General features: G+C 63.4%; 106 protein-coding genes and 1 tRNA gene (1 of these 107 running past the window's edge). 50 read left to right on the forward strand and 57 right to left on the reverse strand.

Annotated features, from left to right (window positions below; genetic code table 11):
* The 3 genes in view from ABUH87_RS13160 to ABUH87_RS13170 are tightly spaced (at most 15 nt apart) and all read right to left on the reverse strand, a layout consistent with a single transcriptional unit that may run on beyond the window.
* Positions 1–51, reverse strand: the 5' portion of a protein-coding gene (locus tag ABUH87_RS13160; RefSeq protein WP_367774363.1) for an MFS transporter. It extends 1,212 nt beyond the left edge of the window; only the first 51 of its 1,263 coding nucleotides appear in the window; its start codon is at positions 49–51; the stop codon falls past the left edge of the window.
* Between the two features lie 15 nt (positions 52–66).
* Complete coding sequence (locus tag ABUH87_RS13165; RefSeq protein WP_367774364.1) at positions 67–483, reverse strand: EthD domain-containing protein; 417 nt, start codon at positions 481–483, stop codon at positions 67–69.
* Between the two features lie 11 nt (positions 484–494).
* Positions 495–2,090, reverse strand: a complete 1,596-nt coding sequence (locus ABUH87_RS13170; RefSeq protein WP_367774366.1) for a gluconolaconase — start codon at positions 2,088–2,090, stop codon at positions 495–497.
* A 191-nt stretch (positions 2,091–2,281) separates the two neighbouring features.
* Between ABUH87_RS13170 and ABUH87_RS13175 the strand changes: the two genes are divergently transcribed.
* Together ABUH87_RS13175 and ABUH87_RS13180 are read left to right on the forward strand one after the other, a co-directional pair.
* Complete coding sequence (locus ABUH87_RS13175; protein ID WP_367774368.1) at positions 2,282–3,187, forward strand: SDR family NAD(P)-dependent oxidoreductase; 906 nt, start codon at positions 2,282–2,284, stop codon at positions 3,185–3,187.
* A gap of 94 nt (positions 3,188–3,281) precedes the next feature.
* Positions 3,282–5,114, forward strand: coding sequence for a flavin-containing monooxygenase (locus ABUH87_RS13180; protein ID WP_367774369.1), 1,833 nt, complete (start codon positions 3,282–3,284; stop codon positions 5,112–5,114).
* Positions 5,115–5,172: 58 nt separating this feature from the next.
* Here the strand turns inward: ABUH87_RS13180 and ABUH87_RS13185 are convergent, their stop codons facing one another.
* From ABUH87_RS13185 to ABUH87_RS13200, 4 genes are all read right to left on the reverse strand, one after another.
* Entirely contained in the window at positions 5,173–5,940 is a 768-nt protein-coding gene (locus ABUH87_RS13185; RefSeq protein WP_367774370.1) for an enoyl-CoA hydratase/isomerase family protein, read from the reverse strand.
* Between the two features lies 1 nt (position 5,941).
* A complete protein-coding gene (locus ABUH87_RS13190; protein ID WP_367774371.1) occupies positions 5,942–7,213 on the reverse strand; it encodes an acetyl-CoA hydrolase/transferase family protein in 1,272 nt (423 codons plus the stop codon).
* A gap of 3 nt (positions 7,214–7,216) precedes the next feature.
* Positions 7,217–8,101, reverse strand: coding sequence for an HpcH/HpaI aldolase/citrate lyase family protein (locus ABUH87_RS13195; RefSeq protein ID WP_419956699.1), 885 nt, complete (start codon positions 8,099–8,101; stop codon positions 7,217–7,219).
* A 128-nt stretch (positions 8,102–8,229) separates the two neighbouring features.
* Entirely contained in the window at positions 8,230–9,396 is a 1,167-nt protein-coding gene (locus tag ABUH87_RS13200; RefSeq protein ID WP_367774374.1) for an acyl-CoA dehydrogenase family protein, read from the reverse strand.
* Between the two features lie 162 nt (positions 9,397–9,558).
* Here ABUH87_RS13200 and ABUH87_RS13205 point away from each other — a divergent pair, with 162 nt between their 5' ends.
* From ABUH87_RS13205 to ABUH87_RS13240, 8 genes are all read left to right on the forward strand, one after another.
* Entirely contained in the window at positions 9,559–10,746 is a 1,188-nt protein-coding gene (locus ABUH87_RS13205) for a CaiB/BaiF CoA transferase family protein (RefSeq protein WP_367774376.1), read from the forward strand.
* A gap of 190 nt (positions 10,747–10,936) precedes the next feature.
* Positions 10,937–12,715, forward strand: coding sequence for a thiamine pyrophosphate-binding protein (locus tag ABUH87_RS13210; RefSeq protein WP_367774377.1), 1,779 nt, complete (start codon positions 10,937–10,939; stop codon positions 12,713–12,715).
* 159 nt (positions 12,716–12,874) lie between these two features.
* Positions 12,875–14,296 carry an aldehyde dehydrogenase family protein gene (locus tag ABUH87_RS13215; RefSeq protein ID WP_367774378.1) on the forward strand — a complete coding sequence of 474 codons (1,422 nt, stop codon included), beginning with the start codon at positions 12,875–12,877 and terminating at the stop codon, positions 14,294–14,296.
* Between the two features lie 168 nt (positions 14,297–14,464).
* On the forward strand, positions 14,465–15,898 hold the full coding sequence (locus tag ABUH87_RS13220) for a cytochrome ubiquinol oxidase subunit I (protein WP_367774379.1): 1,434 nt from the start codon (positions 14,465–14,467) through the stop codon (positions 15,896–15,898).
* A gap of 4 nt (positions 15,899–15,902) precedes the next feature.
* Positions 15,903–16,910, forward strand: a complete 1,008-nt coding sequence (gene cydB / locus ABUH87_RS13225) for a cytochrome d ubiquinol oxidase subunit II (protein WP_367774380.1) — start codon at positions 15,903–15,905, stop codon at positions 16,908–16,910.
* A complete protein-coding gene (locus tag ABUH87_RS13230; protein ID WP_367774382.1) occupies positions 16,910–17,047 on the forward strand; it encodes a DUF2474 domain-containing protein in 138 nt (45 codons plus the stop codon). Before cydB ends, ABUH87_RS13230 begins: the two co-directional genes overlap by 1 nt.
* A 119-nt stretch (positions 17,048–17,166) precedes the next feature.
* Entirely contained in the window at positions 17,167–19,335 is a 2,169-nt protein-coding gene (locus tag ABUH87_RS13235; protein ID WP_367774384.1) for an RNA degradosome polyphosphate kinase, read from the forward strand.
* Between the two features lie 49 nt (positions 19,336–19,384).
* The gene (locus ABUH87_RS13240; protein ID WP_367774388.1) at positions 19,385–20,887 is read left to right on the forward strand and encodes a Ppx/GppA phosphatase family protein; all 1,503 of its coding nucleotides are present in this window, start codon (positions 19,385–19,387) and stop codon (positions 20,885–20,887) included.
* Here ABUH87_RS13240 and ABUH87_RS13245 read toward each other — a convergent pair.
* From ABUH87_RS13245 to ABUH87_RS18435, 8 genes are all read right to left on the reverse strand, one after another.
* A complete protein-coding gene (locus ABUH87_RS13245; RefSeq protein ID WP_419956700.1) occupies positions 20,876–21,898 on the reverse strand; it encodes an ATPase, T2SS/T4P/T4SS family in 1,023 nt (340 codons plus the stop codon). The genes ABUH87_RS13240 and ABUH87_RS13245 overlap by 12 nt on opposite strands.
* A 3-nt stretch (positions 21,899–21,901) precedes the next feature.
* The gene (locus ABUH87_RS13250; protein ID WP_367774392.1) at positions 21,902–23,002 is read right to left on the reverse strand and encodes a TrbI/VirB10 family protein; all 1,101 of its coding nucleotides are present in this window, start codon (positions 23,000–23,002) and stop codon (positions 21,902–21,904) included.
* A 3-nt stretch (positions 23,003–23,005) separates the two neighbouring features.
* Positions 23,006–23,854 carry a TrbG/VirB9 family P-type conjugative transfer protein gene (locus tag ABUH87_RS13255; RefSeq protein WP_367774393.1) on the reverse strand — a complete coding sequence of 283 codons (849 nt, stop codon included), beginning with the start codon at positions 23,852–23,854 and terminating at the stop codon, positions 23,006–23,008.
* On the reverse strand, positions 23,851–25,083 hold the full coding sequence (locus tag ABUH87_RS13260) for a TrbL/VirB6 family protein (protein WP_367774395.1): 1,233 nt from the start codon (positions 25,081–25,083) through the stop codon (positions 23,851–23,853). Before ABUH87_RS13260 ends, ABUH87_RS13255 begins: the two co-directional genes overlap by 4 nt.
* Positions 25,084–25,087: 4 nt before the next feature.
* The gene (locus tag ABUH87_RS13265; protein ID WP_367774397.1) at positions 25,088–27,493 is read right to left on the reverse strand and encodes a VirB4 family type IV secretion/conjugal transfer ATPase; all 2,406 of its coding nucleotides are present in this window, start codon (positions 27,491–27,493) and stop codon (positions 25,088–25,090) included.
* Positions 27,494–27,513: 20 nt separating this feature from the next.
* Positions 27,514–27,807: a VirB3 family type IV secretion system protein gene (locus ABUH87_RS13270; RefSeq protein WP_367774398.1), complete on the reverse strand. Its 294-nt coding sequence runs from the start codon at positions 27,805–27,807 to the stop codon at positions 27,514–27,516.
* Positions 27,807–28,133 (reverse strand): TrbC/VirB2 family protein, encoded by a 327-nt coding sequence (locus ABUH87_RS13275; protein ID WP_419956701.1) that lies wholly within the window; start codon positions 28,131–28,133, stop codon positions 27,807–27,809. Before ABUH87_RS13275 ends, ABUH87_RS13270 begins: the two co-directional genes overlap by 1 nt.
* A 154-nt stretch (positions 28,134–28,287) precedes the next feature.
* Positions 28,288–28,653: a hypothetical protein gene (locus ABUH87_RS18435; protein WP_419956702.1), complete on the reverse strand. Its 366-nt coding sequence runs from the start codon at positions 28,651–28,653 to the stop codon at positions 28,288–28,290.
* Positions 28,654–28,939: 286 nt separating this feature from the next.
* Between ABUH87_RS18435 and ABUH87_RS13285 the strand changes: the two genes are divergently transcribed.
* Together ABUH87_RS13285 and ABUH87_RS13290 are read left to right on the forward strand one after the other, a co-directional pair.
* The gene (locus ABUH87_RS13285; protein WP_367774401.1) at positions 28,940–30,544 is read left to right on the forward strand and encodes a hypothetical protein; all 1,605 of its coding nucleotides are present in this window, start codon (positions 28,940–28,942) and stop codon (positions 30,542–30,544) included.
* Positions 30,545–30,619: 75 nt separating this feature from the next.
* On the forward strand, positions 30,620–33,340 hold the full coding sequence (locus ABUH87_RS13290; RefSeq protein WP_367774403.1) for a TonB-dependent receptor domain-containing protein: 2,721 nt from the start codon (positions 30,620–30,622) through the stop codon (positions 33,338–33,340).
* A gap of 162 nt (positions 33,341–33,502) precedes the next feature.
* Here the strand turns inward: ABUH87_RS13290 and ABUH87_RS13295 are convergent, their stop codons facing one another.
* Complete coding sequence (locus ABUH87_RS13295; RefSeq protein ID WP_367774404.1) at positions 33,503–34,177, reverse strand: response regulator transcription factor; 675 nt, start codon at positions 34,175–34,177, stop codon at positions 33,503–33,505.
* Between the two features lie 170 nt (positions 34,178–34,347).
* On the opposite strand from ABUH87_RS13295, the gene ABUH87_RS13300 reads away from it, so the two are divergent.
* Positions 34,348–35,232 (forward strand): UDP-2,3-diacylglucosamine diphosphatase, encoded by an 885-nt coding sequence (locus ABUH87_RS13300; RefSeq protein ID WP_367774406.1) that lies wholly within the window; start codon positions 34,348–34,350, stop codon positions 35,230–35,232.
* Positions 35,229–36,293, forward strand: a complete 1,065-nt coding sequence (locus ABUH87_RS13305) for a glycosyltransferase family 4 protein (protein WP_367774408.1) — start codon at positions 35,229–35,231, stop codon at positions 36,291–36,293. The genes ABUH87_RS13300 and ABUH87_RS13305 overlap by 4 nt, the downstream gene beginning before the upstream one ends.
* Positions 36,294–36,300: 7 nt before the next feature.
* Here ABUH87_RS13305 and ABUH87_RS13310 read toward each other — a convergent pair whose 3' ends face one another.
* The 7 genes from ABUH87_RS13310 to ABUH87_RS13340 form a co-directional block, all read right to left on the reverse strand.
* Positions 36,301–37,101: an IclR family transcriptional regulator gene (locus ABUH87_RS13310; protein WP_367774409.1), complete on the reverse strand. Its 801-nt coding sequence runs from the start codon at positions 37,099–37,101 to the stop codon at positions 36,301–36,303.
* 127 nt (positions 37,102–37,228) lie between these two features.
* The gene (gene phoB / locus ABUH87_RS13315) at positions 37,229–37,915 is read right to left on the reverse strand and encodes a phosphate regulon transcriptional regulator PhoB (protein ID WP_367774410.1); all 687 of its coding nucleotides are present in this window, start codon (positions 37,913–37,915) and stop codon (positions 37,229–37,231) included.
* Positions 37,912–38,607, reverse strand: a complete 696-nt coding sequence (gene phoU, locus ABUH87_RS13320; RefSeq protein ID WP_367774412.1) for a phosphate signaling complex protein PhoU — start codon at positions 38,605–38,607, stop codon at positions 37,912–37,914. Before phoU ends, phoB begins: the two co-directional genes overlap by 4 nt.
* Before the next feature lie 11 nt (positions 38,608–38,618).
* Positions 38,619–39,380, reverse strand: a complete 762-nt coding sequence (pstB, locus tag ABUH87_RS13325; protein WP_367774413.1) for a phosphate ABC transporter ATP-binding protein PstB — start codon at positions 39,378–39,380, stop codon at positions 38,619–38,621.
* 3 nt (positions 39,381–39,383) lie between these two features.
* Entirely contained in the window at positions 39,384–40,268 is an 885-nt protein-coding gene (gene pstA / locus ABUH87_RS13330) for a phosphate ABC transporter permease PstA (RefSeq protein WP_367774414.1), read from the reverse strand.
* On the reverse strand, positions 40,261–41,634 hold the full coding sequence (gene pstC / locus ABUH87_RS13335) for a phosphate ABC transporter permease subunit PstC (RefSeq protein ID WP_367774415.1): 1,374 nt from the start codon (positions 41,632–41,634) through the stop codon (positions 40,261–40,263). Before pstC ends, pstA begins: the two co-directional genes overlap by 8 nt.
* A gap of 16 nt (positions 41,635–41,650) precedes the next feature.
* Complete coding sequence (locus ABUH87_RS13340; protein ID WP_367774416.1) at positions 41,651–42,694, reverse strand: substrate-binding domain-containing protein; 1,044 nt, start codon at positions 42,692–42,694, stop codon at positions 41,651–41,653.
* 316 nt (positions 42,695–43,010) lie between these two features.
* Here ABUH87_RS13340 and ABUH87_RS13345 point away from each other — a divergent pair, with 316 nt between their 5' ends.
* Complete coding sequence (locus ABUH87_RS13345) at positions 43,011–44,432, forward strand: OprO/OprP family phosphate-selective porin (RefSeq protein WP_367774418.1); 1,422 nt, start codon at positions 43,011–43,013, stop codon at positions 44,430–44,432.
* A gap of 24 nt (positions 44,433–44,456) precedes the next feature.
* On the opposite strand, the gene ABUH87_RS13350 is transcribed toward ABUH87_RS13345, so the two are convergent.
* Complete coding sequence (locus tag ABUH87_RS13350; protein ID WP_367774420.1) at positions 44,457–45,443, reverse strand: sensor histidine kinase; 987 nt, start codon at positions 45,441–45,443, stop codon at positions 44,457–44,459.
* A 221-nt stretch (positions 45,444–45,664) separates the two neighbouring features.
* Between ABUH87_RS13350 and zwf the strand changes: the two genes are divergently transcribed.
* From zwf to ABUH87_RS13380, 6 genes are all read left to right on the forward strand, one after another.
* Complete coding sequence (zwf, locus tag ABUH87_RS13355) at positions 45,665–47,107, forward strand: glucose-6-phosphate dehydrogenase (protein ID WP_367774422.1); 1,443 nt, start codon at positions 45,665–45,667, stop codon at positions 47,105–47,107.
* A 37-nt stretch (positions 47,108–47,144) separates the two neighbouring features.
* A complete protein-coding gene (gene edd / locus ABUH87_RS13360; RefSeq protein WP_367774424.1) occupies positions 47,145–48,971 on the forward strand; it encodes a phosphogluconate dehydratase in 1,827 nt (608 codons plus the stop codon).
* A gap of 24 nt (positions 48,972–48,995) precedes the next feature.
* On the forward strand, positions 48,996–49,967 hold the full coding sequence (gene glk, locus ABUH87_RS13365) for a glucokinase (RefSeq protein ID WP_367774425.1): 972 nt from the start codon (positions 48,996–48,998) through the stop codon (positions 49,965–49,967).
* 41 nt (positions 49,968–50,008) lie between these two features.
* The gene (eda, locus tag ABUH87_RS13370) at positions 50,009–50,602 is read left to right on the forward strand and encodes a bifunctional 4-hydroxy-2-oxoglutarate aldolase/2-dehydro-3-deoxy-phosphogluconate aldolase (RefSeq protein WP_419956703.1); all 594 of its coding nucleotides are present in this window, start codon (positions 50,009–50,011) and stop codon (positions 50,600–50,602) included.
* Complete coding sequence (locus ABUH87_RS13375) at positions 50,599–53,382, forward strand: phosphoenolpyruvate carboxylase (protein ID WP_367774429.1); 2,784 nt, start codon at positions 50,599–50,601, stop codon at positions 53,380–53,382. The genes eda and ABUH87_RS13375 overlap by 4 nt, the downstream gene beginning before the upstream one ends.
* A gap of 74 nt (positions 53,383–53,456) precedes the next feature.
* Positions 53,457–54,119 (forward strand): L,D-transpeptidase family protein, encoded by a 663-nt coding sequence (locus ABUH87_RS13380; RefSeq protein ID WP_367774430.1) that lies wholly within the window; start codon positions 53,457–53,459, stop codon positions 54,117–54,119.
* A gap of 168 nt (positions 54,120–54,287) precedes the next feature.
* Here the strand turns inward: ABUH87_RS13380 and ABUH87_RS13385 are convergent, their stop codons facing one another.
* From ABUH87_RS13385 to ABUH87_RS13395, 3 genes are all read right to left on the reverse strand, one after another.
* The gene (locus ABUH87_RS13385) at positions 54,288–55,097 is read right to left on the reverse strand and encodes an SDR family NAD(P)-dependent oxidoreductase (protein WP_367774432.1); all 810 of its coding nucleotides are present in this window, start codon (positions 55,095–55,097) and stop codon (positions 54,288–54,290) included.
* A 41-nt stretch (positions 55,098–55,138) separates the two neighbouring features.
* Complete coding sequence (locus ABUH87_RS13390) at positions 55,139–55,891, reverse strand: SDR family oxidoreductase (protein WP_367774433.1); 753 nt, start codon at positions 55,889–55,891, stop codon at positions 55,139–55,141.
* Positions 55,892–56,028: 137 nt separating this feature from the next.
* Complete coding sequence (locus ABUH87_RS13395) at positions 56,029–57,141, reverse strand: helix-turn-helix transcriptional regulator (RefSeq protein ID WP_367774435.1); 1,113 nt, start codon at positions 57,139–57,141, stop codon at positions 56,029–56,031.
* A gap of 113 nt (positions 57,142–57,254) precedes the next feature.
* On the opposite strand from ABUH87_RS13395, the gene ABUH87_RS13400 reads away from it, so the two are divergent.
* From ABUH87_RS13400 to ABUH87_RS13415, 4 genes are read left to right on the forward strand one after another with little or no spacing between them, the layout of a single operon-like run.
* A complete protein-coding gene (locus ABUH87_RS13400) occupies positions 57,255–58,385 on the forward strand; it encodes an LLM class flavin-dependent oxidoreductase (RefSeq protein WP_367774437.1) in 1,131 nt (376 codons plus the stop codon).
* Position 58,386: 1 nt separating this feature from the next.
* Complete coding sequence (locus tag ABUH87_RS13405; protein ID WP_367774438.1) at positions 58,387–59,583, forward strand: sulfotransferase family protein; 1,197 nt, start codon at positions 58,387–58,389, stop codon at positions 59,581–59,583.
* Between the two features lie 4 nt (positions 59,584–59,587).
* Positions 59,588–60,397 (forward strand): sugar phosphate isomerase/epimerase family protein, encoded by an 810-nt coding sequence (locus ABUH87_RS13410; RefSeq protein WP_367774440.1) that lies wholly within the window; start codon positions 59,588–59,590, stop codon positions 60,395–60,397.
* Between the two features lie 3 nt (positions 60,398–60,400).
* Entirely contained in the window at positions 60,401–61,636 is a 1,236-nt protein-coding gene (locus ABUH87_RS13415; protein ID WP_367774442.1) for a DUF1214 domain-containing protein, read from the forward strand.
* A gap of 132 nt (positions 61,637–61,768) precedes the next feature.
* On the opposite strand, the gene ABUH87_RS13420 is transcribed toward ABUH87_RS13415, so the two are convergent.
* The 4 genes from ABUH87_RS13420 to ABUH87_RS13435 all read right to left on the reverse strand — a co-directional run bounded on the left by ABUH87_RS13420 (position 61,769) and on the right by ABUH87_RS13435 (position 64,108).
* A tRNA-Lys gene (locus ABUH87_RS13420) sits at positions 61,769–61,844 on the reverse strand.
* Positions 61,800–62,378: a 2-amino-4-hydroxy-6-hydroxymethyldihydropteridine diphosphokinase gene (gene folK, locus ABUH87_RS13425; protein WP_367774520.1), complete on the reverse strand. Its 579-nt coding sequence runs from the start codon at positions 62,376–62,378 to the stop codon at positions 61,800–61,802. Before folK ends, ABUH87_RS13420 begins: the two co-directional genes overlap by 45 nt.
* Positions 62,379–62,383: 5 nt before the next feature.
* Positions 62,384–63,235, reverse strand: coding sequence for an N-carbamoylputrescine amidase (gene aguB / locus ABUH87_RS13430; protein ID WP_367774443.1), 852 nt, complete (start codon positions 63,233–63,235; stop codon positions 62,384–62,386).
* Between the two features lie 12 nt (positions 63,236–63,247).
* Complete coding sequence (locus tag ABUH87_RS13435) at positions 63,248–64,108, reverse strand: class I SAM-dependent methyltransferase (protein WP_367774444.1); 861 nt, start codon at positions 64,106–64,108, stop codon at positions 63,248–63,250.
* A gap of 115 nt (positions 64,109–64,223) precedes the next feature.
* Here ABUH87_RS13435 and msrA point away from each other — a divergent pair, with 115 nt between their 5' ends.
* On the forward strand, positions 64,224–64,751 hold the full coding sequence (gene msrA, locus ABUH87_RS13440) for a peptide-methionine (S)-S-oxide reductase MsrA (RefSeq protein WP_367774445.1): 528 nt from the start codon (positions 64,224–64,226) through the stop codon (positions 64,749–64,751).
* A 68-nt stretch (positions 64,752–64,819) separates the two neighbouring features.
* Here msrA and ABUH87_RS13445 read toward each other — a convergent pair whose 3' ends face one another.
* The gene (locus ABUH87_RS13445; protein ID WP_367774446.1) at positions 64,820–65,653 is read right to left on the reverse strand and encodes a sterol desaturase family protein; all 834 of its coding nucleotides are present in this window, start codon (positions 65,651–65,653) and stop codon (positions 64,820–64,822) included.
* A gap of 104 nt (positions 65,654–65,757) precedes the next feature.
* Positions 65,758–66,987 carry an RsmB/NOP family class I SAM-dependent RNA methyltransferase gene (locus ABUH87_RS13450; protein ID WP_367774447.1) on the reverse strand — a complete coding sequence of 410 codons (1,230 nt, stop codon included), beginning with the start codon at positions 66,985–66,987 and terminating at the stop codon, positions 65,758–65,760.
* A gap of 54 nt (positions 66,988–67,041) precedes the next feature.
* Here ABUH87_RS13450 and ABUH87_RS13455 point away from each other — a divergent pair, with 54 nt between their 5' ends.
* Positions 67,042–67,209 (forward strand): DUF1674 domain-containing protein, encoded by a 168-nt coding sequence (locus ABUH87_RS13455; RefSeq protein ID WP_367774448.1) that lies wholly within the window; start codon positions 67,042–67,044, stop codon positions 67,207–67,209.
* A gap of 7 nt (positions 67,210–67,216) precedes the next feature.
* Here the strand turns inward: ABUH87_RS13455 and ABUH87_RS13460 are convergent, their stop codons facing one another.
* The 8 genes from ABUH87_RS13460 to ABUH87_RS13495 form a co-directional block, all read right to left on the reverse strand.
* Positions 67,217–68,224 (reverse strand): GGDEF domain-containing protein, encoded by a 1,008-nt coding sequence (locus ABUH87_RS13460; RefSeq protein WP_367774449.1) that lies wholly within the window; start codon positions 68,222–68,224, stop codon positions 67,217–67,219.
* Positions 68,225–68,313: 89 nt separating this feature from the next.
* The gene (locus tag ABUH87_RS13465) at positions 68,314–68,835 is read right to left on the reverse strand and encodes a L,D-transpeptidase family protein (RefSeq protein WP_367774450.1); all 522 of its coding nucleotides are present in this window, start codon (positions 68,833–68,835) and stop codon (positions 68,314–68,316) included.
* Between the two features lie 16 nt (positions 68,836–68,851).
* Positions 68,852–70,141, reverse strand: coding sequence for an adenylosuccinate synthase (locus tag ABUH87_RS13470; protein ID WP_367774452.1), 1,290 nt, complete (start codon positions 70,139–70,141; stop codon positions 68,852–68,854).
* 113 nt (positions 70,142–70,254) lie between these two features.
* The gene (locus tag ABUH87_RS13475) at positions 70,255–70,701 is read right to left on the reverse strand and encodes a nuclear transport factor 2 family protein (RefSeq protein ID WP_367774454.1); all 447 of its coding nucleotides are present in this window, start codon (positions 70,699–70,701) and stop codon (positions 70,255–70,257) included.
* A gap of 100 nt (positions 70,702–70,801) precedes the next feature.
* Positions 70,802–71,338 carry a nuclear transport factor 2 family protein gene (locus ABUH87_RS13480; RefSeq protein WP_367774455.1) on the reverse strand — a complete coding sequence of 179 codons (537 nt, stop codon included), beginning with the start codon at positions 71,336–71,338 and terminating at the stop codon, positions 70,802–70,804.
* Positions 71,339–71,433: 95 nt separating this feature from the next.
* Positions 71,434–72,558 (reverse strand): ATP phosphoribosyltransferase regulatory subunit, encoded by a 1,125-nt coding sequence (locus tag ABUH87_RS13485; protein ID WP_367774457.1) that lies wholly within the window; start codon positions 72,556–72,558, stop codon positions 71,434–71,436.
* Positions 72,559–72,691: 133 nt separating this feature from the next.
* A complete protein-coding gene (serA, locus tag ABUH87_RS13490; RefSeq protein WP_367774459.1) occupies positions 72,692–74,275 on the reverse strand; it encodes a phosphoglycerate dehydrogenase in 1,584 nt (527 codons plus the stop codon).
* Positions 74,276–74,367: 92 nt separating this feature from the next.
* Entirely contained in the window at positions 74,368–75,498 is a 1,131-nt protein-coding gene (locus ABUH87_RS13495) for a phosphoserine transaminase (RefSeq protein ID WP_367774460.1), read from the reverse strand.
* Positions 75,499–75,701: 203 nt separating this feature from the next.
* Here ABUH87_RS13495 and ABUH87_RS13500 point away from each other — a divergent pair, with 203 nt between their 5' ends.
* Both ABUH87_RS13500 and ABUH87_RS13505 read left to right on the forward strand, forming a co-directional pair.
* Entirely contained in the window at positions 75,702–76,361 is a 660-nt protein-coding gene (locus tag ABUH87_RS13500; protein WP_367774461.1) for an extensin family protein, read from the forward strand.
* Between the two features lie 83 nt (positions 76,362–76,444).
* On the forward strand, positions 76,445–77,140 hold the full coding sequence (locus ABUH87_RS13505; protein WP_367774462.1) for a DUF2490 domain-containing protein: 696 nt from the start codon (positions 76,445–76,447) through the stop codon (positions 77,138–77,140).
* Positions 77,141–77,240: 100 nt separating this feature from the next.
* Here the strand turns inward: ABUH87_RS13505 and ABUH87_RS13510 are convergent, their stop codons facing one another.
* Positions 77,241–78,509: an amidohydrolase family protein gene (locus tag ABUH87_RS13510; protein WP_367774463.1), complete on the reverse strand. Its 1,269-nt coding sequence runs from the start codon at positions 78,507–78,509 to the stop codon at positions 77,241–77,243.
* A gap of 188 nt (positions 78,510–78,697) precedes the next feature.
* On the opposite strand from ABUH87_RS13510, the gene ABUH87_RS13515 reads away from it, so the two are divergent.
* Positions 78,698–79,975 carry a cytochrome P450 gene (locus ABUH87_RS13515; RefSeq protein WP_367774464.1) on the forward strand — a complete coding sequence of 426 codons (1,278 nt, stop codon included), beginning with the start codon at positions 78,698–78,700 and terminating at the stop codon, positions 79,973–79,975.
* Between the two features lie 60 nt (positions 79,976–80,035).
* Here the strand turns inward: ABUH87_RS13515 and ABUH87_RS13520 are convergent, their stop codons facing one another.
* From ABUH87_RS13520 to ABUH87_RS13530, 3 genes are all read right to left on the reverse strand, one after another.
* Positions 80,036–81,295 carry a dipeptidase gene (locus ABUH87_RS13520; protein ID WP_367774465.1) on the reverse strand — a complete coding sequence of 420 codons (1,260 nt, stop codon included), beginning with the start codon at positions 81,293–81,295 and terminating at the stop codon, positions 80,036–80,038.
* 91 nt (positions 81,296–81,386) lie between these two features.
* Complete coding sequence (locus ABUH87_RS13525; protein WP_367774466.1) at positions 81,387–81,827, reverse strand: SRPBCC family protein; 441 nt, start codon at positions 81,825–81,827, stop codon at positions 81,387–81,389.
* A gap of 71 nt (positions 81,828–81,898) precedes the next feature.
* Complete coding sequence (locus tag ABUH87_RS13530) at positions 81,899–82,759, reverse strand: TIGR03620 family F420-dependent LLM class oxidoreductase (protein ID WP_367774467.1); 861 nt, start codon at positions 82,757–82,759, stop codon at positions 81,899–81,901.
* A 171-nt stretch (positions 82,760–82,930) separates the two neighbouring features.
* On the opposite strand from ABUH87_RS13530, the gene ABUH87_RS13535 reads away from it, so the two are divergent.
* Positions 82,931–84,529, forward strand: a complete 1,599-nt coding sequence (locus ABUH87_RS13535; RefSeq protein WP_367774521.1) for a GMC family oxidoreductase — start codon at positions 82,931–82,933, stop codon at positions 84,527–84,529.
* A 10-nt stretch (positions 84,530–84,539) separates the two neighbouring features.
* Here ABUH87_RS13535 and ABUH87_RS13540 read toward each other — a convergent pair whose 3' ends face one another.
* The 4 genes from ABUH87_RS13540 to ABUH87_RS13555 all read right to left on the reverse strand — a co-directional run bounded on the left by ABUH87_RS13540 (position 84,540) and on the right by ABUH87_RS13555 (position 86,812).
* Positions 84,540–84,839, reverse strand: coding sequence for a hypothetical protein (locus tag ABUH87_RS13540; RefSeq protein WP_367774468.1), 300 nt, complete (start codon positions 84,837–84,839; stop codon positions 84,540–84,542).
* Entirely contained in the window at positions 84,839–85,231 is a 393-nt protein-coding gene (locus tag ABUH87_RS13545) for a response regulator (protein WP_367774469.1), read from the reverse strand. The genes ABUH87_RS13540 and ABUH87_RS13545 overlap by 1 nt, the downstream gene beginning before the upstream one ends.
* Before the next feature lie 13 nt (positions 85,232–85,244).
* The gene (locus ABUH87_RS13550; RefSeq protein ID WP_367774470.1) at positions 85,245–86,306 is read right to left on the reverse strand and encodes a PAS domain-containing protein; all 1,062 of its coding nucleotides are present in this window, start codon (positions 86,304–86,306) and stop codon (positions 85,245–85,247) included.
* Positions 86,307–86,482: 176 nt separating this feature from the next.
* Positions 86,483–86,812, reverse strand: a complete 330-nt coding sequence (locus ABUH87_RS13555; RefSeq protein ID WP_367774471.1) for a Rieske (2Fe-2S) protein — start codon at positions 86,810–86,812, stop codon at positions 86,483–86,485.
* Positions 86,813–86,945: 133 nt separating this feature from the next.
* Between ABUH87_RS13555 and ABUH87_RS13560 the strand changes: the two genes are divergently transcribed.
* Entirely contained in the window at positions 86,946–87,371 is a 426-nt protein-coding gene (locus ABUH87_RS13560; protein WP_367774472.1) for an OsmC family protein, read from the forward strand.
* A gap of 33 nt (positions 87,372–87,404) precedes the next feature.
* Here ABUH87_RS13560 and ABUH87_RS13565 read toward each other — a convergent pair whose 3' ends face one another.
* On the reverse strand, positions 87,405–87,872 hold the full coding sequence (locus ABUH87_RS13565; RefSeq protein ID WP_367774473.1) for a COG3650 family protein: 468 nt from the start codon (positions 87,870–87,872) through the stop codon (positions 87,405–87,407).
* Between the two features lie 195 nt (positions 87,873–88,067).
* Here ABUH87_RS13565 and ABUH87_RS13570 point away from each other — a divergent pair, with 195 nt between their 5' ends.
* The gene (locus tag ABUH87_RS13570) at positions 88,068–89,087 is read left to right on the forward strand and encodes an SDR family oxidoreductase (protein ID WP_367774474.1); all 1,020 of its coding nucleotides are present in this window, start codon (positions 88,068–88,070) and stop codon (positions 89,085–89,087) included.
* 60 nt (positions 89,088–89,147) lie between these two features.
* On the opposite strand, the gene ABUH87_RS13575 is transcribed toward ABUH87_RS13570, so the two are convergent.
* Both ABUH87_RS13575 and ABUH87_RS13580 read right to left on the reverse strand, forming a co-directional pair.
* Entirely contained in the window at positions 89,148–89,900 is a 753-nt protein-coding gene (locus ABUH87_RS13575; protein ID WP_367774475.1) for a DUF72 domain-containing protein, read from the reverse strand.
* Positions 89,901–89,903: 3 nt separating this feature from the next.
* Positions 89,904–90,494, reverse strand: a complete 591-nt coding sequence (locus tag ABUH87_RS13580; RefSeq protein WP_367774476.1) for a hypothetical protein — start codon at positions 90,492–90,494, stop codon at positions 89,904–89,906.
* Between the two features lie 139 nt (positions 90,495–90,633).
* On the opposite strand from ABUH87_RS13580, the gene ABUH87_RS13585 reads away from it, so the two are divergent.
* The gene (locus tag ABUH87_RS13585; RefSeq protein WP_367774477.1) at positions 90,634–91,197 is read left to right on the forward strand and encodes a hypothetical protein; all 564 of its coding nucleotides are present in this window, start codon (positions 90,634–90,636) and stop codon (positions 91,195–91,197) included.
* 98 nt (positions 91,198–91,295) lie between these two features.
* Entirely contained in the window at positions 91,296–92,024 is a 729-nt protein-coding gene (locus ABUH87_RS13590) for a hypothetical protein (protein WP_367774478.1), read from the forward strand.
* Here ABUH87_RS13590 and ABUH87_RS13595 read toward each other — a convergent pair.
* Complete coding sequence (locus ABUH87_RS13595) at positions 92,018–92,437, reverse strand: DUF6491 family protein (protein ID WP_367774479.1); 420 nt, start codon at positions 92,435–92,437, stop codon at positions 92,018–92,020. The two genes, ABUH87_RS13590 and ABUH87_RS13595, sit on opposite strands and share 7 nt — an antisense overlap.
* Before the next feature lie 155 nt (positions 92,438–92,592).
* Between ABUH87_RS13595 and ABUH87_RS13600 the strand changes: the two genes are divergently transcribed.
* The 10 genes from ABUH87_RS13600 (at position 92,593) to ABUH87_RS13645 (ending at position 100,225) form a co-directional block, all read left to right on the forward strand.
* Positions 92,593–94,050: a helicase HerA domain-containing protein gene (locus ABUH87_RS13600; protein ID WP_367774480.1), complete on the forward strand. Its 1,458-nt coding sequence runs from the start codon at positions 92,593–92,595 to the stop codon at positions 94,048–94,050.
* A 9-nt stretch (positions 94,051–94,059) separates the two neighbouring features.
* Positions 94,060–94,254 (forward strand): DUF4169 family protein, encoded by a 195-nt coding sequence (locus ABUH87_RS13605; protein WP_367774481.1) that lies wholly within the window; start codon positions 94,060–94,062, stop codon positions 94,252–94,254.
* Entirely contained in the window at positions 94,254–94,454 is a 201-nt protein-coding gene (locus ABUH87_RS13610) for a hypothetical protein (RefSeq protein ID WP_367774523.1), read from the forward strand. Before ABUH87_RS13605 ends, ABUH87_RS13610 begins: the two co-directional genes overlap by 1 nt.
* Before the next feature lie 63 nt (positions 94,455–94,517).
* Positions 94,518–95,681, forward strand: a complete 1,164-nt coding sequence (gene bioF / locus ABUH87_RS13615) for an 8-amino-7-oxononanoate synthase (RefSeq protein WP_367774482.1) — start codon at positions 94,518–94,520, stop codon at positions 95,679–95,681.
* The gene (locus ABUH87_RS13620; protein WP_367774483.1) at positions 95,672–96,313 is read left to right on the forward strand and encodes an alpha/beta fold hydrolase; all 642 of its coding nucleotides are present in this window, start codon (positions 95,672–95,674) and stop codon (positions 96,311–96,313) included. The genes bioF and ABUH87_RS13620 overlap by 10 nt, the downstream gene beginning before the upstream one ends.
* Positions 96,310–97,065, forward strand: coding sequence for a methyltransferase domain-containing protein (locus tag ABUH87_RS13625; protein WP_367774485.1), 756 nt, complete (start codon positions 96,310–96,312; stop codon positions 97,063–97,065). The genes ABUH87_RS13620 and ABUH87_RS13625 overlap by 4 nt, the downstream gene beginning before the upstream one ends.
* Positions 97,062–97,700: a dethiobiotin synthase gene (gene bioD, locus ABUH87_RS13630; RefSeq protein WP_367774487.1), complete on the forward strand. Its 639-nt coding sequence runs from the start codon at positions 97,062–97,064 to the stop codon at positions 97,698–97,700. Before ABUH87_RS13625 ends, bioD begins: the two co-directional genes overlap by 4 nt.
* Positions 97,697–98,977 carry an adenosylmethionine--8-amino-7-oxononanoate transaminase gene (locus ABUH87_RS13635; protein ID WP_367774488.1) on the forward strand — a complete coding sequence of 427 codons (1,281 nt, stop codon included), beginning with the start codon at positions 97,697–97,699 and terminating at the stop codon, positions 98,975–98,977. The genes bioD and ABUH87_RS13635 overlap by 4 nt, the downstream gene beginning before the upstream one ends.
* Positions 98,978–99,152: 175 nt before the next feature.
* Entirely contained in the window at positions 99,153–99,344 is a 192-nt protein-coding gene (locus ABUH87_RS13640) for a hypothetical protein (protein WP_367774490.1), read from the forward strand.
* Between the two features lie 215 nt (positions 99,345–99,559).
* Positions 99,560–100,225, forward strand: a complete 666-nt coding sequence (locus tag ABUH87_RS13645; RefSeq protein WP_367774492.1) for a CDP-alcohol phosphatidyltransferase family protein — start codon at positions 99,560–99,562, stop codon at positions 100,223–100,225.
* Between the two features lie 17 nt (positions 100,226–100,242).
* Here the strand turns inward: ABUH87_RS13645 and ABUH87_RS13650 are convergent, their stop codons facing one another.
* The 3 genes from ABUH87_RS13650 to ABUH87_RS13660 form a co-directional block, all read right to left on the reverse strand.
* Positions 100,243–101,283: a hypothetical protein gene (locus ABUH87_RS13650; protein WP_367774494.1), complete on the reverse strand. Its 1,041-nt coding sequence runs from the start codon at positions 101,281–101,283 to the stop codon at positions 100,243–100,245.
* Positions 101,284–101,400: 117 nt separating this feature from the next.
* Positions 101,401–102,228, reverse strand: coding sequence for a type I methionyl aminopeptidase (map, locus tag ABUH87_RS13655; RefSeq protein WP_367774496.1), 828 nt, complete (start codon positions 102,226–102,228; stop codon positions 101,401–101,403).
* 39 nt (positions 102,229–102,267) lie between these two features.
* Entirely contained in the window at positions 102,268–103,107 is an 840-nt protein-coding gene (locus ABUH87_RS13660) for a PdaC/SigV domain-containing protein (RefSeq protein WP_367774498.1), read from the reverse strand.
* A gap of 47 nt (positions 103,108–103,154) precedes the next feature.
* Between ABUH87_RS13660 and ABUH87_RS13665 the strand changes: the two genes are divergently transcribed.
* From ABUH87_RS13665 to glnA, 5 genes are all read left to right on the forward strand, one after another.
* A complete protein-coding gene (locus tag ABUH87_RS13665) occupies positions 103,155–104,543 on the forward strand; it encodes a leucyl aminopeptidase family protein (protein ID WP_367774500.1) in 1,389 nt (462 codons plus the stop codon).
* A gap of 15 nt (positions 104,544–104,558) precedes the next feature.
* Positions 104,559–104,960, forward strand: coding sequence for an SH3 domain-containing protein (locus tag ABUH87_RS13670; protein ID WP_367774502.1), 402 nt, complete (start codon positions 104,559–104,561; stop codon positions 104,958–104,960).
* Positions 104,957–105,880, forward strand: a complete 924-nt coding sequence (argC, locus tag ABUH87_RS13675; protein WP_367774506.1) for an N-acetyl-gamma-glutamyl-phosphate reductase — start codon at positions 104,957–104,959, stop codon at positions 105,878–105,880. The genes ABUH87_RS13670 and argC overlap by 4 nt, the downstream gene beginning before the upstream one ends.
* A gap of 358 nt (positions 105,881–106,238) precedes the next feature.
* Positions 106,239–106,577, forward strand: coding sequence for a P-II family nitrogen regulator (locus ABUH87_RS13680; RefSeq protein ID WP_353982695.1), 339 nt, complete (start codon positions 106,239–106,241; stop codon positions 106,575–106,577).
* A 149-nt stretch (positions 106,578–106,726) separates the two neighbouring features.
* On the forward strand, positions 106,727–108,136 hold the full coding sequence (gene glnA, locus ABUH87_RS13685; protein WP_367774509.1) for a type I glutamate--ammonia ligase: 1,410 nt from the start codon (positions 106,727–106,729) through the stop codon (positions 108,134–108,136).
* Between the two features lie 121 nt (positions 108,137–108,257).
* Here glnA and ABUH87_RS13690 read toward each other — a convergent pair whose 3' ends face one another.
* Positions 108,258–108,893, reverse strand: coding sequence for a glutathione S-transferase family protein (locus tag ABUH87_RS13690; protein ID WP_367774510.1), 636 nt, complete (start codon positions 108,891–108,893; stop codon positions 108,258–108,260).
* Positions 108,894–109,132: the final 239 nt, after the last annotated feature.

The following is a 109,132-nucleotide window of genomic DNA, read 5'->3' on the forward strand; positions in this document are numbered from 1 at the left end:
ATAGGCACGCCATTCCGTCAGCGCACCGGCCCTGTCGCCCGTTCCCCCCAATGACTCTCTCCCGCGTCAGTCTTCGTAGCGCAAATCGACGTGTGTCTTCTCGCCCTTCGGCCCCATAGGCGAGTCGTATTCCTCAATGACGCTGACCACCGGATTGTCGTGGCTGGCGAAGAGGTTCCGTTCGTCCTCGCGGACGAAATCGATGCGCTCCGGGCTGGAGATGATGGCCTGCGAGCGCTCGAAGTCTTCACGGCTATCCCACCAGATCTCCATCAGGCAATCGTAGCCGGGATCTATCACCTCACCTGTGACAGGGTTCTTCTCGGGCTTCAGGTAACGCCGGACATAACGCCTGGCATTCGGGATCGAGGGCGCCCTTCCCTGCCGCTTGGACAGCTGCGAGTGCTGATTCTCGTAGTAGTCCATGAACTCGTCCATGGTCATGTCCGGGCGCTTGCGAAAGAAGCAGATCTGCTTGAACATCGCGTTTCTCCTCAGGCTCGACGCAGCGCAAGCACGCTGCCCTCGGCGTCCGCCGAAAGGTAAATCGTGCCGTCCGGCCCCGCAGCGATACCAACAAAGGTGTACATTGGGCCACACATGTCCCCGACGCCATCCAATTGGACCGTTGGAGCGCCTCCCGGACCGCCGATAGGCAGGTCGGTGGCCAAGGTCTCGCGCGCGCTACCCGAGAGGTCGCATGCCACGGCCGCATTCGCACCTGGGTCCGCGATGAACAGCGTGCCACCGGCAATGGCCAGGCCCTCTGGCCGTCCGAGACCGTCAATGATGGTCTCCTTGCGCCCACCAGAGAGTTTCACGACCCGGCCTGCCCCGCTTTCTGCAACGAAGACAGCGCCATCGTCGGCCATCGCAACACCCATCGGCCGATCAAGCCCGGAGGCGAGTTCGTTGACGTTGCCTCCGACAATCTCAAACACGCGTCCCGTCGGCATTTCTGCAAAGACAACGCGGCCGCCTGCGCCCACATCGACTCCCATGAGCCGGTCGTATCCGCTGGCGAGCACTTCGTTCGCCTGCTCGGCAGGCCGCCACCGGACGACTTCGCCGTTGGCGCTGGTCACCACCCATTCGTCCACCCCGGCAGAGGCGACATCTCGGATCCAGCCGGGATAGCCGGGCGTAAACAGCATTCCGGCAAGTTGCAGAGTCTCGCCCGGAATGAGCAGGTAGGTGAAGCCACCGTCGGCGACGAGCACATGTCCGTTGGGGCTGACCGCAAGACCTAAGGGCCACTCGAGGCCACCCTCGACCAGCGGCTTCGTCTTGCCGGGCTCCACCACCTCGGTGATCGAGCCATTGATGTGACTGATGAAGGTCCGCTTGCCCACGAAAGTCACATTGTCGAGGCCCGGACCGATGTCCGCCAGCACCGACTTCTCGCCCGTGCGAGGGTCGATCTTGAGCACCTGCCCCGAATACACCTGGGTCGAGACGATGTAGCCGTCCGGGTGGAACTTCACCGAATCCGGGACGCCCAGGTCCTTGGCGACGATCTCCGGCTCTCCGCCATCCAGGCTGATGCGCCAGATCTCGTTCGCCGCCTGGGCCGGGAAGTACAGCTTGCCGTCGGGTCCGACTTCAAAGGCGTTGGCCATTGGCACGCCTTCGTAGATCACACGATGGGCGCTGCCATCGCGGTCTAGCTCCATGATCCGCCCACCCATGCGCAGTTCACCCGCGATAAGGCGGCCCTGATGATAGGTGATGGGGTTGGCGACCGGCATATCGCCGTGAATGATCCGGTATTCGCCGGAAGGCGTCATCATCGACACGCGCCCTTCGGTGATCTCGGTGCAGTAGAGGTTACCCTGCTCGTCGAATGCCAGATCGTCAGGACCGACGATCCCACCACCAGCGGGGCTGACCGTCTCGATGACACCGCTTTCGACGTCGATTGCGCTGACTTTGCTTCCTGCGACCTGCGCAACGTAGATACGACCGTCTGCGCCGGTGCGGATGCCGTTGGCACTCTGGAGCCGGGTTGCCGGGGTCAGACGGTGAAGCGCCCAACCTTCTGCGGGACGTGCGGGCAATCCCGCCTGATTTCTGCCACTGGCTTCCAGCATGTATACACTCTCCCGGTTCGCTGTCCGAATCCTTGCGCGCCGTGGTATAGCGAGTGACTCCGGCGCGCAACGCAGGCGCTCATATGCATCGCCCGACCGGCACACCTGACAAGCTGTCTGTTGCAAGGCTAACGGCGGACGCATATCCGCACGGCATACAGATAGGCGCCAGCACCTGAGGGAGTATCGGGATGTCCAAGATGAGATTTGATGGTCGAGTAGTGGTCATCACCGGCGCGGGCCGCGGGCTTGGTCGCGCTTACGCCCTCTTGCTGGGCTCCCTCGGCGCGAAGGTGGTCGTGAACGACTTGGGCGGCGAGATCCGGGGCGATCGTCCGGATCAGGGTGTCGCCCAAAGTGTGGTCGACGAGATCCGTGCTGCCGGCGGCGAGGCCATCGCCAACACGGACAGCGTCGCAACGCCGGAAGGTGGCCGCGCGATCATTCAAGCGGCACTTTCCGAATGGGGACGCGTGGACGGACTGATCCACAATGCCGGGAACGTCCGCTACGGCTCGATCCGCGACATCAGCTACGAGGACTTCAAGTCGGTAGTCGACGTGCACCTTATGGGTGCCTTCCACGTTGTGCAGGCGGCATTCCCGCACATGTGCGATGCGGGGTACGGCCGGATCGTCCTCACATCGTCGATCGGAGGCATCTACGGCAACGAGCGGTGCGTCAACTATGGCGTCTCGAAGGCTGGCATGATCGGCCTGGCAAACATCGCCGCGCTTGAAGGCGAGAGTTGCAACGTGAAGTGCAATGTCATCATACCCAGCGCCGTCACGCGTATGGCTGAAGGTATCGACATCTCACAGTATCCACCCATGGATCCTGAATTGGTTGCACCCGTGGTTGGCTGGCTCACACATGAGGACTGCGAGCTTACCGGCGAGATGATCGCGTCGATCGCCGGGCGGGTTGCCCGCGTGTTCATTGCCGAGACACCCGGCGTGTATCAACCCTCCTGGACCATTGACGAGGTCGCCAAGGCAGCCGAAGCGATGCAGGACAAGTCACAGATCCTCGACTTTGGCCTGCATGGCCACGTCGATCACATTCGCTACAGCTTCGCCATGGCGAAGAACGCCTAATGAACAACACTGTTGACAACTAAACGCGCAGACCTATCCTTTTGGTAGGCACGGCCTCGGCAAGGGAGCCGCCAATGGAGAAGTGGGACCGGACATGAACTGCCTGAAGACCATCGTACCCGCGCCAGAGGAAGTCGATATCCCGGCGCTCAAGGCAAAGTACAAGCAAGAGCGCGAAAAGCGCATGCGTCGCGAGACCGGTGGGCAGTATGCCGCACCGGAGGATCACCTCGTCTATGACACCCGCGAACACGATCCGTTCACGCCCATCGTCCCGCGCGACGCGGTGGACGAGGAAATCGACGTGGCGATCCTGGGCGCCGGCTGGACCGGCATCATGGCCGGGTTCCATCTGACGAAAGCAGGCGTCACCAACTTCCGCCACATCGAGCATGCCGGCGGCTTCGGCGGCACCTGGTACTGGAATCGCTATCCCGGCATTCAGTGCGACAACGATGCTTACTGCTATCTGCCGCTGCTGGAGGAGATGAACACCCTTCCCTCCAAGAAGTTCGCCGACGGCAAGGAAATCTACGAGTACATCCAGTCCATCGTCGACAAGTTCGGCTTCCGCGACAAGGCTCTGCTTCACACAGAGATCACCGCGATCGAGTGGGACGAGGAAGCCAAGCGTTGGGTCGTCTCCACCAATCGCGGCGACACGATCCGTGCCCGGTTCGTGATGATGTGCGGTGGAACGCTCTCGACACCGAAGTTCCCCGCTGTGCCCGGCATCCACAAGTTCAAAGGCAAGATGTTCCACACCAGCCGGTGGGACTACGGCTACACCGGCGGTTCGTGGGAGAATCCGGTGCTGGACAAGCTGGCCGACAAGCGCGTCGCGATCCTGGGAACGGGCGCCACTTCGATCCAGGCGGTGCCTTACCTCGGCAAGTACGCCAAGCAACTGTACGTGATCCAGCGCACGCCTTCGAGCGTGGACGAGCGGCCTAACCCCCCGACGAACCCGGAGTGGGCCGCTTCTCTTAAGCCGGGCTGGCAGGCGGAGCGCCAGGCCAACTTCCTGCGTGCCGCGAACGAGATCATCCCTCCGGGCGATCCGGATCTGATCTGCGACATCTGGACCGAGATCAACCGCAACCTAAACGCCGAACTGGAGGCCGAAGGCTGGCCCCAGATCAGCATGGAAGAGTTCATGCAACGTCGCGAGGTCATGGACTTCCGCGTCATGGAGCGTCTGCGCAAGCGCGTCGAGGACATCGTCAACGATCCCGAGACGGCCGAGGCCCTCAAGCCTTACTACCGCTTCATGTGCAAGCGGCCGCTGTCGAACAACGACTACTACGAGACCTTCAACCGGCCCAACGTCAAGCTGATCGACGTATCGACGACGGCCGGGCTGGAAGCGATGACCGAAAACGGCTTCGTTCATCAGGGCCAGGAGTACGAGATCGACTGCATGATCTTCGCCTCCGGCTTCGAGGTGACGAGCGACCTCAAGCGCCGCTGGGGAATCTCGACGATCAACGGTCGCGATGACGTGTCGATCTACGATCACTGGGCCGACGGCCCGCTGACGCTGAACGGGAACATGACGCATCATTTCCCGAACATGTTCTTCCACGGCTATATCCAGGGCGGCCTCAACGGCAACACCACGCTTCAGTTCGGCGAGCAGGCCCGTCACGCGACCTGGATCATCGCCAACGCGCTTGAAAAGGGCATCAAGGCGGTCGAGCCGACCAAGGAAGGCATGGAGGCTTACGTCGAGGACTTCCGCTCCAAGGAGCTCGATCTCTCGATCATCCTCAACGAGTGCACGCCCAGCTACTTCACCAACGAGGGCGAAAAGGAAGCCAAGTGGTTCCTCTTCCGCGGCTGGGGTCCGGGCTGGGACGACTGGCAGCGCAAGATGCAGGAATGGCGCGATGCCGGCGACATGCCCGGCATGCGCGTAGACAGCTGATAGCAGGAGGGGCCGGTCGCAAGACCGGCCCCTCCTCGTTTCAGGAGGTTACGGTTGGCTAGCGGCCCTTCCACTCTGGTTTGCGCTTCTCCGCGAAAGCGCGTGGCCCTTCCTGCGCATCGTCCGAGCGATAGGTCAGCTCGTGCGCGGCACGCGCAGCCTGCAGGGCGGCCGAACGCCCCATCTCAGTGGCCAGCATGACCGTCTCGCGGGCGGCTTTCACCGACAGTGGCGCCCCGTCCAGCACCTCATGCGCCAGCTCCAGCGCTGCCTCGAGTGCCGCGCCCGGTTCGGCCAGGCGATTGACGAGGCCGATCTCATACGCGCGCTGCGCATCGATCGGTTTGCCGGTAAGCATGATCTCCATCATGATCCGCTGCGGGATCATATGGATCAGCGGCGCGGCCCATGGACTGCCACGACCGACTTTCACCTCGGTTATCGCGAACTTCGCATTTGTGCTTGCGACGCACAGATCGCAGGCCTGCGCGATCATCCAGCCGCCAGCGAACGCATGCCCGTTCACCGCCGCGATTGTCGGCTTGCTGAGTTCGATGGAGTCGTAGGGCAGCGGGAACATGTCGCGCGGCGGCACCTTCATGCCGGTCTCGACCATTTCCTTGAGATCGCCTCCAGCACAGAAGGCCTTGTCGCCCGCTCCCGTCAGAATGGCGATCCGCAAGGCAGCATCGCCTTCAAAGCGATCCCATGCAGCCCGCAGCCCCTCACGCACTTCGCGGCTCAACGCATTTCGGCTGTCAGGCCGGTTGATGGTGATGATGGCAACGCCATCGTCGCGGGCATCGAACAGCACGGCATCGGTCATTTCAGAACCCCCTCCTCGCAATCTCGAATGCAGCCCTGTCCAGTTCGTCCTGGAACTCAGGATGTGCGATGGAGACCAGACGCCGCGCACGTTCAGCCAGCGTCTGGCCCTTCAGCTCGGCCGCACCGAATTCAGTGACCACCACATCCACCTCGGTGCGCGCAGTCGTCACCGGCCCGGAAAGCTGCGACACAATCTTGCTGATCGTCCCACCCTTTGCCGCGGCAGAAAGCACCATCAGCGAAGCGCCGCCCGGCGAACGAGCGCCTGCCCGCACGAAGTCGACTTGCCCCCCCGTGCCGCCGAGATAGGCTGCGCCGGACTGCTCGGCGTTCACTTGTCCCGTCAGGTCCACTTCCAGTGCCGAGTTGATCGTGACGAGCCGTGAGAGCTGCCCCAGCACGCCTGCGTCATGCGTGTAGCTGGTCGGCGTCATGCGGATTGCAGGGTTGTTTGCCGCCCACTCATAAAGCCGACGCGTGCCAATCAGCGCTCCGTTAATGGAGACACCGCGGTCGATCTCCTTACGTGCGTTGGTCAGCACGCCGGCTTCCGCAAGATCGACCAGCCCATCGCCCAGCATGCCGGAGTGAACGCCCAGGTCCTTGCGATCGAGCAGCAGGCGCAGAATCGCATCGGGCACCGCGCCGACACCAGTCTGAATGACCGAACCGTCGCCGATGTACTCGGCACAGAAGCGGGCAATCGCCTCGTCCGTGGGGCCGATCTTCGCTGGCGCGACCTCGACCGGCATGCGCGAGACGTGCGCCGCAACATCAATGGCGCTCGCCGGGATCACTTCGCCAGGGACGTACGGAACCTGATCGTTGACCTCTGCGATCACCACTCGCGCCTTGTCGACCGCGGCGCGCACATAGTCGCTAATGAGGCCGCACGAGTGGTTGCCTTGAGCATCGGCAGGGCTGACCTGGATCATCGCGACGTCGCAGGGAATGGCGCCCCAAGTGATCAGCGGCGCAACCTGGCTAACGTGCACAGGCATGACGTCGAGAGCGTTCGCTTTGGTCATCGCCCGCAAAGCGCCGATGGCCCCCATCGACGACAAGCGGAAAGCGCTCGCCGTCTCCGGCGTGAACAAACCTGAGAAGCTCGTGGCGATGAAAGCGCCGAGATCGCCGACGGAGGCCCCTTGCTCTATCAGCGCCTCGACCAAAGTGGTCGGCTCGCCGCAGGCTTGGCCCAAGACGATCCTGTCCCCGCGCCGGAGGTACTGCGAGAGGTCGAGAGCCTCTGGGCCGACGATCTCAGCCACGGCTCAGGCCTTGCCGGCCTGCTTCAGCAGGCGCTCGGCCCGGGCGAGATAGGGCCGGTCCAGCATGCCGCCCTTCCAGCCAATCGCACCCACTCCCGGGTTTGCGGCGAACAGATCGACAATCTCCTGCGCTTCTGCGATCTCCGCCTCGGTGGGCGTGAACGCCGCGTTGATCACGGGGACCTGCGCCGGATGGATCGCCATCATGCCGCGGAAGCCGTCACGGCGAACCTTCTCGGCGCGGGCGCGTAGCGCGTCCAGATCGCGGAAGTCAGCGCTGATCGTCTCGATCGCGGTCACGCCGGCTGTCGCAGCTCCCAGCACCGTCATGCTGCGCGCGAGTTCGTAGGTGAACGAGTAAGAACCATCGTCGTTGCGGTTCGAGCTGGCACCGATCGAGTCCGCGAGATCCTCAGCCCCCCAGGTCAGCGCCACGACGCGCGGCGCGCCCTTGTAGTCACCGGTGTGGAACATCGCCTCGGCGGTCTCGGTAATGAGCACGATGACGGGGATCGAGCCCTCCTCGATGCCGTTCGCCACCTCAAGGGCGGAAAGGCAGTGATCAAGCTTCTCGACCTCCTGGCGCCCGTAGACCTTCGGCAGCATGATGCCGCCGGGGTTGGCTGGCACGATCGCGGCGAGATCCAGCAGGGTGTGCGGGCCATCGAAAGGATTGATACGCACCCATAAACGGTGGCGCTGCTGCGGGTTGGCCTTGATGAAGTCGTGCACCATCGGGCGCGCGGCGGCCTTGCTGTCAGGCGCGACGGCGTCTTCCAAGTCGATGAGGACGATATCGGCCTCACCCTCCGTGGCCTTGGTCATCTTCTTCTCGCTGTCGCCCGGAGCGAAAAGCCAGGAACGGGCGGCAATCGGTTCGTGTTTCATCGGCATTGTATCCTCCCTCGTCTTCCCGGCAGGCACCGGGATCACGCGTCCAAACGGGGCACGCTTCGACGGCGCGCCCTCGCGGGTCAAGTCACGACGATGATTTCGCGCTTAGACGTTTTCGGTCCCTAGTAGGACTTAGGCAGCTCGAGCACCCGTTCGGCGATGTAGTTCATGATCTGGTGGGGACTGACAGGTGCGATGCGGGGTATCATCACTTCGCGCAGGTAACGCTCGACGTGATATTCCTGAGCATAGCCCATGCCCCCCATCGACATCACCGCAGTCTGGCAGGCCTCGTAGCCGGCCTCGGCAGCCAGGAACTTGGCCGTGTTCGCCTCTGCACCGCAGTCCTTGCCCTGATCGAAAAGGGTGGCCGCCTTGAACACCATCAGGCTTGCCGCTTCGACCTGCATCCAAGCCTTGGCCAGCGGGTGCTGGATACCTTGATTCTGCCCGATGGGACGACCGAACACCACGCGCTCGCGGGCATAACGCGCGGCCTTCTGGATCGCGACGCGGCCCAGCCCCGTGGCCTCGGCACCCAGCAAGACGCGCTCGGGGTTGAGGCCCTGCAGCAGGATCTTGAAGCCCTGCCCTTCCTCACCGATGCGGTCCTCTTCCGGAATGAACAGGTCCGAGATGAACAGCATGTTCGAACCGACCGCGTGGCGGCCCATCTTCGGGATCAGGCGATGCTCAACCTTCTCGCGGTCGAGCTTGCAGTAGAACAGCGTCAACCCGTCGGTCTTGCGCTTGACCTCTTCGAGCGGCGTAGTGCGTGCGATCAGCAGCATGCGGTCGGCCACATGCGCATTGGTGATCCAGATCTTCTCGCCGTTGACCCTGTAGCCGCCGTCGACCTTTTCGGCACGAGTCTTGAGGCTCGTGGTATCGAGACCGGTGTTGGGCTCGGTCACCGCAAAGCACATCTTCTCCTCGCCCGAGAGGATCGGCGGGATCATACGCTGCTGCTGCTCGGGCGTGCCAAACAGAATGACCGGTTCCAGTCCAAACACCGGACCGTGAATGGTCGAGGCCGCCGCCATACCGCCGCCGCTCTCGGCAACTGCTTGGACCATGACCGCCGCTTCGGTTATCCCAAGGCCGGCACCGCCGACTGCCTCAGGCATGGCCACTCCCAGCCAGCCGGCTTCGGCCATCGCCTTGTGAAACTCGAACGGCCACTCACCCGAACGGTCCTTCTCCAGCCAGTACTCGTCACTGAACTGTGAGCAGTGCTTGAGCACCGCTTCGCGGATGTCTTGCTGATCCTGGGTGAGCGAGAAGTCCACGACGGCTCCTAGTTTGCATAGCTTCGCTGTTCCGCCGCGTAGCAATCCACTGAAAGCCGCACAACCGAAATGTACCGATAGCGGTTCGCCGTTCCGAAATACGCATAGCAATTTGCATCGGCGTAGAGTACGAGCTGCATCAGCCAAATTTGGGAGGCAAGAATGGCGGCACTGCAATCTGGCCCGAACGGACCGCTCGCCGGGATTCGCGTGGTCGATCTTACCAGCGTCGTATTCGGCCCCTACGCCACCCAGATCATGGCCGACATGGGCGCCGAGGTCATCAAGGTGGAGCCGCCGGAAGGCGATAACACGCGCTGGATCACGACCGGCCCCGAAGAAGGCATGGGCGGCATCTACGTCAACGTGAACCGCGGCAAGAAAAGCGTGATGCTGGACTTGCGACGCGAAGAGGACAGTGCGTCGCTGCGCGCGCTCGTATCCACTGCCGACGTCTTCATCCATTCCATGCGCGGCAAGGCGATCGCTCGGCTGGGCTTCGATTATGAAGCCGTGCGCGCCCTTCGTCCCGACATCATCTACACCAATTGCTACGGCTACTCGCGACGGGGGCCCGAGGCGGACAAGCCCGCCTATGATGATACCATCCAGGCGGAATGCGGCATCCCCTACGTTCAGGGGCTGATGAACGGCGAACCGGGATATGTCGCGACCATCATGGCCGACAAGGTCGCCGGCCTGCATGCGCTTTACGCCACGATGATGGCGCTGTTCCATCGTGAGCGCACGGGGGAGGGGCAGGAAGTGGAAGTGACCATGTTCGAGGCCATGTCCTCGTTCATGCTGGTCGAGCACGCCAATGGCGCCATGTTCTCACCGCCAACCACTCCCGCACACTATCATCGGGCAGTGGAGCGCAATCGCCGTCCCTACAGGACGAAAGACGGTTACGTGGCGGCACTCGTCTACAACGACAAGCACTGGAATGCATTCATGCAGGCGGTCCAGCCCCCTTGGGCAAGCGAGGAATTCTCGACGCTGGCCCAGCGCGCCAAGCGGATCGGCGAGGTCTACGGATTACTGGGTGAGACGTTCCTCACCCGCACCACTCAGGAATGGCTCGACACCTTGAGCGCGCTGCACATCCCCTGCTCTCCCCTGCGCACAACGGACGAGTTGTTCACGAACGAGCATCTCAACGCCATCGGCTTCTTCGAAGAGATCGACACGCCGCAGGGGCCGACCCGCATGCCGGGCGTCCCGACATGGTTTTCGAAGACGCCGGGGCATGTCCGGGGACCGGCGCCACGCCTGGGCGAAAACAACGGTGATGTTCTGGCAGGGCTTGCAGAAAGCCCCGCCACGATGGCAGGAGCCGAAAACAGCTAAGTAGACAGCGTTGTTGATTTGCATTTGGCAGGTTGGACGCAGTTGGCTAACAGCGATTCCAAGCAGAGCCTCGGGAGAGGTGTTGCCGGATGCTACGGCGGGCTGGTGCTCGACACGGTGCGGCGCACTGTGCTTGGGCGGTGACGCCAAGTAAGTTTTGCAAGAGACCGACAGGACGAAAGGTACCAGGATGTACGATGACCAGCCGCAGGCGGAGGCTCCGACCCAGAACTCCGGGGGTGTCCCCGTCTACAAGCGCATGCTCGACCTGTTCGAGGCGGAGGGTATCAAGACGCTGTTCGGCATCCCTGATCCGAACTTCGTTCACCTCTTCCTGGAAGCCGAGAAGCGCGGCTGGACCGTGGTTTCCTCGCACCACGAAGCGGCTACCGGCCACATGGCTGCCGCTGCGGCACGCATAACCGGCAAGCCGGCAGTCTGCATCGCCACGCTCGGGCCGGGCATGGCGAATGCGATGCCCGCCGTTCAGTGCGCCAAGGTCGAGAACGATCCGGTAATCTTCATCGGCGGTCAGCGCGCTCGCGTGACCGAGCGCCGTGTGCGCCGTGGCCGCATTCAGTTCGTCCGCCAGGAGCCGATGATCGAGGACTCGGTCAAGTTCTCCAGCTCGATCGAATATGCCGACCAGGTGGACGAGATCGTCCGCGAGGCCATTCGCGTCTGCATGTCGGGCACCCCGGGGCCGGCGTACATCGAATATCCTGCACACGTGATCCTCGAGGAAGTGCCCAACACGCCGATCCTGCCGCCCAGCCGCTACCGCTTGGTCAATGCCGGCGCGGACGGCGATCGGATCGCCGAGGCGGCGAAGATCATCATGGAAGCCAAGAACCCGATCCTGCTGGTCGGTCACGGCGTCCACACCAGCAAGGCGGGCGCAGCCGTCAAGGAGCTGGCCGACCTGATGCAGTGCCCGGTGATCCAGACTTCGGGCGGCACCAGCTTCATCGAGGGCCTTGAGGACCGCACGTTCCCTTACGGATTCTCGGAAGTGTCGATCGACGCCGTGGTCGAGAGCGACTGCTGCGTCGCCCTCGCAACGGAACTGGGGGAGCCTTCGCACTACGGTCGCTGGCGCCACTGGATCGACAATGAGGCCAATCGCAAGTGGATCTACGTTCAGCAGGACGCGACCGCCATCGGCGTCAACCGTCCGATCGACGTGCCGCTGGTCGGTGACGTTCGCGGTGTGGTCCCACAGCTCTCGCGCGCCCTGAAGGAACTCGGTGGCCGCAAGGCAAACGAGAAGCTCTCCGCGTACATCCAGCGCGAGGCTGCACAGCTTGTCGAAGTGGCAGAAGATGCCGCTTCCAAGCCCGATGGCACCGAGAGCCTGATGCACACCAGCCAGTTCGTGTCGGAAGCCACCAAGGCATTCCCGGCCGACGGCATCATGATCCGCGATGGCGGCGCGACGGTCGTGTTCCAGTGGACCTACTCGCAGTGCAAGCCGCATGATGTGATCTGGAACCAGAACTACGGTCACATCGGGACCGGCCTGCCCTACGCCACCGGCGCCATGCTGGCGGACCGGGCCCAGAGTGGCCAGTCCCGCCCCGGCATGCTGCTCACCTCGGACTCTTCTTTCCTGTTCCACATCGGGGAGCTGGAAGTCGCGGTTCGGGAGAACCTGCCGCTGGTCTGTGTGGTCGGCGTGGACTTCCAGTGGGGTCTTGAAGTCGGTGTGTACAAGCGCACCTTCGGACATGGTACCAGCGAGACCGGCACGCACTGGTCGGACAAGGTACGCTTCGACAAGATCGCCGAGGGATTTGGCGCCGCCGGTGAATTCATTACGAAAGCAGAGGATATGGGTCCCGCCATCAAGCGCGCTTACGAGCGTGGCGGCGTGACCGTGATCCACGTGCCGATCGACCCCAAGGCAAACTCGGAGGAAATGCCCAACTACTCCGAATTCCGCACCTGGTACGCCGAAGGCACGCAGTAAGACCACACGACCCCTTTCCCTTTGCGGGAGAGGGGCACTAGATTTGGCAAGCCCTAGGCAAGCCGAGTCACAGCGGGGAGGGTTTCCCGCTTCTCGCACCGGACCCCCTCCCCAACCCCTCCCCTCCCGGGAGGGGCTTCGCGTTTGGAGAGAGAGGTCATGCGCAACTACACCCAGTTCTATATCGACGGCCAATGGATTGATCCCAGCGAGCCGCGGACGGCCGAAGTCATCAATCCGGCCACCGAGGAAGTTTCCGGTACGATCTCGCTCGGCTCTGCCAGCGATGTCGACAAGGCGGTCGCGGCAGCGCGCCGCGCCTTCGCCACCTTCGGGGAAAGCAGCGCCAAGGAGCGTCTTGATCTGCTTGAGGCGATTCAGGCCGAGTATCTCAAGCGCGAGGAGGAGCTCGGCGAGGCCATCATGGTCGAGATGGGCGCGCCCCGCTCGCTCGCCTGCGGCTTCCACACTCTGCTTGGGAAAGGGCACCTCAGCACGGCAATAGAAGTGCTCAGGGAGTTCAAGTTCGAGGAGCAGCGCGGCGTCACCATGATCCGCAAGGAGCCGATCGGCGTCTGCGGCATGATCACTCCGTGGAACTGGCCGATGAACCAGACCTGCGTGAAGATCTTCCCGGCATTGGCAGCCGGCTGCACCATGATCCTCAAGCCGCCGCAGCTTGCCCCGTATTCGGCGCAGATCCTCGCAGAGATCATCCACGCCGCGGGCGCGCCCGCAGGTGTGTTCAACATGATCCAGGGCAAGGGCAGCGAGATCGGCACGGCGCTCTCCAAGCACGAGGACATCGACATGATCTCCTTCACCGGCTCCGAAGCGGTCGGCGTGCAGATCCAGAAGGACGCGGCCGAGACGGTCAAGCGCGTGGGGCTGGAACTGGGCGGCAAGAGCGCCTGGATCGTTCTGGACGATGACACGATGGCCGCCAACGTAGCGGCGGCGACCGCCGGCATGATGGGCAACTCGGGCCAGACCTGCTCCGCCGGATCACGCCTGCTGGTGCCCTCCTCGCGGATGGATGAGGTCAGGAAGGTCGCTGCAGAGGCCGCCAATGGCGTCAGCGTCGGTGACCCGACCGGCAACGTGGCCATGGGCCCGGTCGTCTCGAAGAGCCAGTACAACGATATCCAGCGCTATATCGAGATCGGCATCAAGGAAGGCGCCGAACTGATCGCCGGCGGCCCCGGACGTCCCGAGGGGCTGGACAAGGGCTGGTATGTGAAGCCCACCGTCTTCATCGGCACCAATGACATGGTCATTGCGCGTGAGGAGATCTTCGGCCCTGTTCTCGTGATCATCGGATACGATGACGTCGATCATGCCGTGGCCATCGCCAATGATTCCAACTTTGGTCTGGGCGGGTACGTAAGCGGCACCGACCTCGAAGCATGTCGCGCAGTGGCCAAGAAGATGCGCACCGGCGCCATCTGGGTGAACGGCGGCTTCGATTTCCATGCGCCGTTCGGCGGCTACAAGCGGTCGGGCAACGGCCGTGAATGGGGAGAATACGGCTTCCACGAGTACCTTGAGGTCAAGTCGATCGTGGGTTGGAACCCCGCCTGACGCATGGCGCGAATGAGCGAGTAACGTCTCGCGCGAAGAACTCTGGGCCCGGTTACTTTTCGAAGTGGCCGGGCCTTTCGCATTCTCGGGATCTTAGTTGCGTCTCGCTCAACTCAGCGTGATGCTGTTGCGCTGGCCAGCGGCAACGACTCGGGCTAGAACCCCTGCATGTTTGAGGCCGCTGACGCCCTGTTGCTCGCTCGCCTGCAGTTTGCCTTCACGGTAAGCTTCCACTTCATCTTCCCTGCGTTCTCGATCGGGCTTGCCAGCTACCTGGCCGTGCTCGAGGGGCTCTGGCTGAAGACAGGCAAAGCTCTTTACCTCGACATGTTTCGCTTCTGGGTGAAGATCTTCGCCATCGCCTTCGCTATGGGTGTCGTGTCGGGCATCGTCATGTCCTACCAGTTCGGTACCAACTGGGCCGTGTTCTCCGACAGAGCGGGACCAGTCATCGGGCCGCTCATGGCCTACGAGGTCCTGACAGCCTTCTTCCTTGAGGCGGGATTCCTGGGCGTCATGCTGTTCGGCATGGAGAAGGTCGGGCGAAAGCTCCACTTTACCGCGACTTGCATGGTCGCGGCCGGAACGTTCGTGTCCGCATTCTGGATTCTGTCGGTCAACTCGTGGATGCAGACACCCGTCGGGCATGAAATGGGGGCGAACGGCCAGTTCCTGCCTGGCCCCAGCTGGGCGGAGATCATATTCAACCCGAGCTTCCCCTACCGACTGGTTCACACGGTCACTGCGGCCTATCTCACAACTGCGTTCGTGGTCGGAGCCGTGGGGGCCTGGCACCTGCTGAAGAACCGCGACAATCCCCATGCCCGCAAGATGTTCTCGATGGCGATGTGGATGGCTGCGCTCGTGGCGCCGGTTCAGATCTTCCTCGGGGACCTGCACGGCCTCAACACGTTGGAACATCAACCGGCCAAGGTCATGGCGATGGAAGGCCACTTCCAGAGCCATCCAGAGGGTGCCCCGCTGATCCTCTTCGGCATTCCGGACCAGGATGCGCAGACCGTTCGGCACGCTCTTGAAATCCCCAAAGCCTCGTCACTGATCCTGAAGCATGACCTCAACGCGCCACTCGACGGCCTGGACACAATCGCTCGCGAAGATCAGCCGCCGGTCGCAGTGGTATTCTGGTCATTCCGGATCATGGTGGCACTCGGGTTCGCGATGCTGGCGATTGGTTTGTGGAGCCTGATCGCCCGCTTCAAGGGCAAGCTCTACGACTGGCGCTGGCTGCATCGCGCCGCGCTCGTCATGGGTCCTTCCGGCTTCGTCGCGGTCATTGCAGGATGGGTGACGACGGAGGTCGGACGCCAGCCCTGGGTCGTTTACGGCCTGCTGCGCACTGAGGACGCCGTCTCGCCGCTCGGAGCGCCGGCTGTCGGCGCGTCCCTCCTGGCGTTCGTGCTCGTTTACACAGCCTGCTTCTCTGTAGGTACGTGGTACATCCTGCGCTTGATGAGCAAGACGCCTCATCCTCACGAAACGGGGATTGAGGGCGAGATGGACGCGCCCATCCGTACGGCCGGCATAACTCCGGGACCGACACAAAATCCCGGCGGCCGTTCGATGCCGCCTCGGGAGGAGTAGAGCGATGGCGGTCAACTTCGACCTGACGACAATCTGGGCCTTCATCATTGCCTTTGCCGTGTTCGCCTACGTGGTGATGGATGGCTTCGATCTTGGCATCGGCATTCTCTTCCCGTTCTTCCAAGTCGGGCACGGACGAGATCGCGCGATGAACGCCATCGCACCCGTGTGGGATGGTAACGAGACATGGCTGGTGCTGGGTGGCGGTGGGCTGTTTGCCGCATTCCCGCTGGCTTATGCCATCATCCTGCCGGCGACGTACCCGCTGATCATCGCCATGCTGCTTGGCCTTGTGTTTCGCGGGGTCGCTTTCGAGTTCCGTTGGCGCGACCGGCGCCACCGCGCATTCTGGGACGCCGCTTTCTGCGGCGGTTCCCTTGTGGCAGCCCTGACTCAAGGCATGACCTTGGGGGCAATCCTGCAGGGGATCACCATCTCGGATCGCGCCTATGCCGGCTCGTGGTGGGATTGGCTCACACCTTACACGCTGCTGACCGGGCTCGGTGTGGTCTTCGGATATGCGCTGCTCGGAGCGACCTGGCTGATCTGGAAGCTCGACAGCGAACCTCAGGACAAGGCCTACCGCCTCGCCTTTGTCTCTGCCATTGCGACAGTGATAGTGCTCGTAGCCGTCAGCCTCTACACGCCGATGCTCGACACGGAGTACTGGCGGCGCTGGTTCGAGGCGCCCGGCATCTATTTCGCCAGCCAAGTGCCTCTTCTCTCGGCAATCATCATCTTCCTGCTCTTCCGCTCGCTGGCCAAAAAGAAAGAGGCAGCGCCTTTCTGGCTCTCGCTGGGCATCTTCCTCATCGGCATGGCGGGCCTCGGCGTCAGCATGTTCCCTTATGTCGTTCCTGATACCGTGACGATCTGGGACGCAGCCGCGCCCGAACGCAGCCAAGTCTTCATGCTTATCGGCGTGGGGCTGACGATGCCGCTGATTATTGCCTACACCGGCTGGGCTTACTGGGTGTTTCGCGGCAAGGTCGGTCACGAAGGCTATCACTGATGCGGCGCGGCAAGGCCGGCGATGCGAACGAAGCGCCACTATGGAAGCGGCTGGCCTGGCTGCTTGCGATCTGGTGCGCCAGCGTGGCTGTCCTCAGCGTGGTAGCCTGGGTGATCCGCATCTGGCTCAAGGTTTAACCGCAGGCATCTCGGCGTCTGCGACCCATCAGGCCATAATTGTGACAAGGGCGCAGCATTTTTGACGGCAAGCGTTTGTCACTCGATAAGCGCACATCTGCGCATTACATCGGACTGACATGCTCGAGACGAGAGAGACGGCGACGCCCTTTTCCGAACCCGACGGTGGTGACCTCGCCGCCTCGTCTTCGCGTTACTTCAACCGTGAACTGAGCTGGCTCGCGTTCAACGAGCGCGTCTTGGCGGAGGCGGAGAACCAGCGCTACCCACTGCTCGAGCGGCTGCGGTTCCTATCCATCTCCGGCAGCAATCTCGACGAGTTCATGACCGTGCGCGTGGCTGGCCTCGCAGGCCAGATCCGCCGTCAGATTGAGGAGATCTCGATCGATGGCATGACACCGAGCCAGCAGCTCGCCGCCGTGCACGACGAAGTGCTGAAAATCGAGGCGCTGCAGCAGCAGACCTGGGCGAATCTCAAGACAGAACTGGTGGGCTGCGGCATTCGCGTCATCGGCGACGAACGTATCGGCGTCCAAGGCGAACGCTGGCTGAAGGAATACTTCCTTGAGCACATCATGCCAGTGATCACACCGCAAGCGATCGACCCGGCTCACCCATTCCCATTCGTGGCCAGCAACGGCATTGGCATTCTCTTTTCGCTAAACCGCGTCGTGGACGGCAGCCCGGTCATGGAGATGATCCTGATCCCACAGGCCCTGCCCCGCTTCGTGCGGGTCCCCGGCCCAGAGGCGATCTACATGTCGGTAGAGGATCTGATTTGCCGGCATGTCGAGCATATCTTCCCCGGCTTTAAAGTGAACGGACACGGCGTGTTCCGTGTTCTGCGCGACAGCGACATCGAGATCGAGGAGGATGCCGAGGATCTGGTGCGCTATTACCGCACCGCCATCCAGCGGCGTCGGCGCGGCATGGTGATCGTCCTGCAACTTCAGGGGAGGTTCGATCCTGTCGCCGAAGAACTGCTGCGGGCGCAACTTGGCCTGGACCGGGCGCTGATCATCAAGACCGGTGGTCTCATCGGGATGGCGGGACTGGCTGCGCTCGTTGAGGAGGACCGTCCCGAGCTCAAGTTCGAGCCGTACTCCCCTCGCTATCCCGAGCGGATCCTTGAGCATGATGGCGACTGCTTCGCCGCCATCCGCGAAAAGGACATCGTGATCCAGCACCCCTACGAAAGTTTCGAGGTGGTGATCGACTTCCTCAGGCAGGCGGCGCGCGATCCCGACGTGATCGCGATCAAGCAGACCCTTTACCGCGCCGGCAAGCAGTCGGCCGTCGTCAGTGCACTAATTGCGGCAGCCGAAGCTGGGAAGTCGGTGACGGCGGTTGTCGAACTCAAGGCCCGCTTCGACGAAGAGCAGAACCTGCTCTGGGCCAGTCAGCTGGAGCGCGCCGGCGTCCAGGTCATCTACGGCTTTGTCGATTGGAAGACGCACGCCAAGGTTTCAATGGTGGTGCGCCGTGAAGGAGAAGGCAATCGCACCTATTGCCACTTCGGAACCGGCAACTACCATCCGATCACCGCGCGCATCTACACCGACTTGTCGTACTTCACTGCGGATCCCGCTGCGGGCCGTGACGTAGGCCGCCTGTTCAACTTCATCACAGGCTATGTGGAGCCGAAGAAGACCGATCTGCTCTCGATCTCGCCCATCAACCTGCGCACCACTTTGTACAACTGCATCGATGCCGAGATTGCGAACGCCAGGGAGGGAAAGCCGGCGGCGATCTGGGCGAAGATGAACTCGCTGACCGATCCGGACCTGATCGACAGGCTCTATGCTGCAAGTCAAGCAGGCGTGGAGATCGTGCTGGTGATCCGCGGCATTTGCTGCCTTCGCCCCGGGATTTCCGGACTTTCCGAGCACATCACCGTGAAGTCGATCATCGGCCGCTTTCTGGAGCATGGTCGCATCTGGGCCTTCGCCAATGGCAAAGACCTGCCCAGCCGGAGGGCCCGGATATTCATCACCTCCGCCGACGGGATGAGCCGCAATCTCGACCGCCGGGTAGAGCTCTTGTTGCCCATCCGGAACCGCACGGTACACGATCAGGTCCTCGGCCAAGTGATGCTGGCCAACCTTCTGGACACCGAACAGAGCTGGATACTGAACAGCGACGGCGGCTACGAGCGTGTGGGCGAGTGCGAGAATCCCTTCAACCTGCACCGCTACTTCATGATAAACCCGTCACTGTCGGGGCGCGGTGCCTCACTGACCAGTGGAAGAAAAGTACCCAAGCTCTCGCTTCGACGCGGCAACATCTGACATGAGCGCGCCTTCGGGAACCGCAGGCTACAGGATTCGCTGAACGACCATGAGCGGGACTACCCCATCGGACGAAAAGCGCGCCATCATCGACATTGGCTCGAACACGGTGCGCCTCGTCGTCTATAACGGCCCTCCTCGCGCGCCCGTCGTCATCTTGAACGAGAAAGTCAGCGCGAAGCTCGGAAAAGAGGTGGGGAGAAGCGGACTCATTTCCGAGAAGGCGATGCACACCGCACTTTCCGCTCTGGCCCGCTTTGCCGCCATGCTCGACCTGCTGAAGGTTACGAACGTGGAGTGCGTTGCGACTGCAGCCAGCCGCGATGCGAAGAACGGGCCGGAATTTCTTGCTGCCGTTCGCAACCTAGGGCTCTCGCCGCGGCTGCTCTCGGGCGAGGAGGAAGCGCGAGCCAGCGCCACGGGCGTGGTCGCGGCCTTCCCCGGAGCCAAGGGGACAGTTGGTGACCTGGGCGGCGGAAGCCTCGAACTCGTCTCCATTGACGGAGAAGTCTGCCGGGGCGGCATCACCTTACCGTATGGCACGCTGCGCCTGGGCGATCTGCGTGCAAGCGGTCCAGCGGCATTCTCCGCAAGTGTACGCGAGGGACTTGGACGCGCCGGCTGGTCAGGTGGAGCCGGAGAACCGCTCTACATCGTGGGCGGCTCCTGGCGAGCGTTGGCACTGCAGGCGATGCACGAGATCGATTGGCCTCTGGACGATCCGCATGACTTCGAACTCTCGCCTGAGACAGCCCTGCGCCTGTGCCGTCAGTTCCAGATGACAAAGCCGGAGAAGGCAGATCCGCGTATCACGGCCTCGCGTCTCGCCAGCCTTCCCGACGCGGCTGCACTGCTGGGGGAGCTCCTGGAGCAGATCGCTCCCTCCCGGATCGTATTCTCGTCCTGGGGCCTGCGCGAGGGGCTCGTATTCTCACGGCTCGACGCGAAAACAAAAGCCGAGGATCCGATGCTCGCGGGCATCACCGCGTTTGCGCGCGGCGCGCAGGTGGCTCCTGGCCACGCAGAGGCCGTCGCCGACTGGACCGGGGGCGTCTGTGCCGACGCTGCCGCGGACGGCAACCTGCGCCTCGCCTCGACCATGCTGGCGCTCGCCGCCATGCGGACCGAGCCCAACATGCGCGCCGAAGAGGCGATGGGCTGGGCCCTGCGCAAACGCTGGATTGGCCTCAGCGCCCGAGGCCGGGCCATGATGGCGATGACGGTCTTCGCCAATTCCGGGCTCATCGAGGTACCTGCCGCCTTCTCTCGCCTCGCCTCACAAGAGGATCTGCATGCCGCTATCGGTTGGGGCCTTGCAGTGCGCCTTTGCCGCCGCCTGACGGGATGCGCCAATGAGGGTCTGGCTCGCACGTCCCTCCGTCTTGAGGGGCAGGAGATGGTTCTGTCCCTCGATGAGCCGGTACAGGCGCTTTACAGCAACGCTATCGGCAAGGACTTGCGCCGCCTCTCCGAATGGCTGGGGTACGAGTGGAAGGTGAAACTCGTCGTCGATGGCCGCAATTCCGACCTCCAGGCAAGTTCAGTGCAGTAAACTCTTGCTCTCGGCGATAACCGATATGCCACGCTTCCCCTCGCGGCGGTCAAGCTGAACGACGATATCGATGACTGACGCTGCATACTCGAGAGTCTCGCTACGCGTCAGGCCGATGCCCGTCTGCATGCTCATCAGCGCGATCTGTTCCAGAGCACCGCGCGGGTTGTTGGCGTGCACGGTCGAGAAAGATCCCGGATGGCCCGTATTGATCGCGCGCAGAAAGCTGACCGTTTCACTACCGCGCAGCTCGCCCAGTACGATACGATCCGGGCGCAAGCGCAGCGCAGCCTGTAGCAGATCGTTCGCCGCCACCTTCGCCTCTCCCAGTTCACCCTTGACCGCGATAAGCCCGACACCGTTCGCACCGGGAAGCCGCAGCTCGGCAGTGTCCTCGACAAGGACGACGCGCTCATGCTCCGGTATTTCGCTGAGCATCGCGTTGAGGAACGTCGTTTTTCCCGTCGATGTACCGCCAGAAATAAGGATCGTGCGCTTACGACGGATCGCATCGCGCAAAAAAGCGATGGGCGCGGCCATGGGATCGGGCGCGGGGGCTTCAGGAGCAAGGGCGATGGGGCCGCGATCATAGGCGTCCAGCGGCAGTTCCAGCAGCCGATGGCGGCGGATTGCCATTGCCCAGTTCGCACGCGTGGCGGGCGGACCGACCAGCTGGATGCGGGCACCGCTCTGACCTGCAAGTGCAGGCAACGTCGCGGAAAGAAGCGGATGCTCGCGATTGATGCCCTGATGGCTGATCCGCGCCACCTGCTCTGCAAGGCGCTGGAGCAGCTGGTTGTCCATCGCAGGCACTTCCACGCGCTGCATGCCGCCGTGCTCGGCATCCTCGATCCAGACCTCGCCAGGACGATTGACGAGGATCTCGGTTACCGTCTCACGGTTCAGCCACGGTCGCAGCGGCGCAAGATAAGCCTCAAGGTAGACGCTTCGCGCCGCGCTCACCGGGTCAGCAACGGGACGTGCGGGCAAACTATGTACATCAGCGCTCACAGCTCATGTGACCTTTGAAAAATCCAGATCCTTGGCAGTGAACACCCGGATCGGCTCGCCCTGCCGGACGCGAATAGTAGGTCCGACCTGCGAGCCCTGCTCCACAGCCGCGGCTGCCGCTGACTGACCGCCACCCACCACCACAGAGGCACCCGTCCCGACCAGGTTGGTCAACCCGCCGACGACTGACAGCAGCATCGCAGAGCCGAAACGGTCAAAGAAGTGGCTGTTGACCTTGCCGGGAAGGCCCGTCTCTCCGCCAAACGCAATGGCCGGAGAGCCAAGATCCACGGAGACACCATCGGGGCGGATGACACGCGTCCAGATGACGTAAGCTCTCTTCTGACCTGCAGCGAGGCCGCTCTTGTACTGGCCGATGAGGCGCGAGGAGCGGGGAAGCAGCACACTGCGCCCGTCGAAGCTACGCACGTCGGTGCTGACGATGGCCCGTACAAAGCCAGGCACGTCGGTATCGATGGCCGTCTCCAGCACAGCGGGGATCAGCGTGCCTTGGGTCACCGTCGTTGCCGGATCGAAGCTGCGCCTGGCGGCCGCACTTGATCCGCCAAGGCCGCCGAGCCGAGCTGCGAAGTCCTCGTTGGCGTTGGCCCCCTTGAACTCGGTCGCGGCCGTCGCGCCCGGTGCCGGAGCGGCAACTCCCGCAGCGTCGAACACGACAGTGGGACTGGCAAGGGGATTGCCCACGCCTTGTGGCGCCGGCGCCTCGCTTGGCGGTGCCGAGAGGATCGCCTGGGGCTCGGGAGCTGAAAGAACGGTCGGCTCCGGATAGATAGTTGGCTCCACCACAGCCTGCGGGATAGCGGTATCGCTGGGCTCCGCAACGGAAGCAGGTGCAGAAACAGAAGATGCGGCTTCTGGCCCGCCATTGCGGGCGGCATCCATCGACCACAAAGTCAGCCCGCCCAGAGCCGCAACAATCGCCACCCCGGCGGCGAGACCAAGCCCATCGCCACGTTTGCGCTGCGTGACTGTGGGCAGGACATTGCGTGTGGCCAGGTCGATGATCTCGGCCCCGCCATGCTCTCGGGGATCGCGCGCCTGCTCGACATCGAAGCGTTCGCGAAGGGCGGAATTTGGTGCCATGGATCAGTGCTCCTGAAGAGCCGAGTGGGAAAGCGCTGCCGCTGCAACGGAAGCCTGCGCCACCTTGCCGGAAGGGGTTGATGCACCTGCATTCATGATAGCTGGAGCCGCTGCGGATGGCCGCTGATTCTCAAGCGTTGCCTGTGCCTTTCCGGAACGCAGCAGGATCGCCCTGGGAACATCGTCGACCACGATCGTGCGCCCGCGAACGGAGTAGTTGACCGGCCCTTCCTCACCCTTCTCGTTCAGAACGAGAATGGCGGGAACTTCGCTCTTCTCACCCCACAGCAGGTAGGTGGCGTTGCCATCGTCGTAGATGCGCGCGGGCAGAATCTTCGTGTCGCCCTTGGGACGCCAAGCAAAGTTGAGTGCAGCGGGATCGACCGGAGTTTCGGCTGGCCCACCGCCAAGCACAGCCTGCTCGTCCGCGGTCAGGGCTGCAAGGGCCGCACCCTCGGACGGCTTCTTTTTCGGTTCGTCCTTATAGGTGAAGCGCAGCAAGTAGACGGGCTTGGTTCTTGGCGAGGCGACGAGGTCGAAGAAATAGGTGTGGCGATCGGTCACCACCGTCATGTTCGTGCGCGCGCTGTTGTCGAGCGGCTTGACGAAGAGCAGGTCAGCCCGCTTGTTGGGCGTGATTTGCCATGCTGCAGAGTCGCCCACGGCAACATTCTCGATCGCCTCGCCCTCACCGAAGGAAATCGTTGCCTGGACCCCTGTGCGCCCATCGATCCTGACGACTTCGTTTTCGGAGAACATGTGGTGCACAAGGCGTTCGTCAGCTGCTGCCGGTGTATTCAGCGCGCACAGCGAGGCTGCAGCGGTGGCCGCGAGAAGAAGGCCGCGGATCATCGTATCATCTCCTTTGCCGGGCGGCTGGACAGAGCCCGAGCTGTGTCATTCGAGGCGCGAAAGCGGCTGCCAATGCCCTTGGCACGCGAGACGCTACCGCCACTGAGGGGGGCTATGCCGCCACCGCTCACTTGCGTGACGACGGTACGCCGCTCACCCGGCCGGGCACTCTCGCCGCTCTGCACCGGATAGGCCTCCATCGGCGCAGCCACAGCGGCCGCCAGTACCGCCCGACGCGAGGACCCAGCCGAAGCTGCCGCAGCCGCCTCCGGTGAGTGGGCAAGAGTGGAAGGGGCACTCGGTGCAGCGCCACGATCACCGCGCACCTGAAGGTCGGGTTTGCCGAGACCGAAGACCTGCCAGCCCGACACCATCGTGCCGGCCACCTTAAGCACCATCACCATCAGCGCGCAGTGCACCGCGGACACCAGAAACAAGGCCATGGCGGCACGACCGTCGATGTCGATAAGATTGCTCGTCAGGGCCCGCACAATCGGCACCAGCAGTTCCAAGGTGATACTCCCTGCCAGCACGACGAACAGCGGCGTCAGGGCGGTCAGCACCACTCCGCGCAACCACCCGGCGGTAAGCCCTCGCGTGCCGCCGAATAGGGCCATGACTACGAAGATCGGGCCAAGCGCCATCAGCACTGCCAGCGCTATCCGGGCAGTCAGCAGCACACCGACGGTGCCGAGCAGCAGCAACAGCCCGCCCATCCACATCACGCTTTCGGGTGTGAACAGGCCCTGCCCTGAACCTGCGACCTGAGCTGCCGCCTGCGCTCCCGCCGCGCCTTGGCCGCTTCCTGCGCTTTCGGCGATGGCTCCGAACACAAGGTCTATGCGATCTCCGAAGATCTGGGTGGCTGAGCCATCGGCACCAGTCAGGACCGAAGCAATCCAGTCGGGTCCGCCGACCGCGAGGTTCCACATGACGCCTTGGTACGCGATCCAGCTGGTCGCGAACGTAAGGACCAAGCCAAGGGTTAGCATGCGCGGCGTCAAGGCCGACACGCCCAGCGTCGAGCGTCCGGTCAGCAGCGAAATGGCGAAGAAGGCAATGTAGAGGGTAAGGAGAATAGTGAGGACCGGCGCCATTGCCCCGTGCGCGCCGAACAGGCGCCCGAAGGCGGCAGCGGTGGTCTCGGCGGCGATGCAGTCAACGGCGCGGAGCGCCGGCCCGACACCAGCCGCAGCGACCTCGGTCAGCTGGTCACATGCACTTGCCACCGGCTTACTCCGCAGCCTCGGCCCACAGGCCCGGCTCATCCCCATCGCCCGGCCACTCCATCCCCGTGAGGACGGGGTACCAGTTGACCGGATCGTCGCCATAGCGCTCGCGCAAGCTGTCGAGCTTACGCACCGTGCTTTCGCGGCCGGAGAGGACCGTCAGCACCTCGGGCATGCCCGAGAGATCGAGGCGCACCACGACGGAAGCGTCGGACTGGCGGATCAGGAAGCAGCGCGAGTGCGCGGGCAACGTGCGGATGACGTCGAGTTCATGCTCGGACAGGCCGAAGCCCTCGCAGTAATCCTCATGCCGCGCGCGGGCGTTGGGCATGAACAGCATCGTCGCGGTCTGCTCGACGAGCGCGGTGGCGATACGGCTATCCAGGGCATCGCGGGCGGACTGAGTGGCGAAGCCGACCAGCGCGTTGCGCTTGCGCAGCGTCTTGAGCCAGTCGCGAATGCGCGCGGCGAAGACCTCATCGTCGAGCGTCTTCCAGCCCTCGTCGATGAGGATCATCGTGGGTTCGCCGTCCAACCGTTCCTCGATGCGATGGAACAGGTACATCATCGTCGGCGTGCGCAGGCGCGGGCTTTCCAGCAGCGCGGTCATGTCGAAGCCGAGCTTGCGGGCCGAGAGATCGAGCTTGTCCTGCGCATTGTCGAACAGCCAGCCATGCTCGCCGCCCACCAACCAGGCATCGAGGCGCGAGGCAAGATCGCCCGGCTCCGGACGGCGGGACCCTGCCAGCAGCTCGCGGAAGTGCGACAGGCGGCGCAGTGAGGGATCGTTGTGGTACGCGGCGTCGACGGCGCCGGCGATCGTCGCCAGCTCCTCCGGTCCGCGCGCTTCCAGCAGCACGCCCAGCCAGTCGCGCAGGAAGGCGCGATTGGTGGCGGTGTCGGGCAGCGAAAGCGGGTTGAAGCCAGTCGGGTGGCCCGAGGCGATGCGGCTGTAAGTGCCGCCGATGCCGCGGATGAACACTTCGGCGCCGCGGTCCTTGTCGAACAGGATCGTGCGCGGATCGTACTTCTGCGCCTGCGCGGCGAGGAAGTTCATCACCACCGTCTTGCCCGAGCCCGAAGGCCCGATCACGGTGAAGTTGCCGAGATCGCCCTGATGGAAGTTGAAGAAGAACGGGGTCTGGCTGGTGGTGGCGAGCAGCGTCACCGCCTCGCCCCAGTGATTGCCGCTGGCCTGGCCCATGGCGAAACCGTGCAAGCTGCCGAAGCACGCCATGTTGGCGCTGGTAATCATCGCGCGACGGACCAAGAAGCTTTCGTTGCCCGGCATCTGCCCCCAGAACGCAGGCTCAAGGTTGACGTCCTCGCGCACGGCGACCGCACCGGCATCGGCGAGAGCAGCGGCACACAGCGCAGTGGCTTCGTCCAACACGTCGAGATTGGGCGCGCGCACCAGCACTGAGAGGTGGTGATCGCCAAAGCCCACCGCACCGGTGCCGAGCGCATCGCGCGCGCTGGTCATTTCGCGGCGCTCGGACATTGCCTCCTCATCGGCCGACTTCAGGCGGCGGATGGCAAGGTCAATGCGTTCGCGAGCGATCTGACGGTCAGACGGTGCGTAGGTCTCCGTCAGCACCAGTTCGCACGGCAGGCGCAGCAGGGGATCGGTAAGGCCGGGCGCCGTCGAAGCCGGGTAGTCCTTCAGGCTCACCAGAGAGCCGAAGCTGACGCCGTTGGCGCCGCGCAGTTCCAGCGCATCCATGCCGAAGTTGACGCGGCGATAGGGCAACATGTGGCCGATGTCGGCATCCTCGGCAGGGCGGCGCACCGGGCGCATCTCGCCGTTGTAGAGTGCGCTCAGCAGTTCCAGCACTTCGGAACAGCGGCCCGCCTGGCTCTCGTAGTCGCCCAGCAGCCGGGCCCCGTACGCGCCCAGGGAAGCAGTCATGGCGCTGGCAGCGGCGCGTAGCGCACGTACGTCGGCCACGTCTGCTTCGACCGGACCCGCCCCCTTGCGCTTCATCATGCGCGACATCTTGTCGGCCCAGCCCGCCTTGCCCCGCGCGGGACGGCGTACGAGGGTGATAAACTGGTCGTTGACGAACAGCGCGCCCGAGCTGGTCCGCTGGCGCCAGCGCGCGTCGATGTGCGCGGTGAGCGGGTCGGCGAACTGGCTTTCCAGCTCGATCTCGACGCGGCGGCGGATCACGTGATGATAGAGCACGAACCGCGCATCGAGCGAGGAGCGTAGCAGCACTTCGCGGGTAGCCGCATGGGCGTTCAATTCGTCAGTGTCCGCCGTCTCGAAAGCGAAGCCGGGCACCATCAGCGAGAGCATGACCGAGCCATCCCGCAGCAGCACGACGTTCTCGTCGACCAGCGCGAGATAGGGAAGCCGATCGCCGACCATCGCCTCCTTCTTGCCCCAGGCTTTAAGATGCTTCGCCATGTCCCGATCCCCTCGCCCGCTCAGGGCGCGTAGCTGTTGCAGCCCCAGCGCGCCCAGTTGGGTACGCGCGGGCATTTGCTGACTTTGGCGATCCACAGATCGAACACGCGCGGCTCACGCAGGCAGGCGATGTAGCCTGTGCCATGCATGGCCAGCGCGGCGGGAAGCGCCCAGAAGCTCTTGGTGATGAGGAACACTTCCGTCGTCACCGCGGCGTTGATGATGAAGTAGCTGTAAGTCACGCCCGCGAACATCTGCGGCCGAGTCAGCGCGCGATGCACGGTGTACCGGGCCAGAGCGTTCGGGCCCGTCATCAGCCTACTGCCGCGCCCTGGATGCCCGAAACGATCGCGCCAGCACCGAACAGGACGAAACAACCGACAATCACGGTCGCGCCAAAGCGCCAGTTCATGCGCCCGGTGAGCATCATGAAGCCCACCGCCGCAACGGCCATGACCGCCACTGCCGTCGCCACATTGCCCAGAAGCGTGCCCTGCAGCCAGCCAAGCGCGGCAACGATCGGGCCGCTACCAGCGGGGTCGCGCGTAGCGACCGACTGCGCCTGCGCTGCCACAGGCGCAAACAGGGAAGCTGCGGCAGCAAGCACTCTTGCTGCAGAAGGAAACTTGCGTGTCATCATTTGAGCGTATCGAATCACCGGACCCTCCGTTGAGGAGCGAATAACCTGCGTTCGATGACAACTCTGTGACTGTAATACCTAGGGGTAATGACCCCCGAGCTTAACCGTAGACGTCAACACGATGACAACTGTGACAGTTCCTCACGTTTGCAGATCAGCGTGCCGCCTGCGCATTAATACGCTGCAGACGCACAAGGGCGGAGCGCGCCGCCTCGCGCGAGTCCATCCAAGAACCGTCAGCAAGCTCCAGGTCATAGCGATCGGGGCTGGCGACCGCGGCGCGGAAAGCTGCCAGCGCCTTATCGGTGGCGCCCTGCCGTGCGTAGGCGGTGCCCAGATTGATCAGCAGTGCTGGATCCGTGCTGTCGCCGATGCTCGCTTCAAGCTTGCGTACGGCGCCGTCCGCATCGCCGGCCGAAAGCTCGGTATATGCGACATCGGTCATCGTCGGCTCGTCCAGAACAGTGGCTGGAGCGGACTGGGCCAGCACGGCGGCGATAGTGGCTGCAAATAGAGACATGGTACGACTCTCCCGTCAGACTCTCTTGATGGGATGAGCTTCCGCCCGGCACCCTGCTTTCGCAACGAAATGACGCAAGTGTCATAAAACTGCAATTATCGACTGTCGCCCGGTGTGTTCCGATTCGGATGCCGAAGAGGCCGCACCACCAGACGGTCATGGCACCGTCAGCAACTTACACAAAAGTGTCATCCCCTCGCCAACAAACTGTCACTCGCCACGCCTAACACGCCCCCAGCGGTGGCGGAATCGCCCCGTGGTTCGACCTTCCAATGGGGGATTCATCGTGAAGAACATCCATGGCCTGCTGCTGGTCGGCTGCAGCGCGCTCGCACTCGCCGGCTGCGGCCCCAGCGACATCGCCGGGCCCGGCACCGGCGGTAACATCATCGTCAACCCTCCACCGACACCGACCCCCACGGAGACGCCCACACCCACGCCTGGCGGCGTCGTTGCCGCCTCCGCGTGCCCCTCAATCGCGACTGCGACGCAGCTCGTCGATGCGGGTGTCATTTCGGGCCCAACCGGCAGCTACCGCGTCTGCAACCTGCCGGGCGTGATCGATCGTTCCGTCACGCTCCCCAAGGTCTCTGGCCTCGTCTACCAGATGAACGGCCGCGTCGACGTTGGCTGCGACGGCGGCTTCAGCGCGCCCACAAGCGCCGCCCCGTTCGCCACGTCGACGATTGGCTGCCCCACCGCCAACTTGACGTCCGACACCAACGTCACGCTGACCATCGAGCCAGGCGTCATCATGGTCGGTGCTCCGGGCGCGTCCTGGCTGGCCGTCAACCGCGGTAACCGAATCTCCGCCGTCGGCACGGCGACGCAGCCCATCATCTTCACCAGCCGCGACAACGTCGTTGGCCAGGTCAGCGAAACCTCGCAAGGCCAGTGGGGCGGTGTCGTCCTTATGGGCCGCGCGCCGGTCACCGACTGTGCGACCGGCTCGACCACTGCCGGCACCTGCGAGCGCCAGACGGAAGGCGCTCAGAATCCGGCCCGCTTCGGTGGCAACGACAGCGCCTATAACGCTGGCCGCATGAGCTATGTGCAGATCCGCTATTCCGGCTTCATCCTGAGCGGCAATTCGGAACTGCAGGCACTCACGACTGAAGGCATCGGCACCGGCACGGTGCTCGATCACATCATGGCCTACAACAGCTCCGACGACGGCATGGAAGCGTTCGGCGGCAGCGTGAACATGAAGCACTACATCGCAGTGGGTGCGGATGACGACAGCCTCGACGTGGACGTTGGGGCACAGATGAACGTGCAGTATGCTCTGCTGCTTCAGCGCGACGGTCTGGGCGACGCTCTGTTCGAGATCGACTCGAACGGCAACGAGTCCGACATGCCTCGCACGAAGCTCGCCGTGGCGAACTTCACCGCTATCCAGCGCCAGACGAGCAGCAACAACGAAAGCAACGACCAGGCGTCGGCGCTGTTCCGCGGCAACTCTGACGTGACCCTGGTGAACGGCATCATGGTCTCGCCCAACAACGAGTGCATCCGCATGCACGGCTCGGGCAGCACTCCGGCTACGCTGAACGCGCTCTCGGTGGTGCTGAGCTGCAGTCCTACCGCGAAGTATATCGGCACCGGCAGCTACACCGCCGCTCAGGTCTCGTCCTTCTTCGCCTCTGGCACGAAGAACAACAACGACGGCTACACGAGCACGCTGACCAATGGCTTCGTCAACGGCGCCAATGAGACGGCGGTGACGGCGACCGATCCGAAGACCGTCTCGGCCTTCTTCGACACGACAAACTATGTCGGTGCGGTGCGCAATTCCGGCGACACCTGGTACGCCGGCTGGACCTGCAACAGCGCTGCCGCGAACTTCGGAACGGGCAATTCGGGCGCCTGCACGTCACTTCCGACCACCTGAGGCAAGCTGCCTGGCTAACGCGGGGGCGGCTGTCTGGCTGCCCCCGTCCTTGCATTTGGAACTAGGGGAATTCCGATGTCCTTGACGTCGCGACTGGTGGGCGCTCTCGTCCTTTCGACAGCTCTCGTATCGCCTTCGCTGGCCTACGCGCAGGCCGATCCGAACTCTTCGCCTACGCAGCCGCCGGTCGGCGAGAATGTGGGTGAGCCCTCAGACGGCCTCGACGAAGCGCCGGAAATCTCCGTCCCCGGGGGTGACATCATCGTCACCGGGCGCCGCAGCCGGAACGTGGTCAAAGCCTCGAATCAGGTGATTTCGGTACTCTCCAGCGAGGAAATCGCGCGGACGGGCGAAGGTGATATCGCTGGCGCACTTGGCAGGGTCACCGGCCTTTCCGTGGTCGGCAATGGTCTCGTCTACGTTCGCGGTCTGGGCGATCGCTATTCCTTGGCGCTTCTTAACGGATCGCCCCTGCCCAGCCCTGAGCCGCTACGCCGGGTGGTACCACTCGACATCTTCCCGACAGGCGTAATCGCTTCCTCGCTCGTTCAGAAAAGCTACTCGGTAAACTATCCCGGCGAATTCGGCGGCGGTGTCATCAATCTTACGACCAAAGCCGTACCGGAGGAGCCTTTCCTCTCGATCTCCGCCGGCGGCAGCGTCGATACCGAGACCACGGGCGAGATCGGTTACAGCTACTACGGCTCGAAGTCGGACTGGACAGGTTTCGACAACGGCAGCCGGGATCTTACCCCCTCGCTCGCCGAGTACTTCGAAAGCGGCGCGTCGGTTAACCAGGACGTCGCCTTGGGCCGCCAGATCGGCAGCGAGCTTGTGCGCTTTGAGCGAGCGACCGTCCAACGCCTCCGTGATCTGCCGCCCGCCTATTCGGTCGCCGTTTCCGGCGGAACTTCCTGGGATGTCGGCGGTGCGCAACTCGGCCTGATCGCGTCAGCCGGCTTCAGCAACAAGTGGCGCAACCGAGAGGCTACGCAACAGACCTCCAACAGCGCGGACCTCTCGCTGAACACCGACTTCACACGGGTGAACACGGACAATCACATTGTCGCCAACGGTCTTATTGGCCTGGGCGCCGAGTGGGGCGACAACCGCGTTCGCTGGACGAACCTCTACATCCGCGACACCGTCAAGCAGACACGGCTCGGGCTCGGCAAGCGCTTCATCAGCAGCGCATCGGCCGACTACATGCAACAGGATACAGGCTGGTACGAGCGTCAGCTGATCGACACGCAAGTCGTGGCCGAGCTGAAGCCCGCTGCCGGACTGTCAGTCGAACTGCGGGGCGGCTACGCCAATTCGCAGCGTGAAGCGCCCTACGAGTTCACGTTCGAATACGTGCGCACGAATACGCCATCGGACCCGTTCGGTGACCTTTTCGTCAACAACGTCAACGGCAACGCCGGCCTGGCGAACGTCAGCTTCTCAGACCTGAACGAAGATCTGTGGTCTGGCGGGCTCGACATCACCTACCAAGCGACGCCGGATATGGCCGTCACTGTCGGAGGGCTTTTCAGCGACACCAATCGCATAAGCTCGCGCCGTGCGTTTACCTTCCGGGCTTCAGGTAACTTCCCGTCAGCGGCGGCCGTCCTGCGCCCCGACTTGCTGCTCTCGCCAGCCCTGATACTGGGCACCACGACCGACGCCGAAGGAAATCCGCTTCCTTCTCCGATCGGTGGCATCGACCTGATCGAGGTGGACACTGCCAGCCCCAAATTCGAGGCAAAGCTGCGCAACTATGCGGCCTACGCCAAGCTGAACTGGCAGGCCACCGATGCGCTCAGCCTGGATGCAGGCGTTCGCTTCGAGAAGGCGCGCCAGTCGGTCGAGGCGGTGCAGGTCTTCTCCGAGACAAGCTCGCTTCCGAGCTCGCCGGCGCTGCGCAAGGAATACTGGCTCCCCGCGGCCACTTTGACCTATCAGCTCCAGCCCGATCTGCAGGTGCGCCTCAGCGCATCCAAGACCATCGCCCGGCCACAGTTCCGCGAGCTGATCTATCAGCCGTACTTCGATCCGGAGAGCAACCGCCAATACCTCGGTAATCCGCTGCTGACCGATAGCCAGCTCTACAACGCTGAAGCGCGGGCAGAGTGGTACTTCGCGCCCGACCAGCGCCTTTCGGTCGCCGGCTTCTTCAAGAAGATCAAGAACCCGATCGAATCGTATGTGTTCGTCATCTCCGATGAACTGATCACGAGCTATGCCAACGCTCCCGAGGCTCAGCTTTACGGCGCTGAGGTCGAGTTGCAGAAGTATTTCGATCTCAGTTCCATGGGAGGCTGGATGGAAGGCCGGCGGGGTGTCGTCATCGCAAACTACACCTACTCCAAGTCCGATCTGAAAGTCAGCGCCGACGACACCGTCGCGATTTTCCCTCAGGCAGCGGCAACCTCGGCTACCGACTACTTCCGCGACGGAGCACCGCTCACCGGCCAGTCGGATCACCTGATCAATCTTCAACTGGGCCTGGAAAACACCGAAAGGCTGTCCCAGCAGACAATCCTGTTCAGCTTTGCCAGCAACCGCGTGGTTAGCCGCGGCCTGAACGGCTCCATCCGCCTCCCGGATGTGGTTGAGAAACCGGGCGTTCAGATCGACGTGGTGCTGCGCGAAGGTGTGGACTTCCTCGGCCAGGATGTTGAACTGAAGTTTGAAGCGCGTAACCTGCTGCGCACGCGCCATCAGGAATACCAATCCAACGGTACCGACCGCATCGAGATCAACAGCTACGACGTGGGACGTGTCTTCTCGCTCTCCGCGGGCATCAAATTCTGACCTTCACCCGGAGGCACCCTGCCTCCAACGGCACCTTGGAGCCCTGCTGCAGCGATGCAGCAGGGCTTCTTTTTTAGATGGAAGCTAAGTTGAGTTCAGGTCGAGCGAGACCTGGGACGACACACCTCCCTCGCTGCGCCGTGGCAGACGACAGGTGGCTCCTCAAAGCTCGTCGAAGACGTACCCAAGTGAGCGCACCGTGCGCAGAGGGTTGCCCGCACCAGAGCCCTTCAGGGCTCTGCGGAGCCGGCCGATCCAGACGTCGACCGTGCGCTCGTCGATGGCAGGCTCCTGCTTGCCCAGAGCGGTGATGAGTTGAGCGCGCGTGAAGACGCGCCCCGGATGCTCGACGAAGTAGCGCAGAAGCCGAAACTCGTTGGGCATCAAGGCGATGGCCTTGCCGCGCCAACGGGCCTGGAATGCCGGAATGTCGATGATGAGGTCACCCGAGGCCACGCGGCGGCCATTTGCTTCCGCTGGCTCAGACAGATTGCCAGAGAGCACACGGTCCAGCAGCGCGTTGCGCGTCAAGGGACCCACGATGTAGTCGTCGGCACCCGTGCGCAAGGCTCGCTTGCGATCCTCCTGGTCATCCTCGTCGAGTATGATGGTGATGTGCGCAGATGCCGTGCGCGGATCGCAGCGGAGCCTGCGGCATAGCTCGAGGCCGGACATCTGCGGCAGCACCCATTCCACGAAAGCCCATAACGAGCCTTCGATGAGCGGGAGCTGCGAAGTCTCGCTCCAGCGATGCAACACCAGTTCCAGGTCGGCGTGACGGAACGGAGCAAAGCCGCCCTCAACTTCGCCGGTCAAAAGGATATCGATGCGCCGCATGGCCCCCTCATTCGCCCGCCTCGCTTCTGGCGGTTCTTTGTGACGGATGGGTGACAGATCGGCGACGCTTGAATGAAAGTCAGCGACCGTCATCGAAGTGACCAAGAAGCGTCACGCGGGCGAAACGCTGAGCATTTATCAGCTTGAACAGCAGCTAAGGATTTGACGCCTTGCAGACAGATGACGGCAGTTTGCTGACCCGCCCTCTTCTTCCGCTAGCCTCCGGCAAGATACCGGATTGGCTCGACCTGCCGGACCCCAAGCCATTCCGTCCCAAACGCAAGTATCGGACGGTCTGGATCTCGGACGTTCATCTGGGCACCCGTGGCTGCAACGCCGAATTGCTCGTCGATTTCCTGCGCTCGGTCGAGTGCCAGACGCTCTACCTCGTCGGCGACATCGTCGACGGCTGGCGGTTGCGCAAAGGCTGGTACTGGCCCGATGCGCATAACGAAGTCGTCAGGCGAATACTCAAGATGGCGCATCGCGGAACACGAGTGGTCTTCATCGCGGGCAATCACGATGAGATGCTGCGTGATTACGCAGGGCTTTCGTTCGGTGGCGTCGAGCTCGCCCTGGAGGCGGTTCACGAGGCTGCCGACGGCCGCAGGCTCCTGGTCACGCATGGCGACGCATTTGACGGTATCGTGCTCTATGCCCGCTGGCTCGCCTTTCTCGGAGACAAGGCATACGGACTGTTGTTGCGCGCCAACATCCTTTTCAACCTGGTCCGCCGCCGCCTCAAGATGCCGTACTGGTCTCTCTCCGCCTACATGAAGAAGCGGGTGAAGAACGCCGTCCAATATGTCTGCAGCTACGAGGAAGCGGTTGCCCAAGAAGCGCTCTCACGCGGACTGGACGGTGTCGTCTGCGGCCACATACATTGCGCCGAGATCCGTCAGTTCGGGGGCATCACCTACTACAACGACGGTGACTGGGTGGAGAGCTGCACCGCCCTGGTCGAGGATGCGCAAGGTGCGATCACCATCGTTGATTGGCCGAGTGAGAAGGCGCTAGAACAAGCAGGCAAGATCGCTGCAGAGAACGCCGCGTGAAGCTCGCCATCGCCACTGATGCCTGGTTTCCTCAGGTCAACGGCGTGGTCCGATCGCTCTCGAAAACAATCGGTCTGCTGGGCAGTCGCGGGCACAATGTAGAGGTGATCGCCCCGCATTGCTTCCTCACGGTTCCCATGCCCGGTTATCCATCGATCCGCCTTGCAATGGCGCCACGCTTTCGCGTGCGCCGCATGCTGGATACGATGCAGCCGCAGCTCGTGCACATCGCCACCGAGGGGCCGGTCGGTTGGGCGGCGCGCGGCTGGTGCCTCGCCAGAGGGGTGCCGTTCACCTCCGCCTTCCACACGCGCTTTCCCGAGTATGCAGCCGTGCGCACAGGCCTCAGCGCAGAGCACTTCTGGCCGATCATGCGCCGCTTTCATGCGCCGAGCAGTGCGGTGCTCGTATCCACCTCCAGCCTTGCCGAAGAACTCGCCACGCGCGGGATCGGGCCCACCATGCCGTGGAGCCGCGGCATCGATCAGGCGCTGTTCCGCCCGGATGGCGCAAGGCATTCAGCCATGCTCGGCCTGCCGGGTCCCATCCTGCTCAATGTCGGACGGGTCGCGGCGGAAAAAAACCTCGAGGCATTTCTGAGCCTATCTTGCCCCGGCAGCAAAGTGGTGGTCGGCGATGGCCCTGCCCTCTCCGTGCTCCGGCGCCGGTATCCCCACGTTCTCTTCCTGGGCGCACTCACCGGCCATGACCTCGCCAACGCTTACCGCGCGGCTGATTGCTTCGTCTTTCCCAGCAGGACGGATACCTTCGGCCTCGTTGTGATCGAAGCGCTGGCTTGCGGCGTACCTGTGGCCGCTTACCCGGTGCCCGGCCCTTCCGACATCCTGGGGGATCGGTGCAGAGGGAGCGATGGAACGCTTTCCCATTCCGCAGGCGCTTTATGCGATGATCTGGACCAGGCCGTTACCCTCGCGCTTTCGGCCGACCGCGCCTCCGCCGCGGCGTTAGGCGCCCGCTTCTCTTGGGAGCGGGCGACGGATCAATTCGAAGCCGCCATCAAGGTCGCACTAGCGCATAGCAGGACGCGCCAGGCGGCCTAAGCGGGCGTCAGCGGAAGCCGAGGCTGCGTGAGATAGAGGCCGCTTCGTCCTGAACGGCCTGAGCCAGTTCCTGCAATCTGCCGTGGGCCCGAGGGGTTGGAGCCGCCACGACGAGTGCGCCGATCACCAGCCCCGAGGCGCCGCGCACCAGGGCCGCTGTGCCCGTCACGCCGTCGGCCGCCTGGTCTACGGTCTGGGCGAAGCCCGCGTCTCGCGCGACGGACAATGCTTCCAGCAATTCAGGAACGCTATGAAGCGTCGTCCCGGTCAGGCGGTCGAGGTGAATGCGCTTGAGATAGCTTTCCACCGCTTCACGAGAGCACGCGGTGAGCAGCGCACGGCCGCCTGCCGTGGCATACAAGGGTCTGCGGTCCCCGACCGAAACGGCGTAGCGGACCACCTGCCTGCTCTCGACAATGTCGACATAGGTCAGCTGATCGCCACCAGCATCCCCGACCGCGAGCAGGACAGTCTCTCCCGTTCGATCCGCAAGACGGCGCATGCCTTCCCTTATGAGATCGGAAGACTGGAGACGGCGCCGCGCCTCGGTAATCGCACTGGCAAGCCCGAAGGCGCCGGGTCCCAACTGCCAGGCACCATCGGCGGAGGTCACGAACATCTCTTCCGCAAGTCCACGCAGAAGCGCCGCAAGGCTGCTTTTGGGCGCGCCCAAGCGGCGGCTGAGATCGGCCAGTGAAAGCGGCTCCGCACTGGCACACAAAGCTTCCAGAACACGGATGACACGCGTCACCGATTGCGGCGAAGCGCCACGCCGCTCTTCGAAAAGGCTGGCAGTATCCTCGGTCAAGCGAATGCCGGCTCTGCGTTGGTCATGACCAGCACATAAGCGAGGAAGGCCAGCTCCGAAAGGCGGCACATCACCTCATCGACAGCCCTGTGACTCGCTCTGGTGCCGCAAAGCCCGTCGATCAGGATCAGGTCACGTCCATCGCATAGCCGGCCGCGCGCACCGTGCGGATGGGATCCACGTCACCCGGGCGGTTGATGGCCTTGCGCAGGCGACGGATGTGCACATCCACAGTGCGTTCGTCAATGTCGGAGTCCATCCCCCACACACCGTCAAGGATCTGCTGCCGCGACAGCACCCGACTGGGGCGCTCCATGAAATAGCGGAGCAGCTTGAACTCGGTAGGCCCCAGGTGCAGCGCCTCGCCGCCCCGGCGTACGCGATGGGAGGTCGGGTCCAGTTCGATGTCCGCGAAGCTGAGGTTGTCACCCGTCAAAGACGGCTGCGAGCGCCTCAGCAGCGCCTCGATCCGGGCCATCAGCTCACGCGGGCTGAATGGCTTGGTTACGTAATCGTCCGCACCGGTCTTGAGCCCCCGGATGCGGTCCTCCTCTTCGCCACGCGCGGTGAGCATCACAATCGGAATGCGAGCGGTGGCGCGATCCTTGCGCAGCTGGCGGCAAACCTCGATGCCGGGAACCTGTTCGATCATCCAGTCCAGGATGATGGCGTCAGGTACTTGCTCACGAACCATGACGAGCGCTTCCTCGCCGTCCCCGGTCGAGCGCACGTCATAGCCTTCGGCGGAGAGATTCCAGGACAACAGCTCGCACAGCGCCCTGTCATCTTCGACTACCAGGACCGAAGCGTTCATATCATGGCTTCCCTAGGTGCATCCTTGGCGTCGCGCTCGGAGCAGTATTCGCCGGTCGCGGCGTAGTAGACCATCTCGGCAACGTTTGTGGCGTGGTCGCCGATGCGCTCCAGATTACGGGCAACAAAAAGAAGCTGGGCAGCGCTGCTGATCGTCGCCGGATTTTCCATCATGTGCGTGAGCAGCGAGCGGAACAGCGTGTTGTAGAACTGATCGAGCTTCTCGTCGCGTCGGATCACCTCAACCGCCAGCATCGCATCGCGCGAACCGTAGGCGTTGAGCACATCCCGCACCATGCCCTGCGCAATCTCCGCCATGGCGGGTACCAAGGTGATCGGCTCAACCTTGGAGCGGCCTTCCAGCTCGTCGACGCGCTTTGCGATGTTCTTCGCGTAATCGCCGATCCGCTCGATCACGCCGGAGATCTTGAGCGCCGCAATCACATCGCGCAGATCGTCCGCCATGGGCGCACGCAGGGCTATGGTTCTGACCGCGAGCCGGTCCACCTCCGCCTCAAGCGCGTCGAGCCGGGCGTCGGCGGCCACGACTTTACGCGCCAGTTCTGCGTCGTGGCGCGTCAGCGCATCGATGGATTCGCGGATCGCCAGTTCGGCAAGCCCGCCCATCTCGGCGATAAGGCCACGAAGTTGACTGATCTCGCTATCAAAGGACTTAACGGTATGATCGACCATGGCGGTTCCCCTCAGCCATAGCGGCCGGTGATGTAGTCTTTCGTCCGCACCTCGCGCGGATTGGTGAAGATCTGGCTGGTCTCGCCGTACTCGACCATCTTGCCGAGGTGGAAGAAGGCGGTCCGTTGTGAGACGCGCGCGGCCTGCTGCATCGAGTGCGTGACGATGACGATGGCGTAGCGGTCCTTGAGCTCTTCTATCAGTTCCTCGATGCGCGCGGTCGCGATCGGGTCCAGCGCGGAGCAAGGCTCGTCCATCAGGATGACTTCGGGGCTGACCGCAATAGCCCGGGCGATGCAAAGCCGCTGCTGCTGCCCGCCTGACAGGGCAGTACCCGCGTCCGTCAGCCGGTCCTTTACTTCCGGCCACAGCCCCGCGCGGGTCAGGGCTTTCTCCACGATGGCGTCCATATCCGCCTTGCCTTGCGCAAGCCCATGGATGCGCGGCCCGTAGGCGACGTTCTCGTAAATCGATTTCGGAAACGGATTGGGCTTCTGGAACACCATGCCGACGCGTGCGCGCAGGGCGACCGGGTCCATCTCCTTGCCGTAGATGTCCTCTCCATCGAGCAGGATCTGACCGGTCACACGCGCACCGGCGATCGTGTCATTCATGCGGTTGAGCGTGCGCAGGAACGTCGATTTGCCGCAGCCGGACGGACCGATGAAGGCGGTGACCACACCGTTGCCGATGTCGATCGAAACATCGTCGATGGCCTTCTTCTCACCGTAGAAGACATCGACGTTGCGTGCGGTCAGTTTTGCTTTTGTCATACCCTACCAGCGGACTTCGAACTTGTTGCGAAGGTAAATGGCCAGCCCGTTCATCGCCAGGAGGAACACCAGCAACACGATGATGGCAGCGCTGGTATTCTGCACGAAGCCACGATCGATCTCGTCGGACCACAGGAAGATCTGCATCGGAAGCACGCTGGATGGATCGGTGATCCCGCCCGGCGGTGTCGCGACGAATGCTCGCATGCCGATCATCAACAGAGGAGCCGTTTCACCCAGGGCGCGCGCCATGCCGATGATGGTGCCGGTGAGAATACCAGGAAGCGCCAACGGCAGCACGTGATGAAACACGGTCTGCACGGGGCTGGCCCCTACAGCGAGCGCCGCATCGCGGATCGAGGGCGGCACGGCCTTGATCGCGTTCCGACCGGAGATAACGATGATCGGCATCGTCATCAAAGCGAGCGTCAGACCTCCGACCAGCGGTGAGGAACGCGGCAGGTTCAGAGTGTTGATGAACACCGCGAGGCCCAGCAAACCGAAAATAATCGAGGGGACAGCCGCCAGATTGTTGATGGAAACTTCCACCCAATCGATCCACCTGCTGCGGGGCGCGAACTCTTCCAGATAGATTGCTGCCAGAACGCCCATCGGAAAGGATAGCAGCAAGGTCACCAGCATCGTCAGGAACGAGCCTTTCAAGGCACCCCACACGCCTGCGGCGTCCGCGCTCGTCGCATCCGAGCCGGTCAGAAAGGCCCAGTCCAGCCCGCCCAGCCCGTTCTTCAACATGATGAACAGAAGAACGGCGAGGAAGAGCAGCGAAAGGACGATCGCGGTCAGCCCCGCCAGCCGGAAGCGCTTCTCGGCAGCGTGGCGGCGCGCGATTCGCTTCGTCATCTCGGGCGTTTGCCAGGTGTTACTCATAAGCTTCCCGGAAGCGCTTCACCACGCGCAGCGCGATGATGTTGAGGATCAGCGTCACGACAAAGAGCACGAGGCCCAGCGCGAAGGCGGACAGCGTCTTGGGGCTGTTGAATTCCTGATCACCCGTGAGAAGCTGGACGATCTGGTACGTGACCGTCGTCATGGATTCGAGCGGATCGGCGGAAAGCCGGGCAGCGGCACCGGCGGCCATGACCACGATCATGGTCTCGCCAATCGCGCGACTGATCGCGAGCATGACGCCCGCGACAATGCCCGGCAAGGCAGCAGGAAGCAGAACCTTCTTGATCGTCTCGGATCTGGTCGCACCCATGGCCAGCGAACCGTCGGCCATCGCACGCGGCACGGCCGCAATCGCGTCGTCGGCCATGGATGAGACGAAGGGTATGATCATCACCCCCATCACCAAGCCCGCAGCAAGTGCGCTCTCGGTCGACGGATTGGGATAGCCGAGCGAACTCGCCAGATCGCGGATAGCAGGAGCCACCGTGAGCGCTGCGAAGTAGCCATAGACGACGGTCGGTATACCCGCGAGAATCTCGAGAACCGGCTTGAGCACCTTCCTGGTGCGCGTGTCGGCATACTGGGTGAGATAGATCGCGCTCATCAGCCCCAGCGGAATCGCTACGATCATCGCGATGATGGCACCGATGTAGATGGTGCCCCAGAACAGCGGAACCGCGCCGAAGTTGGCGTCGACATCGTCGCCTATGGCGTTTGCCGGGGACCAGTGGGTGCCCGTCAGGAACGCGATGGGCGACACGTCCTTGAAGAAAAGGCCTGCCTCGAAGACGAGAGACGCGATAATCCCTGCCGTGGTCAGAACTGCAAGCAGGGAGGCGCCCAGCAGCAGCAGCATGACCGCACGTTCGACCCGAGTCCGCGCCGGGAACCTGCTGCGCACCCGAGTGAATGCATAGCCGCCCCCTGCCAGCGCAACGATGCCGACCAGGATGGCGCCAATCAGACCGAAGCGTGCTTGCGCAGCGCGCATCGGCTCTGCAAGCTGCGTCGAAAGCGGCGAGAAACCGATGAACGTCGGGTCGCTTGCGACACTGCGTGCCTCGGCAAGAATAGAGGAACGTTGCAACGGATCTTGGGGAAGTGAAGCTGCGGCAGGGTCGTTCAGTACGGCCTGGTCAATCAGCACCGGCGAAATAGCGGACCAGAGCCCCCATGCTACAAACGCGGGCACCACCACCCACAGGACGACATGCCAGGCATGATACTGCGGCATCGAGTGCATCGAGCCGCGCCCGGCATAGAGCAGGCGTGCCCGGGCTCGCGCCGTGAACCAGCTTACGAGGCCGAGCGCGAGTACCAGCAAAAGAACGATAGTTGCATTCACGACGGGGTGACGCCGCTCACTTCAATGCGGACGGGTCGAGAGGCGTCATGTTCGCAACGACCTCTGCATTCCGGGCACGAACGTCCTGAGGGGAAATAACCATGCCCTTGCTCTTCAAAAGGCCATCCGGACCCCAGACCTTGGGCCAGGTCGCCACATACTCTCCGAGACCACTGATCGGTCCGACATGCGCCTTCTTCACGTAGATGTAGAGCGGGCGCGCGCCGGGATACGAGAAGTCCGAAATCGTCTCGTAAGTGGGCTCCACTCCGGACATCGGAATCCCCTTCAGAGCATCCGGATTCGCCTCTAGGAAGGAGTAGCCGAAGACGCCGACGGCTTTCGGATTCTGCGAGATCTTCTGGACGATCAGGTTGTCGTTTTCACCCGCGTCGACATAGGCGCCATCCTCGCGAACCTGCGTGCAGATCGCCTCGAACTTGTCCTCGTCGCTTTCCTTGAGGGCGGCCGTGGCCGGATCGGTCTTACACCCCGCGGTCAGGATGAGCTCTGCCAGAGCGTCACGGGTGCCGGAAGTCGAGGGTGGCCCATAAACAAGGATGGGCATGTCGGGCAGCGCCGGATTCACATCCTTCCAGGACTTGGCCTGGTTGGGCTTCCCGTAGGGATTGGCCGCAATGGCTTTGTAGACATCTTCCGGCGTCAGTTTCATCCCGGGCCCGCTCTTCGCTTCGGCGAAAGCAATGCCGTCGATGCCGACCTGAACTTCGACGATCTCGGCCACGCCGTTCTTCTGGCACAGCTCGTATTCGGATTTCTTGATCCGGCGCGAAGCGGTTTCGATGTCCGGGTGCTGCGCGCCCACGCCAGCGCAGAAAAGCTTCATCCCCGCACCAGTACCCGTCGCTTCCACAACCGGTGACTTGCCCCCGGTCTTCGCGTACTCCTCGGCAACCGCAGTGGCGAAGGGATATACCGTAGAGGAACCGACCGCGCGGATGTAATCTCGCGAACCGCTGCCGGAGCCGCCGGAGCTTCCGCAAGCCGAGAGGGCGAGCGACGACGCAGCGACAAGCGCGATGGTGACAGTTTTACGCATTAAGGCGATCCCCTTGAACTGACCGCGCTCCTATCGGGGCTCCATGACACTTTGATGACGGCCATGTGTCAACTCCGGTGCGGAAGTTCCCTTCACTCCGGCGGATGCTAGCGCCCCGCTCGCAGCGTTCGAACCGAGCGTACTCTGCCTCACCGCTGTTGTACAACGGCCAACCTCCATCCGCCGCAAATGCGTGTTGCTAAAAAATTTCTGGTTTACATCCCTGAATTAACAGAACGCGGCTGATCGTCGCGTAGATGTCATTCAACCGTCACAGAAACGCCATAACGGGCCGGGGATGTTAGGACCTGCTTGTATGAACCCCCGTATCGCTGCCGCCACTCTGGCCCTCTTCGGATCGGTCGCTCTTGCCATACCGGCAGCAGCGCAGCCGCTCACGCCGAGCGACACAGAGGCGCTTCGCACAGAGATCGAGTCACTTCGCGCCAGACTCGATGCGTTGGAAAAGCGGTTGGCTGGCGATAGCAGTGCCGCCGCTGGAGCAGCAGCGGAAGCGGGCTCGGATATCGGCAGCACCTCGCAAGCAGCATCGCCACCCGCTGCAACAGCTGCGTCCGGCAATGACACACCGGCTGTCATCAAATGGAAGGGTGCCGCGCAGATCGTCGAGGATGATCGCAGCTTCAAGGCAAAGGGACGTATCCAGGCGGATGCCGGTTACGTCTCCCAGCCCGATGGATCGACCGACAAGGGCCTCGGCTTCGTCAACGAGATGCGGCGCATCCGCCTCGGTGCAGAAGGAAGCATCGGTTCCGGCGTTGGCTACAAGCTGGAACTGGAGCTGTCGGACAACTCGGTCGATCTCGTTGATACCTATATCTCATATCGAACGGGTGGCCTTCAGCTCCGCCTGGGCAATCAGAACCCGCCGTGGTCGCTCGACGAGCTGACCGGAGACACCGCCGGCAACGTCATGGAACGTGCCGCTTTCACCGACGCGTTCAACTTCGAACGGCGGCTGGGTTTCGTTGCGCAGTACGAAACAGGAGATCTTCTCACGCAGGCAGGTGTCTTTACGGACGATGTCTCGGCCCTTGCGAATGACAGCGACGGCCCATCCGGCGGAGACGAGAACAACAGCTACAGCCTGCACGGACGCCTCGTCTACGCTCCGAAAATCGGGAAGACGCAGCTTCACGCAGGTGCCTCCGCTCACTGGCGGCGGCTGGGCCGAATTACTGAGGATGGCGTTCGCTATCGCCAGCGTCCCTATCTGCACGCAAGCAATTCGCGCCTGATCGGCACACGCTCCCTGCTGGTGGAACGGGAGTTCGGGTATGGCGCCGAGCTCGCGGCAGTGCGTGGGCGCTGGCAGACTGCGGGCGAGGTGTTCGTGCAGAAGGCCATCCGTGGCGGCTTGCCGGACCTCACCTTCTGGGGCGGCTACGCGGAACTCAGCTACTTCCTGACGAACGACACGCGAACCTACAAGGACGGCCAGTTCGGTTCAGTTGCGCCCTCTAAGCCCATAGGCGAGGGTGGGCCGGGCTCCATTCAACTCACCTTGCGCTACGACTACCTGGATCTGAACGACCGAACGGTGATCGGGGGAACGCAGGACGGCTACATAGCCGCGATCATCTGGTCTCCGCTTTCGAACCTGCGCTTCAACCTGAACTACGCCAATCTATCGTACGAGGACGCGGTGGCCCTGCCCTCAGGCGACCGCTCGTACGATGTCCAGGTGCTGGGTACCCGCTTCGAATTCGATTTTTAGGAGTTCGCAAAGCAGGGCTGCGCGTCAGTCCTGCTTCAGAGGCAGCATGACCGAAGCGGTGGTGCCCGCCCCTTGGCGGCTCGTGATGTCAAAGCGGCCCCGGTGCCGCTCCACGATATGCTTGACGATCGACAGGCCCAGCCCGGTGCCGCCCGCCGCCCGGCTGCGGCTCGTATCGGCACGATAGAAGCGCTCCGTCAGGCGCGGCAGGTGCTCGGGCGGGATCCCGTCACCCTCATCGTGGACCGCCAGCAGAAGCCAGCCGGTACTCGCAGCCTCAAGAGAGACTTGCACAGTGCCATCGCGACCGCCGTATTTGAGCGCGTTATCGATCAGGTTGCGCACCACCTGTGCCAACTGGCCTCGGTCGCCCAGAACCAGAGCGTCCTCGCAATTGGCGCTGACATTGACGCTCCCTCCGGTGCGAAACTCGCCCGCGACTTCGCGGGCAAGCGAAACCATGTCGACCGTTTCGGACGGCACCTCATGCTTCACAGCCTCGATGCGAGAGAGCGACATGAGGTCCGAAACGAGCGCCTGCATTCGCAGCGCTTCGTGGCGGATCGTCTGGAGGAAACGCTCGCGCGTTGCCTCATCACCGCCGGCCTTAGGGTTCATCAGCGTCTCGACATAGCCAAGCACGGTCGCCAGGGGCGTGCGCAATTCATGGCTTGCATTGGCAACAAAATCGGCGTGAGCGCGCGCGACACTGACCTGCACAGAAAGGTCGTAGAGCGTCACCAGCCGCTGCCCGGCTCCGATGACCTTGCAATCGACCTCCCAAACGCTGCCACCGACGGATAACCCAGCGACTTTGACATTGCCTCCGCCATCGCTGAGAATCACGGCAACAGCACGAGGATCGCGGATGGCAATCCTGACATCCTGCCCAACGATATGCACGCCAAGCAACGCCTTCGCCGCGGTGTTGGCAAAGCTCACCTGCCCGCGCGAAACGATGATCGCCGGTGTCTGGATATGCTCGAGAAGCTGCACGCCGTCGACTGCCATGAACAGCTTCGTAGCTTCCCACCGACCGTTCGCAAAGCGTCTCTTGCGGGCATTGCCGGGCAAATCGCACTTGGGAACCTTCCGCCCCCAGAACCGCTCCACGCAAACGCGCAACCAATGCCGCTGAGCGGCCTATAATGCACTCAAGGGGCCTTGTCGCAGAGCCTTGTCACGTCACATCCATACCTCAGGAGAAATCGAGCCATGAGGCTTCGCTTCGCATGACCCGATTCACTGCCGATCGCCTGCTTCTGTTCGGAGCCACGGGTGACCTGTCGAAACGGATGCTCCTCCCCTCGTTATGCGCCCTTGATGCCGATGGCCTGCTCGACCCGCGTATAGAGATCGTCGGCACCGCCCGCGCGGATCTGGACGATTTCAGCTTCCGCAATTTCGCCCGTGAGTCGCTTGAGCAGTTTATGCCGGCTGAGCGTCGGGGCGGGATGGCCACATTTCTCAACCGCCTTTTCTTTCAGCCGCTGGACGCCTCCTCCACCGAGGGCTTCGACGCGCTGGCAGCGAAGGTCGGCACGCCGCGCGAGGGTTTGGCGGTGTTCCTGTCCACTGCGCCCAGCCTGTTCGAGCCTAGTATTCAGGGCCTCGTCGCCAGCGGTCTGGCCAATGAGCGAACGCGGATCGCGTTGGAAAAGCCGCTCGGCACAGATTTGACGTCCAGCCGCGCGATCAACGATGCGGTAGCAAGCGCCTTTCCTGAGGAGCGGACCTTCCGGATCGATCACTATCTCGGCAAGGAGACCGTGCAGAACCTGCTGGCGCTGCGGTTCGCCAATGTTCTGTTCGAACCTTTGTGGAACGCAGCACACATCGACCATGTGCAGATCACGGTCGCGGAGACGGTCGGACTGGAAGGTCGTGTCGCCTTTTACGACGATGCTGGGGCTCTGCGCGACATGGTGCAGAACCATATGCTGCAACTTCTGGCACTCGTCGCCATGGAACCGCCTATCTCCTACGAAGCGGGGCCGGTGCGGGACGAGAAGGTCAAGGTGCTACGGTGCCTGCGTCCGGTCACTGTGGGCGAAACCGTCAGAGGTCAGTATCGCGATGGGGCGATCGGCGGAAAGGCCGTTCCCGGCTACGACGAGGAACTGGGCAGGGAGTCAGCCACCGAGACATTCGTTGCAATCAAGGCCCACCTGGACTGCTGGCGCTGGAAAGGCGTCCCCTTCTATCTGCGGACGGGCAAGCGCCTGCCGCGTCGCACGACAGAGATCGTGGTTCAGTTCAGGCCGATCCCGCATTCGATCTTCTCGGGCCGCGGCGCGCGGACCGTGCCGAACCGGCTTGTCATCGGAATCCAGCCTTCCGAGAACATCCAGCTTTCGCTGATGGCGAAAGTACCAGGCCTCGACCGGACCGGCCTCAGTCTTCGGCCCGTACCGCTCGACATTGCGATGCCCGAAGCCTTCTCCGGACCGCAGCGGCGGATCGCCTACGAACGTTTGCTCCTCGACCTGATAGAAGGCGACCAGACACTGTTCGTCCGGCGAGACGAGGTGGAAGCGCAATGGGAATGGATCGACGCGATCCGGGCGAGTTGGCTGGAACAGGGGCTTGAGCCGAAGACTTATACAGCAGGAAGCTGGGGGCCCTCCGCCGCAATTGCCTTGGCCGAACGCGACGGCGTGACATGGCACGAATAAAGTCCCAAGTTCGACACACCAACCACGAGCACGCACGATGAGCCCACTATCTCCCGTCGTCGCCCGAGTAACGGAGCGCATCACCGCCCGGTCGCGCGAGAGCCGCATGCGCTATCTCTCGCTCATAGATCGGGAGGGGGAGAGTTATGCCGATCGGGGCTTCCTCTCCTGCTCCAATCTCGCGCATGGATTTGCTGCGGCGGGTGAGGACAAGGCAAGCATCGCCACGCAGCGAGGCCCGAACATCGGCATCGTCACGGCGTACAACGACATGCTTTCCGCGCATCAGCCCTATGGCCGCTACCCAGAGCAGATGAAGCTCTTCGCTCGCGAAGTCGGGGCGACTGCGCAAGTGGCGGGCGGCGTGGCTGCGATGTGTGATGGTGTGACGCAGGGTTTTGCGGGGATGGAGCTTTCGCTTTTCAGCCGCGACGCCATTGCTCTGTCTACCGCGGTCGCACTGAGCCACGCGATGTTCGACGGGATGGCCCTACTCGGTATCTGCGACAAGATCGTGCCGGGACTGATGATCGGAGCACTTCGCTTCGGCCACCTGCCCGCTGTCTTCGTGCCTGCCGGTCCCATGCCATCGGGGCTTGCCAACAAGGAGAAGCAGAAGGTCCGCCAACTCTACGCGGAGGGGAAAGTCGGGCGAGACGCTCTGCTGGAAAGCGAAAGCAAGAGCTACCATTCGCCCGGAACCTGCACCTTCTACGGCACCGCAAACTCGAACCAGATGATGATGGAGATGATGGGCCTGCATGTGCCCGGCGCTGCCTTCGTCAATCCCGGCACACCCCTGCGCCAGGCCCTCACCCGCGCTGCGGTGCACCGCCTCGCGGCGATTGGACGCAAGGGCGATGATTTCCGTCCGATGGGCAGAGTTGTCGATGAGAAGGCGATCGTGAACGCCTGCGTGGGCCTGCTCGCCACCGGAGGTTCGACAAACCACGCCATCCACCTGCCGGCGATGGCACGCGCAGCTGGCATCCTGCTCGACTGGGAGGATCTCGACGAGCTCTCTTCGGTCGTGCCTCTCATTGCGCGGGTCTACCCCAACGGATCGGGGGACGTGAACCAGTTCCACGCTGCCGGCGGGATCGGCTATGTCGTGCGCGAACTGCTCGGTGCGGGGCTGGCGCATGCCGACGTCCTGACGATTTCGGAAAACGGCATGAGCGACTACGCCCGCGAGCCGCACCTCGATGCCGACACGCTCGTTTGGCGTGACGCGCCTGTCGAGAGCCACGACCCAAGCATGCTGCGTCCGGCCAGCGCGCCCTTCCAGCCCGATGGCGGCATGCGCCTGGTGCGTGGGAATCTGGGCCGCGCAACCTTCAAGACGAGCGCTGTGGACGAGGAGCGCTGGACTATTGAGGCGCCCTGCCGCGTGTTCGACACACAGGAGGCTGTCGCGCGCGCCTTTGCTGCTGGCGAACTCGACCGCGACGTGGTGGTGGTTGTCAGGTTCCAGGGGCCCCGCGCCAACGGCATGCCGGAACTGCATAAGTTGACGCCGCCGCTCGGCGTGCTTCAGGATCGTGGCCACAAGGTAGCGCTTGTGACCGACGGTCGCATGTCGGGAGCGAGCGGCAAAGTCCCGGCGGCCATCCATGTCACCCCTGAAGCTCTCGCGAAGGATGGTGCATGGGGCCCACTCGCATATTTGCGGGACGGGGATGTGGTCCGGCTTTCGGCAGAAGACGGTTGCCTGTCGACGACGGCGGATCTTTCCGGCCGGGAACCAGCCTTGGCGCCCCAGCCGCAAGTGGGCATGGGGCGTGAGTTGTTTGCAATGTTTCGAGCCAGCGCCAGTGGGGCTGAGCAAGGTGCATCGGCAATGCTGGAGATAGCTGGGCTGTAGTCCAACGAGTCAGGAGGCAGATCATTGACGGAAATCGTGACCATCGACATCGGCGGGACTCACGCCCGCTTTGCGATCGCGAAGGTCGAGAGTGACGGTAGGATTTGCGTCGGTGAACCACAGACCCTTCCCACGCGCGAGCACGTGAGCTTTCAGACGGCTTGGGAGACGTTCCGGGAGCACCAGGGCGGCACCCTGCCGTCCGCCATTGCGATGGCGATTGCAGGTCCGGTCGGTGGCGATATCATCCGGTTCACCAACAACCCGTGGGTGATCCGCCCCTCCGCTCTGAGTGCCCAACTGGGCGTAGAGCGCTTCACAATCGTCAACGACTTCGAAGCGGTTGCCCATTCTGTCGCGCACGCCGATGCCGATCACCTTCAGCGCCTGGCCGGCCCGGATGAGCCCTTACCCTCTGTTGGCGCCATCACTGTCATAGGTCCCGGCACCGGCCTGGGCGTTGCTCTCCTGCTCCGGGACAAGACCGGCTATCACGTGCAGGCGACCGAGGGCGGCCATATCGATTTCGCCCCCAAGGACATGATCGAGGACGCCGTGCTTGCCCGCCTGCGCAAGCGTCACACGCGCGTTTCGGTCGAGAGGGTCGTTTCCGGCCCGGCGATCGTCGAGATCTACGAGACGCTTGCGGCCATGGAGGGCCGCGCAGTGCACGCCCGCAGCGACGTGGATATATGGACTGCCGGCACGGACGGCTCGGACAGCCTCGCGGCGGCCGCAGTCGAGCATTTCTGCATGGCCCTGGGCAGCGCAGCCGGCGATTTCGCGCTGGCGCATGGCGCACGCGGCGTGGTCGTGGCCGGAGGTCTGGGCTACCGTATTCGGGAAACGCTGGTAAACTCGGCATTCAGCGACCGCTTCAACGCGAAAGGGCGGTTCGCGGGTATCATGGCCGCGATTCCGGTGAAACTGATCATCCATTCGCAGCCCGGCCTCTTCGGAGCCGCGGCAGCCTTCGTCCGGGAGCACCTTCGTTGAACCACCCTGCGTCCAGTTCCTCAACTGCAGTAGAACGCGTGATGACGCTCGCGCCGGTCATCCCGGTGCTGGTAATCGAGGACATCGACCATGCTCTTCCGATTGCCGAAGCGCTGGTAGCGGGCGGATTGCCTGCGCTTGAGATCACATTGCGGACGCCTTGCGCTCTCGACGCCATCCGCGTGATGAAGCAGGTGCCGGGCGCAGTGGTCGGTGCAGGGACAGTTCTTACGCCCGAGGACCTCGACCGCTCGCTGGATGCCGGCGCAGAGTTCATCGTCTCACCGGGATTGACGCCACGGCTTGGCGAGGCAGCTGCAAAGCGCGGCGTGCCTTTCCTGCCCGGCACCGCGAATGCGAGCGACATCATGCTCGCACTCGAATTCGGATTTACCCGCCTCAAGTTCTTTCCCGCAGTCGCTTCAGGCGGGACCGCTGCACTGAAGGCGATCTCCGGTCCGTTCAAGCAAGTGAAGTTCTGTCCGACTGGCGGCATCACGAAGGATAACGCGCCGGACTGGCTGGCGCTGGAGGCTGTGCTCTGCGTAGGCGGCACTTGGCTGGTGCCGAAGGGCAGACCCGACCCTGCCGCCATCGAAGCCGCCGCGCGCGCGGCAGTGGCGCTTGCCAGATGAGCGGGAGTGGACCCTGCGTTGCGGATCTGAACGCGCGATTGGCCGACCTGCATCGCCGCACGGCCGAAACCCCTCTCTTCAACCCGGTCTTCCAACTCGCTCTCGAACTTTCTCGTCAGCTGGAAAACGGCGAGCTAACCTTGGACCAGTTGGAAGGGTTGGTCGCAGAGATGGAGTGCGAAGGTTTGCGTGCCCGCGCTGTCCGGCTCGACCGTCTTGTCGGACCCATCGCCTGCGGCGACAACGACCAGCGGATCGAAACCCTCGCCGATGATGAAGATTTCACCGCCTTCGCGGCGCGCTGGCAACGCCCTGCCGCACATATCGTATTCACCGCGCACCCGACCTTCCTGCTGAGCCGCAACCAGTCTGAAGCGGTGAGAGCCTCAGCTTCACGCGGGGACTTCAGCAAAGCCAGTGTGTGCGTCGCCTCCGCGCAGCGCGATACGATCACCCTGGAATACGAGCACGAAGAAGCCATGGCCGCGCTTGCGCGGGGACAGGCTGCTCGCGATCGGATCAACGCGCGCCTGTTTGCCATCGCCGCCGAACGCTTCCCGAAGAAGTGGAAGAGCCTCCAGCCGATGCCATTCCGCTTCGCCACGTGGATTGGCTACGACATGGATGGTCGTACGGATATCTCGTGGGCAACATCCATAAAGTATCGTCTGCAGGAAAAAGCGCTCCGTCTGGCAGGTTATGCTTCGTCCCTGACGGACGCCTTGCCTGAACTCGCCGAACGTCTCGAACGTGCCCGCCAGCATACAACAACCATGGCGGAACGGTTTGCGATGGACCTCTCTTCGCCCGAAGCGCTCTCTGCTGCGGCGAACGCGCTGACTGCGGAGCACGCCGACAAGCTGGTGACGCTCGCCCCGATCATCGCCGAGTTGGAAGAAGAGGCGCGCCACGTCAGCCCGCAACTGGCGCGCACGCTTCTGGTCATTGCCGCAGCCATGCGCGCCGATGGTCTTGGTATGGGGTGGATTCACTTCCGGGTGAACAGTTCGCAACTCCAGAACGCGATCCGGCGCCGCATCGACCCCGACGGCAACCTCAACCTCGCGAGCCAGGCAGCGCTCGTTCGCATGCGCGAGTTGCTGGCTGAAGTGAAGCCACTCGCCTCCAACTTCGCGGCTCTGGCGATCGAGAACTCGACCGCCGTGCGCCAGTTCCTCGCAATGGCGCAGATCCTCGGGCATATCGATACAGACTCGCCGATCCGCATGCTGGTGGCCGAATGTGAGCAACCAACGACAGTTCTGGCCGCACTCTACTTTGCCGAGATGTTCGGCGTGGCCGACAAGGTCGACGTCTCCCCTCTGTTTGAGACCGAGGCGGCGCTGGAACATGGCGGCCGCTTTCTCGACGCAGTCTTGGCGGAACCGGCATATCGCGCTTACGCCAGACGTAGAGGGCGAGTGGCGATCCAGACCGGCTTTTCGGATGCCGGACGCTTCGTTGGGCAAATACCCGCTGCTTTGGCCATTGAACGGCTGCAGGGTCGGCTGGCCGAAGCTATGGTTGCAAACGGGCTCACCGATGTCTCTGCACTGGTCTTCAACACCGGCGGCGAGTCAATGGGCCGCGGAGCGCACCCCTGCAGCATCGAGGATCGGCTGCACTGGCAAATGTCGCAATGGGCGCGCACCCGCTTTGCAAAGGCGAGCATCCGCCTTGAGCCGGAGGTGAGTTTCCAAGGTGGCGATGGATATCTCTGGTTCGGCTCGGAGGAACTGGCGCTGGCCACGCTCACGCGCTTCACGGAACATCCTTTGTGGAAATCGGATGCGGAGGCCGGGGCCGACCCGTTCTATCGGCGCACCGACCTTAGCCTCGATTTCTACCGCGCGATCCGCGAAGTGCAGCACGCCCATCTGGAAAGTCGCACGTACAGCCGCGCCATAACCGCCTTTGGCCTTGGCTTGTTGAACGACACCGGGAGCCGCAAGTCCCGTCGGCAGTCCGATCTTGCCGGGGACCGGACGATGAGCCTGCGACAGATCCGGGCCATTCCCCATAACGCTGTCCTGCAGCAACTTGGATACCCCGTAAACGTCATCGCCGGGGTGGGTACGGCCGCGGAAGGCAACCAGGAGGACATCGCCAACCTGCTGCGGGAGAGCGAGCGTGGACGGGCTCTTGTGCGACTGGTGCGGAGCGCCAATGCCCTCGCCTCGATCAAGACGGTCGCAGCGTTTGGAGAGCTCTTCAACTCGGCTTACTGGGCGAGCCGTCCCTATCGGGGCAACGAGCAGCATATCTCCGACGGGTGCCTTAGAATTGCCGAGTACCTCACGAAGGACGACCGCGCTGGAGTGTTTCGGCGGCTGGCCTCGCGCCTTCGTGTCGATGCGCTGAAACTGCACAGGCTTCTTGCCCTCATCCCGGATGAAGTGCCGCAGCCCGAACGGGAAACCACACGCCGCAACATCGGCTCACTCCAGGCACTCAGGCTTGCCCTGTTCAAGCACATGTTTCTTCGCTCGGTAATGGTGCCCCAATTCAGCCGCGCGAACGACATCAGTCATGAAGACGTCCTGGAGATGTTCTTTTCGCTTCGGGTCGAGGATGGCCTGGCTCAGCTACGCCGAGCATTTCCGGTACATCTCGCATCGATCAGCGACTTCAACATTGATGCGCCGAGCGAGTATCCGGACCCAAGCGCCACCGGCTATGCCCTGATCCACCGTGACTTCATTGACCCGATCGCAAGATGCTATGCTCTCTCCCTGCGCATCGGAACCGCGATCGCCAACGAGTTCGGGGCCCATGGCTGAAGCTTCGCGTCTGAACGCGGGGCTCGGCGGCGGTGTTTCACAACATCTTCACGGATAAGCGGGATAAGGTAGGCGTGAACGGAAGAACACTCACAACCCTTGCCGCCGCTGGCCTGCTCACCATTGCGGGAGTAATCTGGCTTGGTGCGCGAAGCACCGAAGCGCCTCCGCCCGCTGCGACCGCCGCTGCAGCGACAACCGGCACATCCCCGGATCAGAGCCGGGTGGCTCAAGCGGAGCCATCCGCAACTCCGGTCAGCCCGGAGATCAATACCGACTTCGTCGTCAAGCGGATCCTGCCCATTGATGGCCCGATCAAGTACGGAGAGTGGCACTGGAACGAGGATGGCGTCCCGCCCGGCCCCGTTGTCATCACCGTTGACCTGGACGCCCGCGTCCTTTCCATATTCCGCAGCGGCCATGAAATCGGCGCGGCGGCGGTGCTGCTCGGCACAGAGGAAAAGCCGACGCCGCTCGGTGTTTTCCCCATCACGCAGAAGAGGCGACACCACGTCTCGAACCTTTACGACGCGCCCATGCCCTACATGATGCGGCTGACCAACGACGGGATCACGCTGCACGGTTCAAAGGTGGAGTGGGGTTACGCCAGCCATGGCTGCGTGGGCATGCCAGAGCCGTTTGCAGCAAAGGTGTTCAGTGCGGCAGCCGTGGGCGACCGCGTGTTCATAACGCGCGGCAAGATGCTGAGCATGGGCGATTCGCTAGTGGGATCCTGATCCGACTTCACGCAGGCTTTGCCGAACCCCGCAATCCGCATCAGCAGCCGGATCGACTACCCTTCGCCTCCCCGGAGGAAAGCAGCAAGCGAACCAGTGTGCTGCACACTGTGCAGCCCGGCTCGCTTGCCTCTTTTCCGGTGCAGGCGACTGCCTGAAAGTCTGCGCTCAGGACTCGTCGGTATTGACGCTCGCTATGCCGGGCCGTTCGGCGCCCATGCCCGAGAAGCCGATGCAATAACCGCCGTCGACCGGCAGAACGGTCCCGGTGACATACGCTGATTCCTCGCTGGCGAAGAACAGAGCAGCGTTGGCGATATCCTTTGCAAGGCCCCAACGCCCCATCGGAATCCCCGCAAGCTTCGGAAAATCCTCTGGCGGTGTGTCATGCGTCTGGGACGCTTGGACCAGTCCGGTCCACATCGTGCCGGGCGCGATTGCATTCACCCGGATATTCTTATCGGAGTAATCAAGCGCTGCGATCTTCGTGAGCTGGTTCACCCCGGCCTTGGCCGCGCCGTACACGCTGTGGTGCTTCCAACCGACGACCCCTGAGGCAGACGTCGTGTTCACAATCGAACCGCCCCCGGTCTTGAGCATCGAAATCACGCCGTACTTGATGCCAAGGAAGGCGCCGCGAAGGTTTGTGCCGTGTACTTTATCCCACGTCTCCGTGGTCTGCTGGTGCAGCGGCGCCATGGGGCCACCGAAGCCAGCGTTATTGCACAGAATGTCGAGCCGCCCGAACGCATCTTCCGCCTTGGCGATCATCGCCTGCACGTCCTCCTCGTTCGAGACGTCACAGCGGATGCCGATGGCGCCGTTGCCCACGGCCGCGGCAACGTCATCCTGCTTGCCCGAGATATCGGCGAGCACGAGCTTCGCACCTTCGGCGCTGAACAACTCCGCCATGGCTTTGCCCATGCCTGAGCCCGCGCCGGTGATGACAGCGATTTTGCCTTCCAGCCTTCCGGCCATGCTTGCTTCTCCCTTTGTGTCGTTCGGTCGATGCGCGTCTTTTATGCGCTTGTGTCGATCGTCGGACGCACCGTAATCTCTGAGATGTTGGTGCGGCGCGGCATCGAAAGCATGAAGACCAGGGTCTCGCCGATGTCGCGCGGCTTCACGGCCCCTTCCTTGGTCACGTGCTTCTGGATCGCAGTGCGCCAGTTCGGGTCCTTGATGCTGTCACCCACCTCGGTCTCGGTAGCGCCAGGCATCAGCGTGCAGACGCGGATGTTCTTGCCGCCGAGTTCCTGGCGCATGCCGTCGGTCATGAAGTTCACCGCATGCTTGCTGGCCGAGTAGGCGCTGGTCATCGGCCCGCCCTTGCGCCCTGCCAGCGAAGAGATCGTGATGATATCGCCCACGCCCTGCTCCAGCATGTGTGGCACAGCTTCGGCACAAGTGTAGACCGTTCCCATCAGGTTGATGTCCATCACCTGCCGGTAGGTTTCGGTATCGCAGTTCTCAATCCCACCAGCCTGCATCACGCCAGCCGAGTTGACGAGGATATCGATGCGCCCGAATGCCGCGACCGTTTCGGCCACGGCGCGGCGCGCATCCGCCTCAACCGCCATGTCGCCGGGGATGGCGAGCGCTTTACCACCGAGCGCCTCGATCTTCTCGACCAGTCCGGCCAGTCTTTCGGCACGGCGCGCAGACATCGCCACGGTTGCGCCAGCTTCGGCGAGACACAGCGCAGTGGCTTCGCCGATGCCGGAACTGGCCCCGGTTACCAGCGCAACTTTGCCTTCGAGCGTTTTCGACATGCTTCGGGTCCTCTTCAAACGTATCCGCCCGCACGCGGTGCAGGCTCAAAAAGTATCCAATCGCTGGCGCCTCGGAACGGCAGTGTCAATGGTTTTGCTGAACACCCGTTCAAACTCGCACAGGGTTGCGTATACCTTCAGGCAATCGCCAGCACACTCCTGTGGATGAAACGGACCAAGTCCGCCTGCCCCCGCGCACCTGTTTTTGCGTAGATCCGCTTGGAATAGGTACGCGCCGATTCCACCGTCAGACCCAGTTCCCCAGCCGCTTCGGAAATCGACATGCCACGACTCAGCGCCAGCGCCAGCCGTGCCTCGCTCGGCGCCAGATCGAACAGCTGGGCCAACTGATCGCAGCGATCCGCTGAGGACCAGTTGTCGGCATGGACATAAGCAATCACGGCAGGCGCGGCGCGCATCGTGCTCACCCGTTCGATCGAAGGAACAAGCAGCAAGTCGAGCCAAGGCTCCCGGCTCAGCACGATGGCGCGCGGACGAGCCAGCGGATCGCCGAGCAGATCCGCCACCGCAGCGCCGATCTCCTTTCGCAGCTCCGGATTGCGCGCGGTCAGCCTCCCGTCTTTCCCGCGCGCTAGGGTGGCGCTGGCAGCCAGCAGTTCAGCACCGCTGTAATCGGTGTCGAGAATCCGTCCTTCGGTATCCAGCGTAACCCAGCCGAAGCTCATGCGCCGGATCGCCTCGGTCGCCACCGAGGCGCTCATCCGCTCCCGCTCGAGCGCAACATGCGCACGCATCGCCGCGCGGAGGTACGGCGCCAGATCGGCCAGCAAGGTGTCCACTCCGGGGCTAAAGTCGCTCTCCGGCCGCGTGATCGTGAGCCACCCGCTGACGCCACCCGCCTCCTCCACACGGATCATGCGCATGTGGCTCATGCCGCTCGGCACCAGCAACTGGCTGATGTAATCGCGATGCGAGGGGTCATCGATCTGCAGCAGTTCATCGAGTGGGTAGACCCGGCCCTCAACCATATCGTGGTAGGGTAACGGGTCGAGGCGGTGCATCTCCTCCCGGTAACGGCGCGAAACAAGGGCCGGCCAAGGCTCGCCAGCGTAGAGGTGAACTACTTGTGCCTCGGGCCGGCCAAAAGGCAAGGGGCGGAACACCAGACTGGCGTAATGCGCTGCAACGCGTTCCTTCAGCCGGTGCAGAAACACCGACCATGGCGGGTCATCCACCAGGCCCGCAATCAGCGGCTCGACCAGCGAGGATGCATCGTCTCCAGAAAGCATTGTTCTTATCCCCATATGGGAATTTGCCTGAGCCGTCCGGTAGACCACAAACCCGGCGGAGACAATCGCGCCCAACTTCATGAGGCGCGGATCGGGAGAGGATCGCCGCACTTATGCCTTTGGATATGCCCATCCAGCCTGCCGCCTTCCTGCGCACGACCCTGCCGCTCGGCATCGACATGGTGAGCGAGTACGACTCGGGTCGGTATCACTCAATATGGCTGCCAGACCACATGGTGAGCTTCTGGCCCGACTCGATCTGGACACCGGAGTTCACTGACCTCGCGAAAGCCAGCCCAAGCCCGCACCGGCATCTGGATGGCATGGCTGTCGCCGCAGCGGCTGCGGTGCTGACGAAGAACGCACCTCTGGCCACAACCGTCATCGATACGGTGCGCCGCCACCCCTCCCTGCTCGCGCAGTCGGCGTTGACCATCAGCCATCTGAGCAAAGGCCGTTTCATCCTGGGTCTTGGTTCTGGGGAACTGGAGAACACTGTCCCGTACGGGTTCGACTTCCGGAAGCCCGTCAGCCGCTTCGAGGAGTCCATAAAGGTCATCAAGCTGCTCTGGCATTCGGACGGTCCGGTCGACTTCGAGGGCGAGTTCTACAAGCTGGAGCACGCCCGGCTCGACACCGAACTCTACGACGGCAAGGCGCCGGAGATCTGGACCGGGGCAGCCGGCCCCAGGATGCTCGGGATCACCGGACGCGAGGCGGATGGATGGTGGCCGGCGGGCGCCTATACGCCTGAGGACTACGCCACGAAGCTTAAGGCCATTCTCGACGCCGGCGAAGCAGCCGGGCGCGACATGAGCCATTTCACCCCGGCGCTGACGCAGATCTGCCTGATCGGCGAGGAAGACGAAATTACCGAGATGCTGAAAGCACCGATGGTCAAGTCGATCATCGCGATGCTCAACGCCAAGGATGTGGAACAGTTCGGTTATCAGCACCCAATGGGTTCGGACTGGCGGGGTATCATGGACTTCGACCCGCACATCCTTACCCGTGAACGGATGATCCAGTTCTGCAAGGATCTCGACACTCAGATGATCCGCGACATCTTCCCGGTCGGGACGCCCAAGCAGGTCGCCGCCAAGATCAAGGGTTTCGCGGACGCGGGCATGCGGGTCTACAAGATCATGGAGTACGGCGCGATGGGTGGCATTCGCTTCAGCGCCAACTCGGCGGCAAAGGTGCGCGAAACAGAGGACGAGATCCAAAAGCTGGTGGGAGCCTGACGTGGCGACGTCTCCAGTAAGCACGATTGCCGAAGGCCAGCTTGTCGCCGAGGTGCTGCTCGAACGCGCTTGCGCCGAGACCGGCCTCTCCGACTGGGCGGACGAAAGCTTCCCCGAACGCTTCGGCAAGGCTGTCGCGCACATCAACACGATTCCGATGGATGCCGCCGGACGCACAGCTGCCGCCGAGAACATCCACTGGCTGCTGACCGACCGGCTCAAGTTCTTCCAGGATCGCAAGACCTATCCGCTGGCGGACGAGGTGATCGAACGCCCGATGTTCGCGAGCGGCGAACCACGTTCAGGCACCACGCTGATGCACGCGCTGATGAGCGTCGATCCGGACGCGCGGGCGTTGCGCTTCTGGGAAGTCATGCACCCCTCGCCCCCGCCGGGGACTGTCTCCGGTGAGGATCCGCGCCGGGTGATGGCAGACGACGAGTGGCGCGAGATCAACACGAAGATGTGGAAGTGGCTGCACTGCCATCCCTACAACGACATGCTCGGCGACGGATTGCCGGAAGATGAGCGCACCTGGGCCTTCGACTTTCGCGTGATGACGCCAACCGCCTGGTGGCGCGTACCGATGCAGACCCTTTCGCTGGGCCTGCCGACAGATCCAGTCGCCCAATACCGCATCCACAAAGCGATGCTTCAGGCCTTCCAGTACAACCGGCCCAGAAAGTATTGGGTCCTCAAGGGCTTCCACACCACGCGGCTGGACGCATTCTTCAACGCCTATCCCGACGCAACGCTCGTATGGCTACACCGTGATCCCGTAATGGTGGCGGCCAGCTCGACGATGATGATGTCCGACATCATGGAAGGCGTCGTCGGCAAGATCGATCTCGTGAAAGAGGCGAAGATGCACGTCGAACGCGTGCGCATGTCGATTGCAAACACCATGTCGCACCCGATGGTCAACGACCCGCGCATTCATCACGTCCTCTACTACGACTTCGTGCGCGACCCGATCCAGACGATCCGCGGCTACTACGACTTCGCCGGGCGGCGACTCACGCCTGAAGCCGAAGCAGCAATGCGTGACTACCTGGCCCACAACAAAGGCGACCGGCACGGCAAGTTCCATTACTCGACAAAGGTGCTGACCGACGCTGGCTATGACATCGACGCACTGAACGAAGAGTTCCGGCCTTTCCGCGAGCGCTTCCACGTGCCGATCGAAGTGCGCAAATAAGCGCATGCACCCGCGCGTCTGCCTCCACCAGGTCGCGTTCATGGGGCAGAGCACGACTGCCTTCGTCGCGTTCTGCCGCGAGGCCGGCATTGACTGGATGACTATGGTCAACCCGCACCTGCTCGGTCCCGGCACGCTGCCGGAGGCCGAAGCGGCGCTGGCCCAAGGCGGCCCTCGACCGATGACGCTGAACCAGCCGTTCGCGCACTTCCCCGACATCGAACGCGACAACGGTGAAGCTGCAGAGCGCCTCAACGAAGCCATCGAAGCCGCTGCCCGGCTCGGCGCACCGCAGCTCTACATCGTAACCGGTGGACGTGGATCGCTCGACTGGGAGGGCGCTGCGCAACGTCTCGCCACGCTCATCGCCCCCTGCCGCGATCTGGCGAAAGCACGTGGTGTCCGGCTGCTGGTGGAGAACGCCAATCCATTCAATGCCGACATCCACATCGCCCACACCATCGACGACACCGTGCGACTGGCCGAGATGGCTGGCATCGGCTTGTGCATCGATCTGGGCGCCTGCTGGTACGAGGGTGACCTCAGGACCAAGTTCGCCCGCGCCATGCCGCTGACGCGCCTGGTGCAGGTCAGCGATTATGTGCTCGGCGACCGCAGTACGCCTTCGCGCGCCGTCCCGGGCGACGGCGCGGTACCGCTCGAGCGCCAGATCGGCTGGCTGCTGGATGCCGGCTACGAAGGCATCTTCGACCTCGAACTGGTGGGTCCTCGCATCGAGGCTGAGGGTGCAGCAGCAGCTTCGCGGCGGGCGGCCGAGAACCTTTCCGAAATCCTCGTACGATTGGGAGCGTAAACCATGGCCTTTGGTGACGGAGCTGTTGATGCCGACCTGAAGGGAGCATGGGAGCACTTCTGCGACCGGTTGAAAGAAGCCGGCGCTTACGCTTTCAAGGACGCCAATCCCCCTGCTCCGCTCCACCGTGCGGACGGATTCCGCTTCCTGACTCAGAACCTGGGGCAGGCATTCGACCTCGCACTGGAAACGCGCAATCCGGCGTACCCGCAGATCCACTATTTCACGACGCCGACGATGAAGCTTGGCGCCGATGTGGCGGACTTCACCTACCGGCAGGCGTGGATCTCTGGCGAGCACACGTATCGCATCACCGGCAGGCGCGGCACGGCGCGATGGCTGAACATCACGGTCCAAGGCCCGAAGCCCGAGAAGATCCCCGGCACGGACTTCCCTTCGCTGCACGAACCGTTCGGCGACATCCCGGAGGCCAATATCCTTGGTTCGCAGCTTGAGACAGACGCGGATGGCAACTTCGAACTCTTTGTCGGCGGAGACGAGCGAAGCAGCAATTGGCTGCCCACCACCCCCGGCAGCCGTAAGCTCTTTATCCGGGAAGCTTTCGACGCCTGGGGTGAGACGCCGACGCATCTGACCATCGAGCGCGTCGGCATGGCCGAGCCGCGCCCGATGGCGACCCCCGAGCAAATGATCGAGGCTTTCGGCTGGGCCGGTGACTTCGTCACCGGTCTGATGCAGCAGTGGCCTGAACACTCCTGGCTGACCTCGGGAGGCGTCTGCGATCCGCAGCAGCGCAACCAGTTCCCCGCTGACAAGGCCGCCAATACCGCTGACGATGCCAAGCGCGGCCGCATGGCAGCGCACATGATCTGGCGCCTTCAGCGTGACGAAGCGCTGATCGTCGAAATGCCCTTTCACGACGGCTTCTGGATATTCGGGCTGGGCGGTCCGTTTGCCGGCTCGATGGACTTCCTTCACCGCCCCACCAGCTACACGCCCGCGCGTACGAGGATGGACAGTGACGGCGTCGTGCGTCTGGTCCTGAGCCATGATGACCCTGGCGTCCATAACTGGCTCGACACGCAAGGCTTCAGCGACGGCAACCTGACATACCGCAACCTGATGAGCCGCAATCCAGCAACCTTCCGCACCAGGTTGGTACCACGCGCCGAACTGATGGAGCACTTACCCGCAGAAACGGCAATGGTTACACCGGAAGAGCGCGAGGAGATGCTCCGGGAGCGGTACCGCGCCATCAAGCTTCGCTTCGGGCTCTGATCAGGATCACTCCCGATCCGTGGCCTGCGCCAGTGACGCGTGCGACTTTGCCGCTCAAAAGGTGCGGCCGCGCCTCATTCCAGTGGCGGAGCACAAGCTGCCACAGACTGGAAAGGGAGGGGAGATAGAGAATGGTGAGCCCTGCTGGGTTCGAACCAGCGACCTACTGATTAAAAGTCAGTTGCTCTACCGACTGAGCTAAGGGCCCCCGCATGCGTCTGCGGACGCGCTGTCCCCTAGGGCCGGCAAGCGGTCTGGTCAAGCGGTGGGTCTGGGCACGGCGACACAGATGCCGCAGAGTCAGCCCGGATCGCGGATCACGCCAGTCTGGTGCGATCTGCGCGGCCGGGCGAAGGACGAAGTCGCGCTGAGTGTATAGCGGGTGAGGAATTGTCAGTGCGTGGGTCGTGCAGGTTCCCCCGCTCCACAGGATGATGTCGAGGTCCAGCACGCGAGCACGCCAGCGCACGCCGCCTGCACGACGCCCGAACTGTCGCTCCAGCCCTTTCAGCAGCGCAAGCAGTTCCGTCGGCGGCATCTTCGTGCGGACGACGAGCGCGCCATTTGCATACTGCCGGCGCGAAGGGCCTACCGGTGCGGAAAGCAGGACCGGGGATGCGCTCTCGATCTCCAGTCCGGCCTGCGCCAGAGCAAGCTGCGCCGCAGCCAGCACGGCGCGCGGGCTGCCGTGCCGCATGTGGCGCAGGTTGGAACCCAGCGCGATCAGGTAGCGCTGGCTCACGCGCGTCAAATGTCCTGCGCGATGCGGCCGTAGAGTTGCGGTCTGCGATCACGGAAGAAGCCCATTCCCGCCCGGTGACGAGCGGCGCGCTCCAGATCGATCTCGTTCACGAGAACCCCCGTCTGTTCCCGCCCGAACTCCGACAGGAAATCGCCCCACTCGTCCGTGATGAACGAGTGACCATAGAATGCTTGCCCGTCTTCGGTGCCGATGCGGTTGGCCGCGATCACCGGCATGCAGTTCGAGACCGCGTGCCCCAGCATCGCGCGGCGCCACATGCGGCTGGTATCGAGATCGGTGTCATAGGGTTCGGAGCCGATGGCGGTCGGGTAGAACAGCATTTCGGCCCCCATCAAAGCCATCACCCGCGCAGCCTCAGGGTACCACTGATCCCAGCAGATGCCGATGCCGATCCGGGTACCGAACACGTCCCACACCTTGAAGCCGTCGTTTCCGGGACGGAAGTAGTACTTCTCTTCATAACCCGGCCCATCGGGGATGTGGCTCTTGCGATATGTGCCCATGATCTCGCCGTCCGGCCCGATCATAGCGAGCGTGTTGTAATAGTGATGGGCATCGCGCTCGAAGAAGCTGGTCGGGATCGCCACCTTGAGCCTGGCAGCCAACTTCTGCATCGCCTGCACGGACGGGTGATCGCGAGTGGGGCGGGCGAGTGCGAACAGCGCCTCCTCCTCCACTTTGCAGAAGTACGGGCCTGAGAACAGTTCGGGGGGCAGAATGATCTGAGCGCCCTTCCCGGCTGCCTCCTCCACCAGAGCGGAGACGGCCTGGATGTTCTCCGCCTCATCGGCGGAGTTCAGGGCAAGTTGCAGAGCGGAGACAGTGATACGGGTCATGGCCCGCACATATTAGGGTCTTTTGCGAAACAACAAGGTCATCCGGTCGCTTTCGCCGATTGCCTGATACTTGGCGCGATCCTGATCCTTGAGCGCCAGCGTGGGCGGCAGCGTCCAGACACCCTGCGGCCAGTTTGCGCTATCCTTTGGATTGGCGTTGATCTCGGAACTGCCGACCAGTTCGAAGCCATTGAGCTCCATCAGCCGGATTACGTCCGCCTCACGCAGATAGCCCTTCGAGCCATCCGCGTAGGAGTATGGCGCGTCGGCCTTGGCCCGATGCTGCTCGATCCCGATCATGCCGTCCGGCTTGAGCAGTTCGCGCATGGCTTTCAGCTCGCTGTCGGCGATGTTCCAGTTCATCATGTTATGAAGCATGCGCGGGATCAGGATGCGATCGAAGGTCCCTTTCTGCGCATCCGGGACGTCCTTGAGAGTCATGGCGGAGAAGTTCGCGGCGGGCAGGCCGGTAAAATCGGCCACGTCCTGCGGGTACTTCGCAGCGGCCGCAACAATGCCGGCCTGCCGTTTTTCACCGAAAGAACCGGAAGCCGGGTTGAAGAAAAGCCCGACGAGCTTGCCTTTCTCTCCCAGGTACAGTCCGAGGAAGCGCGAATACCATTCGCCACCAGGGGCATACTCGCCCACTTTCATATCCGGTTCCACGCCGAAAAAGGTGAGGCTTTCGACCGGATGGCGCCACGCATCACGGGCACGGTCGTTCTGGCGTTTCGCGTTTGCGGCGGCACGCTCAAGCGGCGCTTTGCAGCCCTTGCATGTCTGCGCACCGGGTGCGGACTCAGCAGCGTGGGCCGACATGGGTATGGCAACGAGACCAAGACCGGTCGCGAAAGAGAGCAGGAAACGGCGCATCGTCGATTCTCCCCATGATGGAAGTGCGCACCGTACCTGCGCACACGGCCCTGACAAGGGAAGACCCAGTGCCTATCTACGCGTCAGACCACCCAGACACAGGAAGACAAACAGCATGGAAACGGCAATTGTGGCGGGCGGATGTTTCTGGTGCACAGAAGCAGTATTCCGCGACGTCGTCGGCGTGGAGTCCGTGGAAAGCGGCTATATCGGCGGCGACGTCGAAAACCCGACCTATAAGCAGGTATGCTCAGGCTCGACCGGGCATGCCGAAGCGATCAAGGTTCACTATGACCCGCAAGTGATCTCCTACGCGGAGATCCTGGACGTGTTCATGGGCACGCATGATCCGACGCAGTTGAACCGCCAGGGCAACGATGTCGGCACGCAGTATCGCTCGGCGATCTTCCCCCTGGACGACGCACAGAGGGCGGAGGCAGAGGCTGCGATCGCACGCTCGAACGAAGAGAATGATGGCCGCGTGGTGACCACCATCGAAGGTCCGGCGCAGTGGTATCCCGCTGAAGAGTACCATCAGGAATACTGGGAAGGCGAAGGGCAGCGTAACCCTTACTGCCTGGCAGTCATTCCTCCCAAGCTGATGAAGCTGCGCAAAAGTTTCCAGGCGAAGGTCAAAGCCTGAGCAGCACGAAAGTGGCCCTGTTCCCCACAAGGAACAGGGCCTTTTTTTCTCAGCCAGCCTGTCGCAGATCAGGCCGGAGCTTGCTCTTCCACAGCCTGCTGCTGCGCCTTCGCTTCGGCACGCGCGGCCTTGGCCTTGATGCGCGCCCGATGCTCGTCCCCGTGGTCCAGCGTTCCGAACATCCAGTCATAGAGCGGGGTGATCGTCGCATAGTTGCCGCCGGTGAACTTCGCGTGGTGGTTGTGGTGCATCTCCGCCGCGTAGTTGAGATAGCGGAACGGGAAGCGGTCGCTTTCCCACAGGTCGTGATTGTGCAGATTGATCTGCGAGAACGCGACCCAGGTCACCACGATCGTCAGGACATGAAAGTCGCCCATGAAGCGCGACAGGACGAAGATCGTACCGATATACAGCCCTAGTCCAATCGCCACTTCGATGGGATGGATATAGCTGGAATCCCCGCGGCAGGGATTGTGCTGGCGGTGATGAACCGCATGAACCCAAACCAGCGGACCCGCCGTAACCCCGTTATCGTGAAACAGGAAACGGTGGCAGAGATAGTACACAAAGTCGTAGGCCATGAGGATCACGACAACGTCGATCAGCAGCTGCCACCAGGGCTGCGCTTCCAGCGTGACGCAGAACGGCATGATGAGTGCGAAGATCACCGCCATGAATATGGCGCCCCACTTGCGGTTCCACTTCTGGTTCGCCGCGTAATTGGGCTTCGCCATTTTCGCCGCGTACGCCTTGCGATTGCGCGCGTCCTCCTGGCGAAAGGCGGGAACAAGCAACACGAGCTTGGACAACACAAAGCTGACAGCAAAAATAGAGACGAGCGTCAGCGCGGAGAGCTTCCACTGATAATCCGCGGCTATCGCACTCAGCCAATCCGTCTGCATTTCACCCTCTCTTCCCAGCGACGATTCCCGTCGTGCCTCCTTCATAGCGAGAACATCATTCTCGCGCAACTATGAGATACACTCATTCACAAAATATTGAGGATCTATGATCGGGTCCAACGGGCTATGAAGAATCCGTCCAAACCGCCTTGCGCGGAGAGTTGGCCGGGATCGGTTTGTAACCATCCATCCCTGACGCACAGCCCTTCGGGAACTTCATCGACAAGGATCGGATCGGCTGAGAGTTCGACCTGCCGCGCCTGCTCCTCGCCCTCGGCAGTCTCGAGTGAGCAGACTGCGTAAATCAGCTTGCCGCCTGCGCTGAGCCACTCAGAGGCTCTTGCGATCAGCCTCGCCTGCAGATCCGCCATCTCTGCGATCTGTCGCGGACCGATCCGGTGCAGGACGTCCGGGTGGCGTCTACAAGTCCCCGTGGCTGTGCAGGGCGCATCGAGCAGAATCGCATCGAACTCGACCTCCGGGCGCCAGTCCAGCGCGTCGGCGACGACCGTATTCGCGCTGAGGCGAGTGCGCGCGAGATTGCTTGCGACGCGCTCCATGCGGCGCTTGCTGATATCGACCGCGGTAACGTCCCATCCCGCCGCCGCCAGTTGCAGGGTCTTGCCCCCCGGTGCCGCGCAAAGATCCAGCACGCGCCGCCCTGCCCCCTGCCCAAGCAGACGCGCCGGTAAACTCGCAGCCAGATCCTGTACCCACCAGGCGCCCTCCTGAAATCCGGGCAGTGCTTCTACCGGCGTGCCGCGAGAAAGCCGCACATGACCGGGAGCCAGAGATACGCCGCCTAGCCGCTCTGCCCATTCTGAGGTGGTGTCAGGATCCCGCAGCGCGAGGTCGAGTGGCGGTGGCAGCGCGAGACCGGCGGCAATGGCAGAGACTCTCTCGCCCCAACGCTCTTGCACCGGCTCTGGAAGCGTCGGCACGGCAGGCAGGCTCGCGCCCTGCTTCATCAAAGTGGAGAAGACGCCATGCGCGAGACGACGCGGGCCACCGGTCAGAAGCGGCAGGCCGGTTGCGATGGCTGCATGCGGAGGGGTTTCTAACCGCAGCGCCTGCGCCAGCATGATCTCCAGCACTGCGCGCGGCTTGGCATCATCGGGCAGACGCTGCCGGGTTGCTCCGTCGATCAATGCATCGAGGTCCACTCGCCAGCGTAGCGCCTCAGAGGCAATGGCTTTGGCCAAGGCGCGATCGGCATCGCCACGCACCCGGGCAAGCGCGCTGCTTGCCGCCTGCTCCATTGTCTCGCCCCGTCGCAACACGGCGTCTATGAGATTCAGCGCCGCGCGCCTTGCGGGAAGACCTGGTATATCCATTCCCCCGCCCTAATCGCGATTGCCAAGCATCGCCAGTCACCCCACATGGATTGCATGACACAGCGAGCAACAACGCGCCCGGAACCCTTCCGCAAGCCCGCGCATTGGTCGGACGCACCGCCGCCTACACCACGCGATGCGGAGGAGCAGGACGATCCGAACGGCCTTTCACCCACCCGCTATGGCGACTGGGTACAAAAAGGCATCGCCATAGACTTCTGAGCAGAGTTCAGGTGCGGGAGAGCCGCGAGGTCGCAGGCGCGACCACGCAGCGGTTACGCCCGCTCCGCTTGGCGGCGTAGAGCATCACATCCGTCGCCGCGAACCAGCTTTCCGCGTCAACAATGGCCGGGTCCAGCTCCGCGATGCCGAAGCTGGCGGTCACCTTCAGGCACAGACCGGGTTCAGCCTGCAGAGAGGCAGCGGCGACTTCCTCGCGAAGACGCTCGACCGCGATGACTGCGCCTTCGGCTTCAGTCTCGGGCATGAGCAGCGCGAACTCCTCACCACCGATGCGGCCCAGGACATCATTGGGCCGGATGCCGGTATGCAGAAGGCCTGCCACTTCGCGCAGCACTGCATCGCCGGCCGGGTGACCGTGCGTGTCATTGATCGCCTTGAAATGGTCGATGTCGATCAGGGCCAGGCTTGCGGCGCGTCCATAGCGACGGAACCGCTCGATCTCCTGGTTCGCCCTCTCGATGAAGCCGCGCCTGGTGAGCGTGCCGGTCAATTGATCGCGCGCGGCAACCCTGCGAAGCTCAAGCTGATCGACGACCACCCGCGCAAACTTGCTCAGCATGGCGACATCGGCCGGAGAGAAGTCGCGAACCGCCGTGTCTACGGCGCAGAGCGAACCTACGTTGTACCCTTCCGATGTCGTTAGCGGAACACCTGCGTAAGCGCGTAAACCGGGATCACCCAAGACCAGCGGATTGTTGCAAAAGCGTGCATCCTTGGTGGCGTCGGAGATAACCAGCGGCTCACGCTGAGCGATTGCGTGGGTACAGAACGAGACGTCCCGCGCGGTCTCGGTCGCATCCAGTCCGCTGCGAGCCTTGAACCACTGGCGGTCCTCGTCGAGCAGTGACACCACTGCTATCGGTACTCCAAGAACGCTGCGCACAAGGGCGACAATGTTCTCGAAGGGCTCCTCAGGACCGGTATCAAGGATCGCGAGGCGGTGCAGCGCCGCGATACGAGCACTTTCGTCTGACAGTCCAAAATCGCGATGCATCTCGAGTCTTCTGCGCCTTGCGTCCCACGGGCGTTCAAAAGAACCGCTAGGCTAACGATGGTTAAGAATTTGCACCCTCGCAGAGCGTGTCATGGGTTGATTTCGACCATGGATCCGTCCGGCACGACTTGCCAGAGCCAGTCCATCTCCGCGTTGGACACGGCAATGCAGCCGTCCGTCCAATCGCCATGCATCCGCCCGGTCGTGCCGTTCGGCTGGCCATGGATCATGATCATCCCGCCCGCGCTGCGCCCCCGAGCTCTTGCGAAGGCGACATCATGGGCGTCGGGATAGGAGATATGGAGAGACAGGTAGAAGGCACTGCGAGGATTGCGCCAGTCTATGACGTACCGCCCCTCCGGCGTCCTTCCGTCGCCTTCGAACTGCTTGGGACCGACCGGCTGCCACCCTAACTGTATACCCCCGATCCTGCGGAGCAGCCGCCCGGCGGACCAGACCTCGAGCGTGCGGGCTGCCTTGTAGACCCGGACAAGTTCGACGGCCTCGGGAGTCTGTGCGACCGACTGCGCCGCCGGCCCGCTCCGGGGCACTGGTGCGCAGGCGGCAAGGGCCAGGACAGCCAGGAGGAAGAGGAGGGGCAAGCCGCGCATGCCCCCGCTCCCGCAATTAATCCTGGAAGGGATCGCGCACGAGGATCGTGTCCTCGCGCTCTGGGCTGGTGGAAACCAGCGCAACTGGCGTCTCAATCAGTTCCTGCACGCGCTGGATGTACTTGATCGCCTGAGCCGGCAGATCCGCCCACGAACGGGCGCCTGCGGTAGTCCCGCTCCAGCCTTCCATTTCCTCATAGATCGGCTCGACGTTCGCCTGATCGGCGGCGTGACTGGGGAAGTAGTCCAGCACTTTGCCGTTCAGCCGGTATCCGGTGCAGATCTTCACCTTGTCAAACCCGTCGAGCACGTCCAGCTTGGTCAGCGCGATACCGGTGACTCCCGAGATCGCGCAGGACTGGCGCACCAGCACCGCATCGAACCAGCCGCACCGGCGCTTGCGTCCGGTCACGGTACCGAACTCATGCCCGCGCTCACCCAGACGCTGTCCCGTTTCGTCTTCCAGCTCGGTGGGGAACGGCCCCGCGCCGACGCGCGTGGTGTATGCCTTGACAATCCCCAGTACGAAGCCGGTCGCAGAGGGCCCGAGGCCTGATCCGCTGGCCGCAGTGCCACTGACGGTGTTTGAGCTGGTCACGAACGGGTAGGTGCCGTGGTCGACGTCGAGCAGCACGCCTTGCGCACCCTCGAACAGGATGCGGGCACCGGCCTTGCGAACCTTCTTCAGGCGCTTCCAGACCGGTTGCGCGTACTGCAGCACGAAGGGAGCGATCTCTCTGAGCTGTTCGATCAGTGCTGCGCGATCCACCGGCGGCTCACCGAAGCCGGCGCGCAGGGCGTCGTGATGTGCGCAGAGGCGATCAAGCTGCGGTTCGAGAGCATCGAGATGGGCAAGGTCGCACACGCGGATGGCGCGACGGCCGACCTTGTCCTCGTAAGCCGGCCCGATACCGCGGCCCGTCGTTCCGATCTTGCCCGAACCGGCAGCGGCCTCACGCAGGCCGTCGAGTTCGCGATGAATCGGCAGAATCAGAGGACAATTGTCGGCCAGCGCAAAGTTCTCGGTGTTGATCGCAACACCCTGCCCCTCAAGCTTCTCTATCTCGGCCTTGAGCGCCCAGGGATCGAGCACCACGCCGTTCCCGATGATCGAGAGCGTGCCGGTGACGATGCCGGAAGGCAGCAGCGACAGCTTGTAGACCTGTTCGCCTACAACCAGCGTGTGCCCTGCATTGTGGCCGCCCTGGAAGCGCACCACGGCATCTGCGCGACTGGCAAGCCAATCGACGATCTTGCCCTTGCCTTCATCGCCCCATTGGGCGCCGATCACGGTTACGTTGGCCAAGTCTTGCGGCCTTCCTGTGCTGTCTACGGTCCGCGGCGCGCCCTAGGCCCTGCGTCGAGGAAGGGCAATACGACGACGAGGAAATGTTGCAATTCCCGCGAGGATGAAGACCCTCATGGCAGCATGCTCGCCTGCTCATAGAAAGTGCCGGTCATGTCCGTCGGACCGGAATACAGAACCTGCACCAGGCGCCAGGAAATGCGCCAGCGATCGCCGCAGTCGGTATAGTATTCGTAGTAGCGGCCGACGGTCATCGTTGCTGGGCCGGTCCTCCAGGCATATTGCTCGGTCACGTACACTCTGCCGCTGCCCCGCCGGTGCCCCGTCAGCTCGAGCTGCGGTGTGCGGAAGTTCACCAAGGTACGCTCGACGCCTTTCAGGCTGCGATCCAGTTCCGTCATGATCTCGCTACGGCCGCGCAGCACCATCCCCTCGATCCGCCACTCAGCGTCAGGCGTGAAGCACTGCCCGATCGCGTCGACGTCTTTGCGCCATACGGCATCGGCATAGTGCGCGTACAACTGGCGGATGGGGGCCTCAGCAGTGGCGAACTGGGTCATCGACGTGGGGCTATCACTTTACTCCCGGTCTGACGGCAGCCAAGCGATAGACCGCATCGCAGCAAAGCTGACAACACGTATTCCCCCGAAGCGGGACATATCATCCCCTCGCTTGAGCCGCCTGAGGCCAACCCACAGCGCGGGCGGGTGAAGGGAGCGGCACCGTCTCCTGCGGTGGCATGGCAGGCCAGGGGCCGAAATCCGGAACATCAAAATGTGGGCCTGAGAGATCTGCGGGGCCCTGGTAAAGAAGCTGGAACAGGCGCCAGGAGAAGCGCCAGCGATCACCGTCATAGACATACCGCTCAAAGTAGCGGCCGATGTTCATGTTCGGCTGCTTGTCCCTCCAGCTGCATTGCTCGGTGGCATAGATCCGACCCATTGCCTGATCCTCGCGCCAGTCCAGCTGCGGCGTACCGAACGTGATGAGCACGCGATTGGCGTTGCTCATTATGTGTTCAAAGCCGGACGCTATTTCGTCGCGCCCGTGCATGACCATCCCGGCTATGCGCCACTCAGCCTCCGGGGCGAAGCACTGGCCAAACGCCGTCGGATCCTTGCGCCACACTGCGTCGGTATAGTGCGCGTACAACTGCCGGATCTGCGCTTCCACCTCCGCGAAGTGGGTGATGCTCATGCTTCTCTCCCGCTGATCCTGTTTTCGCAGCTTGAGCGATCAGCTAGTCATGAGACGGCGTCGGATGCAATATGCCAGCCTGAGAAGAGCATGGCTCAACCCAACGGAATCGCCTCGGCTCCTTCCAGCCGGTGCGAACAGCCAAGAGCCACCGGATCATCATCTTCCGAAAGCGCGGCGACGGTTCGCCAGCCGATCGCGCGTTGGCGAGCGGCTATAGCCGGATCGTGACCAGAGGGTAGGAACAGCGATGCCGGCTCGCTTTGGCTTTCCGCGAGCAGATCGATGAGGCGGTCTGGATAGAGCGAGAAGCCGGTCGCTGCCTCCCCATCACCGGTCTGGCCCAGAATGCGGTAGGTTCCTCCACGCCCCAGCGCGCCCTGCACGCCTTGCGCATAAATCGTGAATCCGAACCAGGACTGGTACTCGAACCCATGGCGTTCCGATGGATCCAGCGTGACGCGTGCGCGCCCCTCGACCCGTGCGGCGATCTCGCGCAGTCCCGCAATTCGGCTGGCCAGCGCGCCGCCAGCATCGAACTCGGTCAGACGCGCAATCGCATCCTCGAACGGACCGACAGCATAGAGCAGTGGCAGGTACGCCGTGCCCCCGGCATCGACCAGCCCACCCGCGTCCTTCGCATCCAGTTCACGGCGCACTGCCTCGATCTGGCCCTTCGCAAGGGGAAGCGTTTCGGCGGCAAGCGTATCTACGAGGTCCGGCAGCGTAAAGTCGATCGATATGCCAGTCGCTCCGGCACGCTCGAGCGCCTCAATCGCGATCGCAACCACTTCCGCCGCTGCCGCCACGCTGTCGCTGCCAATCAGCTCCGCACCCAGTTGCGAGCGCTCACGCGCGGGATCGAGGCCATCGCCTTTGATGGTGACCACTTGCCCGCAATAGCACAGCCGCAGAGGCCGCGGACGAGCGGCAAGGCTGGTCGCGGCGACACGGCCGACTTGCACGGTGATGTCGGAACGCAGAGCGAGGGTGCGAAGGGATACCGGATCGACGAAGCGGAACATCCGCCGTGGCTGCACGCCCGCCATACGGCTGGCCATCGACTTCTCGAATTCGATGGTGGGAGTTTCGACCCGCTCATAGCCATGGGAGGCGAAGACATCGAGTGCCCCGCGCCGCACACGACTGGCCGCGGCAGCCTGGGTTGGCAGCCGGTCGCCAAGTCCTTCGGGCAGAAGATCGCGGTCGGTATCGTGCATCAAAGGAGTTCAGCCCCGTTTATCGTTTCCCTCCCGGTTACCGGAGGGCTCGGGTGAGGGCCTGTAGTGCATCTGACGCCGCAGGACAAACAGGCGCTTGGCCCCTCCCGCACAAGGGAGGGGCACAAGAACATCAGAATGAGAGGGCTTTGACCATCTTCACGCCGGGCAGCTCACAAGCCTGCTTCAGCACGTCCTCGGAGACCGAACCGTCGACAGAGAGCAGCAGCACCGCTTCCCCGCCGGCATTGCGGCGGCCGAGATTGAAGGTGCCGATGTTGATGCCGTTCTCGCCCAGCAGCGTACCGATCCGGCCGATGAAGCCGGGAGCATCTTCGTTGACGATGTACATCATGTGGCCGGTGAGCTCGGCCTCGACCTTGATGCCAAACATCTCGACCAGGCGCGGCTCGACGTTGTTGAACAGCGTGCCCGCCACCGAACGCTCACCGCTTTCGGTCTTCACCGAGACACGGACCAGCGTGTGATAATCACCCTCACGCTCGGTCTTCACCTCACGGACTTCCAGACCGCGCTCCTTGGCAAGGAACGGCGCGTTGACCATGTTCACCGTGTCGGACTGCACGCGCAGGAACCCGGCGAGCACAGCTGCCACGATCGGTTTCTGATTCAGCTCGGTCGCGGCACCCTCGGTGTGGATCGAAATCCGGGGCACCGAATCGCGCGTGAGCTGTCCCACGAGGCTGCCCAGCTTCTCGGCCAGCGCCATGTAGGGCTTCAGCTTCGGCGCTTCCTCGGCGCTCAGCGAAGGCATGTTGAGCGCGTTGGTGACGCCGCCGCTGACAAGGAAGTCCGCCATCTGCTCGGCGACCTGCAAGGCCACGTTGACTTGCGCCTCGGTGGTCGATGCGCCCAGGTGCGGTGTGCAGATGAAGCCCGGGGTGCCGAACAGCGGCGAGTCCTTGGCGGGCTCGGTCTGGAACACGTCGAGCGCGGCGCCGGCGATATGGCCGCTGTCGAGCCCTTCCTTCAGCGCCGCCTCATCGACCAGCCCGCCACGCGCGCAATTGATGATGCGCACGCCCTTCTTGGTCTTGGCCAAGTTCTCGGCCGAAAGGATGTTGCGCGTCTGGTCGGTCAGCGGCGTATGCAGCGTGATGAAATCCGCACGGGCGAGCAGGCCGTCCAGATCGACCTTCTCGACGCCCATCTCCACCGCGCGCTCGGGCGTGAGGAACGGATCGAAGGCGACGACCTTCATCTTCAGGCCGAGTGCGCGGCTCGCCACGATCGAACCGATATTGCCGGCACCGATCAGGCCGAGCGTCTTTCCAGTGACTTCGACGCCCATGAAGCCATTCTTCGGCCACAGGCCCTGCTGGGTCTGCGCATTGGCTTCGGGCAACTGGCGAGCAAGCGCAAACATCAACGCGATGGCATGTTCCGCCGTCGTGATCGAGTTGCCGAACGGCGTGTTCATCACCACGACGCCCTTTGCGGACGCTGCGGGAATGTCGACGTTGTCGACACCGATGCCGGCACGGCCGATAACCTTGAGCTTGGGGGCAGCGTCGAGCACCGCCTGCGTCACTTTGGTTGAAGAGCGGATGGCGAGGCCATCGTAGTCGCCGATGCGGGCGATCAACTGTTCGGGCGTTTCGCCGGTGATGATATCGACATCGCAGCCGCGCTCTTCGAAGATGCGGGCGGCGTTCGGGTCCATCTTGTCGGAAATGAGGACTTTGGGCTTGGTCATGGTAGTCTCCTGTCGTCCCGGGCGTGACCCGGGACCGGGCTCAAAGGCGTGGTTCTGTGGCTGAGGCGATCCGGGCCAAGCCCGGAACGCCGTCAGGCTGACTTGGCGGTCTCGTAGGCCCAGTCGAGCCAGGGTCCGAGCGCCTCAATGTCAGCAGTCTCCACGGTGGCGCCGCACCATATCCGCAGGCCAGCAGGCGCGTCGCGGTAGCCGGCCACATCGTACGCTGCGCCTTCCTTCTCGAGCAGGCCGGCAAACTTCTTGATGAAGTCGGCGTCAGCACCGTCCACCGTCAGACACACGGAGGTCTTGGAGCGGATCGCCGGATCGGCAGCGAGATGGCCTAGCCAGTCACGCTCCTGAACAATCTTGTCGAGCGCCGCGGCATTCGCATCCGAACGCCCCTTGAGACCCTGCAGCCCGCCCAGCGACTTTGCCCATTCCAGCGCAAAGATCGCATCCTCAACAGCAAGCATCGACGGCGTGTTGATCGTCTCGCCCTTGAAAATGCCCTCGGACAGTTTGCGCTTGGATACCAAGCGGAAGACCTTCGGCAGCGGCCACTCGGGCGTATAGCTTTCCAGCCGCTCGACGGCGCGGGGACCGAGAATCAGGACGCCATGGCCGCCCTCGCCACCCAGCACTTTCTGCCAGGAGAACGTCGCAACGTCGATCTTGTCCCAAGGAATATCATAGGCGAAAACGGCGCTGGTAGCATCAGCGAAGGAGAGCCCCTCGCGATCGTCAGCGATCCAGTCACCATTCGGCACGCGCACGCCAGAGGTGGTACCGTTCCAGGTGAACAGCACGTCGTTCGACCAATCGACCTGCCCCAGATCGGGCAGTTGGCCGTAGTCGGCGCGGAGAATCGTAGGATCGAGCTTGAGCTGCTTGACTGCGTCCGTCACCCAGCCTTCGCCAAAGCTCTCCCACGCGAGCGTTGTAACAGGGCGGGCGCCGAGCATCGTCCACATGGCCATCTCGAAAGCGCCGGTGTCAGAACCGGGCACAATGCCGATGCGGTGTGTATCGGGAAGCTGCAGCACCTCGCGCATCAAATCGATGCAGTAGCCCAGGCGCGACTTGCCGATCTTGGCGCGGTGCGACCGCCCCAGCGATTCAGTCGCGAGCTTTTGGGGAGCGTATCCGGGCGGCTTTGCGCACGGGCCGGAAGAGAAAAACGGACGCGCAGGCTTGCGGTCCGGCCGGGTGTATTCAGTCATTTAAGACTCTCCTTACAGAGAGCTCGCGCGGCGTTGGGACCGCGTGGCCCGGGGGCCGAACTAGAGACCTGCGCGCCCAAGTCAAACGTAATCTCGATGGTACGCGCGGCTCGGGCGGTCGAGCGCAGGGCGTTGCCGCAAATTTGGCACTGCGATCCGAAGGTGTTAAGGCAAAACAAACCCTGATCTTTGATACCGCGTTTATGCGCCGAATTGTGCTGCTCCTTCTCGTGACGGCCACTCTCAGTGGCTGCGTCGATTCCCCGCAAGACACGCGGAGGGACGCCGTGCGCCCTTCAAAGGGGTTGCTGTCCCCTCGTCCCGAGACTCGCCAGTGCCTTTCACAATTGGGGCTTACGCAGGCCAGCTTCACGCCTTTGCCCGACCAGTATTTCGGCGGCGGCTGCAGCAATCTGGGAACTGTCCGCCTTTCAAGCCTGCGCAGCGATACCGATTCGCTCGCGCTGTCGAATCTTGGTCCCGTGACATGCAGCATGGCGACGCAATTCGCGGGCTGGGCTCGCTTCGGCGTCGATCGTGCGGCGGAGCAGATCCTCGGATCACGCGTTGCGAAAATCGAGACCTTCGGTAGTTACTCCTGCCGCACCGTTGCAGGGACCAGTCGCTTGTCCGGGCATGCCACGGCCAATGCCATCGACGTCTCGGGCTTCGTTCTGGAGGATGGGCGCCGCATCACCGTGCTGGACGATTGGGATGGCGGGACCTCTGCCGAACGGCGCTTCTTGCGTGTAATCCATGCCAGCGCCTGCAAGCGCTTTGGCACCACTCTGGGCCCCGCTTACAATGCGGCGCACCGGAACCATTTCCACCTTGAGGCCGACGCAGCAAGCTTCTGCCGCTGAGTCCATCCTATAATACGACTGGCCGCTTACGGACCATGTGTATGTTGCCCCCCAGCCACCTCTTTGTTTTTAAGGCAAATCGTATGCCGCGCTTCCGCACCGTTGCCCGCACGCTCCTGGCCTTTGCTGCCGCAAGTGTGACGCACCCTGCTCTTGCCGAGACCTCCCACGACGAGCAGGTCTGGTTGAACCTGACTTCTATGGGCTCGATCTCAGGCAACCTGATCTATTTCGCGGAAGTCCAACCGCGGATCGGCGACGGCGTGTCGCGCATCGATCCTTTGCTTCTCCGGGGCGCAGTGGGATGGAAGCTATCGCCCACCGTGTCAGTGTACCAGGGCTACGGCCACATCGTGTCACCGGTCGAAGGCGGGCGCGATATCAACGAGGAGCGCAGCTTCCAGCAGCTTAACCTGACGCTGGGCAAGCCGCTCGGGGGTGAACTCACCTCACGCACCCGGCTCGAGCAGCGCTGGCGGTCGGACGGCAGTGATGTGGCCTGGCGCATGCGCGAGATGCTCCGCTACGAGAAGCCGCTGCGCCCGTCCGACGATGCGGTCAACGCTCTGGTCTATTCCGAAATCTTCGTCGCCCTGAACGACACCGACTGGGGCGCCCGCGGCGGCTTTGACCAGCTGCGCACTTTCGTCGGCGCCGAGGTGGGGCTGCCGGGCACCTCGACGTTGGAAGTCGGCTATCTCAACCAGACCATCGACCGGACTGGCGGCCGCACGCAGATGAATCACGTCGCTGCCGTGGCGCTGTTCTTCCGCCACTGACCGAAGCGATCTTCCGGCACTGAGTGAACCGGACACAAAAAAGCCGGGGCACCATGCGGGGCCCCGGCTTTTTCTAGGCGTCGCCTTGCGGCGAACCCAATCAGAACGGCAGGTTGTAAAGCTTGACCGCGTTGTCCTGCAGGACCTTCTTCTGCGTCTCGTAGCTGTAGCCGCCGAGCACGTCCTTCAGGTGCTCCTGCACGCCCGGATAGAGCGAGGTCGGGTGCGGGAAGTCGGTCTCGAACATCAGCTTGTCCTCGCCGATGGTCTCCAGCAGGATCTTGGGCGCGACCTTCTCGAACCAGAAGGTGCACCAGAAGTGATCGCGGAAGTACTCTGCCGGACGGCGGTTGAGCGTCTTCGAGAAGCGCGGCAGCATCTCGTTGAACTGGTGCTCCAGCGCCTCGATCGCAAAGGGCACCCAGCCCGCGCCGCTCTCGATCAGACCGATCTTGAGCTTGGGATACTGGTCCAGACGGCCCGAGACGCACCAGTTACCAAGAGTGGCCGCGTTGCCGATCGAGAACATCGTAGCGACCACGGAGAGCGTCTGCTCGAACTGGAAGCCTTCCCAGGTCAACGTGTTGGGATCGACTGCCGAGTTCAGGTGGAAGTTGAGCGGCATGCCGGTGGCCTCGCATGTCTCCAGAACGCCGTTCCAGTAGTCATGCATGAAGCTGGGGACGCCCACGCGCTCGGGCGTGTCAGGCAGAACAAAGCCGCGCAGGCCCATGTCGTGGCAGCGACGGGCTTCGGCTTCCATCGCCTTCTGATCCCAGAAGGGCAGGTGCGCCATGTTGAAGATGCGCTGGCCCGAAGCTTCCTGGAACTCGGCCGAAGCGTCGTTGTACATCTGCACGATGGCGAGCGCGAGATCGTTGTCGCCGAGCGACATCAGCGAACCGGCCTGCGTCACACCCGAGTTCTGGAAGCCGATCTGAGCGTAGACGCCCATGTCGTCCATGGCCTGGAGGCGCTCCTTGAGCTGGTGCCCGCCCGGATGGGCCTGCTCCAGCTTGGGGAAGGCGAGGCGGCCCAGCAGCTTGTTGTTGTCGGCACGGATCACGTTGCCGCCCATCGAGCCGAAGTTGCGGTCACCCACGTACCAGCGCTCAACGCCGTCGGCGTCGAGCTTCACGTAAGGCACCTTGTCCTTGTACTTGGCGGGTGCCCGGCTGGTGAAGAGGTCCGGCGCCTCGGTGATGTGGGTGTCGGTGTCGACGATCTTGATACCCTCAAACATCGGATCAAGGCCGCCCGACTGCGTGGAGTAGTCGACCTCGCGGATCACACCGCCCTCGGTATAGCCCTCAGCGGACCAGTACTTGCGGGCGTTTTCCGCTATCTCCTTGGTGTCGGCGTCGGCCATGGTAGTCTCCCGAAATGCGCAAAAGCTGAATGACTCTCATTTCGCAGCGGAGGGCCGTAAATTCAATGGACGGGCCAACGCCGTCACGATGAATCGGTGCCGACACGGGGCACTTGCCCTTCAGGGTCAAGCCAGCACTTGCGAGCCAGCATGGCTCAAGGCACACTCCAAAGTCACGGGAGAAGAACATGACCAACACAGGCACTCTGGACGCGATCCGCGTCGACTTCGACGCGCCCGACAATGTTCCCAAGGATCGGATCGTCGACCTCAGCTTTGCCATGGGATCGATCCCCAACGATCTGGTTGATCCCTATGAGCCGAGCGGCTGGCTCGCCGGCGCCGAAATCCCCCGCCTGCTCTACAATCCGCCCACGATGCATGGACTCGGTGCCATCTCGGGAAATCGTAGCGGGAGCTGGGTGGTCTCGCACTATGAGGACATCGAGCGGGTCTACTCAGACAACGAACACTTCTCGAACGCGGGCACGGCAGAGTTCCAGCGCCTGATCGGGGAGACCTTCCGCTCGATTCCGCTCGCCATCGATCCGCCCGAGCACTCCAAGTACCGCCTGTACCTGATGCCTTACTTCTCGCCGGCGCGGATCACGCGCGACCTGGAGCCGCGCATTCGGCGGATCTGCGTGGAGATGATCGAGGAAGTCGCCGACAAGGGCGAGGTCGACATGGCCTGGGACTTTGCCCGCGTGTTCCCGGTGCGCATCTTCATGGGCCTGATGGGCTTTCCGGACGAGAAGTTCGCACAGTTCCTGGATTGGGAATGGGACATCCTGCACTCGGGCAGCCTTGAGAAGATGCAGGCCGCACTGCGCGGAGTGCTCGAGTACCTGCGCGGCTTCATCGCCGAGAAGGAGCGAGAGCCCGACGAGCACCTGGTCTCTTCCATCGTCCACGGAAAGATCGAAGGACGGGGGCTGACCGAAGACGAGAAGATCGGGATGGTCTGGTTTCTCTGGCTCGGCGGTCTGGACACCGTGGCCGCTACCATCGCTCAGATGTACCGCCGGATGGCGCTACAACCGGAACTTCAGACGCGCATTCGCGACAACCCCGAAATCATCAACCCGGCCGTCGAAGAGTTCCTGCGCACGCAGCCCATCCTCTCATCCTCGCGCAGCGCGAAGATGGATTTCGAGTGGCACGGCGTGCAGATCCGCAAAGGGGATACTTTCCAGTGCCTGAACCCCGCAGGCAACTTCGACCCCGCCCGTTTCGAGAACCCGCGCGAATTCGATCCCGAGCGCAAGGCAAACCGTCACTTCACGTTCGTCGGCGGTGTCCACATCTGCCTCGGCGCCCACTTGGCGCGCCGCGAGTTGCGGATCCTGCTGGAAGAATGGTTCAAGCGCATTCCGGAATTCCGGGTGAAGCCGGGCGCAGACACGACCGTGTTCCCGGGTTTGCTCTCGATCCGTAACCTGCCGCTGATCTGGGACGTCAACTGACCGGTGCGCCGATCCTCCTGCCCCAGTGGGAGGATCGGCCGGTCATCTTGAAGCGTCGCCTTAGAACGTCGTCGGCGACTCCAGAGGCGGATCACCACGGTGTGCGGCGGCATAGGCCTCGGCAGCTTTCAAAACGCGCATCATGTTGCGGCTGGCGATCTTCTCCAGACCCTGCTGGCTGTAACCCCGCCGGGCCAGCTCGGTGAACAACGCCGGATAAGTCGAGACATCCTCAAGCCCCTGCGGCAGTGCGCTAATGCCGTCGAAGTCGCCGCCGATCCCGACGTGGTCCACGCCGGCAACCTTCGCGATGTGGTCGATGTGATCCGCCACTTGCGCCAGCGTTGCTCTGGGCTGCGGATGCGCTGCCATCCACGCCTCCATTGCAGCCTTGGCCGCTGCGGGATTGCCGACATGGAGAGCTTCCAGCCGCGCGCTCTCTGCTTTTTGCGCCGCCGACCACCTGCGGGACTCTTCGCTGACGAAGTCCGGCACGAAGTTGACCATGATCAGCCCACCATTGGTTTTCAGCCGCGCAAGCACGTCATCGGGAACATTGCGGGGATGACCGTTGATTGCACGTGCACCCGAATGGCTGAATATCACCGGAGCCCGGGACACCTGCAGCGCATCGTGCATGGTCTCGGCGCTGACGTGGCTCAAGTCCACAAGCATGCCGATGCGCTGCATCTCGCGCACCACGTCGCGCCCCATGTCATTAAGGCCGCCGTGCGCCGGCACATCGGTGGAACTGTCTGCCCAGGCTGTATTCTTCGAATGCGTCAGCGTCATGTAACGGGCACCCAGATCGTACATCTGCCGCAGCACAGCCAGCGATCCGCCGATCGAATGGCCGCCCTCCATGCCGATCAGCGACGCGATACGTCCCGCTCGCGTCGCCTTCTCCACCTCTGCCGCGTTGGTGGCGAGTTGAAGGTGGCGCGGGTTATCTGCGACCAGCCGCTTGAGAACATCGATCTGCTCCAGCGTGGCCTGCACTGCCTGCGCGTCATTCAGCCCCGCGGAAACGTAAACGGACCAGAATTGCGCTCCCACCTGCCCTTCGCGAAGGCGCGCGACATCGGTGTGCATCGCCGCCGCACCGGTCGCCGGATCGGCAGTCCCTTGCGTATCGGTGAAATCGAACCCCTCGATGACGTTCTTTTCCCGTGCTCGCAGCTGGATCGGGACGTCATTGTGGCCGTCCCACACAGGGGCTGCCTTGAGCGCGGCTGTTGCAACCGCCTCGGGCGTGGCGGCGGTCGCTGGGCCGCTCAACGCAAACACGACAAGTGGAGCAAGAAGAGAAACGTGGCGCATGACGGTCCTTTGCGACGGCAGGGGTGGCCATGAAAGCCAATCGGCGCTGCGACCGCAAGGAAGTTCCGTCAGTCTTGCCTGGGTGAACCCCTCACATGGGCCTTTCGCGCCACTTTCTCTCAGCGACGGACTTCAGCGCCTCGTTCATATCCCTCAAACCCTGCGAGACCTTGGTGGCCAAACTGCGGGAGACAAGCCGCCCGAGCGGTCCGCCCATGATCTCTCCGTTGACCACCTGGCAGCGCGTGGGCGACAGTTCATGGAGTTCGATGAAACGCATGGTCCTGAGCAATCCGCCTAGCCCGGAGAGCCCGTACTCCAGCAGTTCGTTCTGCCGCACCTTGTGGACCTGCGCCTTGCCCCTGTGCGGCTTCATGCCAGCCAGATGCACAACAAAGCGGAGCTGCCCGCCCTCTTCGGCGTGCCCGAATGTCTCCTGGTAAAGCGGGTTCCAGCCCTTCCAGCCTTCAAAATCCGCAATGAAGTCCCAGACCAGCTCGGGCGGAGCGTCGATCGTGACCCGGTGGCCCACACACGGCCCCTTGATTCGGCCGGGCTCTTCGCAGGCGCCGGAAAAATCCCAGCTGTCTTCCGCGACCTGTGTCAAAGCAGCGCCTCCGCCAGAGCGCGCCAGTGCGCCCGCAGCGGTGTAAAGCCGGCCTCGCGATCGACGATGACTTGCAGGCACACGTGGTCGGCGCCGGCATCGAGATGTGCCTGCACCCTTGCCGCTGCTGTCTCGACCGAGCCAATCGCGAACAGCGCCTCAAGCAGGCGGTCGCTGCAGGCGTCGATCTCAGCATCGTCGAAGCCGAGCCGCTTCCAGTTGTTGCGATAGTTCGGCAGGCGGGCATAGTGCTCGACAGCGCCCAGCGCCAACGCACGCGCCTTGGCCGGATCGCTCTCGATCACGACGCCCTGCTCGGGAGCGAGCAGCCTGTCAGGTCCCAGAATCTCTCGAGCCTGAGCAGTGTGATCGGGCGTGACCAGGTATGGGTGCGCACCCGCCGTTCGCTCGCCGGAGAGCGCAACCATCTTTGGCCCCAGTGCGGCGACGCACGTATGGTCCATGGCCATACCGCCCTTTTCCAGGCCGTCGAGAAACGCACCTGTGGCTTCGAGAGGCTTACCCCACTTCTCGCCGATGATCGGTCCGTGGCTGACTCCGACGCCGAGCAGGAAGCGCGCCTTCTGCTCCTCCGGAAGCGCCGAATACCACTGCGCGACATCTGCGGGATCGTGCTTCCAGATGTTGAGAATACCGGTTGCAATCACAGCTTTTTGGCTGGCGGCGAGGAGCTGCTCCGCGTCGGCCAGAACACCGGAATCGATGCCTCCCGGCACCCACAAAGCACCGAAGCCCAGTTCGTCCAGTTCGGCTGTGGCATCGAGCGCTTCGGCCCTGTCTCCGTAGCGTAGTTCCAGTGACCAGATGCCGACTTTGCCGATGGCCGGTGCGCTCATACCTGCTTCCCTCTCATCGCCGGGCACTTTGCGCGCCCGTCATTTGTGATCTTGCTCGCCGCCACTTTGGGTCGGTGATGCCGCCGCTTCAAGGCATTTGAAGCACATGGCGCGTCCGCATCGCTGGAGCGAGGCTTGATCGAGGCCGTTCGCGCGCCTAGCCGACAGTTGATGGACGAGTTCGACTACATCGTCGTGGGCGGAGGCAGCGCAGGGTGCGTGCTTGCCAATCGCCTTAGCGCCGACCCGCGCAATCGCGTGCTGCTGCTCGAAGCCGGCGGGCGCGACAACTACATCTGGATCCGGGTGCCAGTAGGCTACCTCTACTGCATCGGCAATCCACGCACCGACTGGTGCATGTCGACCGAGGCAGAGGAAGGTCTCGGCGGGAGAGCACTGAAATATCCGCGCGGCAAAGTGCTGGGCGGATGCTCCTCCATCAACGGCATGATCTACATGCGCGGGCAGGCGGCGGACTATGATGGCTGGCGGCAGGCCGGCAACCCCGGCTGGGGCTGGGACGATGTCCTGCCCTACTTCAAGCAAGCTGAGGATCACTACGAGGGCGCCAGCGCGTTCCATGGCTCGGGGGGTGAGATCCGGGTCGAAAAGCAGCGCCTGCGTTGGGACATCCTTGAAGCGTTCCGCGATGCCGCAGAGCAGTATGGACTGCCGCAGATTCACGACTTCAACACAGGCGATAACGAAGGCTCCAGCTTCTTCCAGGTGACGCAGCGGCGCGGCTGGCGCTGGAGCGCAGCCGACGCGTTCCTCCGGCCAGTGCGGACGCGCAAGAACTTGCGCGTCGTGACGAACGCCCACGCCGACAAGGTGCTGATCGAGAACGGACGCGCAACCGGCATTGCCTGGCGACAGGGAAAGGAGGAGCGCTGCGCCCGCGCACGCGGCGAGGTAATCCTTGCGGCCGGAGCGATCGGCTCACCAGCCATTCTGGAACGCAGCGGGATCGGCGACGGCACGCGTTTGCGCGATCTTGGCATTGCGCCGCTTGTCGACCGGCCCGAGGTGGGCGCCAACCTGCAAGACCACCTCCAGTTGCGCTGCGCCTATCAGGTCTCAGGCGTCACAACCCTCAACCAGCGGGCCGGACACCTGCTCGGCAAGGCGCTGATCGGGCTGGAGTATGTGCTGCGGCGTACAGGTCCGATGGCCATGGCGCCCAGTCAGTTGGGGCTGTTCCTCAAGAGCCACCCGCGATTTGCCACTGCCAATCTGGAGTATCACGTTCAGCCGCTCAGCCTCGCGGCTTTCGGCGGCGCGCTCGATGTGTTTCCGGCATTCACCGCCAGCGTCTGCAACCTCCGCCCGGAGAGCCGTGGCACGACGCATATCGTCAACACTGATCCGGACGCGCCTCCGGCCATACGGCCCAACTACCTTTCCGCTGAGGAGGACAGGCGCGTGGCGGCCGAGGCGATCCGCATCACCCGGCAGATCGTCGCCCAGCCCGCTCTCGCCAGATACCGGCCCGAGGAAGCCCGTCCCGGCGCGCAGTTCCAGAGCGAGGAGGAGTTGGTGCGGGCCGCAGGAGAGATTGGCACCACGATCTTTCATCCCGTTGGCACCGTCGCCATGGGCAGCGTAGTCGACAGCCGGTTGCGGCTTCGTGGCATCTCCGGTCTGCGCGTCATCGATGCTTCGGTGATGCCGACGATCACCTCGGGCAACACCAATGCGCCAACGATGATGATCGCCGAAAAAGGCGCCGCCATGATCATGGAAGATGCCGCCGGCGCCGCAGCGGCTTGATATTGCTGGCTTAACGCATCAGCCGCGAGCGATTGGCGCGGACACGCTTGCTGTAGTGGCTCAGGGTGCGGCGTGCGATCTGCTCCGGATCCTTTCCGAAGCGGCCGGTGCTCAATGCTGCGGCAAGGTCCACTTGCGCCTGCCACTTCTCCGTCCACATGCGAAGCGCCTCGCTGTCGGCGTTCGCTCCGCCTTGGGCCAAGCGCATGCAGCGCAACCAGATCACCCACGATGCCTCGGCACCAAGCCACCATGCCTGTGCCGCGAGCATGGGCCATTCCATGCCGCTCGTGGCCTGCGTCCGTGGCATCAGGCTTGCGCCGCCATGCCGCCGCCCGCATTGGCGTAACTCATGGCACGAGCGATAACGCGGCTCGCGCTCGCCGGTTTGGCGACAAGTTCTGCCTGAAGCCCCCGCACCGTCTCATCATGACGGTTAAGGTCGCCGGAGTGCAGCAGATACGGTATCCCGCGCTGCTGAAGCGCCCGCGCGACAGGCACGCAGGTTTCTCCGCCTTTCAGCGTGACATCGAGCACTGCCGCGTCGACAGGATCGGGGCCATCGAGGATTGCCATGGCGTCTCGGACACTCGATGCGCACAGCGCCTGGCAGCCCAAGTCTTCAGCGGCAAATTCCAGGTCCATGAGGATCAGCGGCTCGTCCTCCAGCATCAGGATGTTCATGCCAATGGAAGTTCCCATGTCTTGAAATGCCTCATGCGGGGATGATGATTGTTGCTTCAAGGCCGTCGGCGTTCCACCGGCGCTCGATCTGCCCGCCGCCATGGCGGAGCATGCGGTCGACGATTTGGGTTCCCGTGCCGCCCTGTTGCGGAGCCAACGGGATGTCAGGGCCGCCGTATTCGCGCCAGGTCAGGACAAGGTTGCAGGGCCCCTCTCCAGAAGAGCCACGCCAGTCGAGCTCGACCCTCCCCCCTTCGCAGGACCAGGCACCGAACTTGGTGGCGTTGGCCGCCAGTTCGTGGAGCACCAGTCCCACTACGGAGACCGTCGGGAAATGCACCCTCAGCCCATTGCCGAGGAACTTCAGCCGAGCCTCGTCAGCGTCATAGGGCGAAAGGATAGCGCGAATCGCCGGACCGATCTCGATAGTGCCACTGGATGCTTCATCAAGCGTGGTCTCGTAGGCGCGGCCAAGAGCCTGAATACGACTGTTGATTTCCGCTGCTTCTTCGGGAATGCCGCGCACCCGTCCCGTGATGTTGACGATGCCCGAGATCACCGCAAACATGTTCTTCATGCGATGCGACAGCTCACGCGCCATGACGCGCGCGTGCAACTCCTCGGCACGCGCGGCCCGCACGTCCGACACATTCCACTGGCTGCCGAAGAAGTATTTCAGCTCGCCGTCCGCGCCGTAAATCGGTCCCAGGTGGAGCGCGTTCCAGAACGTGGACCCATCCTTGCGGTAATTCAGCACCTCCACCAGCACCACGTCCTCATTGCGAAGCGCGACGCGGATCTTCTCAATTTCGCGGGGATCCGTGCCCGGCCCCTGGAGAAAGCCACAACTGCGACCGATTATTTCGTGTTCTTCGTACCCGGTCAGCTCACGGAACGCGCGATTGGCGAATACGATGGGCAGACCATCCTTGCCGGGATCGCAAAGACAAACCGCCATGCGGGTCTGCGCCATGGCCTGCTCGAACATGACGCCGGAGGCCCCGGTAAAGAAGCTGGACGCGTCACGCGGACCGGCCAACTCATCATCAGAATAGTAGCTTGATTGCTCTTCGGGATACGCCAGCGGATGCACCGACGGCGCTCGTTCATCGTGCGACATCGATCGCCTCTGCCTCGAAAACGGCGAATAACCTGTATGGCATTAATGATTTTGCGCGTGAACAGTTCCCGGAGCGCTTTCGCGCTCGCAAAAAAGCGCAGGGCAAAAGACCGACAGCGTCCCCCAAGGACCGCATCTCAGACACCGGCTTAGATGCCGACGAAGATCTCGCCTGCATCGACGCGCACGGGATAGGTCTCAAGATCGGCCTTGGCCTTCATGTTGATGAACAACAAGCGCGGATCCCGGTTCACCGCGCCCGTTTCAAGGTCGAAACTCGCCTTGTGCAGCGGGCATACCACTGAGTGGCCGACGACCGCCCCGCGACAAAGATTGAAGCCCATGTGCGGGCATCGGCGCTGCGCCGCGTAGTATGTGCCGTCCACCTTGATCAGCAGCAGTTTCCTGCCTTTCGCTTCGACCGGCAAAAGTACGCTTTCAGCCACTTGCGAAGTGTTCGCCACCTTGACGAATTCCATCGCGATACCCTCCTCTCCGGGTGCCGGAGCAATCAGCCGGCACAAGCATGCTCCCGGCTCGTTAGGGATGTCCAGCGTCCTTTGAGGCACCTTGGAGGAGCAACCGGATTACTGGATTTGCAAAGGAGTTAGCATGACCGTCAACAGTGCAACCGCTCGCTACGAGGGACTTGGCAAAACGGGCAAAGGCCATGTTGTCACCCGTTCCGGCGTGATCGACGCCGACTATGGCTTCGCTACCCGCTTCGAGGATGCCCCCGGCACCAACCCTGAAGAGATGATTGCGGCTGCGCACGCAAGCTGCTTCACCATGGCGACCAGCTTCGCGCTGGCAAAGGCCGGCCATACAGATGGCACTCTGGAGACGGAGTGCAAAGTTACGCTTGTCTCGGAGGACGGGGGCTTCAAGGTCTCGAAATCGGAGCTGTCGCTCTCTGCGAAAGTGAGCGGCATTTCGGCAGACGAGTTCGAACGGATTGCGGGCGATGCAAAGGCAGGGTGCCCCATCTCCAAGCTGCTGAACTGTGAGATTACGCTCACAACTCATCTCGAGAGCTGACCCTCTCGGGAAGCCCGAAAGCGCTCGGCCGGCTTAGAGCGCTTGAGGTTCAGTAGCGGGCCTGCTGTCGGTCCAGCCGCATCCCTCACGAATGTCGCCGCCAATGTTGAGCGTCACCGTGAAGGGATAGCGGCGGTCGGACATCCCGTCGCTGCACGTGCCGGGCGTCACCGTCATGTCGAAAGTGTCGCCATCCAGCATCCCGCTCAGTCCCAGACCGTTGCGCCCACCAAAGCGCTTTACCGGAATCCTGGTGCCGTCCGGATTTCCGGGTGTCGAATACGTCAGCATTCCGCCGCTCGCCTCCCCTCCCCAGAACGGCTCCGTTCCCACGAAATGCAGCGTATCGTCAGGAGCAATGGCAGTGAAAGGCTGGGTTCCTTGGTCTTCTCCCGGCACCCCGGGTTGTCCATGCCCTTGGCCCGAATGACACGCCGTAAGCAGCAGAGCAGAGGCAAGGCTAAGCAGTGGGGTCAGCAGTGTTGGCCGGAAAATCGTCATGCCCCTCTGTAGCATTGCAAACCGGCGACCGCACCCCTCCTCGATCCCAACCCAGACCGCGAAGCGCCTCGCCGAAGGCAGGTTCTAAGATGAGGGTTCCGGCGGAGTTCGCGTCCCCAGTTCCATGGAACGATAGGCAGCGTGAGGCCTTGGTTAAGACAACACGCAACACGCAACACGCGAACGGAGGTCGACATGAAACTCAAGCCACTGAGCGAGCAAACGATTGTCATTACAGGCGGGTCTTCCGGGATCGGCCTCGCCACTGCCAAAATGGCCGCAGAACAGGGCGCCCATGTCGTCATTATCGCCCGTAACGAAGACGGCCTTCAGAAGGCGGCAAGCGACATTCGCAGCCAAGGCGGCCGATGCGACTACATCTGCGCGGACGTCGGGTCCCGCGAGGATGTCCACTCAGCCGTCGAGACAGTGATCGAGAGGCATGGTGGCTTCGATACCTGGGTCAGCAACGCAGGAGTCGGTGTTTACGCAAAGCTGGAGGACCTCAGCGACGAGGACCATCACCGGCTGTTCGACACCAACTATTGGGGAACCGTGCATTGCGCGACGGAAGCGCTCCCACACCTCAAGCAGCGCGGCGGCGCGCTGATCGTGACCGGCTCCATATCGTCGCAGATGCCCGCTCCCATCCTGTCCTCCTACACGGCCAGTAAGTACGCGGTGAAGGGCTACATCGATTCGCTTCGCCTTGAGCTCATGCACGACAAGGTGCCGGTTTCGTTGACCCTGATCCAGCCGAGCGGGATTAACTCACCCTTCGGGGAACACTCGTTCAACCAGATGGAGGGACGTTCCAAGGTTCCGCCACCTGTCTACTCGCCGGATATCGTCGCCCGCGCCATCTGCCATGCCGCCGAACACCCGACGCGCGACATGATCGTCGGTGGATCCGGAAGGGCCATGACGCTGCTCGCGAATATCGCGCCCGGTCTGGCGGACCGTGTCTTCTCTTGGACTTTCTTCCGCACGGCTCTGGAAAAGGACAAGCCGAAGCGTGAAGTGGAAGGCGGCTTCCATCACGGCGGAAGCAAGGGCCAGGTCTACGGGGACCAGAGCAGCGGCATGCGGAAAAGGAGTGTCTATGCGGCCATGCGCCGACACCCGATTGCGGCCACCGCTGGCGTGTTCGCGCTCAGTTTCGCGGCATTGGGCGCCGCGATGCGGAACCGCCTGCCCGTCCTGAGCGGACACTGAGCCAAAGGGCTGCGCTGGCCCTGAAGGAAACCCCTGCAGGGCCGCCCCCGCCCTTCCCCTCTACTTCGGCAAGCGCTCAAGCAAGGCCGTTGCCGCAGCCGGTGCCAGCACCTTGTGCCCGCTGATGAAGAAAGCGAACACATCGCGGCCCTCGTCGGCCCAGCCCCGCGTCTTTCGAGCCCAAGCGTCCAGCTCGTCCGCAGGATAGCCCTTCGGCTCACCGGCGCGGGAACGTTGCAGGCGCGCATAGACGAAAGGGCCGGTGGCTTCGGCGAAGGGCGGGTACTCATCGCTGTCCGCGACAACCACAGCAACGCCCGCCTTCTTCGCAAGAGCGTGAAACGCCGGATCAGCGAAGCTCTCATGCCTTGCTTCTATCGCATGGCGCAGAGCCACTCCCTCATGGCTCGACGGAAGGAGCGCAAGGAAGGCTGCGACCTCGTCGGGATCGAAGCGCTTGGTGCCGCGCAATTGCCAGTTGATGGGCCCCAGCCTGTTCCCCAACTCCACGATGCCCTGCGCGATGAAGCGCGCGACAGCCTCTCCCGCTTCGGCCAGATTCTTGCGGTTGGTGCAGTAGTTCGACCCCTTGAGAGCGAAACGGAAGTGCTCCGGCACCGCATCGCGCCACTTGGCGAACGTTGCCGGCTTCTGGAGCCGGTATGCTGTCGCGTTGATCTCGGTCGCCGTGAGATGCTGCCCCAGGTACTCCAGTTCGCGCGCCTGCGGCAGACCCTGCGGATAGAACGTGCCCCGCCATGGCGCGTAGATCCACCCTCCGATGCCGACGCGGATCGTTGCTGTTGGCGGCATCGTTCAGACGCAGCCTTCGGTATACGTCAGGTAAGGCTCACGCCCTGCATGGATCAGGTTAACCTTGCCATCAGCATCGATCTCGAAACGCAGCCCTGAAGCTGCGCCGTTCGGCCGCCAGTCGAGATACTTGGCAGGAGCGGCGACATATTCATGGGGCTTGGAAACGGCATCGGGATACGCCTTGATCACCGCATCCTCGCTGGCGCCTACGCCGATCCCTCGTTGCGTCTTGATCGTCGAGCCGTCCATCAAGGTGATCCGCGTGACCACGCTGCCGTCGGTAATGGCGTAGAGTCGCCGCGGCTTATCGGAATAGGTGCGGCAACTGTCGGACACCTGCACCTCGTCTTCTTTCAGAGACGGCGGTGGCGCCTGTCCGACAATGATGTCCCCGACGCCCTCCGGGCTCAGCCCCTGCGGGTTCGCTGCATCACCCTCGTCCGTCTGCTCAGGCTGTGCAGTCACAGGGGACAACTGCGCTTGATGGGCGCTGCTCGCCTCGTCGGACGGCGGCGTCGGTGCGTCTGGTGGCGTCTGCTCACAAGCTGCGAGGGACAGGGCGAGCAGCCCAACGGAAATGGAGCGTTTCATGGGCAGGTGATCGCACGAGACAGAGCTTGGGTCCATTCGCCCGCCGAGCGCTCTGTCCGGAACAGCATGCCGCCCATCGCGTTGAAAAGACGATGCTCGTGTTGAAAACGAGGGCTCGTCTCGAAAACGAGGTTTGATTATGAAACGCGCAAAAGCAAGCGGCGCGACGCTTGCCGGGGGCATACTCGGCGGCGGCGTATTGGCGGGACTGATGCTATCCCTTGCCGTTCCGACGACGATGAAACGGCAAGCCGGTGAAGGCTGGCGAGACCTGATCCCTGCCGCCTCGGTAAGCGTGGAGGAGGAGCCCTCCATGTACTGGATGGAGGCACCTCCGCAAGATATCCAGCCCATCTCCTGGCTGCCTGACGAGAGCTGGAACTCTCCGCAATGGGCAGACGACGACTGGCCGCCGTATGTTGACGATCCGGTCTACGATCAGCCTTATGGGGAGGGTGAACTGACCCACGCGGACCTGATGGTCGATACACGGCCCCGCGCCGAACCAATCGCCGTTGGCCTCACCCCCACGATCACTGGTGAAAGCGCTCGACCGTCGGCGGCCGATGCCGCAGCGGCTGCCGCTGAGGCTGCGCGGATGGCCGCAGCTGACGTTCGCACGGAGATCGCAGCAGCGGCCATCAGTGTGCATGACGCGGCTCGAGAGCCCGATGACTTTGAGACGGCATTCGGCGCTGACTAGGCCGCGTCCCATCGGGATCATCTGCGACATTGTCGCAGGCGGTCGTACGTTCATCGTTCGGTCAGCCATCAAGCCATAGCCGCGCCCTTTGATTTCAAGTGGAGAAGGGACAGGCATTGGGCGCTGCGCGCTTGGTCTTGGCGATGGGTTTGATCGGCGGTGCCGCGGGTGCCGTACTGGCAGTGACCACGATCCCGGCTTTTTCCCCTTATGCGGATCGCTCCGCCCCGCCGCGCGCGTTTGATCCCCCCCGGGTTGAGGCGCCCGCCCAGGAACCCTCCTACGAGCTCGAATCCCGACCAGAACGCGATGATACCTTCGACAGCTTGCGGATCGTGCCAGGCCAGCAGGATGGCGCCATCATCCTGGAACTGCCGCAGTGGACGCACGAAGGCATGGAGTGGATGATGTTTGCCCGCCGTGCCCTTGGCCGGTGGCAGGATCTGGACGTGCTGGAGCACGGCGAAAGGGAGATGCGACGCTACCGCGAGGACGAGCCGCGTCACCGCGGGCCTGACGATTGGAGGCACGAGCCGCGCTACGGCTACGCTGTGCCCCGCGAGGAACAGGGGCCGTACGGCACTTTCGAGGAACACTACTACAGCCCGCCGCAGCGGTCGCCAGCGCCTGATCAGCCTCCACTGCGCCCCAGCCGGGAGCCCCCCACATCCGCTTTCGACCGTGCGTTTCCTTCGGCGTCCCAGCCTGTGGGCCGCGTGGACAGGCTGTTCGCGGGGAGAGAAACCGAGGATCCGGCCACCAGCGCGGCACGTCGCGCCCTTGAAGCTGCCGAAGACGTGCGTTCAGCCGAGCGACGCGATCAGTAGCTCTTCGCTTCCTCGGGCGAGAGCTCGCGGATCATGCGCACCGGGCAGCGCCGGGGACCGATGGTGCTCGGCACGATCAAGGTCACATCGCGACCGTCGCAGATCTGTCCCGGACCGAACTGATCGAATGCAATTGTCTCCGACCAATTGATATCCGGGCACGGTCCCAGGGTCTGGAACAGGTACTTCCGGTTGGCTCCGACCGTCACGACGATATCGTCGCTGCCGCGCTCGGTAGAAGACGCACGCTGAAACCCGTTCACCTGCGAAGGGAAGAAGCAGGTGCTTGCGCCTGCCGCTGCGGTCGTTGTCGGGCTACTGGCGATGTCCGCCCCTCCGGGCGTCGCACATGCGGAAACGACCGCTCCGGCTGCGAAAGCGGAGGCGGTCAGTACGGTCAGGCGCAAGGTCATGGCATTCTCCGTTCTGTCACTGCCTTCCATCCCCCGTGATGAGCCGAACGAGCCTGCCGAGCAGGTGTTCCGAGGCACGGCCTTTTGCTCAAACCTCTGGAAAACGAGGAGATGGCAGTTCCGAATCGCTCGCGTCCTTGCCTATGGCGGTGCGGGTGAGCGCAACCATCGTCATCGGCCATGACCCCCATGGCGCCCCGGTCGAGATCGACGTCGGCGAACTGCTGGCGACCCGCCTGCTCGTTCAGGGCAACTCGGGCTCCGGCAAGTCCCACTTGCTGCGCCGATTGCTGGAGGAGAGCGCGCCGCTGGTCCAGCAAGTCGTGATCGATCCCGAAGGAGACTTCGTCACGCTGGCCGAGGAGTTCGGCCACGTCGTGATCGATGGCTCCGCCTATGCCGAAGCGGAGATCGGGCGCCTTGCCGCGCGCATCCGCAAGCATCGCGCCTCCGTCGTCCTTGCCTTGGACGAACTGGAGATCGACCAGCAGATGAAGTGCGCCGGACAGTTCCTGTCGGCATTGTTCGATGCCCCGCGCGAGGAATGGTTCCCAGCGCTCGTGGTCGTGGACGAAGCCCAGATGTTCGCCCCCGCCGCCGCTGGTGAAGTGAGCGAGGAAGCGCGCCGCGTCAGTCTTGCCGCGATGACGAACCTGATGTGCCGTGGCCGCAAACGCGGTCTTGCAGGCGTGATCGCGACCCAGCGTCTCGCCAAACTGGCAAAGAACGTGGCCGCAGAAGCATCGAACTTCCTGATGGGCCGCACCTTCCTTGACATCGACATGATCCGCGCGGCCGACCTGCTCGGCATGGAGCGTCGCCAGGCTGAGCAGATCCGCGACCTGGCACGCGGGCAGTTCCTGGGACTGGGCCCCGCGATCAGCCGCCGTCCGGTCGCGGTGAACATTGGTGCGGTGCGGACCGGCAGCCGCGCGGTGGTACAAAGCTTCGCACCACCTCCCACTTCCTCGCCAGAGGAACTGCACGCGCTTCTGCACGACAACCTTGCAGAGCCTGTGCGAGAGCTGCCGCGCCCCGTTCCCCAACGGGCGGATCCGGAGGAACTCGTCGAGCGCATTGTGGCAAACGATGCACCGCCACCGCCCCGCCGCCCCGACTTGCCCGAGATCGATCCCGCCGAGACGGAAGCCGCCATCGCTGAGATCCTGAGCGAGATGGCCGCCGAGGAAGGCTGCACGTTCCAGCCTTCCGCCACTCTGTTTCAGGACTTCACTCTGCGCTGTCGCATGCGCGGGCTGCCAACCCGCAGCTTCGACGCCGTGCGCTTTCGCCGCGGCTTCGCCATGGCCGTGGCCGGTATCAGGGACCCCGCCGACGAGCGCTGGGCCGAGTTGCTGTCACTGGCGGCCAGCGTACCGGATGAGCTGCTCGCCCCCTTCCTGCTGATCGGGCGCGCCGCGATGGAAGGCAATCCCTGCCCCGATGATGCCGAACTGGCAGAAATCTATGGCACCAGCTCACCGCGCCGGATCCAGCGCTTGCTGGATTACCTGGAAAAGGACGGCCTCATCGTCGTGCGCACCGATTTCTCCGGCAAGCGCTCGGTCGGCCTTCCGCATCTGGGACTCGCCACCAGCGCCGTCGAGGCGTAGACTTTGCTCATGGCCGAGATCGTCAACCTGAGGCAGGCGCGCAAAGCGAAGAAGCGCGCCGAGAATGCCGTTCAGGCGCAGGCAAACCGCGCGCGCCATGGCTCGACCAAGGCCGAACGCCTCAAGTTTCAGCAAGAGGCGGACCGGCTCTCCCGCACCCTCGACGGTGCGCGGCTGGACGATGCTTCGAACGAGAGCGAATGATGCGCACTACCTATCTCGACGCCGGCGTGCGCGTTTACCATCTGGACGAGGCAGGCGAAGGCGGCGCAGCGACGACCTTGTTCTATGGCTCCTTGTCAGAGGCGCTGATGATCGCCGCGCAGCAGGATGAGGCGACGCAGGCCGGCTTGTGGATCGCCACGGACAACGACGTCGTCGCCTATCTCGATCTGGAAGAATAAGCCGTTCTCCTGATAGCAACGGTCCGTTGTGCGGCGGCCCGGCTTGCCCTACCGGCAGGCTTCATGGAAAGCCTCGACGAGCACCTCGAAGCAGCCCTGACCCGCGTCGAACAGGCGGGGCGACGGCGCGTGTTGCGTCCGGCCCGGTTGACGGGGAACGGCCGTATCGAGCGTGAGGGGCGCACGCTCCTCGATTTCTCAAGCAACGACTATCTCGGTCTCTCCAAGCATCCCATGCTGACCGAGCGCGCACGCGAGTGGACCGAACGGTACGGGACCGGCAGCGGGGCCTCGCGGCTGGTCACCGGAACGAGCGACGCCGTGCTCGCTCTCGAGGCGAAGGTGGCGGCGTTCAAGGGCACCGAGGCCGCGCTGATCTTTGCTTCGGGATGGCAGGCCAATGCAGCAGCCATCCCGGCGCTACTCGCCGCGCTGCCCGGTTCCGCCGTGTTCTGCGATCGCCTGATCCACGCCAGCATGCACGCCGGCCTCGCCATCGCAGGCGCTCGCCAGCATCGCTTCCGCCACAACGACCTCGACCACCTGGAGGAGATGCTTGCCACCAAGGGCACTGATGCGCCTGCGCGCGTAATCCTGACGGAGAGCGTGTTCAGCATGGATGGCGACGTCGCCGACTTGCCGCGCCTCGTCCAACTCGCACGCAGACACCAAGCGTTCCTCTTCGTTGACGAAGCGCACGCCACGGGTGTGCTCGGGCCTGCAGGAGCGGGGCTGTCAGCCACTGTGCCCGGAGGAGTGGACGTGGTGATGGGCACGTTCAGCAAAGGCCTGGGCGGCTTCGGAGCCTACGTCGCAGGTTCGCGCGCGCTGATCGACTGGCTGACCAATGCCGCGAGCGGATTTGTGTTTTCGACAGCGCTGCCTCCTGCCGTCCTTGGGGCGATCGACGCCGCGCTGGATCTCGTGCCCAGCATGGACGCCGAGCGTTCGCATCTCATTGCCCTCGCCGATCGCCTGAGGAGCGGGCTGGCTGGCCTCGACATCGACCATGGAGCTTCGGCCACGCAGATCGTACCCGCTGTGGTCGGCGCGGAAGCAGATGCCATGTCCATGGCGGCGGCGCTGGAGGCGAAAGGCTTCCTTGCCGCGGCCATTCGTCCGCCCACGGTACCGACCGGCACCAGCCGCCTGCGGCTCGCCCTGCGTGCTGCCCACACCGAAGCCGACATAGACGGCGTGCTCGAAGGAATCGCCGCATGCCGCTAAGCCTGCTTTTCTGCCATGGCTGGGGCTTTGATGCCAAGATGTGGGACGCGCTCGCCGGCGCGCTGCCCGAGTTCGCGCACGTTCGCGACGACTCAGGGTATTTCGGTCCCACCCAGGCGCCACCCGTGCCGTCGCCCTATCTGGCGGTCACACATAGCTTCGGGACCATGCGCCTTCTGGACGCCCCGCCCCCCGGCCTCGCCGGGCTCATCGCGATCGCCGGGTTTGACCGCTTCACCGCGACGGACGGCTTTCCCGGCAGTCCCCGACGAGTGGTCGACCGCATGGTCAGCGCCGTCGCGCAGGAGCCGGCGACTGTCCTGGCCGACTTCCACGCGCGGCTCGGCAGCCCCGTTCCCACAGGCAAGCCGAATGCCGAGCGACTCCAGGCCGACCTGGTCACGCTGCGGGACGCCGACCTGCGCGCCCGCGCTGGCGCAATCGGCGTGCCGATCCTCTCGCTTCAGGCAGAGGGGGATCCGTTGCTTTCGATAGGCGTCCGCGAGACGGTTTTTGCCGCAGCGCCAGGCGTGATGCGCCGCACTCACCCTGACGCTGGCCACCTGCTTCCAGTCGCAGAACCCTCCTGGTGCGCCGAAGCGATCCGCGCCTTCGCGGGCACACTGCCATGATGGCGACAACCGTAGCCCGCGCCTTCGCCGCAGCTGCCGATTACGACCGCCATGCCCGGGTGCAACGCCTTGTGGCGCGCGAACTTGCGCATCGCATCGCGACCCTGCCGCTGGGCTCCAACCCGCGCGTGCTGGAGGTCGGCTGCGGCACTGGATTCCTTACCCAAGCCCTGCGCGCGGAAGGACTTGCCGGTGACTGGCTGATCACGGACGTGGCCCCAGCCATGATCGAGCGCGCCCGTTCTCGCCTGGGCAGCGGCCTTTCCTACACCATGCTCGATGGGGAGCGCGGCACTCCGGATGGCGGCCCCTTCGACCTGGTCTGTGCCAGCCTGGCGACCCAGTGGTTCGAAGATGAGCCCGCAGCTCTCGCCCGTTGGCGCGAATGGCTCGCGCCTGGTGGCCACGTGATGGTGGCGACACTCGGCCCCGGGACCTTCGCGGAATGGCGCTCCGCGCATGCAGCGGAAGGTCACGTGCCCGGCACGCCCGCCTTTACGCCGCTGGCAGCCCTTGAGGCGCTCCGCCCCGCCGATCCGCTGACCGTGGACATCTATCGCGAGCGCCATGCCGATGCCCGCGCCTTTCTCCTTGCCCTGCGCGGCATCGGCGCCGACACCTCGGCCTCCGGACACCGTCCGCTCTCACCCGGCGCCTTGCGCCGCGTGATGCGACGTTTCGAAGCTGCCGGCGCAATAGCTACTTACGAAGTGGTGACGTGCCACCTTTCCCGCGGTAGCGATCAGCCATGATTCATCCTCGTATTGTCGTCACCGGCACCGACACCGGCATTGGCAAGACTGTCTTCGCCGCTGCGCTCACCGGGGCGCTCAAAGCTTGTTACTGGAAGCCGGTGCAGGCCGGCCTGGATGATGACGGCAGCGGCGATGCCGATACCGTCGCACGTCTTGCCGGGGTGCCGCGCGAGCAGATTCTTCCCGAAGCCTATCGCCTGACGACGCCCTGCTCGCCACATCGCGCCGCCGAGATCGACGGCGTGACCATCGATTGCGATGCGCTTAGCCCTCCCGTGACCGACGCACCGCTGGTGATCGAAGGCGCCGGCGGTGCGCTCGTGCCGGTCACCCGCGAAACGCTCTATGCCGACCTTTTCGGCCGCTGGGCCCTTCCGGTCGTACTCGTCGCCCGCACCGAACTCGGCACCATCAATCACAGCCTGCTCAGCCTCGAGGCTCTACGGGCGCGCAAGGTACCACTGCTGGGCATCGCATTCGTGGGCGAGGGTAACGAGGACAGCGAAGCCACCATTGCTGCGATCGGCCAGGTCAAGCGGCTGGGCCGCCTGCCCCGGCTCGACACACTGGATACAGCGACCCTGGCGGCCGCGTTCGCCGCCAATTTTCGGATCGAGGACTTTCGCGCGTGACATCTGCGATCTGGCATCCTTTTACCCAGCACGGCCTGCGTGAGCCGATCCCCCTTGTCGAGCGTGCCGAGGGCGCACTGCTCCATACGCGTGGAGAAGAGGGAGAGCCACGCACCGTCATCGATGCGATCTCCTCCTGGTGGGTCACGACTCACGGTCATTGCCATCCGCGCATCATGGCCGCGATTGCCGAGCAGACTACCAAGCTGGACCAGCTCATCTTCGCTGGCTGGACTCATGAGCCCGCCGAGCAGCTCGCAACAGGGCTGAGGGCGATCATGCCCGAGAGCCTCACGCGGGTGTTCTTCTCTGATTCGGGCTCCACCAGCGTCGAAGTGGCGCTGAAGATGGCGTTGGGCTACTGGGCCGCGCGTGCCGAGAAGGACGGCGGCACGCCGCGCCACAAGATCATCGTGATGGAGCATTCCTACCACGGAGATACCATAGGCGCGATGTCCGTCGGCGCACGCGGCGTATTCAATCGCACTTACGAGCCGCTGCTGTTCGATGTCGCGCGCATTCCCTATCCCGCTGCGGGTGCCGAACAGGCAACGCTCGACGCCCTGGAAGCACTCTGCAGCGCACCGGACGCCGCCGCGCTGATCCTGGAGCCGCTCATTCTGGGCTCGGGCGGGATGCTGATCTACCCGCCCAGCGTCCTTGCAGAAATGCGCGCCATCTGCGCCGCGCACGGCGTGCTGTTCATCGCCGATGAAGTGATGACCGCGTGGGGCCGCACCGGCACGCTCCTCGCCTGCGAGCAGGCCGGGGTCGTGCCCGATATCCTGTGCCTGTCGAAAGGCCTTACCGGGGGTGCCGTTCCGCTAGCCGTGACCATGGCGAGTGAACCGATCTTCGAGGCGCACTGGTCCAACGACCGCGCGCGGATGTTCTTCCATTCATCAAGCTACACTGCCAATCCGATCGCCTGCGCAGCCGCGAATGCCAATCTTGCGATCTGGCGCGAGGAGCCGGTGCTGGAGCGCGTCGCCGCACTCACGGCCTTTCAGGCGGAGCGGCTGGACGCGCTCGGGCGGTATTGTCACTTCGACCACCCGCGCCAGCTTGGCACCATTGCTGCGCTAGACTTGCGAAGCATGGAATCGGCCGGCTATCTCGATAGCCGCGCGCCACGGCTGATGGCCTTCTTCCGTGAGCGGGACGTGCTGGTGCGTCCTCTGGGCAATACCGTTTACGTCATGCCCCCCTACTGCATCACGCCTGGCCAGCTGGCGACGGTCTGGGATACCATCGGGGAAGCCGTGATCACCGCCTGATCCACGTGATGCCAGTCGTGCGTCCCGCCGCAGCGCGCGCTCGTTCGCCAGCAAGATCATGCGCTTGCCCCTGTTCAAATGGACGGCTTGTCCCTATAAGGGCGCCATCGCTGACCATTGATTCTGCACATCGGCGACTGAGAGACCACGCGCTCCCGCACAAAGGAGAGCAGCCATGGACCTCAATCAACTTCTCCATCAGCATCAGGTCGCCGTCATCCGCGCCGCTGCGGCCCCCGTCCAGAACCTCGGTTCGCGCTTTGACCTCGTGTCGCACTACGAACGGCGCATCGCGCGGCTGCGCAACCAACTGGGAGCGGCGCAGTACCCCTCCTGGCTGAAAATGGGCGCAACGCTGTCGGATTGAGGCCCAAGGGGGCAGCTGCTGAAGCCCTCCCGTTCATCTCCGGTCTGCCAGTGTGGTCGTACGCGCCTGTCGGAAGTGAACAAAAACTGTAACAATCTGTTCCGCTTCGGCATAGGAGGGCGTTCCCGTACCTGAGGTTGCGCAAAGCCGCATCCGAATGGCGCCGCTCGTGGCAAATGCCGCGATGCCCCGCGACGGTCGCACGAGAGGATAGCATGAAGGCCGAAATGAAGACGCTGCGCATTCAGGAGAACATCCTTGCTCGCCACGAGCGACGGTTGCTCAACTGGCTTTGTGCGCGGATGCCGGCTTGGGTCACGCCGGATCTGCTGACCGCGCTCGGCGTCTTCGGCGCAGTCCTGACCTTTGCGGGCTATCTCGGCAGCAACCTAACGGAGGAGTGGCTGTGGCTCGCCATCGTGGGTTATGTCGTGCAGTGGTTCGGTGACTCGATGGACGGGAGCCTCGCCCGCTTCCGACGGATCGAGCGACCATCCTATGGCTACTTCATCGATCACAGCTGCGACGGCCTTACAACGGCGCTGATCGTCTGGGGCATCGGTATGACGCCCTATGTCACAATGGACGTCGTGATGATCGCTCTGGTCGGATATCTTCTCCTCTCGATCCACGCCTACCTGTCTGCGCGCGTTCTGGGTGAATTCAAGCTCTCTTACCTCGCGGCCGGCCCCACCGAGCTTCGCTTCCTCCTGATCGGCCTTACGATCATGATGATGGTTCTGGGCGCAGGACCCGGATTCTTCGGCGCGATCTCGGGCTTCGACATTTTCGTGGGCGCCATCGGCGTGCTGCTGATGACGCTGTTCATCATCCAGACGCTCATCACCGGACGGCGGCTCGCGATCCAGGAACGGCGCTAAGCGCCACGGGCGCCCCCTCAGTCGAGATCCATGACGCTGGGCTTGCTCGACCGTTCGATCATGCCGGTGGTCTCCTCGCCATCCCAGACGTAGCGAGCGTGAGCCTGCTGTACGATCGGGAAGTCCTCGGGCAGCATCGGGTGCCCGCGTGAGCGCACGTTGACGAAGGTCGATCCGTCGATGGCGATGCGGTCTCCCTCAATCGTCTCCAGCACGAAGGGTACGCTTTCACCGCCAGTTACCAGCTTGCGCAGCCATGGCACCGACACGGGGCGAGCGGGTGTGCGCCTGCCTTGTGCGTCGATGACAAAGCCTTCGGCGTAGCTCGGTTGCCCATCATCACGCGGCGGATAGATGTTGAAGCCGAACGCCCTGCCACTCGGGAACACGGCAGATTGCCAGCAATGCCCGGCAAACCCGGAGAAGGCGCGAAAGCCGGTGCGGCGGATGCGCAGGCCGTTGCCGCGGAACGGCTGCTCATGCCCGTCGATCCGCAAAGACCCCTCGCACCGGAAGAGCTGTTCGTAGCGCGGGCTCATGAAGTCGCCCTGCTCCCCGCCAAGCGCTTCGGCGGCTTCGGGCAGCAGCGAGCCGGGAACCCAGGGCACCGCCGCCATCGTCATGGCGACATCGATGCCCACGTCCGCCTGCAAGAGCTGCCGCTCGTCGGGAATGGGCGTAGCGATCAGCGTCTGCGTCGTCAGCGCGCTGGCCTCACCTTCGAACGAAGCGGTCCATAAACGGAACGGGTCCACACAGCGGAAGGAAAGCGGCCCAGTCGCCCGAACAGTCGGCAGACCCTCCGGTCCGATCGCCTCCCTCGTTTCCCCGTCCCCACGCCGTTGGTACAGCCGCCCATCTGGAAACGCGATGTCCAGCCACAGCTCGTGGCGATCCCACTGCTCGGCCACTGCCTCGACGCCGATGCGCATGGCAAAGGCGCCGCTTTCCTCCTCAATCCAGACGTTTACCGCATCGCGCACGCCGGCTTCGGGGCGTTGGGCCAGCACGTACTCGCGCTCAACGGGAATGCCGCCGCTTAGATCGGTCGCGGTCATCAGCCTCTCTCCTGCTTTTATGCAGGGAAGCTGTCACGGCTCGCGCGTCAGGTCACGCCTCCATGAAGCCGCAGGAGCGATATAGCGCACCGCGTGGGCGGGAACGCTCCTCGCGGATCAGACGTAAGGGGGCTTGTGCAGTCCCTTGGGGCTGAGCGTGAAGATCTCGCACCCATCTTCCGTGACGCCGATCGAGTGCTCGAACTGCGCCGACAGCGACTTGTCGCGCGTGACTGCCGTCCAGCCATCCGCCAGGAGCTTCACCGGCGGCTTGCCGAGGTTGATCATCGGCTCGATGGTGAAGAACATGCCCGGCTTGAGTTCCGGCCCCGTGCCCGCGCGCGCGGCATGAACGACTTCCGGCGCATCGTGAAACAGGCGGCCCAGACCATGGCCACAGAACTCGCGCACCACGCCGTAGCGGTGCTGCTCGGCATGCGCCTGGATGGCCGCGCCGATGTCGCCCAGACGGGCGCCGGGCTTCACCTGCTCGATGCCGATCATCAGGCACTCGTACGTAACGTCAACCAACCGGCGCGCCTTCAGCGGTACGTCGCCGACCAGGTACATGCGGCTGGAATCGCCGTGCCAGCCATCGAGCAGCGGGGTCACGTCGATGTTGACGATATCCCCGTCTTTAAGCGTCTTCTCGGACGGAATGCCGTGGCACACGACATGGTTGATCGAAATACAGCAGGAGTGCTGATAACCGCGATAGCCCAAGGTGGCCGGAACGGCACCGCCGTCCAGCGTCATCTCGCGAACCTTGTCATCGATCGCTGCGGTGGTGACGCCGGGACGGACCATGGACGCCACTTCGTCGAGGATCTCGGCGGCAAGGCGGCCCGCACGGCGCATGCCTTCGAAGCCCTCGGCCCCGTGCAGCTTGATGGTACCATCGCGCAGAACCGTGTCCTGGGCGTCGATCGTCTGGTATTCGGTCATAGCCGCGATATAGCCGCACGTTCGCCAAATTGCGAGCGTTCAGCGCCGCTTGGTGAAATCGCCGCGATACTCCGCCTTCACTGCGGCAATGACCGCCTCTGTCACAGGCAGCGTGATCTCGTACGTTCCTTCAGCATAAGGGCCAGCGGCGTAAGGTCCGACTAGCACGCCGAGCCGATCCAGCGTCAGATCATCGGACGATCCCAGGATTATCGTGCTTTCCACCGGATCGATGCACTCGTCGAACTGGTCGCCGCCTTCGCGCTCGACCGGCTCACCACGCCGCTTCTCCCGCTCCTTGTCGAGCGCAGCGCAGAACGGTTCGCGGATGGCGGCGCTCAGGGCCTGCTTGCTGGTGAACAGATCCAGAGGTTCGTGTGCTTTCTGCTTCGTCTTGTCCCACAGCAGGCTGTCGAAGAATGCCATACCGTGCGCACCGCCGGTGTAAGTGTACTTCTCAGCCGAGAGCGAGAGCCACCGCGGCACACTGGTCACGACCTCCCACTTGGTGCCGGAGCTGTGCTTGCGATAAGGATAGCCGTCCTTCCCCGCCTCTCGCTGGTCAGCCGCCGCACTGCGCTCCAGCTCGCGGCGCGCTTGAGAAAGGCGTTTGTCGAGCAGTGCCTTGAGTCCGGGGATAGCTCCTGCAGCGTCGGGATAGGAATACTCGAAATCATAGAGCTCGCTCTCGACATCGACTTCCCGCCCGGAGCCTTGCCGATCACCTGCAAGGTCCGATGACTGGACAAGAGCCGAAGCGGGCACGGCCGCTGGCGAGGCGGAGTCCCGGGCCGTGTTGGCAGCAGGGCCGTCGGGCGCTTGCGCCTCGCACCCGGTGGCCAGCAGAGCCATTGCGGCCACGAACGCTGTGCGCTGCATCTTTTTCCTCTCGCACTGGTTACCAACCCCAGTCTACAGGCATGTAAATGAGTGACAAAGACGCTTTAATCCAGCCCGACCGGGGCCAGCAGGCCATCGCCATCCACCTGGTTGACAAGGATGGACTGGATGAATTCCTGAAGAGCTGCACGGTTCCCCAACGGGCGGCACTGGCGGCGCAAAAGTTCAAGGCTGACGGCTACTCGCACGCTATCCTGCCCAGCGAGGATGGAGAAGGCTGGGCCGTGGTCGCAGGCGTCGCCAACTCTGCCTCGCTCTCCAACTGGTGCATGGCCAAGCTTGCCGAAGTGCTGCCCGCCGGCACTTACCGGCGCATCGGGGGCGAGCCTGGCCCCGCTCTCTTCGGCTGGATCACCGGTCAGTATCGGTTCGAACGCTACCTTTCGGAGCCGGGTGCCGAGGGTCCTCGCATCCTGCTGACCAGCGAACCCAAGGCGATCCCGGAGGTGCTGGCGCAGGCGGATGCAACGGCGCTCGTGCGCGACATGGTTAACACCCCGGCCGAGGACATGGGGCCAGCCGAACTCGAAGCACGCGCCGAGACGCTCGCGAGCACTTTCGGGGCACAGTTGCGCGTCACACGCGGCGACATGCTGGAGCGCGAGTTCCCGATGGTCCACATGGTGGGCCGGGCGGCAGCCCGCAGCCACGCACCGCGCATGATCGAGATGGAGTGGGGCGACCCCGCACACCCGCGGGTCGCCATCGTCGGAAAGGGCGTGTGCTTCGATTCGGGCGGGCTCGACATCAAGCCCGCGTCCGGCATGTTGCTGATGAAGAAGGACATGGGCGGCGCCGCCCACGCACTCGCCCTGGCGCAGCTTGTCATGGGCAATGGCTTGCCGGTGCGCCTCCATGTGCTGGTGCCGGCGGTCGAGAATGCCGTCTCATCCAATGCCTTCCGCCCCGGCGACGTGTTACGCTCGCGTGCGGGCATCAGCGTGGAGATCGGCAACACCGACGCCGAAGGTCGCCTGATCCTGGGCGATGCCCTCACCCGCGCCGGCGAGGAAACGCCAGAACTGGTGATCGACTTCGCCACTCTGACCGGTGCCGCACGCGTGGCCGTCGGTCCCGACCTGCCCGCCCTTTTTGCCCGGCGGGACGAGACCGCGCAGGCCCTGCTCGAAGCAGGAGAGCAAGTGGACGACCCCTGCTGGCGATTACCGCTGTTCGACGGGTATCGAGAATACCTGAAGTCCGACATCGCCGACATCAACAACTCTGGCAGCAGCGGCTTTGCAGGGGCCAGCACCGCCGCGCTGTTCCTCGACCGTTTTGTGCCCAAGGATGTCGACTGGGCTCACTTCGATACCTTCGCCTGGAGACCCGCTGCGAAGCCGGGCCGTCCCAAGGGCGGCGATGCTCTGGGTCTGCGTGCGGCATGGCGCATGCTGGCTCAGCGATACCGGTAAACTTGCGAAGCCCGCATGACCCGTCTAAGCGCGCCCATCTTTCCCTTCGGAGATAACCGCACGTTGCCGCTCGAGGATTCATACACGCGCCCTGATTCTGAAGAGGCGCTGCTCACGCTCAGCGGCCCGAGTGTCTGTGCGGATCCCGGCCATCTGCCGGTGCGGGGCGATCTGGCTCACATCAAGCTCGCCGGTCGCTGCTTCGTGCCTCACTACGCCGTGCCGATGCCGCATCGTTTCAAGGCTGGGGCCTTGCTGCGCGTTCAGGCGCGGAACGACGCAGAGGTGATCGCGCAGCTTGAAGAGGGCACGATCTTCGAAGTGCTCGACATGGCTGGTGCCTGGGCCTGGGGTCAGGTCGAGAACGACGGACTGGTAGGCTACACAGCCCTGGACGGACTGGAGCCCGCCGCATGAGCGCGACTGTATTCATAGATGGTGCCGCGGGCACCACCGGGCTGGAGATTGCCGAGCGCCTTGCCGGCCGTCCGGAGTTCACGCTCGCGGTGCTCGATGATGCGCGCCGCAAGGACGATGCTGCTCGTGCCGAAGCCCTGAACGATGCCGACTTCGTCATCCTGTGCCTTCCCGACGATGCAGCGCGCGATGCTGTGAGCATGATCCGCAACGACAAGGTGCGGGTGATTGACGCATCCTCCGCGCATCGCACGGCGATGGGCTGGACGTACGGATTGCCCGAGGTGGTCGGGCGCGATGCAATCGCCTCGGCCCGGCGGGTCAGCAATCCCGGCTGCTATCCTACCGGCTTCATCACACTGCTGGCGCCGTTGATCTCTGCCGGGCTGCTGCCCAAGGACTGGCCTTACGTCTGTCACGCCGTGTCCGGGTATTCGGGCGGCGGAAAGGCGCTGATCGGGCGCTTCGATGAGGACGAGGACATCGCCTTTCGCGCCTATGGGCTCGCCATGGGCCACAAGCACGTAGGCGAGATGCAGCGCCACGTCGGCCTGGTCCACGCACCGCTGTTCGCGCCCGCTGTGGTTCCTGCCTTTCGCGGGATGCTGGTAGAGGTGCCGCTACAGCTCGCGGCGATGCAGCTTGCCGGCACACCGGATGTCCTGCTCGCCAGCCTCGCCGAGACGTATCGCGGCAGCCCGATCATCAAGGTGCGCGAGGATCGTCCCGAGGAGCTGCTGCTGCGCAAGTCCATGGCGCCCACCGACACGGTCGAACTCTTCGTCTTCGGCGCGAAAGACGGCTCACAGGCGCGGCTGGTGGCCGTCCTGGACAATCTCGGCAAGGGCGCAAGCGGTGCCGCGGTTCAGAACCTGAATCTTATGGCGCATATCGAACAGACGGCGGGCCTTCGCCTCTGACGCTGCTCTACGGTACCGGTAACCGAGCCTCCCGGCAGGATTCCGGGAGGCTTTTTGCGTGCCCCCGACTGATGCCTTACCTCTGCCGCTCTGTCGCACAGAAGCCAACCTGCTCAAGATTTAAGCAGGCACTGCCGAAAGAATAATCACCACTCGGTGCAAGGCGGCAATGAAGCTGCAGGCAAGTGGGCAAAGGCGCAAGAAATCACCCAATTCCGCTCTTTTCGCGACTGCACAAGTGGCCTACGACTGAGCCACTGGCTTGGCACGATTCTTGATGAGATCGCGCGCAAGGCATCGGGTTCGACTTGGCTCCACTGTCGGAGGGCCCGGACCAAATGCAGGGGTGTTCGCAAGCGTGAAGAAAATCGAAGCAATCATCAAACCGTTCAAGCTCGACGAAGTGAAAGAAGCGCTGCACGAGGTGGGAGTGTCCGGCATCACGGTGACCGAGGCGAAGGGCTTCGGTCGGCAGAAGGGCCACACCGAGCTCTATCGTGGAGCCGAGTACGTCGTGGACTTCCTGCCCAAGGTTCGGCTTGAAGTCGTCGTGCCCGATCAGCTTGCGGAGCGCGTGGTTGAAGCCATCACCGAAGCAGCGCAGACCGGGCGCATCGGCGATGGCAAGATCTTCGTAGTCCCGGTAGAAACCGCTGTGCGTATCCGCACCGGTGAGCGCGACGACGCTGCCCTCTAGGGCACCCAACCAATTCCATTCGGCGCCAGCAAGACCGCGGACGCCGGATCGGACGAGATCGGCATGGGGGCCGGTCGCCGTCCCGGGAATGTCCATCCACCCCAAAGCTTCTTCTGGGATCGGAAGAGTCAATTCGGAGTAGAATACCCATGGCGAGCGCAAAGGATGTCCTCAAGCGGATCAAGGACGAGGAGATCGAGTGGGTCGATCTTCGCTTCACCGATCCCAAGGGCAAGTGGCAGCACCTCACGATGGTCGCCAGCGTCCTCGGCGAGGATGAGCTGGAAGACGGCCTCATGTTCGATGGCTCGTCCATCGAAGGCTGGAAGACCATCAACGAGTCGGACATGATCCTCAAGCCGGATCTGGACGCGGTCTATGTCGACCCGTTCAGCGCCACTCCGATGATGATTCTGTTCTGCGACATCGTCGAGCCATCGACCGGCGAGCTTTATGGCCGCGATCCGCGCTCGACCGCAAAGCGCGCCGAATCGTTCGTGAAGTCGGCCGGCTTCGGCGACACCGTGTACGTCGGCCCCGAAGCCGAGTTCTTCATGTTCGATGACGTGAAGTTCTATGACGGCTACGAAGGCAACGGCTTCAAGATCGACGACATCGAGCTGCCGGGCAACTCCGACAAGAGCTACGACACCGGCAACCTGGCACACCGCCCGCGCGCCAAGGGTGGCTACTTCCCGGTCGCGCCGGTCGATTCTGCAGTCGATATCCGCGCCGAGATGGTCACCACCATGCTCGAGATGGGCCTGCCTTGCGACAAGCACCACCATGAGGTGGCCGCCGCGCAGCACGAACTGGGCCTGACCTTCGGCACGCTCGTCACCACCGCTGACCGCATGCAGATCTACAAGTATGTCGTGCACATGGTTGCAGAGGCTTACGGCAAGACCGCGACGTTCATGCCCAAGCCGATCATGAAGGACAACGGATCGGGCATGCACACGCATATCTCGATCTGGAACAGCGGCGAGAACACCTTCGCCGGTAACGGCTATGCCGGTCTGTCGGACGCGTGCCTGTACTTCATCGGCGGCGTCATCAAGCACGCCAAGGCGCTGAATGCGTTCACCAACCCGACCACCAACAGCTACAAGCGGCTGGTGCCGGGCTACGAAGCACCGGTTCTGCTCGCCTACTCGGCGCGCAACCGTTCGGCATCGTGCCGCATCCCCTACGGTTCGGGCACCAAGGCGAAGCGCGTAGAATTCCGCTTCCCCGACGCGATGGCCAACCCCTACCTGTGCTACGCGGCGCTGCTGATGGCCGGTCTCGACGGGATCAAGAACAAGATCCACCCGGGCGAAGCCATGGACAAGAACCTCTACGATCTGCCCCCGGCCGAACTCGCCGAAGTGCCGACCGTCTGCGGTTCGCTGCGTGAGGCGCTGGAATCGCTTCAGGCGGACAACGCATTCCTGCTGGAAGGCGGCGTGTTCACCAGCGACCAGATCGAAGCTTACCTCGAACTCAAGTGGCCCGAGGTTCTCCGCTGGGAGACCACCCCGTCCGCTGTCGAATTCGACATGTACTACAGCGCCTGATCGGCGCCTCTCCCGCAAGGGGGAGACAGGATCACCGAGGGGGGCGTCCGGAGCGATCCGGGCGCCCTTTCGTTCGTATCCGGCCTGTTCGGCAGAATGGAGGCGCGAGCCCGGCGGGGCGTCAGTCGATCATCGGCTCCATGCCGGGTTCGGCCTTGGCCATCGCCCGCTTGTAAGCGGCACGCGCGCCGATGCGCCGCAGATAAACGCGAGTGTTGGGCAAGTGGTCGATGGGCGCGCCACTGAACGCGCGCGAGGTTGTGAGCGCGTAAACCATCATGATGTCGGCCAGCGTGAGCTCTCGTCCCCCGAAGTACGGAGCCTCACCCAGGCGCCTCTCGATCAGGTCACGCGCGCGCGCAGAGCGCTCCGCGACAAACGGCACGGTCCCCGCGTCGCCTCCGCCAAGGGCCAAAGCCAGCTCCATCATCTTCGTGGCCATGAATGTGGCGTTCGACCAGTGGAACCAGAAAAGGTGTCCAGGATAGTCGGGGTCGGACGGAGGCGGGGCAAGCCGCCCGCCTCCGAAGCGAACATTGATGTATTCGCAAATCGCCGCGCTTTCGCCCAGCACGAGATCATCGACCGAAACCACAGGCGCGATCCCCATGGGATGCAGCGCTTTGTACACCTCCGGCGCAAGACGGTTGTCAGCGCGGCGTTCGTAGCGCCTCAACTCGTACTCGAGTTCCAGCTCCTCGCACAGCCAGACGATCCGCTCTGATTGCGACAACTCGAGATGATGAACGACGAGCAAGAGCTTCTCCTCAGGCGGTTCGGACGCAGACAGCCGGGGGATGCAACCGCTGTGAAGCTTGGAAGGTTCCGGCGCGACCCTCGCGCAACGAGCCTAAGTCATACCGGCTTGACAAGACAAACCATATAGGTTATATGCCGCAGCCGCCGGACATAGCTCCGGCGTACGGCGGGTGCGGGTGAGCGGGGCCACGCTCAACCAGCCCGCGCCATGCGGCCGGCGCTCCAGACGGGCGCCTG

Origin of the sequence: Novosphingobium rhizovicinum (genome assembly GCF_040813635.1) — a bacterium.
Lineage (GTDB): Bacteria > Pseudomonadota > Alphaproteobacteria > Sphingomonadales > Sphingomonadaceae > Novosphingobium > Novosphingobium rhizovicinum.

Excerpts from the sequence above, each read along its gene's own strand:
- ABUH87_RS13195 (WP_419956699.1), bottom strand. The coding sequence starts at position 8,101 with ATGAAACACGAACCGATTGCCGCCCGTTCCTGGCTTTTCGCTCCGGGC.
- ABUH87_RS13230 (WP_367774382.1), top strand. The coding sequence starts at position 16,910 with ATGCGGCGCGGCAAGGCCGGCGATGCGAACGAAGCGCCACTATGGAAG.
- ABUH87_RS13385 (WP_367774432.1), bottom strand. The coding sequence starts at position 55,097 with ATGGCCGGAAGGCTGGAAGGCAAAATCGCTGTCATCACCGGCGCGGGC.
- bioD (WP_367774487.1), top strand. The coding sequence starts at position 97,062 with ATGATTCATCCTCGTATTGTCGTCACCGGCACCGACACCGGCATTGGC.
- ABUH87_RS13170 (WP_367774366.1), bottom strand. The coding sequence starts at position 2,090 with ATGCTGGAAGCCAGTGGCAGAAATCAGGCGGGATTGCCCGCACGTCCC.
- ABUH87_RS13390 (WP_367774433.1), bottom strand. The coding sequence starts at position 55,891 with ATGTCGAAAACGCTCGAAGGCAAAGTTGCGCTGGTAACCGGGGCCAGT.
- ABUH87_RS13295 (WP_367774404.1), bottom strand. The coding sequence starts at position 34,177 with ATGCGGCGCATCGATATCCTTTTGACCGGCGAAGTTGAGGGCGGCTTT.
- map (WP_367774496.1), bottom strand. The coding sequence starts at position 102,228 with ATGACCGAATACCAGACGATCGACGCCCAGGACACGGTTCTGCGCGAT.
- ABUH87_RS13205 (WP_367774376.1), top strand. The coding sequence starts at position 9,559 with ATGGCGGCACTGCAATCTGGCCCGAACGGACCGCTCGCCGGGATTCGC.
- phoB (WP_367774410.1), bottom strand. The coding sequence starts at position 37,915 with ATGAACGCTTCGGTCCTGGTAGTCGAAGATGACAGGGCGCTGTGCGAG.
- ABUH87_RS13480 (WP_367774455.1), bottom strand. The coding sequence starts at position 71,338 with ATGAGCATCACCCACTTCGCGGAGGTGGAAGCGCAGATCCGGCAGTTG.
- ABUH87_RS13415 (WP_367774442.1), top strand. The coding sequence starts at position 60,401 with ATGGCCTTTGGTGACGGAGCTGTTGATGCCGACCTGAAGGGAGCATGG.
- ABUH87_RS13165 (WP_367774364.1), bottom strand. The coding sequence starts at position 483 with ATGTTCAAGCAGATCTGCTTCTTTCGCAAGCGCCCGGACATGACCATG.
- ABUH87_RS13485 (WP_367774457.1), bottom strand. The coding sequence starts at position 72,558 with ATGCACGATACCGACCGCGATCTTCTGCCCGAAGGACTTGGCGACCGG.
- ABUH87_RS13435 (WP_367774444.1), bottom strand. The coding sequence starts at position 64,108 with ATGCGCCGTTTCCTGCTCTCTTTCGCGACCGGTCTTGGTCTCGTTGCC.
- ABUH87_RS13290 (WP_367774403.1), top strand. The coding sequence starts at position 30,620 with ATGTCCTTGACGTCGCGACTGGTGGGCGCTCTCGTCCTTTCGACAGCT.
- ABUH87_RS13560 (WP_367774472.1), top strand. The coding sequence starts at position 86,946 with ATGACCGTCAACAGTGCAACCGCTCGCTACGAGGGACTTGGCAAAACG.
- ABUH87_RS13220 (WP_367774379.1), top strand. The coding sequence starts at position 14,465 with ATGTTTGAGGCCGCTGACGCCCTGTTGCTCGCTCGCCTGCAGTTTGCC.
- ABUH87_RS13375 (WP_367774429.1), top strand. The coding sequence starts at position 50,599 with ATGAGCGGGAGTGGACCCTGCGTTGCGGATCTGAACGCGCGATTGGCC.
- ABUH87_RS13400 (WP_367774437.1), top strand. The coding sequence starts at position 57,255 with ATGCCTTTGGATATGCCCATCCAGCCTGCCGCCTTCCTGCGCACGACC.
- ABUH87_RS13660 (WP_367774498.1), bottom strand. The coding sequence starts at position 103,107 with ATGCAGCGCACAGCGTTCGTGGCCGCAATGGCTCTGCTGGCCACCGGG.
- ABUH87_RS13580 (WP_367774476.1), bottom strand. The coding sequence starts at position 90,494 with ATGAAACGCTCCATTTCCGTTGGGCTGCTCGCCCTGTCCCTCGCAGCT.
- ABUH87_RS13610 (WP_367774523.1), top strand. The coding sequence starts at position 94,254 with ATGCGCACTACCTATCTCGACGCCGGCGTGCGCGTTTACCATCTGGAC.
- ABUH87_RS13535 (WP_367774521.1), top strand. The coding sequence starts at position 82,931 with ATGGACGAGTTCGACTACATCGTCGTGGGCGGAGGCAGCGCAGGGTGC.
- ABUH87_RS13270 (WP_367774398.1), bottom strand. The coding sequence starts at position 27,807 with ATGACGGGCCCGAACGCTCTGGCCCGGTACACCGTGCATCGCGCGCTG.
- ABUH87_RS13465 (WP_367774450.1), bottom strand. The coding sequence starts at position 68,835 with ATGCGCGGCTTGCCCCTCCTCTTCCTCCTGGCTGTCCTGGCCCTTGCC.
- ABUH87_RS13215 (WP_367774378.1), top strand. The coding sequence starts at position 12,875 with ATGCGCAACTACACCCAGTTCTATATCGACGGCCAATGGATTGATCCC.
- ABUH87_RS13555 (WP_367774471.1), bottom strand. The coding sequence starts at position 86,812 with ATGGAATTCGTCAAGGTGGCGAACACTTCGCAAGTGGCTGAAAGCGTA.
- ABUH87_RS13575 (WP_367774475.1), bottom strand. The coding sequence starts at position 89,900 with ATGCCGCCAACAGCAACGATCCGCGTCGGCATCGGAGGGTGGATCTAC.
- ABUH87_RS13665 (WP_367774500.1), top strand. The coding sequence starts at position 103,155 with ATGAGTGACAAAGACGCTTTAATCCAGCCCGACCGGGGCCAGCAGGCC.
- ABUH87_RS13670 (WP_367774502.1), top strand. The coding sequence starts at position 104,559 with ATGACCCGTCTAAGCGCGCCCATCTTTCCCTTCGGAGATAACCGCACG.
- pstA (WP_367774414.1), bottom strand. The coding sequence starts at position 40,268 with ATGAGTAACACCTGGCAAACGCCCGAGATGACGAAGCGAATCGCGCGC.
- ABUH87_RS13545 (WP_367774469.1), bottom strand. The coding sequence starts at position 85,231 with ATGGGAACTTCCATTGGCATGAACATCCTGATGCTGGAGGACGAGCCG.
- ABUH87_RS13395 (WP_367774435.1), bottom strand. The coding sequence starts at position 57,141 with ATGCTTTCTGGAGACGATGCATCCTCGCTGGTCGAGCCGCTGATTGCG.
- ABUH87_RS13460 (WP_367774449.1), bottom strand. The coding sequence starts at position 68,224 with ATGCATCGCGATTTTGGACTGTCAGACGAAAGTGCTCGTATCGCGGCG.
- ABUH87_RS13645 (WP_367774492.1), top strand. The coding sequence starts at position 99,560 with ATGAAGGCCGAAATGAAGACGCTGCGCATTCAGGAGAACATCCTTGCT.
- ABUH87_RS13265 (WP_367774397.1), bottom strand. The coding sequence starts at position 27,493 with ATGGCGAAGCATCTTAAAGCCTGGGGCAAGAAGGAGGCGATGGTCGGC.
- pstB (WP_367774413.1), bottom strand. The coding sequence starts at position 39,380 with ATGACAAAAGCAAAACTGACCGCACGCAACGTCGATGTCTTCTACGGT.
- ABUH87_RS13620 (WP_367774483.1), top strand. The coding sequence starts at position 95,672 with ATGCCGCTAAGCCTGCTTTTCTGCCATGGCTGGGGCTTTGATGCCAAG.
- ABUH87_RS13445 (WP_367774446.1), bottom strand. The coding sequence starts at position 65,653 with ATGCAGACGGATTGGCTGAGTGCGATAGCCGCGGATTATCAGTGGAAG.
- msrA (WP_367774445.1), top strand. The coding sequence starts at position 64,224 with ATGGAAACGGCAATTGTGGCGGGCGGATGTTTCTGGTGCACAGAAGCA.
- ABUH87_RS13530 (WP_367774467.1), bottom strand. The coding sequence starts at position 82,759 with ATGAGCGCACCGGCCATCGGCAAAGTCGGCATCTGGTCACTGGAACTA.
- ABUH87_RS13540 (WP_367774468.1), bottom strand. The coding sequence starts at position 84,839 with ATGCCACGGACGCAGGCCACGAGCGGCATGGAATGGCCCATGCTCGCG.
- ABUH87_RS13520 (WP_367774465.1), bottom strand. The coding sequence starts at position 81,295 with ATGCGCCACGTTTCTCTTCTTGCTCCACTTGTCGTGTTTGCGTTGAGC.
- ABUH87_RS13450 (WP_367774447.1), bottom strand. The coding sequence starts at position 66,987 with ATGGATATACCAGGTCTTCCCGCAAGGCGCGCGGCGCTGAATCTCATA.
- ABUH87_RS13595 (WP_367774479.1), bottom strand. The coding sequence starts at position 92,437 with ATGACCTTGCGCCTGACCGTACTGACCGCCTCCGCTTTCGCAGCCGGA.
- zwf (WP_367774422.1), top strand. The coding sequence starts at position 45,665 with ATGACCCGATTCACTGCCGATCGCCTGCTTCTGTTCGGAGCCACGGGT.
- ABUH87_RS13210 (WP_367774377.1), top strand. The coding sequence starts at position 10,937 with ATGTACGATGACCAGCCGCAGGCGGAGGCTCCGACCCAGAACTCCGGG.
- ABUH87_RS13605 (WP_367774481.1), top strand. The coding sequence starts at position 94,060 with ATGGCCGAGATCGTCAACCTGAGGCAGGCGCGCAAAGCGAAGAAGCGC.
- ABUH87_RS13180 (WP_367774369.1), top strand. The coding sequence starts at position 3,282 with ATGAACTGCCTGAAGACCATCGTACCCGCGCCAGAGGAAGTCGATATC.
- ABUH87_RS13455 (WP_367774448.1), top strand. The coding sequence starts at position 67,042 with ATGACACAGCGAGCAACAACGCGCCCGGAACCCTTCCGCAAGCCCGCG.
- serA (WP_367774459.1), bottom strand. The coding sequence starts at position 74,275 with ATGACCAAGCCCAAAGTCCTCATTTCCGACAAGATGGACCCGAACGCC.
- ABUH87_RS13585 (WP_367774477.1), top strand. The coding sequence starts at position 90,634 with ATGAAACGCGCAAAAGCAAGCGGCGCGACGCTTGCCGGGGGCATACTC.
- ABUH87_RS13475 (WP_367774454.1), bottom strand. The coding sequence starts at position 70,701 with ATGACCCAGTTCGCCACTGCTGAGGCCCCCATCCGCCAGTTGTACGCG.
- ABUH87_RS13410 (WP_367774440.1), top strand. The coding sequence starts at position 59,588 with ATGCACCCGCGCGTCTGCCTCCACCAGGTCGCGTTCATGGGGCAGAGC.
- ABUH87_RS13625 (WP_367774485.1), top strand. The coding sequence starts at position 96,310 with ATGATGGCGACAACCGTAGCCCGCGCCTTCGCCGCAGCTGCCGATTAC.
- ABUH87_RS13515 (WP_367774464.1), top strand. The coding sequence starts at position 78,698 with ATGACCAACACAGGCACTCTGGACGCGATCCGCGTCGACTTCGACGCG.
- ABUH87_RS13650 (WP_367774494.1), bottom strand. The coding sequence starts at position 101,283 with ATGACCGCGACCGATCTAAGCGGCGGCATTCCCGTTGAGCGCGAGTAC.
- ABUH87_RS13235 (WP_367774384.1), top strand. The coding sequence starts at position 17,167 with ATGCTCGAGACGAGAGAGACGGCGACGCCCTTTTCCGAACCCGACGGT.
- ABUH87_RS13510 (WP_367774463.1), bottom strand. The coding sequence starts at position 78,509 with ATGGCCGACGCCGACACCAAGGAGATAGCGGAAAACGCCCGCAAGTAC.
- edd (WP_367774424.1), top strand. The coding sequence starts at position 47,145 with ATGAGCCCACTATCTCCCGTCGTCGCCCGAGTAACGGAGCGCATCACC.
- ABUH87_RS13495 (WP_367774460.1), bottom strand. The coding sequence starts at position 75,498 with ATGACTGAATACACCCGGCCGGACCGCAAGCCTGCGCGTCCGTTTTTC.
- cydB (WP_367774380.1), top strand. The coding sequence starts at position 15,903 with ATGGCGGTCAACTTCGACCTGACGACAATCTGGGCCTTCATCATTGCC.
- ABUH87_RS13500 (WP_367774461.1), top strand. The coding sequence starts at position 75,702 with ATGCGCCGAATTGTGCTGCTCCTTCTCGTGACGGCCACTCTCAGTGGC.
- bioF (WP_367774482.1), top strand. The coding sequence starts at position 94,518 with ATGGAAAGCCTCGACGAGCACCTCGAAGCAGCCCTGACCCGCGTCGAA.
- ABUH87_RS13565 (WP_367774473.1), bottom strand. The coding sequence starts at position 87,872 with ATGACGATTTTCCGGCCAACACTGCTGACCCCACTGCTTAGCCTTGCC.
- glnA (WP_367774509.1), top strand. The coding sequence starts at position 106,727 with ATGGCGAGCGCAAAGGATGTCCTCAAGCGGATCAAGGACGAGGAGATC.
- ABUH87_RS13640 (WP_367774490.1), top strand. The coding sequence starts at position 99,153 with ATGGACCTCAATCAACTTCTCCATCAGCATCAGGTCGCCGTCATCCGC.
- ABUH87_RS13345 (WP_367774418.1), top strand. The coding sequence starts at position 43,011 with ATGAACCCCCGTATCGCTGCCGCCACTCTGGCCCTCTTCGGATCGGTC.
- ABUH87_RS13505 (WP_367774462.1), top strand. The coding sequence starts at position 76,445 with ATGCCGCGCTTCCGCACCGTTGCCCGCACGCTCCTGGCCTTTGCTGCC.
- ABUH87_RS18435 (WP_419956702.1), bottom strand. The coding sequence starts at position 28,653 with ATGTCTCTATTTGCAGCCACTATCGCCGCCGTGCTGGCCCAGTCCGCT.
- argC (WP_367774506.1), top strand. The coding sequence starts at position 104,957 with ATGAGCGCGACTGTATTCATAGATGGTGCCGCGGGCACCACCGGGCTG.
- ABUH87_RS13185 (WP_367774370.1), bottom strand. The coding sequence starts at position 5,940 with ATGACCGATGCCGTGCTGTTCGATGCCCGCGACGATGGCGTTGCCATC.
- eda (WP_419956703.1), top strand. The coding sequence starts at position 50,009 with ATGACGCTCGCGCCGGTCATCCCGGTGCTGGTAATCGAGGACATCGAC.
- ABUH87_RS13570 (WP_367774474.1), top strand. The coding sequence starts at position 88,068 with ATGAAACTCAAGCCACTGAGCGAGCAAACGATTGTCATTACAGGCGGG.
- aguB (WP_367774443.1), bottom strand. The coding sequence starts at position 63,235 with ATGACCCGTATCACTGTCTCCGCTCTGCAACTTGCCCTGAACTCCGCC.
- ABUH87_RS13275 (WP_419956701.1), bottom strand. The coding sequence starts at position 28,133 with ATGATGACACGCAAGTTTCCTTCTGCAGCAAGAGTGCTTGCTGCCGCA.
- ABUH87_RS13255 (WP_367774393.1), bottom strand. The coding sequence starts at position 23,854 with ATGATCCGCGGCCTTCTTCTCGCGGCCACCGCTGCAGCCTCGCTGTGC.
- ABUH87_RS13340 (WP_367774416.1), bottom strand. The coding sequence starts at position 42,694 with ATGCGTAAAACTGTCACCATCGCGCTTGTCGCTGCGTCGTCGCTCGCC.
- ABUH87_RS13240 (WP_367774388.1), top strand. The coding sequence starts at position 19,385 with ATGAGCGGGACTACCCCATCGGACGAAAAGCGCGCCATCATCGACATT.
- ABUH87_RS13350 (WP_367774420.1), bottom strand. The coding sequence starts at position 45,443 with ATGGCAGTCGACGGCGTGCAGCTTCTCGAGCATATCCAGACACCGGCG.
- phoU (WP_367774412.1), bottom strand. The coding sequence starts at position 38,607 with ATGGTCGATCATACCGTTAAGTCCTTTGATAGCGAGATCAGTCAACTT.
- ABUH87_RS13250 (WP_367774392.1), bottom strand. The coding sequence starts at position 23,002 with ATGGCACCAAATTCCGCCCTTCGCGAACGCTTCGATGTCGAGCAGGCG.
- ABUH87_RS13175 (WP_367774368.1), top strand. The coding sequence starts at position 2,282 with ATGTCCAAGATGAGATTTGATGGTCGAGTAGTGGTCATCACCGGCGCG.